Raw genomic sequence first — 113,884 nt, forward strand, 5'->3', positions numbered from 1 at the left:
GGTGAGCATGGGCGGGATGCGCAGACGACGAGGACCGGATGAGGTGCGGGCATTGCTCCACCGCCGACGCGACCTGCTCGAAGCCGGTGAGAGCGAACGCTCGATCGACCGTTCTGTGCGCGACGGCGTCCGGGTGCACGTGCGACGCGGCTGGTACGTCGACCGCGCCGCGTTCGATGAGCTCTACGCCGAAGACGCGCACCTGCTCCATGTCATGACGGTCGCGCACGAGGTCCGAGGCCACGCGGTCGTCTCACACGAGTCCGCCGCGGTCCTGCACGGCCTCGACCTCTATCGCGTCCGGCCGACCCGCGTCCACCTCACGACAGCCCCGGGCGCCCGGGTCTCCAGCAGTCCCGATGCATTCCGCCACTGCACGCCTCTCGATGCGCATGACGTCGTCGAGGTCAACGGCATCCGCTGCACCTCCCTCGCGCGGACGGTCTTCGACGTCGCGCGCACCATGACTCCCGAGGCGGCACTCGTCATGGCCGACCGAGCCGAACGGATCTGGTGCGACCACACGGGCTGCTCTCCCGACGGCTGGCGGATGGCCATGGCCGCTCGGATCGCCGAGGCGGGGGCGGCGCGAGGGATCAGGCGGGCTCGATGGGTGGCGGGCTTCGCCGACGGCCGGGCCGAGTCGACCCTGGAGAGCGTGAGCCGGTTCCGGCTGCACCAGCTCGGCTTCCGGTCGGTCCGGCTGCAAGTGCCGATCGCCGGCCCGCGCGGTGCGGGCTGGTACCGCGTCGACTTCGGCCTCGACGACGCCGATGCCTGGGGCGAATGCGACGGCGTCGGCAAGTACCTCGACCCGGAGCTCCGGTCCGCGGGCTCGGCGGAGAGGACAGTCCTCGATGAGAAGCGCCGCGAAGACTGGATCCGGGGCACGACCGGACGCCGCCTCGTGCGCTGGGAGGCTCGACACGTCATCTCCCCGTCGGCCTTCGCCGCCCACCTCAGGGCATTCAACATCCACCCTTCCCACTGAGTGCACGGCTTGCCGCCGGGTGAACGAGACATCCTCGCGCGGATGCCGTGCAGTGGATGGGATGCCGTGCACTCGGCCCCTACGCCGAGGGGAGGGCACGCCGAGGGGCAAGGGCAGAGAGGTGGGGTGGGCGGGGTTAGGGTCTAAGGCGTGTCTCCCGAACTCGCTGCTCGCATCGTCGCGGATTCGCGCGACCGCGTGGCGTGGATCCGGGCGCGCTCGCGGGGCATCACGGCAACGGATGTCGCGACGCTGACGAGCCCCAAGGCGATCGCGCGCGCAGCCGACGCCAAGCTCATGGGCTCGGGATTCTCCGGCAACGCGTACACCGACCACGGCCGCCGCCGCGAGCCGGAGATCGCCGCGTGGGTCGCCGCGACGCACGGCATCCAGCCCTCCTCCGCGCTGTTCCACGCCGTGGTCGAGAAGCGTCACCTCGCCACTCCCGACGGGGTGATGGTGGATGCCGATGGCCGTGTCACCCTCGCTGAGATCAAGACCACGAACAAGAGCTGGCGGTCGATCCCTCGCACCTATCTGCGTCAGGTGTGGTGGCAGCAGCACGTCCTCGGCGCCGAGCGCACGCTCGTGGTGTGGGAGCAGCACGACGGTTTCGTCCCCATCGACGATGAGCCCCGCTGCGCGTGGGTCGACCGCGATGAGCGAGAGATCCGACTGCTCGTGAACCTCGCGACCGAGCTCATCGACGAGCTGTACCGCCGCACCATGCTGCGACGCGCGGCCGAGGCGCCCCGCGTCGCAGCGGCGCATCCGCGCGAGCCGTACCGCGCCCTCGCCCTGAGCGACTGACTCGACCCGCACGCCCGGCGCGCACAGCCTCGCGGTCACCGCCCCGCGGTCATCGCAGCGGCGTGACGACTTTCGCTTCGGCGTCCCACAGCCGCAGCCCCGTCAGCTCCCCCTCGATGGTCGACGCACCGACGATGCCGAGTGCGCGGCCGACCTGTTCGGCCGTCATCCGGCGAGCGAGCGTCATGTGCGGCGTCCACCGATCCTTCGCCGTGACGGCATACCGAGCCGGCGGGGGTCCGACGAGGTCGACGATGTCGGCGTGCAGCCGCAGCAATGCGGCGCTCATGACGACGGGCCGAGCCAGGACGAACCGCTCGCCCGCGGCGAAGACGACCGCTCCCCCGAGCCGGCACTCCACCGGCAGCGCGCCACCCGCTCGCGCGAGCTCGCGCACCGCATCCTCCGGGAGGTCGTCTCGAACGGCGAGCGTCACGTGCGGACGATTCGAGTCGGACGGATGCCGCCCGGCGCTGGGCAGATCGGCGTCGATGAGCCGCTGCCAGTCCGCCCGGACGGCGGCATCCACGACGTCGTCCGGAAGCGACTCGATACTGAACATCCCGCCATCCTTCCGTCTCACGCGTCGCACCGGGAATAGTTGACGTAGCTCAACGATTGAACATATAGTTGACCGATCTCAACGGTTGACTTTCGTCAACCAGTTACGCCGCTCCTGCGGCTATCGAAATACCGTCCACCGACGATCCGCGCCAGCGCAGCCGCGTCCGTCCGAATCCCAGGAGGACTCATGTCCGCTCCCGCATCCGCTCCGCCCGAGGGGAAGAACATGTCGCGCCGCGGCGTGCTCGAAGCCCTCTCGGGCCTCCTGCTCGGCATGTTCGTGTCGATGCTCGCCTCGACCGTCGTCTCGACGTCGCTCCCGGTCATCATCCACGACCTCGAGGGCACCCAGGCCGCCTTCACGTGGGTCGTCACGGCGACCCTGCTGACGACAGCCATCTCGACCCCGATCTGGGGCAAGCTCGCCGACCTCACCAACCGCAAGGTGCTCTACCAGCTCGCGATCGTCATCTTCGTGCTGGCCACCGCCGCTGCCGGCTTCTCGCAGTCCCCCGAGATGCTGATCGCCTTCCGCGCGGTGCAGGGCATCGGCGCCGGCGGCCTCGCCGCCCTCAGCCAGGTGCTGATGGCCGACATCATCAGCCCGCGCGAGCGCGGTCGCTACATGGGCCTCTTCGGCGCCGTCATGGCCGTCGCCACGATCGGCGGCCCGCTGCTCGGCGGCGTCATCACCGATGCCTGGGGCTGGCGCTGGAACTTCTTCGTCGCGCTTCCCGTCGCCGTGGCGGCTCTGCTGATCGTGCAGCGCACGCTCCACATCCCGGCCCACCCGCGCAAGGAGACGCGCATCGACTACCTCGGCATCGTGCTGCTGTCGGCGTCGGTGTCCCTCCTGCTCATCTGGGTGACCCTTGCGGGCGACTCGTTCGAGTGGATGAGCGTCGAGACGCTGCTGATGGTCGGCGGCGCCGTGATCGGCGCGGTGCTCTTCGTCATCACCGAGCTCAAGGTGCGCGAGCCGCTCGTGCCCCTCACGCTCTTCCGCAACCTGACCTTCACCCTCTCGGTGATCGCGTCGATCGCGACGGGCATCGCCATGTTCGGCGCCTCGGTGTTCCTCAGCCAGTACATGCAGCTCGCCCGTGGAGCCACCCCCACCGAGGCCGGCCTCATGACCATCCCGATGATCGGCGGACTTCTCGTCGCCTCGATCGGCGTGGGCGCGCTCATCACGCGGACCGGACGCTGGAAGCCGTTCCTCATCGTCGGCGCGCTGCTGCTGATCGGCGGGGCGAGCCTGCTGTCCACGATCCACTACGACACCGACTTCACCCTCGTCTCGATCTACATGGCGATGCTCGGTGCGGGCATCGGCATGACGATGCAGAACCTCGTGCTCGTCGTGCAGAACACCTCTCGCCCCACCGAGATCGGTGTCGCGAGCTCGGGTGTGACGTTCTTCCGGAGCCTCGGCGGCACGATCGGCGTCTCGGTCATGGGAGCCGCGCTCGCCTCGCAGGTCACGACGCTCGTCAGCGATCGGAAGGACGACATCCAGGCCGCGCTGGTGTCGCTCGGCGATCAGGCCCCGACCTGGGCCGCGCAGCTGCAGTCGGGGACGCTCCCCCAGGTCTCGGCGATGCCCGAGGCGCTGCGGATCGTCCTCGAGGACATCTACGCCACCGGCATCTCGCACTCGTTCCTCATCGCCGTGCCGTTCGCGGTCCTGAGCCTCATCGCGATCGTGTTCCTGCCGAACAAGCCGCTGACCACGATGACCACGACCGAGCGCCTGCAGGCGGGCGAGGCGGACTTCGCCACGGTGTCGGTACCGGAGGGCATGAGCGCACTCACGGCGACCGGAGCCGTCCGTACGGATGCCGCCGACGGCGATGCGCCGATCGACGCCGAGACCCGCCGCTCGGCTCGCTAAGGTGATCGGGATGCCCGAGCAAGAGTCCGCCGAGTCCCGGGGGTGCACCGCCCCCGGGGCTCCCGGCCCCTGGGCCGCGGTCTTCGACGACGAGCGCACCGCGGCCGTCCGAGCCCTCGAGCTCGAGTTCGGCGAGCTTTTCACGCACGTCCGGCGCCTCTTCGCCGAGAACGCCGATCGGCTCAGCCCGGGGATGCTTCCCGGCGCATACAAGGTCTTCACGACGATCGCACGCCGCGGCGAGATCACCCTCTCCGCTCTCGCCGAGACCCTGCATTCCGACAAGGGTCAGATCAGCCGAACGGTGCGCGAGCTCGAAGAGCTGCAGCTCGTGCAGCGCACGCCCGACCCCGCCGACGGCCGGTCCAGCCTGCTGTCGGCCACCCCCGACGGCATCCGACGGCTCGACGCCGTCCGCGCCCCGCGCGAGAACTCGCTTCTGAACGCGCTGGAGTCGTGGCACGTCGACGACATCCGGGAGCTCACCCGCCTCCTCCACGCCCTCTCGGCATCCGAGGCGCCCGACTGACCCGCCTCGACTCCGCGCGCCGGCGTTGCACGCGCGCGAGCTTCTCCCCTCGGTGACCGCTCCGTAACACGGTCGAGACAATGTCACGATTGACTGAGGTCGACCGAGCATCATCGCCGCCGACGCCGGCGGCGTGAGGAAGGAGCGACGGATGAGATTCCGGCCGCTGCGCACAGCAACCGCCTCCCAGCCGACGACGCCGGCCGAGACGCCGCCCGAGACCATGCGAGCGGTCGTGTTCGACGAACCCGGTGCACCCGAGGTTCTCCGTGTGACCGATGTTCCCGTGCCCTCGCCCGCCCTGAGCGAGGTGCTCGTGCGAGTGGTGGCCGCCGGTGTGAACCCCATCGACGCCAAGACGCGGCTGGGACGCGGGGTCGCCGGGCTCATCGATCGCTGGCCGAGCACGCTCGGCTTCGACTTCAGCGGCGTCGTGGTCGCGAGCCCGTTCGAGACCCACGACCTGCAGCCGGGCACCGAGGTCTTCGGCATGGTGCCGTTCCCGCGGTCGGGCGGCAGCTACGCCGAGTACGTCGTCGTGCCGTCGCTGTCCGTCGCCCGGAAGCCCGCGAGCCTGTCGCACGTCGAAGCTGCGGGGGTTCCCCTCGCCGCGCTCACCGCGTGGGGGCTGGTCGTCGAGACCGCTCACGCGCACGAGGGGCAGCGGATGCTGATCCACGCCGGGTCGGGAGGCGTCGGCCACTTCGCCGTGCAGCTGGCCGCCTACTTCGGTGCGCAGGTGACCGCCACCGGCTCGGAGCGGAACCTCCCCTGGCTGCGCGAGCTCGGCGCCTCGGTCGCGATCGACTACGCCACGACGCGCTTCGAAGACGTCGTCGGCGAGATGGACGTCGTCATCGACCTCGTGGGCAACGTGCACGACGACACCGGCTCCCGCTCGCTCGGGGTCCTGCGTCCGGGCGGTCTGTATGTGATGGTTCCGACCGGCGGGTGGCCGGGGTACGGCGAAGCCGCCGCTGCCGCGGGCGTTCGGGCGACCGGATACAAGGTCATCCCCGACGGCAGCGTGCTGGCGACCCTCGGGCGGCTGCTCGACTCCGGCGCCATCCAGGTCTTCGTCGACAGCGTGCACGACCTCTCCGATGTCGCAGCCGCCCACGTCGAGGTCGAGCGGGGTCACTCCCGCGGCAAGGTCGTCCTCACGGTCGCCGAGACCTGAGCCCCGCCCTGCCGGGCCGGGCCCGGTGAGATTTCACCGACCACGCACCCGCGCACCCACCACGTACCGTCATAGCGACACTCTCGCGACGAGCGTGCACTCTCGGCGAACCGAGCTCGAGTCAGACGACGGGTTCGAGCACGCGCCGGGCCTCCGCGACGAGCTCGTCGGCGACGGCGTCGAGGAGCGGGGAGGCGAGGTTCCACTGCTGCCAGTACAGCGGCACGACGATGTCCTCTCCCCCGAGCCGGACCAGCTCGCCCCGTGCCACGTGGGCGCGCGACTGCAGCGTCGGCAGGAGCGCCCACCCGAGGCCGAGCAGCACGGCGGTCGCGAAGTCCTGCGAGGCCGGCACGCGGTGCCGCGGCGGCGCGGCGGAGTCCGCACCCGCACTGCGCAGCCACCGGGTCTGCAGCTCGTCGCGGCGGTCGAAGTCCACGACGGGCGCTGCCGCGAGGCCAGCGCGATCGGGTCCTGCACCTGCACCCTCGGCGAACCATCGACCCGCGAAGGCGGGCGTCGCGACCGCCTCGTACCGCAGCGCGCCGAGCGCCGACACCCGGCATCCCGCCACCGGTGCCCGACGCGAGGTGACGGCGCCCATGACCGTTCCACTCTCGAGGAGACCCGCGGTGAAGTCCTGGTCGTCGCGATGCAGGTCGAACACGACATCCCGAGCGGACGCGACCCGGGCCAGCGGCGGCAGGAACCACGTCGCGAGCGAGTCGGCGTTGACCGCGAGCGGAACGCTCGTCACCTCGTCGTCGATCCCATCGAAGGCATCGCGCTCGAGGAGGGCGAGCTGGCGGGCGTAGCGCACGAAGCGGTGCGCCGCCTCGGTCGCGCGCGCCGGTTTCGACCTCACGAGCAGCACCTGTCCGGCGATGCGCTCGAGCGCGCGGATCCGCTGGCTCACCGCGGACGGCGTGATGTGCAGCCGGCGCGCGGCGGCGTCCAGGCTCCCCTCGTCGAGGATCACCGCGAGCGTCTCGACCAGATCGACGGGCACACGCATCTTCAGCTGCGCTTCACCAAGTGAAGTTCCATGAACTGGACTGTAGCGTCCGCCGACCCTAGCGTCGACTCGTGCTCTCCGCTTCCTTCTCGGGCCTCGGCCTCGGCCTGTCGCTCATCGTCGCCATCGGCGCGCAGAACCTGTTCGTGCTGCGGCAAGGCATCCGGCGGGAACACGTCCTGCTCGTCGCAACCATCTGCGCCGTATCCGACGCCGTGCTGATCGTCGCGGGGGTGACCGGCCTCGGCCTGCTGGTGGAAGGCATGCCGTGGCTCGTACCCGTCGTCCGGTGGGCCGGTGCGGCGTTCCTTCTCGCCTACGGCCTCCTGGCTGCCCGCCGCGCCTGGCGTCCGAGCGGACAAGCCCTCGACGCGCACGCGGCGACCGAACGGCCGGCGCCGGCACGCCGCACCACCGTCGTGCTCACGTGCCTCGCGCTGACCTGGCTGAACCCGCACGTCTACCTCGACACCGTCTTCCTGCTCGGGAGCATCGCCGCCACCCACGGCGACGACCGGGTCTGGTTCGCCGTCGGGGCGGTGGCGGCGAGCGTGCTCTGGTTCTTCGCGCTCGCCTTCGGCGCGCGGCTTCTCGGCCGGGTGCTCGCGACCCCGCGGGCGTGGCGGGTGCTCGACGGTTTCGTCGCCGTCGTCATGATCCTCCTCGCCGTGAGCCTCGTCTGGCCGTGAGGCAGGATGAGGGGATGCGAAGCGTTCACGTGATCGTCGAAGGCCGCGTTCAGGGCGTCGGGTACCGCTACAGCCTGCTGCTGGAAGCCGACCGGCGCGCAGTGGCGGGCTGGGTGCGCAACCGGACCGACGGTTCGGTCGAGGCCGTCCTGGAGGGCACGGATGATGCTGTCGACGCGGTCCTCGCCTGGATGGCGGAGGGACCTCCCGGAGCGCGGGTCGACGCGGCCCGTGTGACCGACGCGCAGCGCGTCGGCTCGACGGGCTTCGAGGTGCGCGACACCCACTGACCGCAGCCGCGCCGCCGCGTTGCCGCGGTGCCGGCCGTACGTCAGCAGTCCGGCAGCCCGGCCGCGAGCTCGCGCAGCACCTCCGCCGCGTCATCCCGGCGGGCGAGACCCGCCGCCTGCCCCGCCCACAGCGATGACAGCTCAGGATCTCCGCCGGCTGCTGCACGGAAGACTCCCGTCAGCCAGTTCTGCGCAGGGAAGGGAGCGATCACCCCGCTCGCCTCGATGTGGCGCAGGGCGCGATTCGGGATGCCTCGCGCGAGGCGCCCGCTCATCGCACGCGTGAGCACCGTCGAGGTGTCGTCGGCACCGGCGATCGCGGCGCGATGGCCGTCGGATGCGGCCGACTGCCGCGTCCGCAGGAACGCGGTCCCCACCTGCACCCCCGCGGCCCCGAGGGCGAGCGCTGCAGCGACGCCCCGCCGATCGGCGACGCCGCCCGCGGCGACCACCGGCACGGAGACGGCATCCGCGACCTGGGGCGTGAGAGCGAAGGTCCCCACGAGGGAATCCTCCGGGGCCGCGAGGAACGACACGCGGTGGCCCGCGGCCTCGGCGCCGCTCGCGACGATGACGTCGACACCGCCGGCCTCGAGCGCACGCGCCTCGGCGACGGTCGTGGCGGTGCCCATCACGCGGATGCCGAGCCGATGCGCATCGGCGACGACGCTCGGTGCCGGCACCCCGAAGACCACGCTGAGCACCGCCGGTCGCGCCTCCCAGACGGCTGCGAGTTGTTCCTCGAGCGGCGGCAGGAAGCGTTCTGGCAGCTCGGGGACGGCCGCGCCCGCGGCGGTGTAGAGCGGTCGCAGCGCGTCGCGCGAGGGCGCGGCGTCCACGCGGTCCGGGGTGACCTCGTCGCCGAGCGGCAGCCAGAGGTTGAGTGCGAAGGGGCGAGCCGTGCGCTCTCGTATCGACGCGACGGTCTCGCGGATCCGCGTGCCGTCGTAACCGTAGAGGCCGAACGATCCGAGCCCGCCGCCCTCGCTCACCGTGGCGGTCAGCTCCGCCGACGACAGGCCCCCGAAGGGGCCGAGCACGATGGGCAGGTCGATTCCGAGCAGATCGGTGAGGGAACGCCGCATGAGCCGACGCTAGCGCGTTGCGCGCGAGGCCGGAACGACGAACGGGGCCTCACCTGAAGGCGAGACCCCGTTCGTGCGAAGCGCGATCAGACGAGCGCGTTGACGTCCAGCGGGATGCCGGGGCCGAACGTGGTCGACACGGCGCCCTTCTGGATGTAGCGGCCCTTGGCGCTCGAGGGCTTCAGGCGGACGATCTCCTCGACCGCCGCGTTGAAGTTCTCTTCGAGCTGCTCGGCCGAGAACGACGCCTTGCCGACGACGAAGTGCACGTTGGCGTGCTTGTCGACACGGAACTCGATCTTTCCGCCCTTGATCTCCTCGACGGCCTTGGCCGGGTTGGGGGTCACGGTGCCGGTCTTGGGGTTGGGCATGAGGCCACGGGGACCGAGGACCTTACCCAGACGTCCGACCTGACCCATGAGCTCGGGCGTCGAGACGGCCGAGTCGAAAGCGGTCCAGCCGCCCGCGACCTTCTCGATGAGCTCGGCGCCGCCGACCTCGTCGGCACCCGCGGCGATGGCGGCCTCGGCGGCCGGGCCCGTCGCGAACACGATGACGCGAGCGGTCTTACCCGTGCCGTGGGGCAGGATGACCGTGCCGCGGACCATCTGGTCCGCCTTGCGCGGGTCGACAGCGAGCTTCAGCGCGACCTCGACGGTCGAGTCGAACTTCTTCGAACCGGTGTCCTTCGCGAGAGCGACGGCCTCGGAGGAGCTGTAGAACTTGTCGCGATCGATCTTCGCCGCGGCTGCTTCGTAAACCTTGGACTTAGCCATTGTGTTCTCCCCCTCAGCTCTCGACCGTGATGCCCATGGAACGGGCGGTGCCGGCGATGATCAGCGAGGCGGCCTCGATGTCGTTGGCGTTCAGGTCGGGCATCTTGGCCTCAGCGATCTCACGGACCTGGTCCTTCGTGAGCTTCGCGACCTTGGTCGTGTGAGGCGTGGCCGAGCCCTTGGCGACTCCGGCGGCCTTCTTGATGAGCTCCGCGGCGGGCGGGGTCTTCAGGATGAAGGTGAAGCTGCGGTCCTCGTAGACGGTGATCTCCACGGGGATGACGTTGCCGCGCTGCGACTCGGTCGCGGCGTTGTACGCCTTGCAGAACTCCATGATGTTGACGCCATGCTGACCGAGCGCGGGGCCGATCGGCGGCGCCGGGTTGGCTGCTCCGGCGTTGATCTGGAGCTTGATCAGGCCGGTCACCTTCTTCTTCGGTGCCATTCGTTTTCCTTTCGTCGAGCGGATGCCGGCGGCATCCCTCTCCCGCACGCCCGGCATCTCCGAGCGGCGGTTGTGTCGCGCGGGCGCGCAGGCGCCCGCAAACTCCCCAAGCTTACCGCATCCTCAGCAGGGCGGACGTCGGCGATCCTGGCCACGAGACGACGAAGCGCCCCGGCCACCGTGCGGCGGAGGGGCGCTCGTCGACGCGGGGTTGCGCTACTGCTTGGTGACCTGGTCGAACGAGAGCTCGACGGGCGTCTCGCGCTCGAAGAGCGACACGAGTACCGTGAGCTTGCCGCTCTCGGGCTTGATCTCGCTGATCGAGCCGGGAAGGCCGGCGAACGAGCCCTCCTTGATCGTGATGGTCTCGCCGATCTCGAAGTCGACCTCGGTGACGACGCTGCGCGTGGGGGCGGCGACGCCCTTCGCGGCGCCGGCCTTGGCGGGGGCCGCCTCCTTGACCTCGACGAGCGACTTCAGCATGTTGAACGCCTCGTCGAAGCGCAGCGGCGTGGGGTTGTGGGCATTGCCCACGAAGCCCGTGACACCGGGGGTGTGGCGGACGACCGACCAGGTGTCTTCGGTGAGCTCCATGCGGACGAGCACGTAGCCGGGGATCCGGACGCGCGTGACCATCTTGCGCTGACCGTTCTTGATCTCGACGACGTCCTCCATCGGGACCTCGACCTGGTAGATGTCCTCTTCGACCTCGAGCGTCGACTTGCGCTGCTCGATGTTGGCCTTCACCTTGCGCTCGAAGCCGGCGTAGGAGTGGATGACGTACCACTTGCCCGGCAGCATGCGCAGCTCGGTGCGGAACGCCTCGTACGGGTCTTCGTCGTCGCCGACGGAGATCTCGATGCCGGCGGCGGCCTCGAACTCCGAGAGGTAGTCGACGGCTTCCTCGGAGACCTCGACGTCGGGCTCGGGACCGTCGTAGGGCTCGACCTCGTCGGCGGCCTCAGCGGCCTGCTCGGCGATCTCCTCCTCGAGGGAGTCGGTCAGCACCTCCGCAGCAGCCTCGGCCTCGGCGGTCTCGTCGATTTCGAGCGCGTCGTTGACGACAGCGTCGGCCTCGGGGTCGTCGATCTCCACACCGTCGAGGTCGGTGTCGTCCTGCTCGGCCTCATCGTCCACGACGTGGACGGCGGTGTGCTCGGCTGCGTCGGAGGCACGCTCCTGACCGGCCAGCACGTTGCCCTCCTGGGCTTCGTCGTCCTCGCTGGACTGCTCGGCGGCCGTAGCCCAATCGACGTCGTCGGGGATGCGTTCTGACACTGCGTTCTCTTCCATCGGTTGTCGGGATGCCTGCGCGGCAGGCATTCGCGGGTCGTGCGGGCTGGGCCCGTCGATCAGCCCGGGACGCCGAAGACGACGGTGGTGATCCAGACGAACAGGACGTCGAGGCCGTAGACGAGCGCCATCATGACGACGACGAATCCGAGGACCACTGCCGTGAACTTCACGAGCTCCTGGCGGGTCGGGGTGACGACCTTGCGGAGTTCGGCGAACACCTGGCGGATGAAGATGATGATCCGCGCGAAGATGTTCGGCCTCTTCTCGCGGGGCGCGCCACCTGCGGCGACGACTTCGCCACCCTCTTGGACCATCGAACCCACCTGATACCTTCCGTGTGCCGGCTGACGCCGACGCGCAGGGCGGACAGGAATCGAACCTGCAACCTGCGGTTTTGGAGACCGCTGCTCTGCCAATTGAGCTACCGCCCTAGAGATCCTTCGGACCCCGGGGTCTACGCCCGCATTCCTCCACGGCCGTCGAGTCTTCGACGCTTGGGCATGGCGAAAGAATGCAGATTTCGACTGCTCCTCTCAGTGTACGTCATGACTGCCGGGGTCGCGAACGTCGGCGCGGATTCGGCACGGACTCCTCCCCTGGAGAGATACGGAGCCCGTTGCGCTCAGGCGAAACTGCATTCGACGTGAATGTCGTAACCCGCTGCCATCATGGGAACATGAAATCGAACGGCGACCATGGGCTCGGAGGCGAGGGCGCCTCGGGTGGGTCGCCGCACGCCGACGCGTTCTCGGTGTTCGCGGAGGCGCTCGATCTGGCTCATGCGTCTGATGTGGCGCGGGTTCGGGCGTTGGCGGAGCTGGGGTGGTCGGCGTTGCGTGAGGCGCGTCGTGACGGCGTGCGAGGCATGGCGTCGGACATGGAGCTGCGGTCGGTCGCGGCCGAAGCCGCCGGGATGGCGCGACTGACGGACCGGCGGTTGCAGGGTGAGATCGACCACGCGATGACGGTCATCGACGACTATCCCGGGGTGTTCGACGCATGGGTCCAGCGGCGGATTGAACGCGGACACGTGGATGTGGTCGTGCGGGTCGGTGCGGGGGTGCCGGACGAGGTGCGCGACTTGTTCGCGGAAGCGGCGATCGCGGTGTGCGAGCGGGATGTGCCGTCCCGGGTGCGGGCTGCGCTGGACGCGTTGGCGGCCCAGCTTCACCCGCAGACGTTCACGGAGCGGCACAAGACGGCGGCGGCGGAACGATGCGTGCGCGTGTTCCACGGGTCCGATGGGATGTCGAACCTCGTCGCCAACATCCCGACGGTCATCGCCGCAGGGATGCTCGACCGGCTCAGGCAGATGGGACAGTCCGTCAAGGACGCCCGGGTTGAGGGCGCTGACGGTGCGGATGCCGCCGGGGCTGTCGGAGTGCACGCTGACGCGGTTGCCAGCCCGGCGGGAACGGATGCCGCACCGGACGTCCGGACGATGGACCAGCTGCGGGCCGACATCCTCGGCGACCTCGTCCTCGGAGGAGCACCCGTGGTCGACCCGACCTACGGCACCGACCGCGCCGGTGCGCTCGGCGCGATCCGAGCCCGGGTGCAGGTCGCCGTCGCGGCGGAGACGCTGATGGGCAAGGACGAGAACCCCGCCGAGGCGGTGGGCGCCGGGCTGATCGACGCCGCCACGGTCCGGCAGCTCGCCGGGCAGGTCAGCGAATGGGACCGGCTCTTCATCGACCCCGTCACCCGCACCCCGGTCGAGATCGACACGTACCGGCCCACCGCATCGATGAAGAAACTCCTCATGGCGCGGGATCAGCACTGCCGGTTCCCGGGATGCCGACGAGCCGCCATCCGATGCGAGATCGACCACACGGTTGACCATGCCCTCGGCGGGCACACGCACATCTTCAACCTCGCCCACCTCTACCAAAGACACCACTCGATGAAGCAATTCACGAAATGGGAAGTCCGGCAGCTCGGAGGCGGGGTTCTCGAATGGACCTCACCCCTCGGCAGGACCTACCGCGAAGACGTACCCATACCCTCTGTCTGCTTCACTATCGACACAGCCGACCCGCCGCGCTCCCGCGCCGGAGCAGGCAAGCCACCCGGCGGGCCACCGCCGTTCTGAACCCCGGGGGTCGCGACTCCGCGCCCGTACCCCTCCTCCCGTCGGGGTGGCCCGTCAGCCGACGCCGGATATGACGCGCGATTCTGGACGCGAGTCAGAAATGGCCCCTTACCGGGAACTGTTACGCTCGGCTGTCGCGCCGAGGACGCCATCGGTGACGCTCACCCGAAACGAAATCAGGCGGATGAATACCGGACGATCACAGCAGTTCCAGGTCGACCTTCGCGGCATCGTCGACCTCCTGAGTCGACACATCTATTCGGGTCCTCGCGTGTTCCTTCGAGAGCTGATGCAGAATGCCTGCGACGCGATCACCGCTCGCGCCGAGTTCGACGCGAGCACATCCCCGGCAGGGATGCCGCGCGAGTCGAGCGGCATCCGCATCACTCCCCTCAGCGACCGAAGCGACGAGTTCATCGTCCGCGACGACGGCATCGGACTCACCGCCTCAGAGGTGACCGACCTGCTCGCGACCGTCGGGCGCAGCTCGAAGCGCGACATCTTCGACCTCCCCAGGAGCGACTTCCTGGGGCAGTTCGGCATCGGGCTGCTGTCGTGCTTCATGGTGGCCGAGACGATCGTCATCCGATCGCGGAGCGCGCGCGGCGGTGCCGCCGTCGAATGGCAGGGCAACGCCGACGGCACATTCACGGTGCGGACGATTCCCGATGATCTCCCGGTCGGCACGAGCGTGCACCTGCGGCCGCGCCCAGGACAGCGCGATCTCCTCAGCACCCCCGCGACGGTCGAGCTGGCCGAGACTTTCGGGGAGTTCCTCCCCATCCCGGTGCGCGTCGACCTTCCCGGCGGCGGCGAGCAACTGACCACCCGCACGCCTCCCTTCCGTGCCGCCACGACCGGCATCGACGAGGCGGCCCGCTGGGCCTACGGGCGCGACCTGCTCGGCCAGGACCCGTTCGACGCGATCCCGTTGCACGTCCCGGGAACCGACACCGTCGGAACCGCATACGTCCTCCCCTACGCTCCCCCGCCCGGCGCCCGACAGGCCACCCGCGTCTACCTCGGACGGATGTTGCTGAGCGAGAACGCCGACGACATCCTGCCCGACTGGGCCTTCTTCGTCCGGGCCGTGATCGATTCCACGGCGCTCAGCCCGACCGCGAGCCGCGAGGCGCTGGTCGAGGACGATGCCCTCGAGCACACACGTCAGGAACTCGGAGCCGCGATCCGGCGCTGGGTGCTCGACCTCGGGCTGACCGAACCGCAGCGTCTCGCGCAGTTCGTCGCGGTTCACGAAGTCGCGCTCAAGTCGCTCGTGCGTCATGACGACGAGCTCGCCGCCTTCATCGTGCGTTGGCTGAGCGTCGAGACCACGCACGGGCGAATGCGGGTCGGCGACCTGATCGGCCGCTTCCCGCACCTTCGATACGTCGAGACGGTCGACGAGTACCGCCAGATCGCCGGCATCGCCGACCCCCGGCAGCCGCTCGTCAACGGCGGATATCTGTTCGACGCCGAACTGGTGCGCCTGCTCCCGCTCGTCTTCGACGGCGTCACCGTCGAGCACGTCGACCTCGCCGACGAGCTCGACCGGCTCGATCCGCCTCCACTCGACGACCGCGCCCGCGTCCTCGCACTCGAGGAGCGCGCGACCTCCGCCCTCTCGGCTGTCGGATGCAGGGTCGCGGTGCGCTCGCTCGACGCCGCCGAGATCCCCGCGGTCTACCTCGCGGGCGCCGAAGCGCTGCGGGCGATCGACCGCGGCCGAGCCCGATCGGTCGGCAGCCCGCTGTGGGGAAGCGTCATGGACCGCATCGACGCGACAGCCGAGAGGCTGCGCCCGGCCTCCTCCGAGGTGCCGTCCGGGAGTGTCCGTCTCTGCCTGAACTGGCAGAACTCGGTCGTGCGTTCGCTCCTGGACATCCCCGACGACCTCGCCTTCGCGCGCACGGTCCACCTCCTCTACGTTCAGGCGCTCCTCGCCGCCCAGCGCCCCCTCAGCGGCGACGACCGCGCGCTCATGATGGGCGCGCTCCATGCGCTCGTCGAACTCTCCGCGCGCCCGGCGTCCTGACCGCATCCCGCGCCTCGGCCCCACGAAAGGACAGAATGAGCAGCGACCGTATCCTCGAACTGTTCGAGCAGATCGACCGCACCCCGGTCGGCGTCGAAGAACGAGCCCTCATCAACGAGGCCATCGCCCTCGCCGTCGATGCAGGCGACGAGCCCCTGGAGTACCGGGCGCGGATGCGACTGACCTCGTCCGCCTGCATGAGCGGCGACACCGAGGCGATGCTGACCTCCTTCGCATGGTGCCTCGGAAAGCACGACGATGACCCCGAACGCTTCCCCGCCGACCTCGGCGACGAGACCGCCGACCTCATGTGGCAGTTCAAGTGGATGGCCGACAGCCTGGCCGCGTCCCCGGCGTTCGACCGGGAACAGATCGCCGCCGTGCTCGACGACATGGAGAACCACTACCGCGCTGCCGGGCTCGGTCAGAGCGGCGTCCTCATGGCGCGCTTCGAGAACGCGTGGATGGCCGGCCGCCTCGAGGAGGCCGAGCAGCTGCGCACCAAGCTCGAGACGACACCCCGCGACAGCCACAGCCACTGCGAGGCATGCGTCCGCAGCGTCGTCGCCGGCTACCTCATCGACACCGACCGCGAAGACGAGGCGATCCGCCTCGTCGAAGAGCTCGTCGAGGGCGACTTCTCATGCGGCGAAGAGCCGGAGCACGCGCTCGCCCGGTCGCTCGTTCCGTACCTGCACGCGGGCGAGTACGACAAGGCCCGCCTCGCTCACCTGCGCAGCTATCGCCTCGCGAAGGACAACGCCGACAACCTCGCCATCGTGGCCGACAACATCGTCTTCTGCGCCATCACCGGCAACGAAGCACGGGCACTCTCGCTCGTCGAACGCCACCTCGACTGGCTCGCGCACGACGCGCTCGGCGTCGACGGCCACCTCTCCGCCCTCACCGCCTTCGCGATCGCTCTCGAAGCCGTCAGCGCCGCGGGACACGCCGACACCATCGTTCGCGGCGCCGACTCCGAGCGGCTCCGCGCCTTCTTCGGCGAGAACGACGGCCCGTGGCGCGCCGCCGAGCTCGCGGCGGTGATGCGTTCGGAGGCCGAGCGGATCGCCGGCGAGTTCGATCGCCGCGACGGCACCGACGGTCACCGCCGCCGTCTCGACCGGGCCTGGGCCGTCGGGCAGGAGCGCTACTCGCTCCCCCTCAGCGCCGAGCCCCTGCTCCCCCGCGTCGCCCCCGTGGCCGCGCGCTCGGCCGAAGAGCTCGTTCAGCGAGCCATCGACCTCGGCGATTACGGCGCCTCGGAAGCACTGGCTGCGGCGGATGCGGCGCTCCCCGGCGCGACCCTCGACCAGCGCGCCAAGCTCCACTCGGCGCGCATCGCCGCCCTTGTCGCGCGCGACGACCTCGAAGGCGCCCAGGCCGCTCTGCACGACCGTCTCGACGCCCTCCGCGCCGTCGGTCGCGACGCGGAGGCCCAGGTCGAAGAGCGCGCCGGCCTCGCCCTGTTCGGACGCGGCGCCCCCGGCGACCTCGAGACGCTTCGCGAGGTCCTCGCCGACGGCGAGAGCCTGCCGCCCCGTCTGCACGCGATCGTCGAGGTCGTGGTGGGCATGGCCGTCGCCGAGACCGACCCCGAGACAGCCCGCGGCCTCTTCGACGACGCCCGCGACCGCGAGGCCGCGCTGGGCGACGACGACCTGCGTCGCATCGTCGCGCTCGCACGTGCATCGTTCCAGGGCGCCATCGGTGCATTCGACGAGTGCGACGCGACGATCACCGCCGCGCTCGAGGACCCCGCGCTCGGCGCCGGCGCCCGGGCCCGGCTGCTCGGCCTGCGGGCTCGCATGCGCGGCGGCCAGGAGAGGTTCCTCGACGGTGTGGCCGACGCCGACGAGCTCTGCCGCATCCTCGTCGAGCTCGACGCGCGCAGCGTCCTCGCCGGAGCGTACGTGCTCGCGGCCGCGCTCAACGAGGACGCCGGTGCGCCCGGCGAGGCGGTCGCCCGTTACCGGTTCGCCGAGCGCGCCGCGACCGAGAACGGCGACTCCGTGACCGCGGTGCAGTACCGCCTCGCACGGGCGCTGCTCGCATCCGGCTCCGCCGACGAGGCCGCCGAGCTGCTCGTGAACGTCTACTCCGACGAGACCGACCGCGAGGAGCCCGCGGCGTCGCGCGCCCAGACGCTCATGCTGCTGGCCCGCGCCTTCGAAGACGCCGGCGAACCCGGCCGTGCGGTCGGCGCATGGGAGTTCGCCGCCGAACTGTTCGACGAAGGAGAGGCGCCGGTGGGTCGCGCCAACGCTCTCCTGTCGCACGGGCGTCTGCTGCACCGGTTCGGAGAGTTCGACGACGCCCTCGCCTCGCTCGAGACGGCGGTCGAGATCGCACGCACCGAGCCCGAACAGGCCGGGCTGCTCGCCGAAGCGCGGCACTCGGAGGGTCAGGTCCGCGCCGCGCGAGGCGAGCAGGAGGCGCTGACGGCCCTCGACGAGGCCCGCGAGATCGCGTCCGGTCTCGGCGCCCCGTGGCTCGTCGCCGACATCACCGACTCGCGAGCCCGAGCGCTGGCCATGCTCGGGCAGGCGGACGAGGCGGTTGCCACGGCGCTCCAGGCTGCCGACGCGTTCGCGGAGGTCGGCGACACCGGTTCTGCCGGCGCGTCCGAGCTCTTCGCCGCGCGCGTCCTCGCCCAGAACGAGCGCGGCGCCGATGCGGTCCCGCTCTACCGGTCGGTCATGGAGCGTGCCGCCGAGATCCCGCCGCTGCTCCAGGTGGCCGCCGGTGAGCTCGGCGACGTCTACGAAGCGCTCGGCCGCCCCGCCGAAGCTGCCGAGGTGCGCGCGCTCCTCGACGCCTGAGCCCGATCGACACGAAGGGCGCGCCGATCCACTCGGCGCGCCCTTCGTGGTTATCGCGGGCTCCGCGACGGGTCAGGCGCCCGTGCGGATCAGCTTCTTGTTCACGAACTCGTCGGCGGCGAGGAGCCCGAGCTCGCGAGACGTGCCGCTGCGCTTGACCCCGCCGAACGGCAGCCCGGCCTCGTCCGCGAGCACGAGGTTGATGTAGACCATGCCCGCGTCGATCGCATCGGCCACACGCTCAGCCTGCTCGGCATCCGTCGTGAACACGTAGGAACCGAGCCCGAACGGGGTGTCGTTGGCGAGCTCGATCGCCTCGGCCTCATTCGCCACCCGGTAGACGACGCCGACGGGACCGAAGAACTCCTCGCGGTAGGCATCCATCTCCGGCGTCACGCCGGTGAGCACCGTGCCCGGGTAGAAGGCGCCGTCGCGGCGTCCCCCGGTCACGAGGGTCGCCCCCTGCGCCACGGCTCGGTCTACCTGCTCCGCCAGCCGCTCCGCCGCCGTGAGCGACGACAGCGGCCCGAGCACCGTGTCGTCGGCGAACGGGTCGCCGACCTTCGCGTCGGCCAGCGCCGCCGCGAACCTCTCGACGAAGGCGTCGTAGAGCCCGTCGACCACGATGAACCGCTTCGCACCGTTGCACGACTGTCCCACGTTGTCCAGACGCGCCTCGACGGCCGCCGACACCGCCGCATCCAGATCGTCAGTCGAGAGCAGGATGAAGGGGTCTGACCCACCGAGCTCGAGCGCGACCTTCTTCAGGTTGCGACCGGCGATCTCGGCGACCGCCGATCCCGCGCGCTCCGACCCGGTCACCGAGACGCCCTGCACGCGGCGGTCGGCGATCACATCGGCGGCCTGCTCGTTGCTCAGGTACAGGTTCGTGTAGACCCCCGCCGGGAACCCCGCGTCGCGATAGATCGCGTCGATCGCGGCGGCGGACTCGGGGCACTGGGGCGCGTGCTTGAGCAGGATGGTGTTCCCGACCGCGATGTTCGGCGCCGCGAAGCGGGCCACCTGATAGTACGGGAAGTTCCACGGCATGATCCCGAGCAGCACGCCGAGCGGGCTACGACGGATGACCGCGGCACCCTCCCCCTCGATCGGGATCGGGGTGTCGCCGGTGATCTCGTCGATGTGGTCGGCGTAGTACGCGGTGATGTCGGCGGCGAAATCGACCTCGCCCTCCGCCGCGGCGAGCGGCTTGCCCATCTCGCGCACGATGATCGCGGCCAGCTCGTCTCGGCGCTCACGGTGCAGCTCGGCCACGCGGCGAAGCCGGTCGGCCCGCTCGGCCGGCGCGACGACGCGCGACCAGGTGCGGTACGCCTCGTCCGCGGCGGCCAGGGCCCGCTCGACGTCCTCGTCGGTCGCGGGGTCGTACGTCGCCAGCGTCTCGCCGGTGGCGGGGTTGGTCACGGCATACGTGCTCATCGGTTCTCCTTCGTCTCGTCAGTCGGCGGGGATCAGGGTGTACTTCGTCGAGAGGTACTCGTGGATGCCCTCGAGTCCGCCCTCGCGCCCGATTCCCGACTGCTTCACACCGCCGAACGGGGCCGCCGCGTTCGAGACGACCCCGACGTTCAGGCCCATCATGCCGGTCTCGAGGCGATCGATCATCCGGTGGCCGCGCGCGAGATCCTGCGTGAACACGTACGAGACCAGTCCGTACTCGGTGTCGTTGGCCAGGCGCACGGCCTCGTCCTCATCCGCGAAGGTCGCGATCGCCAGGACAGGTCCGAAGATCTCCTCGCGCAGGATGTCGCTGCCCGCGGCGACCTCGGTCACGACCGTGGGCTCGAAGAACGTCCCCTCCCCGTCGATCGCGGAACCGCCGGTGCGCACCGTGGCACCCCGTGCGACGGCGTCCTCGACGAGCGCGCCGGTCTTCGCGACCGCCTTCTCGTCGATGAGCGGCCCGATCTGCACACCGTCCTCGGTTCCGCGACCGATCTTCATCGCCGAGACGCGCTCGGTGAGCCGGTCGGCGAACTCGTCGGCGATCGACTCGTGCACGATGAAGCGGTTGGCCGCGGTGCAGGCCTGCCCGATGTTTCGGAACTTCGCGAGCATCGCGCCCTCCACCGCCTTGTCGAGGTCGGCGTCGTCGAACACGACGAACGGCGCGTTGCCGCCGAGCTCCATCGAGACCCGCAGCACGCCCTCCGCCGCCTGCTCGATGAGCTTGCGGCCGACCGGGGTCGAGCCGGTGAACGAGAGCTTCCGCAGCCGGGGGTCGGCGATGATGGGCGCGGCGACCTCGCTCGAGCGCGTCGCGTTGACGACGTTCACGACGCCCGCCGGGAGGCCCGCCTCCTGCAGGATCTGGACGAACAGCGTCGTGGTGAGTGGCGTGAGCGCCGCGGGCTTGACCACGACGGTGCACCCGGCCGCCAGCGCCGGGGCGATCTTGCGCGTCGCCATCGCGAGCGGGAAGTTCCACGGCGTGATGAAGAACGAGGGGCCGACGGGACGCTGCGAGACGACCATGCGGCCGGTGCCCTCGGGGTTGAGGCCGTATCGGCCCGAGATGCGCACGGCCTCTTCGCTGAACCACCGCAGGAACTCACCGCCGTAGACGACCTCGCCGCGCGCCTCGGCGAGCGGCTTGCCCATCTCGAGCGTCATCAGCAGCGCCAGGTCCTCCTTGCGCTCCTGCACGAGGTCGAACGCGCGGCGCAGGATGTCGCTGCGCACTCGGGGCGCGGTGGCGGCCCACTCCTCCTGCGCGGCGACAGCGGCGTCGAGGGCGCGGATGCCGTCTGCCGGCGAGGCGTCGGCGATCTCGATGAGCGTGCGACCGGTCGAGGGGTCGGTGACCGGGAAGGTCGCGCCGCCCTCGGCATCCACCCACTCGCCACCGATGAAGAGGCCGCGTTCGATTCCCGCCAGCAGTCGTGTCTCGTTCTCGTGCGTCATCGCGCCACTCCTCTCGCGCGCCGGCTCGCCGGCGCATCCTTGGTCAAAGTCTCGCCCCGGAAGAACGCGGGGCGCTTCACGGCCTGCCACACCATCACGACGACGCCGACGAGGATGACTCCCACGCCGAGGATGAACACCAGGCCGATGCCGCCGATCTGCGACCCGCTGCCGTACGCGGGATCCATCGTGTCGATGAGCGTCGTCACGAACAGCACCGCCAGGATGACGCCGCCCACGAGCGGGAAGAGGAACGTGAAGAAGACGTTCCGCACCGAGTCGAACCACTGGCGCCGGAAGTACCAGACGCAGGCGAACGCCGTCAGGCCGTAGTAGAAGCAGATCATCATGCCGAGCGCGAGGATGGTGTCCCACAGCACGTTCTCGCTGACGATGCGCATGACGACGTAGAAGCCCGACGCGACGATCGCCGAGACGATCGTGGCGTAGCCGGGCGTGAAGAACCGCGGGCTCACCTTCGCGAAACTCTCGGGGAGGGCACCGTAGTGGCCCATCGCGAGCAGTGTGCGCGCCGGCCCGACGAAGGTCGACTGCAGTGACGACGCCGAGCTGGTGAGCACGGCGAGCGAGACGAGGAACGCGAGCGGGCCGAGGATCGGTCCCGAGAGATGGAAGAAGACGTTCTCCTGGATGTCTTCGTTGCCGAGTCCGAGCTCGCCCGTGCCGACGCCGGCGAACATGATCATCGCGATCGCGAGCAGCAGGTAGAGCGCGACGATCATGACGACCGTGATGGTCGCGGCGCGGCCCGGTGTGCGCTCGGGGTCCTTGGTCTCCTCGTTCATCGTCAGGGTGACGTCCCAGCCCCAGAAGATGAAGATCGACAGCGACAGCCCGGCGGCGAAGGCGCTGAACGTCGGCACGGCGAACGGGTTGAACCACGACCAGTCGAACGCCGTGGCGTCGAAGGCGTTGCCCGAGACCGCCTCGACGATCGCCGCGATGGCGAACAGTACGAGGACGACCACTTGGAAGGCGACGAGCCCGTACTGCAGCTTCTGAGTCGTCTGCATGTCGCGGTAAGAGATGAAGGTCGCCGCGGCGACGAACAGGACGCAGACGAGGACGTTGATCCAGACCACCGAGGCGAGGCCGGCGATCGACTCCTGCCCGGTGAGCTGGGCGATCAACAGGAAGAGGAAGTCGACGGCGACACCCGCGAGGTTCGAGAGCACGAGGATGGTCGCAGCGACCAGCCCCCAACCGGCCATCCACCCGATCCACGGGCCGAAGGCGCGCGTCGCCCACGTGAAGCTGGTGCCGGAGTCGGGCATGCGGTTGTTGAGCTCGCGATACCCGAACGCGACGAGCAGCATCGGGATGAAGCCGACGAGCACGATCGCCGGCACCTGGGTGCCCACGACGGATGCCGTCGGCCCGACCGCCGCGGTGAAGGTGTAGGCCGGGGCGATGCAGGAGATGCCGATGACGACCGCTCCGATGAGGCCGACGGTCCCGGCGCTCAGCCCCTTCCGGGAGATGCCGCCGGTGACGGGGTCGCCCGCGGGCACCCCCGCCTGTTCTGCTCGGGTCATGCGCTCGCTCCTTCGCGGTCGCTGCGGGTGCGGGGCACCACGATCATGGGGGCGGTCACGACGCGCAGCATCCGCGCCGCCGTGGAGCCGAGGAAGAGCCGTCGCGGCTGGGCGAGACGGCTGGAGCCGACGATGACGACCTCACCGGCTTCCCACTCGAGGTGCGACACGGCGTCCTCGATGCCGTCGCCGGCCGCGACCACGGCGGTCACCTCGGCGTCGGACGGAAGCGCCGAACGGACCTCGTCGAGCACCTCCTGCGCGTGGTTCTGACCGACCGTGCGGATGGCGCCGGTGTCGAGGCCCGCGGGCAGGTCGAGGGCGACGAGCGAGAGCAGCCGCACCGGCGCCGCGGTCGCCGCGGCGAGCCGGATGGTCGCCTCGACGAGGAGTTCCGTGCCCTCGCGCTCGCCCACGGCGGCGGTCAGCCGCGTGATGCCGGTCTCGACCGGAACCCGCCGCGCGCCGCGCGGAACCAGGGCGACCGGCACGTCGGACGAGTGCACGAGCTCGGTCGTCGTCGTGCCGAGCCGGTGCCGGCCCCGGTTGCCGCCGTCGGCCGCCCCGACGACGATGAGCGAGGCCCCCAGCTCGTCGGCGGTGTCGATGAGCCCCGCCGCGACCGACTCGCCGTAGCGGACGTGGGCGCGGTGCGACACACCCTCGGGAACCTCCGCGGCGCCCTCCCGCAGCCAGCCGGCGGCCTGCTCGCGCAGCAGCCGCTCATAGCCGGCATCGGGCGGCACGATGCCCGGCTTCTGGGCGGGGAGCACGAGCACGAGGTGGAGCGCGGCCCCGGATGCCGCCCCGAGGCGACTCGCGAAGGCCACGGCATCCCGCCCCGCCTTGGTCGCGGTGTATCCGACGACGATGCGGCCGGCGGACGCCGACCGACTCATGCGCGGTCCGCTTCGAGGATCTCGTCGGCGACGCGGTGGCCCATGCGGATCGCGCCGTCGACGTGCTGGTAGCCGAGTCCGGCGAGGTCGCTGCACGCGACGTGCAGGGGCGCGACGAGCTCGAGCTGCTCAGCGCCGTAACGGGTCAGGCCGCCCAGGTCGAAGCTCGCGGCGTACGCGCCTCGCGTCCACTCCTCGCTGCCCCAGTCGCTCTCGTAGTAGACGATCGGGTTCTTCGCCTCGGGTCCGTAGTAGTGCGACAGCGACTCGAGGATGCGCTCGCGCCGCTCATCCGCCGACAGGCGGAAGAGGTCGTCGGCGTTCTGGTCGGAGACGAACCCGACGAGCGTGCCCCGCTCGTCGCCGTGGTTGGTGTTGTCGTACGCCTCGTGCGACAGCTCGTACGGGCTGAAAGCGGTGCCCGACAGCCCCTGCTCGCGCCAGAACGGCCGGTCGTAGACGGCGTGCACCTTGATGACGAAGCCCATCGAGAAGTGCTGGTGCATCTGGTGCTTCAGACGCGGCAGCGGCGGCGAGAACGAGATGCGGTTGTAGAGCACCGGTGCCAGGGCGAGCACGACGTGACGCGCCCGCACCGTGATGTCGTCGGTGCGGACGACCGCGCCCGCGTCGGAGTACTCGATCGAGCGCACCGGCTGAGCGAGCAGGACGTCCTCGCCCAGTCGCTCCGCGAGGCGCAGCGGCACCTGCTGCAGACCTCCGACGACGCGCTTGTCGAGGATGAAGTCCGCGTCGACCAGATGCGAGTACGACCCCGCCGACGCCGCCATGAGCAGCGACTGCAGCAGCGAGAAGGTGTGCGTCGGCTTGGTGAGCATCGCCGATCCCGTGGCGAACGCGAGGTTGCGCACCGCCTCGTCGTCGTCGGTCTGCTGTCGCAGCCAGGCGTCCCACGAGATGCGGTCCCACTCGGCCGCCTTCTCGTGCGCCCACGGCCGGTCGGGGTCGATCTCGGCGACCATCGCGTCCAGCCGCGCGGTGATCTCGTCGATGACCCGTTCGGTCTCCGGCGCCACCGGGAACATCTCGCCGCGGAAGCGTCGCGCCTGCCCGTCCGGACCGACGTACACGCTGTCGCCGTCGCGGTACCGCGTGTACGTCTCGAGTCCGAGGTCGGCGAGCGTGTCGATCAGCGCGTGCTGGTCGGGCGAGACCCACTGGCCGCCGAGCTCGAGCATGGCGCCGTCGATCTCATCGGTCCACAGACGTCCGCCGACGCGGTCGCGCGCCTCGAGCACGACGACCGACAGCCCGGCCTTCCTCAGGTCGTTCGCGGCGGTCAGTCCGGCCGCGCCGGCTCCGACGATCGCGACGTCGCGGGTGATCTCAGTCATTTCCGACTCCTTCGTTGGCAGAACCCGTGACCGGGGCGACACTCTCCCGGTCGAGCCGACGGGCGCGCAGGTTGCGGCGCACGAGCGGCCAGAACACCAGTAGTACACCGGTGGCGATGAGACTCGTCCACACCTGCGAACGCCCCGACTCGGTCGTGAGCATGACCACCACGACGGCGGCGATCGCGACGATGAGGAAGATGTTGAGCCACGGGTGCAGCCACATCTTCAGCTTGAGCGCGGCCACCTCCTCGGGCGTCATCCGCTGACGCAGACGCAGCTGGGTGAGGGCGATGAAGACGTACACGAAGAGCGCGACGAGGCCGGCCGAGTTCATGATGAAGTCGAAGATGCCCGACCCCGGCGTGAGGAAGTTCACGAGCGTCGCGATGAGCCCGCCGATCGTCGAGGCCAGCAGCGCCATCACCGGAACACCGTTGCGCGAGCGCTGCGCGACGATCTTCGGGGCGAAGCCCTTGTCGGCGAGCGCCGAGAACATCCGCGAGGCCGAGTACAGCCCCGAGTTGAGCACCGAGATGACCGCCGTGAAGATCACGAGCTGCATGATGACGTCGGCGCCAGGGATGCCGAAGCGCGACAGCGCGACGGTGAACGGCGCGTTCGCGACATCCGTCGGTGCCGGCAGCTCGTCCCAGGGCACGACGGTGACGATCACGAGCACCGAACCGACGAAAAACAGCAGGATGCGCCAGATGATGGTGCTCGTCGCCTGTCGGATGCCCTTGGCGGGATCGACGGATTCGGCCGACGCCATGACGGCGATCTCGGTGCCGAAGTAGGAGAAGATCACGAGGGCCACCCCGGTGAAGGCGACGCCGATGCCGTTGGGGGCGAACCCGCCGTGCTCCCACAGGTTGGGGACGGCGAAGGTCGCCTGCGGCCACAGCCCGAGGGCGAAGAGGATGCCGGCGCCCAGGAACACCACGATCGCGAGCACCTTGATGCTGGCGAGCCAGAACTCCACCTCGCCGAACGTGCGGACCGAGATGACGTTCGTCCCGACGAAGACCGCCAGGAGGATCAGCGACCAGCCCCACGAGGGGACGCCGGGGAACCAGGTGTGCATCGTCTCGCCGCCGAGCACCGCCTCGTAGGCGAGCACGCCGACCCAGAAGTACCAGTAGAGCCAGCCGACGAGATAGGCCGCCCAGTCGCCGAGTCCGACGCGGGCGTACTCCATGAACGAGCCGATCGCCGGACGCGACGCCGCCATCTCGCCGAGCATGCGCATCGCGAGGAAGACCAGCAGACCGCCCAGCAGGTAGGACAGGACCGCGGCCGGCCCGACCGTGCGGATGACGTTGCCCGACCCCACGAACAGGCTCGCGCCGATGATGCCGCCGAGCGTGATCATCGTGACGTGGCGCGACCGCAGCTTGTTCGAGCGCGCTTTCGTCACCGCCCCGAGCCCCGCGGACGTCTCGGGCGAGACCGGGTTCTTCCAGCCGCTGGAGCTCGGGGCCGCCACGCTCAGACCCGCCCGAGCGCCGCAGCGATGACGTCGAGGCCGTCGTCGAGCAGCTCGTCGCCGATCGACAGCGGCGGAAGGAACCGGATGACGTTGCCGTAGGTGCCGCACGTGAGGACGATGACGCCCTCCGCGATGCACGCCTTCGCGATCGCCGACGTCAGCGCGGCGTCGGGGGCGCCGGTGGCGGGGTCGACGAACTCCGCGGCGATCATCGCGCCGAGCCCGCGCACATCCCCGATGCGGGGGTCGCTCTCGCGCATCGCGTTCAGCCGGGCCGTCAGGCGCGCCCCGATCTGCTGAGCTCGCTCGATCAGGCCGTCGTTCTCGAAGGCGTCGATCGCGGCGAGCGCCGCCGCGCACGCGACCGGGTTGCCACCATACGTGCCGCCGAGGCCACCGGGGTGCGAGGCGTCCATGAGGTCGGCGCGCCCGGTGACCGCGGCGAGCGGCAGGCCCGCCGCGATGCCCTTCGCGGTCGTGATCAGGTCGGGGACGATGCCGAAGTGCTCGCTGGCGAACATGGCACCGGTGCGAGCGAAGCCGGTCTGGACTTCGTCGGCGATGAACACGACGCCGTTCTCGCGGCACCAGTCGGCGACCGCCGGCAGGAACCCGTCGGCGGGGACGATGAACCCGCCCTCGCCCTGGATGGGCTCGATGATGACGGCGGCGAGGTTGTCGGCTCCGATCTGCTTCTCGATCTGCGAGATCGCGCGGGCTGCGGCATCCGGGCCCGACAGCCCGTCGCGGAACGGGTACGACAGCGGCGCACGGTAGACCTCGGGGGCGAACGGCCCGAATCCGCTCTTGTAGGGCATCGACTTCGCGGTGAGCGCCATCGTGAGGTTCGTCCGGCCGTGGTAGCCGTGGTCGAAGGCGACGACCGCCTGGCGGCCGGTCGCCTTGCGAGCGATCTTCACGGCGTTCTCGACCGCTTCGGCGCCCGAGTTGAACAGCGCGGTCTTCTTCTCGTGGTCGCCCGGGGTGAGCCGGTTGAGGGCTTCGGCGACGGCGACGTACGACTCGTACGGCGAGATCATGAAGCAGGTGTGGGTGAACTGCGCGACCTGCGCCTGCACAGCGGCGACGACGGCGGGATGCGCGTTGCCCACCGAGGTCACGGCGATGCCCGAGCCGAGGTCGATGAGCGAGTTCCCGTCGGCGTCGACGACGACTCCGCCGCCCGCGGCGACGGCATGGATCGGCGCGGTGTGGCCGACACCGGCCGGGACGGCGGCTGCCTTGCGGGCCAGCAGTTCCTCGGAGCGAGGTCCGGGGATCGCGGTGACGACGCGGCGCTCCTGCGGGAGGGTCGGGCCGCCGAGGGGGATGGTCGGCGTCGAGGTCGTGGTGCTCATTCCGCGACAGTAGGACGCGCGTCGCGCAACCCGCATTCACCGGGTTGTACAGTGATGCCACCTCTTATCGCCAGCATGTACAGGATGCCGATGCCCGCCGCCGCTCCCCCGTCGCCGACGATCCGCGCTCTGCTGGCCCGGCGCGAGCTCGATCTGCGCCTCGCGACGCCGGCCGACGACGCCAACCTCGACGCGCCCGTGCGCTGGGTGCACAGCTCGGATCTCGCCGACCCGACGCCCTTCCTCTCGGAAGACGTGATCCTGCTCACGACGGGCACCCAGTTCGCCGGAGACGACGACGCGGACGCAGAGGCGGAGGCCTATGTCGGCCGCCTGCGGGCGCGCGGTGTCCGGGGGCTCGGCTTCGGCACGGAGGTGGTCCGCGACGGCATCCCCGATGCGCTCCGGACCGCGTGCACGACGGCGGGAATGCCGCTGTTCGAGGTGCCGTACCGCACGCCGTTCATCGCCGTCGCCCGAGCGGCGGCCGAGGCCATCGCGGCACAGGCGTACGCCCGGCGCAGCTGGGCGCTCGACGCGCAGCGCGCCCTCGCGATCGCCGCTCTGCGCCCCGACGGCTTCGACGCGACGCTCGCCGAGCTCGCGCGCCAGCTCGGGGCGTGGGTCGGCCTCTACGACGCCTCGGGCGCGCTGACGCACGAGCACTCGACCGCCGGGTCGTCGGTCGACGACGACCTGCGCCGGGCCGTCGACGCCGAGGCGGCGGCCCTCCTGCGCAGGGGCGGCGGGACAGGTGCGGCGATGCGGCTGGCGGGGCACACCGTGACGCTGCAGACCCTCGGCTCGGCGGGTCAGCGGGGCGTCCTCGTCACCGTCGGCATCGAGCTCGACCAGGATGCCCGGGCTGTCGTCACCGCCGTCGTCGCGATGACGGGCCTCGCTCTCGAGCAGCGCCGGATGACCGCGGGAGCGTGGAGCGGACTGCGGGCGGCGCTCGTCGACCTGCTCGTCGACGGGCATCTCACCCTCGCGCGGAAGGTGGCGACCGATGCCTGGGGCGGCTTCCCCGCCGCGCCATACGTCGTCGCCGTGGCCGATGCTCACGCCCCGACCGGCGCCCGCGAGGTGCTCGACAATCACGCCGCGGGGGGACGGCTGTTCTACGGTCGCGACGAGGACGGAGTGCTCCTGATCGTCGGGGCGGGCGAACGGCAGGTGCTCGACGACATCGCCGCGCGGCTGTCGTGGCGGCTCGGAACCGCCGCCGCCGCGACCGACGACGACGTGACGGCGGCCCGCGACCGTGCCCGGCTCGCGCGCGACCGCGGGCGTCCGGGTGCCGTCACCGATGTCGTCGATGCCCCGGGCGATCTGCTCGACGATCTCGCGACGGCGCCCTCTCGCGCCCGGGCCGGAGCCGAGCTCGCACCCCTGCGCACCCATGACGCCCGTCACGGCACGGCGCTCGAGGCGACGCTCGTCGCCTGGCTCGATCACGACGGCGCGCATGAGGCGACTGCTCGGGCCCTCGGGGTGCACCGGCACACCGTCCGTACGCGCATCGCTCTGGCCCAGCGCCTGCTCGGCCGCGACCTGTCGACCTTCGCCGATCGTGCCGCCGTCTGGACGGCCCTCCGCCTCTCCCCCTGACCCCCCGCCTCTTCCCGCCTCTTCCCGTCGACTCGCCACGAAATGCGGATCCGGGCCCCGCCGCATCCGCCGTTTCTGGCGAGTCGACGGGGAGAAGGGGGCGAGGGGGTCAGGCGCCGAGGTTGTCGGAGAGGACCTCGAGCACCTGCGCGCGCACGGCGCTCGCCCCGCCGGGCAGGCGCGCGGCCACCTCGTCGGCGAGCGCCTCGACGAACAGCGCGTGCGCCGCGCGCGACGTGTGCTCGAGCTCGTCGCGGAAGCTCGTCCCGGCAGGCGCGATGACGAGGGCGTGCGTGGCGCGCTCGACGAGCGGGGATGCCGCGAACGAGGTAATCGCGATCACAACGGCTCCCCCGCTGGCGGCCGCCGCCGCGGCCCGCAGACTCGCCTCGTTCGCGCCCGAGCCGCTCACGACGATGCAGACGTCACGACTGCCGAGCTGCCGAGCGGAGATCTGCTGCGCGATGACGTCGGCGATCACCTCGGCGGGCCGCCCCACGGCGGTCAGGCGCATCGCGAGATCGCTCGCGACCGGCGACGAGAGTCCGTTGGCGACGACCAGCAGCCTCCCGGCGCCGACGACAGCCGTCACCGCTCGCTCGACCTCGTCGGCGTCGAGCAGACTCGTCGACGCCGGCAGCGCCGCCGCGGCTCGATCGATCGACCTGCGCACGCGCCCGAGCGCCCCGTCACCGTGGTCGGATGCCGCCGGCGCGACGGCTCCGAGCTCGGCGGCGAGCGCGACCCGCAGCTGCGGATAGCCGCGGAACCCGAACGTCTGACAGGCGCGGACGACCGACGAACGGGCGACCCCCGCTCGATCGGCCAGCTGCTGCGCGGTGAGTTCGACGACGACCTCGGGCGCGTCGAGGATCACGTCCGCGACGCGGCGCTCGGTCGGCTGCAGCCCGTTGCGGAGCGCCTGGATGCGCACGGTCGGCGGAGCGTTACCGGACACGTGCGCCCTCCATGATCCGTCGGCGGATGCGGCCCGAGATGCCGTCGATCGCCATCGTGACGACGATCACGACGATCAGCAGCATCCCCACCGTCGACCACTCACGGTACTGGGTGTAGGTCGTCAGCATGTCGCCGATGCCGCCGACGCCGATGAGTCCGAGGACGGCCGACGAGCGGACGTTGATCTCGAAGCGGTAGAGCCAGAACGACAGGAACACCGGGGTCGCCTGCGGCCACACGCCCCATCGCAGCACCTGCGCCGGGCTGCCGCCGGCCGCGCGCGCCGCTTCGATGGGTCCGGCGGGGACGGCTTCGACGGCTTCGTACCCCCACTTGCCGAGGGTGCCGATGCCGTTCACGGCGAGGGCGAGCGCCCCCGTGAGCGGCGTGAGGCCGGTCATGGAGAGGATGATGATCGCGAAGATGATCTCGGGAACGGCGCGGATCGTCGAGAACACGAACCGCAGGATCGAGCGCAGCCACGCCGGACCGAAACCCCGGGCCGCCACCAGACTGAGCGGTGTGGCCACGATGACGCCGAGCACGGTCCCGACCCACGCCATCTGGACGCTCTGCCACGTCTGCCACAGGGCGTCGGGCAGCTTCTCCCACGTCGGCGACGAGAACATGAGCCAGCCGTAGCGCACGAGCTCGGCGGGCAGGTCGGTCAGCCGCGACCAGGTGATGTCGACCGACCAGAACGCCAGGATGACGACGACGGCCACGGCTGCGGCGATGAGGTCGCGCACGAGCCGACGCGGGCGTCCCGGCACGGCGCCTTCCGATGCCCGGGGCGGCCCGGTGAGGACGGGAGCGGTCATGCGAGCCTCCGGCGAAGAGCGGAGCTGGCGGCGTCGATGACGAGCACGACGACGAGGATCTCCAGGATGATGAGCGACAGCTGGTCGTATCGGTAGTAGGTGCGCACGGCGTCGATGATGAGGCCCATGCCGCCGGCGCCGACGAGCCCCAGGACGGTTGAGGCGCGGACGTTGAGCTCGAGGACGTACAGCGTCTGCGCCGCGAACGCGGGCCAGGTGTCGGGCAGGGCGAGGGTGCGGTTGATCTGGAGCTGCGTCCCGCCCGCGGCGCGGCCCGCTTCGAGCGGCCCCGTGTCCATCGCGTCGATCTGCTCGGAGACGAGCTTCACGATGATGCCGACGTTGAAGAGCACGAGGGCGAGGATGCCGGGCAGCGCGCCCACCCCCACCATCGCCACCAGGATCGCCGCCGAAAGCAGGTCGGGAACGCTCCGGACGACGTTGAGCAGCGCCCGGACGGCAGTGCGCAGCACCGGATGCGGGTTGGTCGGCCGAGCCGCCCACAGACTCAGCGGCAGCGACAGCGCGGCCCCCACCGCGGTGCCGATCACCGCCATCTGGAGCGTCTCCAGCAACGGACCGATGGTGCGCGGGAAGAACGACCAGTCCGGCTGCAGCAACCCGAGCACCTTGTCGGCTCCGTGCTGCCAGTTGCGCGCGATGCCCGACAGGTCGAGGCCGACGCCGATTCCCGGGAGGCAGGTGACCACGGTGATCGCGGCGACGATCCCCGCGATCAGCCAGGGCACCGCGCGTCCGCGGGGGCGCGGCGGGACGACGAGTGCGGGCGCACTCATGCGTCGAGCCGGTCTTCGGCCGTCAGCGATCGCCCGTAGATGCCGGCGAAGTCCGCGTCGGATGCCTCCGCTGCCGAGCCGTCGTAGACGACCTCGCCCGCCCGCATCCCGATCAGCCGCACGCCGTAGGTGCGCGCCAGGTCGAGCAGGTGCAGGTTCACCAGCACCGTGATGCCGAGCTCGGTGTTGATGCGCTGGAGGTCTTTCATCACTCCGTGCGCGGTGGGCGGGTCGAGGCTCGCGACCGGCTCATCGGCCAGGACGATGCGCGGCTGCTGGGCGAGGGCGCGGGCGATCGCGACGCGCTGCTGCTGACCGCCCGAGAGAGCGGCGGCGCGATCCCAGACCCGCGGCAGCATCCCGACGCGATCGAGCGCCTCGAACGCGAGGCGACGGTCTTCCGACCGGTAGGCGCCCAGCAGGGTGCGCCACACCGGGGTATGGGCGAGGCGGCCGACGAGGACGTTGTTGAGGACGCTCGTGCGACCGGCGAGGTTGAAGCCCTGGAACACCATCCCGATGTCGCCCCGCAGCCGGCGCAGCTCGCGCCCGCGGGCCGTGTCGACGCGCACACCGCCGACCTCCAGCACGCCCGAGGTCACGGGGACGAGGCCGTTGATCGTGCGGATGAGCGTCGACTTCCCCGACCCCGAGAGGCCGACGACGGCGACCATCTCGCCCGCACCGATCTCGAGGGAGACCCCGCGCAGGCCGAGGGTGCCGTTCGGGTAGCGAACCGTGACGTCGTGCAGCCGGATGCCGGACGGCGATGCCGGGACCGAGGCCCCGGCATCGCGTGCAGTGGTGTCGGTCACTGCAGGCCGAGCGCCTGCGCGGCGCGAGCGACGACGTCGAGCGACGACGCGTCGGCGGGCGCGAGCTTGGTGATCGAGTAGATGCTCTGGAGCACCTCCGAGCCCTCCGGGGTGTTCGAGAAGTCCTCGAGCGCGGTGGCGATGCGCTCGCGCAGCTCGGGCGAGAGGTCCGCGCTCAGCGCGACACCATCGTTGGGGATCTCCTCGGTCATGGCGAACACGACGACCTTCTGCCCGACATCCGGGGTGTCCTTCTTCACGATCGTGCGCGCGTCCCAGAAGCTGAACCCGACTTCGGCGTCGCCGTTGTAGACGGCGAGCACGGACGCGTCGTTCGCGGTCACGGGCAGCTGATCGATGTCGCTGTCGGTGTCGAGCCCGGCCTCCTGCAGAGCGAGGATCGGGTAGATGTAGCCGGCGGGCGACCCGGGCCCGAGCACGGCGACCTTCGCACCCTTCACCTTGGTGATCGAGTCCAGGCCCGCGGGGCCCGTCATCGCGTCGGCACCGTTGCAGAAGAGCATCCCGTCGCGCTCGACGGGAGCGTCGTCGCAGTACTTGTCGGGGTTGTTCGTCATGAACTGCGCGGGGTAGCTGATGTTGCCGTTGCGCTCGGTCTGCAGCACGACGTCGGCGCCGTACATGTCGTTGGCCTGCCACAGCTGCAGCGACGGGAGGAACCCGATCTGCGCCTGACCGGCGCCCATCGCCTCGACCGCGGCCTGGTAGTCCTTCGAGACCACACCGGTGACCTCGATGCCGAGCTCGTCGCTCAAGTAGTCGGTGAGCGGAGCCGCGGTCTCGACGAGCCCGTTCTGGTCCTGAGAGGGGACGAGCGCGAGCACGAGCGACGTCGGGTCGGCGGCGGCCTCGGGTGAGTCGCCGGCGGCGGGCGAGCCCGCGCAGCCGGCAAGGGCGATCGCGGCGACCGCGCTGACGGCCGCGGCGGCGAGGAGACGGGTGGTGCGCATGAGTGGTGTCCTTCGGGTGAGGGGTGGATGTTCGGGGTCAGGGGGCGGATGCCGCGGCCCACGCTTCGATGCGCGGCAGCAGTTCGGTGAGCGTGTCGGCGTAGAAGGTCGGGGATGCCGCGGCATCCGTCCACGGGCCGACGAGCGCGGTGTCGTGTCCGCGCCGGTGCGCGGGCTCGAGGTCGTTCCGCCAGATGTCGCCGACCGCGAGCACCCGGCGGTCGCGGACCTCGGGCGCGTCGAGCAGCCGTTCGAGCCCGGCGGGCTTGCCCGCGTCGGTGACGATGCGCGCGAAGGCGTCGCCGAGCCCCAGCGCGTCGAGCGTCTCGGTGACGCGGATCGCCGGGGCGTTGGTGACGAGTACGCACTCGGCCGGCAGCCGCGTGGCCGCCGCTGCGAGCCCGACCGGCGCCTCGACGGGGGCGAGATCGGTCCCCAGCAGCGCCCGACTGTCGAGGTAGGCACGCGACAGCGCCTCGGCACCGACCCCCGCGTCCTCGGCCACGAGGCGGATGACGTCGTACGCGTCGAGCGGCGCTCCGCGTCCGGTGGGTCGGCCGCGCAGCCCATCGTCGACCCGGGCGAGGAACCGATCCGGCGCGGCGGAGGCAGTGGCGGCGGCACGCGCGTATGCGAGCACCGGCCCGTCGCCGAGGGCGACGGTTCCGTCGAAATCGAAGATGATGAGAGCAGGGTTCGGCACGGATCGGACTTTCTGAGTGGACGCTTCGTCCATCGTTAGGTGCACACGTGGACATAACTCCCACAGTCGATGAACTGCGGATGAACGAGATCCGACGACTCGATGCGGCGGCCGCGACCTCTGCGTCCGGCGATGCGAGGCATGCGTTCGACGCGATCCCGTGGCTCTCGCGATCGATCGCCGAGGATGCGGCATCCGGTCGCTTCGCGCGCTGGTCGCGGTCGACCATCATCGACGAGAACGTCGGCGCTCCCGTGCTCGACCGCGCGGTCTTCGACCGGCTGCACGATCTCGCGGGCGAGCCGAGCGCCTGGCCGGTCGGGAACGCCGGCGTGCTCCACGTGTACGGGTACCTGCTGTCGCTCACTCCGACCCCGTACGGCCTGAAGCGCGAGCGCTGGCTCGGCCCCGAGCTCGCCCGCGCCTTCGGGCTCGCCGACGACGCCTTCGCGCCCTGGAGCGACGGGCCGACGTTGCTCGAACGGGTCACGGGTGCGGCGACCGGCCTGCTCCGCTCCCCCGCAGCGTCGCGTACCGAGGCCGGCGGCGAATACGTCACCGCCCTATCGGCATCGGCGGGTCCCGCCGCGCTCGTGTACGCGCGCGTCACCGACGCCGGCATCCGCCTGGTGACGACCTTTCCCGTCGGCGACGCCGCCGCCGTCCTGACCGCGATCGACGCGGCCGCGCCCACCCCCGGCGCCCCCTCCCGCCCCCGCTGGAACGCCGCCCCCTGACTCCCGCCGGTCAGGACGGGGCGTGCGCCTCCAGGAACGCGTAGAGATCGGTCGTGTCGACGCCCGGGAAGGCGCCCGTCGGCAGCGTCGCCAGCAGGGTGCGCGGCGTCTTCACGTTCGGCCAGGCGGCGGCGCGCCACCGCTCCTCGAGGCCCGCCGGCGCACGTCGGCAGCACACGTCGACCGAGTGCCGCGACACCCCGCGGTGAGGTGTGTCGCGGCCGAGGAACCACTTCGTGTCGTCGAAACGCACGCCGACGCTGACCGAGTGCGCCCCCTCGCTCGAATGCTCGACGCGAGCCGTGCACCAGTAGGTCCCGTTGCCGGTATCGGTGTACTGATAGTACGGGTTGAAGCGGTCGTCGACGTCGAAGACCGCCCGGCTCGTCCACTCCCGGCAGCACAGCTGCCCCTCGATGGCGCCGAGGCGGTCGGTCGGGAAGTCGACGTCGTCGTTCTCGTACGCCTTCGTGATCGTCCCCGACTCGTGAACCTTGAGGAAGTGCACCGCGATGCCGAGGTGCTCGGTCGCGAGGTTCGTGAAGCGGCGCGCGGCGGTCTCGTACGACACCGAGTACGCGTCGCGCAGGTCTTCGATCGAGATCGCCCGCCGCTCCTTCGCCTCGCGCAGGGCGGGCACAGCATCCGCCTCGGGGATCAGCAGTGCGCCGGTGAGGTAGTTGGTCTCCACCCGTTGCCGGAGGAACTCGTCGTAGCTGGCCGGCTCGGTGTGCCCGAGGATGCGGCTCGACAGCGCCTGCAGCACGGCGGTCCGCGGATCGGCGGGGGTCGCGGCAGCGAGGCGGCTCGACAGATAGAGCCTCCCGTGGGCGAGGTCGGCGACGCTGCGGGTCGTCTGCGGCAGATCCGCGACGTAGTGGATACTGAACCCGAGGTGGCCCGCGATGTCGCTCGCGGTGCGCTGCGTCAGCGGCCCGCCCGGGTGCCCGACCGCCGCCAGCAGCTCCCGCGCCTGCTGCTCCAGCTCGGGGAAGTAGTTGTTCTGCGTGCGCATGAGGCGCCGCAGGGCGACGTTCGCGCGCCGCGCCTCCTCGGGGGTCGCGGCGCGTTCGTCGTGCAACCGCTCGATCTCACCCTGCAGTGCGAGAAGGGCGCGCAGCACCTCGTCGGGCACGGCGCGCGGGATGCGGAACGGCGTGACCCCGGCACTCCGGAACGTCGGCCCGGTCATCGCCCGGGCGACCTCGATCTCGAGGGCCGCACGGGGATCGAGCTCCTCGGACTCGAGAAGCGCGTCGAGCGAGGTGCCGACGGCGCGGGCGATCGTGCGGAGCAGCGAGAGCTTCGGCTCGCGGCGACCGTTCTCGATCATCGAGAGCTGGCTCGGCGCGCGCCCGACGGCCGCGGCGAGGTCGTCGAGGGTCATCCCTCGCCCGGTGCGGATCTGCCGGATGCGCCGGCCGATCGTGAAGGCGTCCATGTCCTCATCGTCGAGCGCCACCCCTGCGGCGGCGACGGCATCCTTGCGCGTCATGGCGGGATTCTGTCACGAAAGCAGAAGATCGGCCGATCTTCTCCTCGAATCCGACCGTACCGCGCGGGTTAGTTCGCCCACAGTGGTCTCCACGACGGGCAGAGCCGCCCGTTCCGACGAAGGAGACCGAGATGACCACGATTCCCGCTCCGGGTCCGCTGCGGCCCGGCGACCAGGTTCAGACCGCTGCCGAGCTCGAGGAGCTGTGGCAGACCGACCCCCGCTGGGACGGCATCGAGCGCACGTACCGCGCCGCCGACGTCATCCGGCTGCGAGGTTCCGTGCGCGAGGACGCCACGCTCGCCCGCCGCGGTGCCGAGTCGCTGTGGAACCTCCTCCACACCGAGGAGTACGTCCGTGCCCTCGGCGCCTACACGGGCGGCCAGGCCGTCCAGCAGGTGCGCGCCGGCCTGAAGGCGATCTATCTGTCCGGCTGGCAGGTCGCCGCCGACGCGAACCTCGCCGGGCAGACCTACCCCGACCAGAGCCTCTACCCCGCCAACTCCGTGCCGGCCGTCGTGCGGCGCATCACCAACGCGCTGTTGCGGCAGGACCAGATCGAGCACGCCGAGGGCGGCCGCACCCGCGACTGGCTCGCCCCGATCGTCGCCGACGGCGAGGCCGGGTTCGGCGGTCCGCTGAACGCCTACGAGCTCGCGGCATCCCTGATCGCCGCCGGTGCCGCCGGGACTCACTGGGAAGACCAGCTCGCGAGCGAGAAGAAGTGCGGCCACCTCGGCGGCAAGGTGCTGGTGCCGACGGCCCAGCACATCCGCACGCTCAACGCCGCGCGGCTGGCCGGAGATGTCGCGGGCGTGCCCGCGATCGTCATCGCGCGGACCGACGCGCTGGGCGCCGACCTCATCACGAGCGACGTCGACGAGCGCGATCGCCCCTTCCTCACCGGCGAGCGCACGAGCGAGGGCTTCTACCGCACCCGTGCCGGGATCGACCCGGTCATCGCTCGCGGCCTCGCTTTCGCGCCCTTCGCCGACCTGCTGTGGGTCGAGACCGGCGAGCCCGACATCGAGCTGGCGCGCGAGTTCGCCGCGGCCGTTCACGCCGAGCATCCCGGCAAGCTGCTCGCGTACAACTGCTCGCCGAGCTTCAACTGGAAGCGGCACCTCAGCGACGCGCAGATCGCGACGTTCCAGGCGGAGCTGGCCGAACTGGGCTACCGGTTCCAGTTCATCACCCTGGCCGGATTCCACGCCCTCAACCACTCGATGTTCGATCTCGCCCGTGGCTACGCCGACCGCGCGATGAGCGCGTACGTCGAGCTGCAGCAGGCGGAGTTCGACGCCGAGACGCACGGCTACACCGCCACCCGCCACCAGCGTGAAGCAGGCACCGGCTACTTCGACGCCCTCTCGACGGCGCTCAACCCCGACAGCGCCACCCTCGCCTTGGCCGGATCGACCGAGGCATCCCAGTTCTGACCCCCTTCACCCGTCGAGTCGCCAAGACGTGCCGGTCCGGCACCCCCGGCATCCGCGTTCTCTGGCGACTCGACGCCCTCAAGACCGGAGACGAGAACATGACCATGACACAGACAGCCACCCAGACCCGGCGACGCACCTGGACGGGCCCCGTCGCGGTGCAGACCCACGAACCCGCGATCGCGGTGCGCGGCGAGATGCACCCGCGCTTCGACGAGATCCTCACGCCCGATGCCCTCGACTTCGTCACGGCACTGCACGACCGGTTCGCGGGGCGACGGCACGACCGCCTCGCCGACCGGATGCGGCGCCGCTTCGAGATCGGCAACGGCGCCGACCCCGCCTTCCGCAGCGACACCGCGCACATCCGCGAGGACGACACGTGGCGCGTCGCGGGCGCGGGGCCGGGCCTCGAGGACCGCCGCGTGGAGATCACGGGACCCACCGACCCCAAGATGACGATCAATGCCCTGAACTCGGGCGCTCGGGTGTGGCTCGCCGATCAGGAGGACGCCACCTCGCCGACCTGGCGCAACGTCATCGGCGGGCAGCTGTCGCTGCGCGACGCGATCCGCGGCGAGCTGGAGCACACCGGCCCCGACGGGCGGCGGTACACCGTCACCGCCGAGCGCACCCCGACGATCGTCATGCGCCCGCGCGGCTGGCATCTCACCGAGAAGCACCTCGCCTACACCGACCGCACGGGGCGCACCCTCGACGCATCCGGCTCGCTCGTCGACTTCGGCCTGTACGCGTTCCACAACGCCGTCCGACTCGTCGAGAGCGGCCGTGGGCCGTACTTCTACCTCGCCAAGCTCGAGTCGAGCGAAGAGGCGCAGCTGTGGGACGACGTCTTCTCGTTCACCGAGCGCCGGCTCGGACTGCCTCACGGCACCATCCGCGCGACCGTGCTGATCGAGACGCTGCCTGCGGCCTTCGAGATGGACGAGATCCTCTTCGCCCTCCGCGACCACTGCGCGGGCCTGAACGCCGGACGGTGGGACTACATCTTCTCGATGATCAAGAACTACCGCGGACGCGGCGCCCGGTTCGTCTTGCCCGACCGCAGCGCGGTCACGATGACGGTGCCGTTCATGCGCGCGTACACCGAGCTGCTCGTGAAGACCTGCCACCGCAGGGGCGCGCACGCGATCGGCGGGATGAGCGCCTTCATCCCGAACCGGCGGAACCCCGAGGTCACGCGCGCCGCCTTCGAGAAGGTCGCCGCCGACAAGCGTCGCGAGGCCGGCGACGGTTTCGACGGCACGTGGGTCGCGCACCCCGACCTCATCCCGATCGCGCGCGCCGAGTTCGACGCCGTGCTCGGCGACCGTCCGAATCAGCTCGAACGCCAGCGCGACGACGTCGCGGTCGCGGCGTCCGAACTCATCGACTGCCACATCGGCCTGCCGATCACGACCGCCGGGGTGCGCGCGAACGTGTCCGTCGCCGTGCGCTACCTCGAGGCCTGGCTGCGCGGGATCGGCGCGGTCGCGATCGACGACCTGATGGAGGATGCCGCCACAGCCGAGATCAGCCGCTCGCAGATCTGGCAGTGGATCCACCAGGACCTCACGACGGATGACGGCACGCCGATCACCCGCGCCTGGGTCGATGCACTGGTCGACGAGGTCCTCGTCGAGGTCGACCGCCGCGACGGCGACCGCTTCGACGACGCCGCGGCCCTGTTCCGCGAGGTCGCGCTCGGCTCGGACTTCCCCGCGTTTTTGACCCTCCCCGCCTACGCGAAGTACCTCTGAGGTCCCTCACCCCCGTCGACTCGCCACGAACTGCGGGTCCTGGCCCCGCCGGACCCACGTTTTCTGGCGAGTCGACGGGGTCCGGGCGGGGTCAGGGGGACAGGAGGGGGATCACAGCCGGAGGGGCGGAGCGAGTCTGCAAGTCGGTGCCGACGATGCGCTGACAACCGTCGAGCTCGACGGTCACAGTGCGAGGCGCGCTGACCGCGGCGGCCGTGACGTCCGGGTGGACGACGACGAAACGGGATGCCGTCTCGGCGCACTCCACGCCTGCAGGCGGAGCAGCCGCGGCTTCGAGAACCGCCGCGGCGTCGTCGGCGTCGAGCGAGAAGGCCGCCGCGAACAGGCCCCCATCGCCGACGACGGTCGGCGTGCTGGCCGGGGCTTCGGCCTGATAGACGCACACCAGGGCGCCTGCGACGTCGGCCGGCGGTTGCGTCTCCGTCGGAGCCCACCCGAGGACGTCGAGCGGCGCCACGCCCGCGCGCGTCGCGCAGCCTGCCGCCGTCGCGTCGTGCAGTTCGACGCGCCCCGCTGCTGAGAAGGCTCGGTCGACGATCTCGAGCCGAGCCAGGGCGGCGAATGTTTCGTCCTCCTTGGGTCCGCCGCACGCCGTCAGGGGGAACGACATCGGCACGAAGCGGCCCGCCGCGTCCGTCGCCCAGAGCGCGCGGAAGCCGTACCCGATAGCGGGACAGACCGCTGCCGGCCCCGGATCGCTCGGTGCCGCCATCGCGGCGAGGAATTCCGTGAGGTCGCCCTCGTAGCGCCGCACCTCGTTGCCGGCGAGAACGCCGTCGGCATCCTCACGCGTCACGCCGTCGGCGCACTCCAGCACCGCGACGACCTCGAAGTCCTCAGGGACGAGACCGGCGCCGGGAAGCGGGTTGAGCATGGGGTCCGGGCACGACACAGTGTCGGACACGGTCGCCACCTCGCGGACAGGCGGCGGTCCGAGCGGGATCGACGCGCACCCCGCGAGAAGCAATAGCGTGCCCGAGCCCGTGGCCAGAGCCACCCCTATCCGCATCCCCGCAGCCCTCCCCTGCCCCGTTCTCTCCGTTCCCTCCCACGCTACGACCGCGCCCGCTCCCGCACGTGACGACCCCATAACGATCGTCGACTCGCCACGAACTGCGGGTCCTGGCCTCGCCGGACCCACGTTTCCTGGCGAGTCGACCGGGCTAGGGGCGGGGGGTCAGGGAAGGAGGCCGCGCTCGAGGGCCAGGGTCACGGCGCGGGTTCGGCTGTCGACGCCGAGCTTGTCGTAAACCCGCAACAGGTGCGTCTTGACGGTCGACTCGCCGATCCCGAGCTGCACCGCGATCTGCCTGTTGCCGTGACCGGCAGCGACGAGGCGCAGCACGTCGGTCTCGCGCGGAGTGAGAGCGGATGCCGCCGGCTCGGGCTGCCGCATCCGTTCCACCAGACGCACCGCGACGGCCGGCGAGAGAGCCGACTGGCCGGCGGCGACCGACCGGATCCCCGCCACGATCTCCTCGCGCGGAGCCGCCTTGAGCAGATATCCGCTGGCTCCGGCTTCGATGGCGGCGAGGATCTGGTCGTCGCTCTCGTAGGTCGTGAGGATGAGCACCCGCGGCCCCGCGGCCGCATCGCGCGCTGCCACGATACGAGCGGTGGCTGCGACACCGTCGAGCACCGGCATCCGGAGGTCCATGAGGATGACGTCGGGTCGCGCCTCGGCGGCGAGCCGGACGGCCTCGTCGCCGTCGGCCGCCTCCGCGATCACCTCGAAGCCGGGCTCGTCCGCGAGCAGGCCGGCCAGCCCCGCCCGGACGATCGGGTGATCGTCCGCGATGAGCAGACGGATCATGCGCGCACCGCCGCGCCAGCACTCGGCACCGCCGCGGCGGGCGCGGGGAGGCGGACGGAGAGCGTCGTTCCCGCCCCGGGGACGGCCGTGACCTCGACGGTCCCCCCGGCGAGCGCGACCCGATCGCTCATGCCGTCGAGACCGTAGCCGGTGCGCGGGGAGGAGACGTCGAACCCGCGTCCGTCGTCCTCGACGACGAGTCTCAGAGTGCCGTCGTCCTCGCCCGCGAGCGTCACCGTGACCCGCGCGGCTGCTGCGTGCTTGCGCACGTTCGAAAGCGCCTCCTGCAGGCAGCGCAGGACGACCACCTGCGTCTCGCGATCGACCCCCGATGCCGTGTCGACGACGGAGATCTCGAGTCCGGTGTCGGCGCGGAAGCGTTCCGCGAGCCGCTCCACCGCGGCGCCGAGCACGGGGTCGCCCGGCACGGCCGCGGTCCGGGCGACGATCGCACGGGCCTCGCCGAGCGCGTCGCGAGCGGCCACCTCGAGGCGCTCGACAGCCGCAGCGGCACCGTCGACGTCGCCCGCACGCGAGCGCCGCCCGGCCTGTTCGGCGAGCATGACGATTCCCGCGAGAGTCTGCGCGAGGGTGTCGTGGATCTCGCGGGCCAGATGCTCCCGCTCGTCGGCCGCGCCCTTGTCGCGGCTGAGCGCCTCGACCTGCTGCTGCGCCCGGGAGAGCTCGTCGAGCAGACGCGCGCGCTCCGTGCCGTAGGCGGCGATCGCCGAGATCCACCACCCCATCGCGATCGAGAACGCGACCGAGAGCACCGCGACGGCAGCGGCCTCCAGCAGCGCGTCGGGCGCGAAACCGAAGCCGCCGGCGTACCCGACGAGCATCCCGGCGCCGACCGAAAGCGACCCCACCACCCCATCACGGCGCAACGGAGCGAAGATCCACACCAGCGGATACACGATGACCTGCATCGTCGCGAGCGAGACCTCACCGAACGTCATCGCCGCGATCGAGACCGTCACGATGGCCAGGAACACCGCGAAGCGGCGGGGATCCTCCGCGCCGGCGGAGGGCCGCGCGATCAGATACGCCGCGAGCAGCAGCACCAGCCCCGCGACCGCCCACGGCAGCCGTTCCGCCTCCCCCGCGGCCGCCAGGATGCCGACGCCGAGGGCGAGCACGACACCGACGGCGACATCCACCCAATTGCGACTGATCACGAGACCATCCTGCCGCTCAGCGGATCCGCGAGCGGATGCGGGCCGCCGCGAGCACCGTGAACGCCACGGCCACGACGGCCAGCACGACGGCCGCGACCCAGACCGGCACCGTCGCCGTGCCCACCTGCAGATCGAGGCCGTAGATGCGGCTGAGCTCCCCGACCGCGCCCGGCGCCCCGCTCGCGAGGCGATCGAGCGGATCGGCGGCGAACTCGCGCCGCACGAGCATCGCCGACTGCGCGAACGGGAGCACGCCGACGGAATCCCGAACGGCGTCGGGGAACGAGCCGACGGGGATGTACGCACCCGCGACGAAGCCGGTCAGGGTTCCCACGAGGGTCGACAGTCCCGAGTACGACCCGCTCGTGCGAAGAAACGACACCACGAACGCCCAGAGCGCCGTGTAGGCGGCCACCGAGAGGACGGTCCACAGGACGATGCGGATGATCTGCCCGGCGTCGGGGAGCGTCCGCCCGGTGAGCCCGAGGTACGCCAGCGCGACGGCGAGCACGATCAGCGTGGTGATCAATCCGATGATGAACGCCGACCCGAGATAGCCGAGCACGAGCTGCGAGCGGCGCACCGGCGAGACGAGAAAATCGCGGAACCGTCCGGACGCGGCATCCTCGACGAACGTCGAGAGCGCGCCGAGCGGGGTCGTGACGGCGGCGACGGCGACGACCCCGGCGAACATCCACGAGTCGACGAAGTCGCGGGCGGCGTCGGCGTCGAACCCCGGCGTCGCGGCGAGCGAGTCCACCTGCATCTGGCCGAGGAAGAGGGCGTAGAGGAGGAACACCACCAGGGCGCCCGTGAGCGAGAAGAACACCCCGAGCGGGTCTCGGTAGAACAGCCGGAGATTGCGCCCGACGTACGCCTGCACGGTCTTCATCGCGTCGCCTCCCCCGTCGCCGCCTGCCCCGTCAGCGCCAGGAAGACGTCGTCCATGCGTCCATGGCGGAACTCGAAGTCGAGCACCGCGTCGCCCCGTTCGGCGAGGATGCGGCGGGCCTCGGCGGCATCCGCCACCGCGATGCGCTCGTCTCCGTCAGCCGTGACGAGCGACAGGATGCTGGAGCTGTGTCGCGCGCGCAGCTGCGCCGGAGTGCCGTCGGCGACGATGCGCCCGCGGTCGATGATGCAGACCTGGTCGGCCTCTTCGGTCTCCTCGAGGTAGTGGGTCGTGAGGAACACGGTGAGGCCGGCGCGCTCGCGCAGCTCGTGGATTGTCCGCCACACCATCTGCCGGCTCGCAGGGTCGAGTCCCGTCGTCGGCTCGTCGAGGAAGACGATCTCCGGGTCATGGAGCAGCGCGCGGGCGATGTCGGCGCGGCGACGCTGCCCACCCGAGAGCCGCCCGTAGCGCCGGTCGATGAACTCGCCCAGGTCGATGATGTCGGCGAGGCGCTCGATGCGCTCGCGGATCGCCGCCGTCGAACCGAGGTAGGGGCGCGCCCGCACCGTCAGGTTCTCACGGACGGTGAGCGCGGAATCCAGGAGCGAGTCCTGGAAGACGACGCCGATCGCGCGGCGGACCGCATCACCGTCGGAGCGCACGTCGTGACCGGCGACTTCGAGCTGCCCGGCATCCGGTTCGATCACGGTCGTGAGAGCGCTGATCGTCGTGGACTTGCCGGCCCCGTTCGTCCCGAGGAACGCGAACACGCCGCCGGCGGGTACGTCGAAGCTCACGTCGTCGACGGCCGTCACGTCGCCGTATCTCTTGGTCAGGCCGCGCACGACGGTCGGTGCGCTCGCTCTCGTGGTCATGCCTCCAGCGTGCCGGTTCCGCTGTCCGTGCGGCAGGGGTCATCCGGTCGACCCCCGTCCACCATTCGGTGGACCGCGCCGCTACTCTCGAAGGGTGACCGAACGCGCACCGCTGTCCCGCAAGCTCTCCGCCATCGCCGAGTCGGCGACCCTCAAGGTCGACGCGAAGGCCAAGGCCCTGCAGGCCGCCGGCCGGCCGGTCATTTCGTACGCGGCGGGTGAGCCCGATTTCTCGACGCCGCAGTTCATCGTCGAGGCCGCTCAGCATGCTCTTGCCGACCCCGCCAACTACCGGTACACCCCGGCCGCGGGCCTCCCCGTGCTGCGCGAGGCCATCGCCGCCAAGACGCTGCGCGACTCGGGCCTCGAGGTGCAGCCCTCGCAGGTCATCGTCACCAACGGCGGCAAGCAGTCGGTGTATCAGGCCTTCCAGACCGTCGTGAACCCCGGCGACGAGGTGCTGCTGCCCGCCCCCTACTGGACGACGTACCCCGAAGCAATCGCCCTCGCCGACGGCATCCCGGTCGAGGTCTTCGCCGGCGCGGACCAGGAGTACAAGGTCACCGTCGAGCAGCTCGAGGCCGCGCGCACCGAGCGCACCACCGTGCTCGTCTTCGTCTCGCCCTCGAACCCCACCGGCTCGGTGTACACGCCCGAGGAGACCGCCGCGATCGGCCAGTGGGCGCTCGAGCACGGGATCTGGGTCATCAGCGACGAGATCTACCAGAACCTCGTCTACGAGGGCGCCCGCGCCGTCTCGATCGTCGAGGCCGTCCCCGAGCTCGCGGGTCAGACGATCCTGGTCAACGGTGTCGCCAAGACCTACGCCATGACCGGATGGCGCGTGGGCTGGATGGTCGGTCCCGCCGACGCCATGAAGCTCGCCGGCAACCTGCAGTCGCACCTCAGCTCGAACGTCAACAACGTCGCGCAGCGCGCGGCCCTCGCCGCACTCACCGGGCCGCAGACCGAGGCCGAGGAAATGCGCCTGGCCTTCGACCGTCGGCGCCGCCTGATCGTCGAGGAGCTCGCGAAGATCCCCGGCGTCGAGGTTCCCAACCCCCTCGGGGCGTTCTACGTCTACCCCGACGTCACCGGTCTGCTCGGACGCTCGTGGGGCGGGGTGGAGGCGAACACGAGCCTCGAGCTCGCCGACCTGATCCTCGAGCAGGCCGAGGTCGCCGTCGTACCCGGCGAGGCGTTCGGTCCGTCGGGCTACCTGCGCCTGTCGTACGCGCTCGGCGACGAGCAGCTGCTCGAAGGCATCCAGCGCCTCCAGCGCCTCTTCTCCTGACCCCCTCTCGTTCCCCCGTCGACTCGCCAAGAAACGCGGATCAGGGCACGCCCGCATCCGCCGTTTGTGGCGACTCGACGGGGAGGGGGGGCGGAGCCAGGGGTCCTGCACAGGGGGGTGAGGGGGCGAGATATCCCCGGGACCGGCAGCGGAACGTCGGCGCGAGCCCTCGGAGAAGGATGCTGGTGCGATGCGACGCGCTCCGCTTCCCGCCGCGCTTCCCGTGGGATTCCTCACCGAGACGGCCCGCGAGCTCGGCGTCACGGCCGGCCGCCTGCGGGCTCGTGATCTCGCCCGGCCCCTTCACGGTGCGCGGGCGCGCGAGCCGCTGAACCATCTCGACCTGCTCAGGCTGATCCGCGAGCGGGTTCCGCCGCATGCATTCTTCTGCGGACCCACCGCCGCCGCGGCGCACCGGATGCCGCTGCCCGGCCCCCTCCGAGACGCCGCGGCGGCGCGACCGCACGTCGCCGTCGCGCTTCCGGCCAACCGGGTCAGACGCCCCGAGGTGGTCGGTCGTGCATTGGCCGTGGAGCCGGACGACATCGTCGAGGTCGACGGCATCCGGCTCACGACGGTCGAACGCACGTGGGTCGACCTCGGCGCCTCCCTCTCGCTCGGCGCTCTCGTGGCCGCGGGCGACGCGCTCATCGCTCGCGGCGGGCCGCGCACGACGGTCGACGCGCTCGAACTCGCTCACGAGAGGGCGGGCCGCAGCCGCGGCGCGGTCCGCCGGGCCGCGGCCTTGCCCCTGCTCGACGACGGCGCGGAATCGCCGCGTGAGTCGGAACTGCGGGTGCTCCTCATACGGGCCGGGCTCCCCCGGCCCGAGACGAATGTCGTCATCCGCGACGGCTGGCGCTTCGTCGCGCGGGTCGATCTGCTGTACCGCGATGCCCGGCTCGTCCTCGAGTACGACGGCGATTATCACCGCGACCTCTCGCAGTGGAGCCGCGACCAGTCACGACGTGCCGAGCTCGAGTCGCTGGGCTACCGCGTCACCGTCGTGACTGCGCGCGACTTCGACGATCCCGGCGCGCTCGTGCGCCGCATCCGCCGTCTCCTGTCCGGGCCGTGACGCGCCTCACTCCGTCGACTCGCCACGAACTGCGGATGCCGGCACCCGATGATCCGCATTCTCTGGCGACTCGACGGGTGGGGCGGGAGCGGGGGGCTTACAGCTCGACGCCGACGAGGACGGGCTCGGGTTGCAGGATGAGGCCGAACTCGGCCTGCACACGCTGCTGGACGAACCGCGCGAGCGCGGCGAGCTCCTCGGCCGTCGCACCCCCGCGATTGGTCAGCGCGAGGGCGTGCTTGGTCGACAGACCGGCACGCGAACCGGGCAGCGAGAAGCCCTTGCCGATGCCCGCGTGCTCGATGAGCCAGGCCGCGCTGACCTTCACATCCGGCTCCGCCACCTCGCCCACAGGCGAGACGCCGTAGTACTCGTTCAGCGGGATCACGCGGTCGGACACGGGATCGGGCGCCACCGGCCAGCGCGGACAGGCGTCGGGCAGGGTCCGGGCGAACGCAGCGGTGACCACGGCGTTCTGGAAGAACGACCCGGCGCTCCACGTGTCGGGGTCGCCGTCGTCGAGCACCATCCCCTTGCTGGCCCGCACCGACAACACCGTCTCGCGCACCCACCGCAGCGACACCGTCGCCTCGGGATCGAGCCCGAGCGCGCCGCGCAGCTGCGGCCCGCGGATCGCGAACTCGCCGTTCCCGACACGCTCGAGCTCGAGCGTGATGGAGAGGATGACGGCCGAACGCGCAGCGACCGATCCGTGGTGGTGCTTGAGCACCGAGGTGCGGAAGCCGAGTCCCAATTCGGGTGCCGGGACGACACTGACCTCGCCGGTCGACTCGTCGAGCAGCTCGACCTCGACGAGGGTCTGCACGACCTCCTGACCATAGGCGCCGATGTTCTGCACCGGTGCCGCCCCCGCAGTGCCCGGGATGCCCGACATCGCGGCGATCCCGCCGAGGCCGGCCGCGACGGCGTACTCGACGAGGTCGTCCCACGAGTGTCCGGCCTGAACCTTCAGACGCGCGTGGCCCGGATGCGGCGAGGGAAGCTCCTCGATACCCGTCGTGCGGACCGCGACGACGGTGCCGTCGAACGGCTCATCACCCACCAGCAGGTTCGACCCACCACCGACGACGAGCCAGGGTTCACCGGCCGCCCACAGCTCACGCATCGTGGCGACGAGCTCGTCGGCCGTGTGCGCCTCGACCATGCGGTCGGGCACGGCGCCCGCGCGCAGCGTGGTCAGCTCCGCGAGGGGCCGCGGTTCTATCTCGGCCACGGTCACTCGGCGGTGCGCACGCGCACCTGCGCCTTGCCGAGCACGACGGTGCCGTCGTGGCTGACGGTCAGGTCGATGCGCGCGACGCCGTCCTCGACCGCGCCGACCTTCGCGACGACGGTGAGGGTCGCACCGATCTCGGCGTCGACGACGACGGGACGCGTGAAGCGCACACCGTACTCGATGATGCGGCCGCTGTCGCCGAGCCAGTCGACGATCGTCTCGACGGCCAGCCCCATCGTCAGCATGCCGTGGGCGAGCACCCCGGGCAGGCCGACGCGGGCGGCGACGTCGTCACGATAGTGGATCGGGTTGAAGTCGCCCGAAGCGCCGGCGTAGCGCACGAGCGACTCACGGGTCAGCTCGACGGAGCGCTCGGCGACGATGGTTCCGACAGTGAGATCGCTCATGCGTCCTCACCCCCGACCAGCAGCACGGACACGGCCGTCACGACATGGTCGCCGGAGACGTCACGGATGTCCGCCTCGCTCGTGACCATCGCCCCCTTGCCGAACGCACGGATGCCGGTGACGGTGAGCTGCGCGGTGAGTTCATCGCCCGCCACGATCGGTCGCGTGTAACGGAAGCGCTGCTCGGCGTGCACCGTCCGCTCGAGGGCGATGCCCGAGTCGGGCTCACCCAGGAGCTGCTGCAGGGTGAGGTCCTGGATCACCATTGCGAAGGTCGGGGGTGCGACCACATCGGCGTAACCGAGCGCGCGCGCCGCGTCGGGGTCGGTGTGCTGCGGATCGGTCGCGAAGACGGCGCGGGCGAACTCGCGCACCTTCTCGCGACCCACGAGGTACGGGGCGGTCGGCGCGAAGGCGCGGTCGACCAGATCGGGGTTCACGGACACCGTCCGATTCTACCGTTGGCCCTCCGCGGGCTGCGCAGCACGCTTCGCCGCACGCGCCGCACGGTGCGTTTTGACGGCGCGCACCGCCATCTGCGACGCGATGAAGGTGAGGAAGGCGGCGAACAGGACGTTGGCGGTCAGCGGGTTGAGCAGGGTCGCGATCCAGGCGCCCACCGCGGTGGTCATGCAGGCGGCGAGTCCGACGACGAGGGCCGCCAAGAGGTCGACGTTGCGTCGGCGGGCGTTGCCCACCGTGCCCGAGATCGCCGTCGGGATCATCATCAGGAGCGAAGTGCCCTTCGCGATGAGATCGCTCGTGCCGAAGAGGAACATCAGCGCGGGCACGACGATCACGCCGCCGCCGACACCGAGCAGCCCCGCCATGATGCCGGTGAACAGACCCAGCCCGGCGAGCCCGATGCCGACGCCCCAGCTCAGTTCCAGTACCGCGTCGCGGGAGGGCACGACGATGAAGAGCATCACGATGACCGCGACGAGGAACGCCACGAAGCCCCAGCGCAGCGCGTTCTGCGGAATCTTCGCCAGCAGCCAGCTTCCGATCTGCGCTCCGATCACGGCACCCGCGGCGAGGATGATGGCCGGGATCCAGGCGACCGACCCGGTCAGGGCGTAGGAGATGACGCCGACCGAGGCGGTCGGGACGATCGCGGCGAGAGACGTTCCGGCAGCCAGCCGCTGATCGAACCCGAGCAGCAGCACCAGGAGCGGGACGATGACCGTTCCGCCGCCGACGCCGAACAGCCCCGACAGGAGGCCGGCCGCGAGCCCGACCCCGGCGCAGGCCAGGTAGAACCGCGCACTGCGGCGCGCACCCCGCTCCCCCATCACTGCTCGACGTAATCGTCGATGAGCCAACCGGAACCGCCCGGGACGAGCGTGTAGAGCGCCGAGAAGCTCGCCGGCACGGGATTGTCGAGAGGGGCGCCGGCGGCATCCGCCGTCTGCGTGAAGGTCTCGACCGTCTGGACGTAGATCGTGTCTCCCTCTCGGGTCGTGGAGATGAAGCTCACCTCGTAGTCCTCGACCGAGTTGTTGAACTCGCGTGCCGCCTGGGCGAAGTCCGCGCAGTCGGACAGGCCGCCGCTCGCGAGGAACTCGGGCGTGAGGATCGCCTGGTACGCGGCGCAGTCCATGTCGTCCCAGGCGTCGTCGTACGCGTCGACGATGTCTTCGGCCGCCCGCAGATCGGCCCCCTGGACGGACGTCGCACCGGGGCGGTCGCTGCTCGGATCCAGGATCCCCACGATGAAGCGCGGAATGAAAACGGCGGCGAGGATGACGAGCCCGATGAGCACGACGCCGAGCGCGACGAAGACGATCCAGAGCTTCGATCGGCGCGCGGGCGCTGGGTCGGTCTCACCGACGGCGCCGGTCACTGCCGCCGTCGCCGTCGTCGGGTGGGCGCCGGGGTAGACCGGAGCGAACCCTCCCGGCGACGGCGGGATCGGCGGCAGCGCGTCGGTCGGCGACGCCGTGTCGGATGCCGCGAGCCCGTGCTGGCTCTCGGCGAGGGAGGCCGCCGTCACGACCGGCGGTTCTTCGAGCTGGGGCTCGGGCTCCGGCTGGGGCTCGGGCTCCGGTTCGACGGGGGCGTGCGTGTGCTCGGTCCATTGCGAGCCGTCCCACCATCGCAGTGAGCCGTGCCCGTCGTCGTACCAGCCCGGAGGCGTCGAACCGCTCAACTCTGCCTTCTCTCGCGTCGGGCGCAGATCCGCCTCGTTCAGACTACCGATCGGCCGCGACCCGGCTGCCCGTCTCACCGTCGACCGCGGCGATCTCGGCGACCGCCTCCGCCTGCTCGGTCGCGGCCTGCTCGAACTGCGATCGGTAGAGGCGCCAGTAGGCGCCCTGCGCGGCGATCAGCTCGTCGTGCGAGCCCTTCTCGACGATGTCGCCGTGCTCCATCACGAGGATGAGGTCTGCGTCGCGGATGGTTGAGAGCCGGTGTGCGATGACGAACGAGGTGCGGCCCTCGCGCAGTGCCGACATGGCCTGCTGCAGCAGCAGCTCGGTGCGGGTGTCGACCGAGCTGGTCGCCTCGTCGAGAATCAGCACAGCGGGCTGCGCCACGAAGGCCCGTGCGATCGTGATGAGCTGCTTCTCCCCGGCCGAGACGTTCGCGGCATCCTCGTCGAGGACCGTGTCGTAACCGTCGGGCAGCGAATGCACGAAGCGGTCGACGCGCGTCGCGGTTGCTGCCTCGACGATCTCGTCGTCGGTCGCGCTCTCGCGGCCGTAGCGGATGTTGTCGCGGATCGTGCCGGCGAAGAGCCACGGGTCCTGCAGCACCATGCCCGTGCGCGAGCGCACATCGTCGCGCGAAAGCTCGGAGATGTCCTGACCGTCGAGCAGGATGCGGCCGCCGTCGAGCTCGTAGAAGCGCATGAGGAGGTTCACGAGCGTGGTCTTGCCCGCCCCGGTCGGACCGACGATCGCGACCGTCTGCCCCGGCTCGACCCGGAACGTCAGGTCGGTGATGAGGGGCTTGTCGGGTGAGTAGGCGAAGCGGACATGCTCGAACTCGATGACGCCGCGACCGCCGCGCGCCGGCTCGGCGTCGGGCGCGTCGGGCTCCTGCTCGTCCTCGTCGAGCAGCTCGAACACGCGCTCGGCCGACGCGGTGCCGGACTGCACGACCGCGGCCATGCCGCCGAGCTCGGACAGCGGCTGGGTGAACTGCTGCGAGTACTGGATGAACGCCTGCACGTCGCCGAGTCGCAGCTGCCCCGACGCGACCATGAGGCCGCCCAGCACCGCGATGCCCACGTACGTGAGGTTTCCGATGAAGGTCATGCCCGGCATGATGAGGCCCGACAGGAACTGCGCCTTGAACGCAGCTTCGAACAGCTCGTCGTTCTCGGCCGCGAACTTCTCGCGCGCATCGCGCTCGCGGCCGTACACCCGGACGAGCGCGTGACCGGAGAACGACTCCTCGACGCGGGCGTTGAGGCGTCCGACCTTGCGCCATTGCACCGCGAACGCCTTCTGCGACCGCGGCCCGATGACGCCGAAGATCACGGCCATGAGCGGCAGCGACACGAGCGCCACGAGCGCCAGCTGCCACGAGATGGAGAACATCATGAAGAGCACGCCGACGACCGTCAGCACGCTCGTGAGGGCGGTCGACAGCGACTGCTGCATCGTCTGGGTGATGTTGTCGATGTCGTTCGTGACCCGCGAGATCAGCTCACCGCGCTGGACCCGGTCGAAGTACGACAGCGGCAGCCGGTTGATCTTCGCCTCGACCGACTCGCGCAGACGCCACATCGTGCGGACCATGATGATGTTGATCACGAAGCCCTGCAGCCAGGTGAGCACGGCCGAGCCGACGTAGATCGCGAGCACGGTGACGACGACCCACTTCAGCCGATCGAAGTCGACGCCCGCGCCCACCTGGAAGTTCTGCATCGCTCCGACGATGTTGGCGACATCCGTCTGCCCCGCGGCGTTGAGCGCCGCGACGACATCCTCCTGGCTCGTGCCTGCGGGGAACTGCGAGCCGAGGTTCGCCGAGACGACGCCCTCGAAGATGAGGTTCGTGGCATCGCCGAGGACGCGCGGAGCGAGGACGGCGAGAACGACGCCGACCGCGCCGAGAACCGTCATGAGCGCGAACACGACCGCGTACGGCCGCAGCAGTCCGATCATCCGCAGGAAGCTCGGCCCGAACTTCGCCGCCTTGCCGGGTGCCACGCTGTCCCAGCTGCCCGAGTTCTGGCGGGCCTGCTCGGCCAACTCGAGCTCGGTGCGCTCGTCGTCGGTGAGGTTGTCGGCGCTCATGCGTCCACTCCCAGCTGCGATTCGACGATCTCTCGATACGTCTCATTGGACTCGAGCAGTTCGTCGTGCGTGCCGAGACCCGCCATCCGGCCGTCGTCGAGCACGAGGATGCGGTCGGCACCGGTCACGGTGGAGATGCGCTGTGCGACGACGATCTTCGTGACCTCCGGCAGTTCGCGCCACAGCGCTTCGCGCAGTCGGGCATCCGTGGTGAGGTCGAGCGCGGAGAACGAGTCGTCGAAGACCAGGACGTCGGGGCGCCGCACGATCGCGCGTGCGATGGCGAGCCGCTGTCGCTGCCCGCCCGAGACGTTCGTGCCGCCCTGGGCGATGCGGGCGTCGAGCCCGCCCTCCATCTCCGCGACGAAGTCGCGCCCCTGCGCGATCTCGAGCGCCCTCCACAGCTCGTCGTCGGTCGCGTCCTCCCGACCGAACCGGAGGTTCGACGCGACCGTGCCGGTGAACAGGAAAGCGCGCTGCGGCACGTAGCCGATGCCGCTCCACAGCAGATCGAGGTCGGCTTTCCGGACATCGACGCCGGCCACGGCGACCGCCCCTCCCGTGACGTCGAACAGACGGGGGATGAGCGACACGAGGGTCGTCTTGCCCGAGCCGGTCGAACCGACCACCGCGACCGTCTCGCCCGGAGCCGCGCGGAACGAGATGCCCTCGAGCACCGGCGCATCGGCGCCCGGGTAGGTGAACGAGACGTCGTCGAATGCAACGGCGCCGGGCTCGGGGAACTCGCGTACCGGCGCCGTGGGCCGCTCGAGGGCATCGTGAGAGGAGAGCACCTCGCCGATGCGGTCGGCCGAGACCGCGGCGCGCGGGATCATGATCGTCATGAACGTCGCCATCAGCACGCCCATGAGGATCTGACCGACGTACTGCATGAATGCGAAGAGCGTGCCGATCTGCACGTTGCCCTGGTCGACCTGGATGCCGCCGAACCAGATGACCCCGACGACCGTGACGTTGAGCACCAGCATGGCGAGCGGGAACATCAGGACGAACAGGGATCCGACCTTGCGGCCGACGATCATGATGTCGGTGTTCGCACCGCGGAAGCGCTGCTCTTCGATGCGCTCGCGGACGAACGCCCGCACGACCCGGACGCCGGTGAGCTGCTCACGCATGATGCGGTTGACGTTGTCGAGCCGCGTCTGGAACTGCCGGAACAGCGGCACCATGCGCCCGATGATGAGCCCCGCGACGACGAGCAGCAGCGGCACCGCGACGCCGATGAGCCAGCTGAGCCCGACATCCTGCTGCAGCGCCATGATGACGCCGCCGATCGCCAGCATCGGAGCTGTGACGAGCATCGTGGCGCCCGTCATCGCGAGCATCTGCACCTGCTGCACGTCGTTCGTGTTGCGGGTGATGAGCGTGCCCGGGCCGAAGCGCGACACCTCGCGCTCGGAGAAGCCGCTGACCTTCTCGAAGACGTCGCGTCGGATGTCGCGCCCCGCGGCCATCGCGGCGCGGGCGGCGCACAGCGTCGCGATGACCGACGCGACGATCTGCCCGAGCGCGATGACGAGCATGATCGCGCCGCGCGACCAGATGTAGGCGGTGTCGCCGCGGGCGACGCCGTTGTCGATGATGTCCGCGTTCAGACGAGGCAGATAGAGCGAGGCCATCGCCGAGCCGAACTGGAACACCAGCACGCCCAGGAGCAGCCACCGATAGGTGCGCAGATAGCGGAACAGGAGCTTGCCGAGCATGGGTCTCCTTGAGCGAGTCGACCGGACGGTTCATGGTAGCGCCGCGCTCCGACACGCGACCGACCGACGATCCTCACAGCCGCCGCCGATGCCGGATCGGTACCGTCGGTGCCATGACGACCGGCAGCTCCGTGCCCCCGCTATCGATCACCGACGGTCTGCAGAACTTCTCACCCCAGGAGCTGCGGAGCCTTCGCGACGAGTTCCAGCAGTTCCTCCTGGAGTACCGGTTCGGGATGCAGGAGATCGAGACCAAGCTGCAGATCCTGCGCGACGAGTTCCAGCAGCTGCACGACTACAACCCGATCGAGCATCTCTCCAGCCGGCTGAAATCGCCCGACGGCATCGTCGAGAAGGTCGTGCGCAAGGGCGTCGAGCCCGAGTTCGCGTCGATCCGCGAGCACATCACCGACATCGCGGGCGTGCGCGTCACGTGCAGCTTCACGCAGGACGCCTACCGCCTGTTCGACCTGCTCACGGCCCAGGACGACATCGAGGTGCGGACTGTCAAGGACTACATCGCCGAGCCCAAGCCCAACGGCTACAAGAGCCTGCACGCGATCGTGGAGGTGCCCGTCTTCCTGTCCACGGGCCGCATCACCGTCCCCGTCGAGGTGCAGTTCCGCACGATCGCGATGGACTTCTGGGCGAGCCTCGAGCACAAGATCTATTACAAGTTCGCGGCGAACGTGCCGGCGGAGCTGATCGCGGAGCTGAAGGATGCCGCGGAGACGGCGGCCGAGCTCGACGCGAAGATGGAGCGCCTGCACCGGGAGGTGCGGCACCGTCCCCGCGTCGTGCGCATCTGAGCGCGCGACGCGGGGACGCCGGGATCAGTCCTCCGAGACCGTGATCTCGACGGGGATGTTGCCGCGGGTCGCGTTCGAGTACGGGCACACCTGGTGCGCAGCATCGGCGAGCTCCTGAGCGACCTCGCGCTCGACACCGGGCAGCACGACCTCGAGGACGACCGAGAGCGAGAACCCGCCGGCATCCGTCGGGTGGATCTGCACCTGACCGCCGACGGCGGAGTCGGTCACGTCGATCTTCTTGGACCGCGCCACCATCTGGAGGGCGGAGTGGAAGCAGGCGGCGTAACCGGCGGCGAACAGCTGCTCGGGGTTGGAGCCGTTGCCCGAGCCGCCCATCTCCTTCGGGATGGCCATCTCGAGGTCGACGCGGCCGTCCGTGGTGCGGACGTGCCCGTTTCGGCCGGCGCCCGTCGAGAGTGCTTCGGCGGTGTAGAGAGCGCTCATGCGTGCTCCTCCTTCATTTCCTTTTCGGGGGTGGTCTTCGTCGCGCGAGGAGCCGCGCGCAGATCGGTGGCGGTATCGCGCATCCCGTCCGCCAGCTCGGTGAGGGCGGCGATCAGCTGACGGGCTCCGTCGACGGTGACGCCCATCCCCTGCGCGATGCAGGCGGGGACGTGAGCGAGCTCCGTGCGCAGCTCGCGCCCGCGGTCGGTGAGCGACACGGTCACGACGCGCTCGTCGGCACTGTCGCGGCCGCGCTCGACCAGACCGTCGCGCGTCATCCGGCGCAGCAGCGGCGAGAGGGTGCCCGAGTCGAGGTCGAGCGCCTCGCCCAGGTCGCTCACGCTGCGCCCGTCGCGGTTCCACAGCAGCACGAGCACGAGGTACTGCGGATAGGTCAACCCGTGCGGCTCGAGCAGGGCGGCATACGCCTTCGTGGTCGCGCGCGACGCGGCATAGAGCGAGAAGCAGACCATGTGCTGCGTCGGTTCCATGTGACGCATCGTACACAACTCAGTTGTGCACAATCAATATGGTCGGGAAGAGCGCCGGCAGCCGGGGCCGCCGGCGCCCTCCGAGCGCGGACGTCAGGGCGTGGGCATGCCGCCGTTGACGTTCAGGGTCTCCCCCGCGACGTAGCTCGATTCCGCGGAAGCGAGAAACACGTAGGCGGGCGCGAGCTCCGCCGGCTGGCCCATGCGTCCCAGCGGCGTCTCCTCGCCGAAGCTGTCGATCTTCTCCTGCGGCTGCCCGTCGCTCGGCTGCAGCGGCGTCCAGATCGGCCCGGGCGCCACGGCGTTCACGCGGATGCCCTTCGGTGCGAGCTGCTGCGCCAGGGCCTTGGTGAAGGTGTTGATCGTCGCCTTCGTCGAGGCGTAGTCCACGAGCGTCTCCGACGGCGAGTAGGCCTGGATCGACGTGGTGTTGATGATCGAAGCGCCCGCCGGCAGGTGCGGGAGCGCGGCCTTGGTGATCCAGAACATCGCGTAGACGTTGGTCTTGAAGGTGTCGTCGAACTGCTCGTCGGTCAGATCGGCCAGCTCGTACTGGAAGATCTGCTTGCCGCCGTTGTTGACGAGGATGTCGATGCCGCCCAGCGCCGAGACGGTGTCGGCGACGAGCGAGCGGCAGTACTCCGGGTCGCGCAGGTCGCCCGGGAGCTGCGCCACCGTCACGCCCGCATCCTTCAGAATGCCGGCGATGCGCTTCGCGTCCTCTTCCTCCTCGGGGAGGTAGGAGATGGCCACGTCGGCCCCCTCTCGAGCGAAGGCGATCGCGGTCGCGGCGCCGATGCCCGAGTCGCCGCCCGTGACGAGCGCCTTGCGCCCGGTGAGGCGGCCGCTGCCGCGGTAGCTCTCCTCGCCGAGGTCGGCCTTCGGCGTGAGGTCGGCGTCGAGGCCCGGCTCGTCCATGTGCTGCTTCTCGGGCTCGATGTCCGCGTACAGCTCGGCGGGGTTGGCGAAGGTGTACTGGTCACGGGACATGGTGTCTCCTTCCATCGGTCTTCCTGGGGGTGGTCGTCACTCGGGTCCGTCGATCAGGTGATCGGCGCGGATCCGAACGTGTGGATGGGGCGGCCGGTCGCGCCCGGTTCGAGGCGGAGGATGCCGCCCGAGAGGGGATGCCGCTGCAGTTGCTCCTCGGAGAGGTTCTCGCGCGCCGATCCGACGAGGAGGACGTCGAGGTCGGGCCCGGCGAACGCGACGGAGGTGATGTTGGGCGCGGGCATCGCGATCTCGTCGACGAGTTCGCCGTTCGCACTCCAGCGCGCCACGATGCCCTCGCCGTACAGGCCGTTGAAGAACGAGCCGTCGGTCGCGAGGACCAGCCCGTCGCTCGATCGGCCCACGAGGTACGGCTCGAGCTCGCCGAGGTCGCCGGCGGGGCCGTATGGCGCCCGGTAGACCGTCGAGGTCGCGGTGTCGGTGATGTACATCGTGCGCCCGTCGTCCGACCACTCCATGCCATTGGCGACGCCGTAGCCGCCGCCGAGCACGCGCAGACCGCCGTCGGGGTCGACCGACCAGACGGTCGCGTCGGGGGCGTCGCGCGTGAGCTCCATGGCACCGACGACGAACCGGCCGAACGGATCGACCTTGCCCTCGTTCAGCCGCATCCCGTCGTGGCGGTGACGCAGCGTCGCGAGGTCGCGCTCGATGCGCCCGTCCGGGTCGAGCAGGACGACCCGGTCCTTCAGCGCCGCGATGTAGCCGCCGCCCGCGGCCGGCTGCACCGCCGACAGCGGCGGGGGCAGCTCCACGACGCGGTCGTCACTGCCGTCGACCGCTCCGTCGAGCGGGCCGCGATGCAGCAGTCCCGCGGTGATGTCGACCCACACGACCTCGTCGGCGCGGTGATCCCACCAGATGCTCTCGACGAGCACGGCACGGGTGTCGCGGAACACTCCGATCTCATCTGTCACGGAGTGCCTCCCCGGGGACGACGTCGCGGATGGTGAGCACGGTCGCGATGAACGCGAGGTGGCTGAGGGCCTGCGGGGTGTTGCCCCACGCGGTGCCGTCGGCGGCGTCGATCATCTCGGCGTAGATGCCGACGTCGTTCGCGAGGGCGACGAGCTGGTCGACGAGGTCGAGCGCCTCGTCATGCCTGCCGACGCACGCGAGCGCCTCAGCGCGCCAGAACGCACAGGCGACGAACGTCTTCTCCTCGGCCGATACCCCGCTGTAGCGGTACAGCAGCGGCCCGGCGCCCAGTTCCGCGGTGAGGGCGTCGATCGTCGTCGACATGCGCTCGCCGCGGTCGAAGCCGGTTGGCGCGTGCAGCAGCACGGAGGCGTCGAGCTCCTCGGACCCGGCGTAGAACACGTACGCAGACTTCACCTCCGACCAGCAGTTCTCTTCGATCCAGAGCCGGATGCGTTCGCGCTCGGCCTTCCACCGCTCCGCGCTTCCGGGGATCGCACCGCTCTCGGCGAGCGCGACCGCGTCGTCGAGAGCTTTCCAGCAGCCCATCTTCGACGAGGTGTAGTGCCGCTCCTCCGGCAGCTCCCACATGCCCGAGTCGGGGTTGCGCCACAGGTCGCACGTGCGGTCGGCGACACCCGCCAGCATCCGTGCCGTTCCGATGTCGAGCACGTTGCCCGCATCGACGTACGTTCGGCAGATGGCCATGAGGTCGCCGTAGACGCCGAGCTGGAGCTGCTCGCGGGCGGGGTTGCCCGTCACGACGGGCTGATTGCCGCGCCATCCGGGCACGGGATAGTCCTGGGCGTCGGGCACGAGGTCGCCGTTCAGCGTGTACATGACGTGCAGCTCGGGCCCGTGCTCGCGGATGGTGCGCAGCATCCACGACAGCGCCGCATGCGTCTCCTCGCGGAGCCCGAAGCGCACGAGGGCGTGAGCGGTGTAGGCGAGGTCGCGAACCCAGGCGTAGCGGTAGTCCCAGTTCTTGCCGCCCTCGGGATTCTCGGGCAGCGAGGTGGTGGCGGCCGCGGCGATCGCGCCGGTGGGGCTGAAGATGAGCAGCTTGAGGGCGAGCGCGCTGCGCTGGATGCGTTCCTGCCAGGGCCCTTCGTACGAGAAGACCTCGGACCAGTGCCGCCAGTTGTCGATCGTCCGGTCGATGCCGATGTCGACGTTGCGCGGGTCGGGAAGATGCAGGGGCTCGTCGTGCGTCGCGGCGAGCGCGATCAGGTGGCGCGAACCGGCCGAGGTGGTGAACGACCCGGTCAGGCGCGGGCCGCTCGTGCCGTCGGGGTCGGGCGCGTCGGGGCCGTGCTCGAAACCCACGACGACGAGGGCGGTCTTGCCGCTGCGGATGACATCGCCGTGCTGGGTGCGCTCGATCCAGGGCGATGCCGTCCGCAGCGAGGTGCCGGGATGGATACGCCAGGCCATCGGCACGGTGCCATCGATTCCGTCGATGCGCCTCGCCAGCTCCGCCCACGGCATCCGCCCGGCGACTCCCGAGACCATCGCGTCGGTGACCTTCACGGTTCCGCGGGCGGTGGTGAACGTCGTCTCCAGGACGTTGGTGTCGGGGATGTACCGCCGGGTGGTCTCGAACTCCTCGGTGGGCGCGAGCTCGAGGCACCCGCCCGTCTCACTGTCGAGCAGGCGGGCGAAGACCGGGGTGGAGGTGAGTTCGGGAAGCGGCAGCCAGTCGACGCTGCCGTCGAGTCCGATCAGCGCGACGGTGCGACCGTCGCCGATCGGCGCGTACGACTCGATCCCCGCGGTCACATGCCCTCGTCGTTGATGTCGCCCTCGCCGTCCTCACCGAGCTCGGCGATGACCGGGTCGTCTCCCTGGGTCTCGGGCTGGGCGTATCCCGTGGGCAGGTCCTCCGCGGGGATCTCGTCTTCGTCCGAGGGAATGTGCGCCGGGTCGTCGCTCGTGGCGGTGGCGGTGTCGAGTTCGGCGGGGTCGACGCCGGCGTCGAGCGCCTCGTCGATCGCGTCGGTGCGGTCCCACTCTCGCTGCGCGGGGTCGAGGTCGGGATCGGCCACGCTGGTCGCATCGCCGTCGCGCAGCGGCTGGATGCCGGCGTCCTCGGCTGCGGTGGGGCGGGCGAGGTCGTCGTTGAATGCGTTGGACATGACTCCACGATGCGCGGGAGCGATGAATTCGTCGAGCCACTTGCACCGGGCCCGAGGGCGCGGTAACGGCGACCACCACGGGTCGCTCAGGTGGTCACCGGTAGCGTGGAACGCTCCGTCGTCGTCATCCCGGAGGTCACCCATGCCCGTCGCCCGAATGCTGTTGGATGCCGGTCGCGGCGCTCTCATCGGGACCGTCGAGATCATCCCCGGGGTCAGCGGTGGCACCGTCGCGCTGATCGTCGGGGTGTACGAGACGCTCATCGACTCGGCCGGCCACCTCGCCCGCGGTGTCGCCCGCGCCGCCTCCGACGGCGTCCGGGGCCGCGGCCTCACTCGTGCGCGCGAGGAGTTCGCCGCCGTGCGCTGGTCGGTGGTCCTGCCCGTCGGCTTCGGCATGATCGCCGCGGTCCTCGCGGCATCCGCGATCCTCGCACCGATCATCGAGGCCGAGCCCGTCGCCTCGCGCGCCCTCTTCGCGGGACTCATCCTGGCCTCGCTCGTCGTCCCGATCCGGATGGTCGGCGGTCGCTGGCGGATGCGCGAGTACGCCATCGCGGCCGTCGGCGCCGTCGCCGGTTTCCTCCTCACGAGCCTCCCCCAGGTCGATCCTCTCGAACCGCCCCTTCCGGTGGTCGCGCTCGCGGCGGCGTTCGCCGTGTGCGCACTGGTCGTCCCGGGCGTCTCGGGCTCGTTCATCCTGCTGGCCGTCGGTATGTACGCCCCGACGCTGGCCGCCGTGAACGAGCGCGACCTGGTCTATCTGGGCGTGTTCATCCTCGGCGCGATGATCGGTCTCGGGCTGTTCGTGTCGGTGCTGCAGTGGCTGCTGGTCCACCGGCGGCGCGTCATGCTGGCGATGATGACGGGCCTGATGCTCGGTTCGCTCCGCGCCCTGTGGCCATGGCAGGAGGGCGGCACTGTGCAGCCCCCCGGGCCCGATGCCCTGCCGGTGCTGCTCCTCGTCCTCATCGGCGCGGCGGCGGTGGGCGGCGTGCTCCTCATCGAATCCGCTGTTCTGCGCAGGGCTGCTCGTCGCCTCGAATCGGGCGCCGCGGGCTAGCACACGTCAGCTGGATCCGCCTCCCCCTCGGCTCAGCCGGGCCGGCGTGTGAGCGTGGACTCATGATGTCTTCGATCACCGCCGCTGCACGCACGCTGACCGACGACTCCCCCCAGCTTCTGCTGCGCGGTTACGGGTTCGGCGATCGGATCTGGAGGCGAGTGCGAGCCGGCGCTCGCTCGGCGCCGATGGGCCTTCTCGGCGATCCGACGATCTTCGTCCGGGGCGCCGAGGGCGTCGAGGTGTTCTACGACGAGGATCGGGTGCGGCGTCACGGGGCGATGCCGGGGATCGTGCAGGAGACCCTCTTCGGCCACGGTTCGGTTCACAGCCTCGACGGTCAGGACCACAGGCACCGCAAAGCGACGTTCCTCGACGTCGCCTACGAGGACGAGCAGGTCGAGCGCCTGCGCCCCTTCCTCGCCGCCGAGTGGCAGCGCGAGCTCGACGACTGGTTCGCCGGCGGTGAGCGCTCCGCCTACGACGCGGCTGTGGGCGCGTTCGGGCGTGCCGTCATGCGGTGGGCGGGACTTCCGGGCACTCCCGCCGCGAAGACGCGGTGGGCGGCACGCCTGGCGCAGATTGTGGACGGCTTCGGCGTCCCCTACTCGCCCGAGTGCATCCTCGCGTGGATCAATCGCCGCTGGTCCGACCGCCACGCTCAGCACCTCATCGAGGCGGTGCGCGACGGCGACCTCCAGCCGAAGCCCGGAACGGCCCTCCACGCGTGGGCCTGGCACCGCGATCGCGCCGGCGTGCTGCTGTCTGCGCGACTCGCCGGGATCGAGCTGCAGAACAGCATGCGACCCATGATCGCCGTCGCGCGGTTCGTGGCCTTCGCGGCGAAGGAGCTGCGTGACCGTCCGGAGTGGCGCGAGCGCATCGCCGCGGAGGCGGCCGATCGCAAGACCCTCGACGGCGGACCGCTCGCCATCGCGTTCGCCCAGGAGGTCCGCCGCACGGCCCCGTTCGTCCCGATGCTCCCCGCGCGTGCGGTCGCCGACATCGAGCTCGACGGCCAGCGCGTCGCGGCGGGTGGCCGCGTCGTCCTCGACATCCTCGGCACCAACGTCGATGAGAGGTCGTGGGAGCGCGCCGACTCGTTCGCGCCCGAGCGCTTCATCGGCGTCGACGACTACGAGGCTCTTCCCGCGTTCGTCCCGCACGGCGGCGCGGATGTCGCCACCGGCCACCGGTGCCCGGGAGAGAAGCTCGCGATCGCCGGGCTCGCGACCGCGATCACGGCGCTGAGCCACCCGGATGTCACGATCCTCGGCTCCGGTCTCGACGTCGACATGCGCCGGCTGCCGACGAAGCCCGCGTCGGGCGGTCGTGTCCGTGCGGCCGGCACCGGCAGTGGTTGCCCGTTCCACCGGCGCTGACGCGACACGACCCGTCCTCGGGCATCGTGTCCCCCGAAAGGCCGACTCGACGGACCGCCCGGGAGGCCCTAGCGTCGATGACGTCGACGATCTTCCCCCCGGATCGTGGAGCGCCCCGCATCCTCGGATGACGGGGCGTTCTGGTTTCCGGTCCGCGTGGGAGTGCCCGGCATCATCCGATCGGATGAAATCCTGCGCGGAACATCAGCGGATACAGAGCCCTTCAAGAGCCCAGTCGCGGGACTTTTAAGTCGTTTGACCGGCTTTTTTGAGCCCGGCCAGGGGCGCAGCCGGTGAGCACGGGCCATCTGCCACCCGAGGCATGATCATCACGTCGGGTGCGATCCAGCGCTGATGGGGAGCAGGGCGGGCCTGCTCGATCCCTCGGCCGCGAGTTAGGTCCTCGTCTCGCGTCCGACCTGCGCCCGGGACTCTGGAGGGGTCCCGGGCGCCTCCTCTTTCCCTGATGCGTTCGTGTTCGGCGCGACGGCCGCCGCGTCGACCTCATCCCGGATACGACAAAACCCCCGGACGCACCGGGGGTTTTCATCTGTAGCAGGAGCGGGGCTTGAACCCGCGACCTCACGATTATGAGTCGTGCGCTCTCACCAACTGAGCTACCCTGCCGCAACGCATCCGAGGATGCTGCGAGCCCCGAGTCAGGATTGAACTGACGACCCCTTCCTTACCATGGAAGTGCTCTGCCACTGAGCTATCGGGGCGTGCCACCCGCAAGCGGGCAACTAGAAGAGGATACCATCTCGGCGGCCTCACTTCGAATCAGGTCAGCGCTTCGTGTGCTCCTCGAGCCAGGCAATGGGATCGGTCTGCGTGGTGCCGCCGAGGAGGACCTCGAGGTGCAGGTGAGCCCCCGTCGACTTGCCGGTGCTGCCGACCTTGCCGATGATCTGGCCGGGCTCGACCGTGTCGCCGACCTTGACCTTGAGCGAGCCGTACTGCATGTGCCCGTACCGGGTCGAGACGAGCTCGCCGTCGATGTTGTGGTCGATGACGACCGTCACTCCGTAGTCGCCGCCCGCCTCGGTCGCGATGCGGACGGTTCCGCCCGCAACGGCGTGGATGTCCGCGCCTGCGCCCGGAGTGAGGTCGACCCCGCGGTGCGGACGCGAGAACTCGGAGAGGTATGAGACGGAGCCGAACTGCGCCGAGATCGGTACACCGACCGGGAACGGCCACTGGATCGCGGCGTTCGGGTCGTTGACCCACGTGCCGGCGAAGTTGGTCACACCCGAGTCTGCGGCGATCTTCGAGACCGAAGTGACGTCGAAGGTGTCGCTGCGGTCGAACGTCACACCCGTGCTGGACGAGGACACGTACGCCTGGATCTCCTCGGGCTCGATCGAGGCCGACGTCCGCGGCACCTCCGCCGTGATGTCACGGCCGGTGTCACCGGACGCGAAGACCGCAGCGGCAGGGCTCGTCAGGCCGACCGCGAGGAGACCGACGGCCGCGACGGCGCTGATCGAGACGGATGCCGCGGCGACGCGCTTGCCGACACGACGCAGGCGCCCCGGGCGGGCGACCGCGACCTCGCGCGTGCGCTGCTGGTGCTCGGCGATCGATTCCTCGGCAACCTGCACCGGCGTCTGAGCAGTGAAGGAGAACAGGCGCGCGGCGAACTCGAACTCGTCGACGTCATGCGCGTCCGAAGGCTTGCGGGTCTCGTCACCGGCGCCCGAGTCGCCGGCCGAGCTCGTCTCGGCGGCATCCGCCGTCTCGGTCTTCGCGGAATCGACTGCGGCAGGACCGAACGACTCCCCCTGGGGGGCAGCGTGCTCGGCCGGACGCGAGCGACGACGACGGGAGGGCGTGACGAGATCCGGGCCGGCGTAGGCGTCGCCGTCGAGGACCGTGAGGACCATCTCGTCGGTCTCGTCGTCGATCTGGGCCTCGGGCTTCGCAACGGGGGCGGTGCTCGCGTCGTCGCTCGAAGCCGCGCGGGGCTCGTCGGGCGTCGACGGCGCCTCGTCGATCGTCGCGACGTCGTCGGTCGGAACCGCGGCGACCTTCGCGGCGAGCTCGGCTTCAGCCGCCAGACGCCGCCACTGCGCTCGCGTCAGTCCCGTAGCCCGCGTGAGACCCGTCGCCGCACCGGACGAGGATTCCCCTGCCGAGGGTCGCGAGGACGCGGCCTCGGTGGGGGTGGTCTCAGAAGTCAAATCGCAGGCTCTCGAAAACAGCGCGCGCTGGCGCGGCACAATCTCTCCGGGTGGTGTCCGCCCTCCGGATCGGGTTCCGAAGATAACGAACGGGTAAACACTAACGACTTGCGGCTGGGAATGCGATCCACGCGTCAGCTTTCGTGGAAAACCCGTTCTGCCAGACGACTGTGGAGCGACGGGGACGCGGCGATCGTCATGGTCCGCCCCGGACGCTCTCCGGGCATCCCGGTCACCACTCCCCCGGCCTCGGCGACCAGCAGCGCGCCGGCGGCGTGGTCCCAGGGCTGAAGTCCGCGCTCGACGTAGCCGTCGAGCCGGCCGGCGGCGACGTACGCCAGATCGAGGGATGCCGCCCCGGCGCGGCGGATGTCGCGCGCGACGGGCATGATGCGGCCCAGCCGCGCGAGATCGCCCGCGTGCGTCGCCGGGTCGTAGCCGAAGCCGGTCGCCAGGAGCGCGCCCGCGTCGGTCGGCTCGGACACCGCGAGGCGGGCGTCGCCGAGCCAGGCGCCCTCGCCCGCGGTCGCGCGGAACATCTCGTCGACGGCCGGCGAGAAGACCGCCGCGGCCACCGCCTCCCACTGCTGCGGATCGGGCTCGCCGTCGACGACGGCGATGCTCACCGCGTAGTGCGGGATGCCGTAGGCGTAGTTGACGGTTCCGTCGATGGGGTCGACGACCCAGGTCAAGCCGCTCGCGCCGTGCTCGGCTCCGGACTCCTCGCCGAGGAACCCGTCGTCTGGCCGCGCCTGAGCGATGCGATCGCGAATGAGGAGCTCGACCTCACGATCGGCCTCGGTGACGATGTCGGCGAGCGCGGACTTGGTCGCGGCGATCGCGACGCCCTCGCTGCGGCGTCGACGCGCGAGCGCACCCGCCTCGCGCGCGATCTCGACGGCCAGATCTGTGAGCTCTCGGGCATCCACCATGCGACCCACGCTACGGGGTTCGCGGCCTCCGCAAGGCCGGGAACGTCAGCGCGGGGCGATCGGCTGGTCGGGCAGCGGCGGGGGCGGCGGGTAGTCCTGGTATCCCGGCTGCGCGGGCGCCTGCGTCGGCGGGGTCGTCTGAGCCGCCGTCGGATGTGCCGGAGCCTGCTGCGCGGGGGCGTAGCCCTGCGGGTAGGTGGGGCGACCGGTGTAGTAGGCCTGCCAGTCGGGCGATCCATCGCCGAGCACGGGCAGGGGCGTGCGACCGTCGGCGTAGGTCGGCCACGGCGCAGCTGCCGGTGGATGCGGCGGGCGAGGCATCAGCAGTGCGTTCACGAGCGGGACCAGCGCGGTGCCGACCGCCGCGAGGATGGTGAGCGCGACCACGACGCGCCAGTAGATCGGCAGGAAGTCGAACCACTCGCCGCCGACGAGCGGCACGATCAGCATGACGGCGACGATGCCGACGAAGGCGATGGTGACGTAGGTCACGATCGAGAGGAACGTCGTGGGGTTGCGCAGGTAGGCCTTCGTGAACAGGCGCAGGTGCAGCAGCGCGAGCTGGAGAATCAGCACGACCAGGAGGAAGCGCATGAAGCGCTCGTATCCCCACCCGAAGCTCTCGGTCGGGGACGGCAGCCAGATCATGACGGCGCCGACCAGCAGCGCGACGACCCAGCTGCCCATGCTCGTGAGCGCGAACCAGGCGGGCCGACGACCCGCCAGGTGCGACTCGAGGATCGCGATGCCCGCAAAACCCGCGAGCAGCAGCACCGTCATGAAGGCGCGCGCGACGATGCCGGTGCCCGAGCCGATCAGAACCCAGACGACGCACACGATCGCCGCGGCGATGAGTGCGCCGATGGCGACCCAGATCGCGGCGCGCAGCAGCTTGCTCGATTCCGGAGATGTGATGGGCTTGCTCATCGACAGGTTTCCTTCCGCGCTGACTCCTCACATCCTGGCATGCACGGGGCTTCTGCGCGGGGCTGAGAGGATTCTGTGGTGAAGCCACCCCGAGAGCCCGGCGTCGACTTCGGCGCACCCGCGACGCAGACCTTCTTCCGCACGCGTCGCGCGTCGGCGATCCTGGTCGCGATCGTCTCGGTGAGCACGACCGTCCAGGTGCTGGCGACGCCGATCACCGCGATGATCGCTGGTCCCGTCGACTGGCCCTTCGACGTATCCATATCGGTCCTGTGCGTCATCCTCGCCCTGGCGTGCGTGGCCCAAGCCTCGGCTGTTCTCCTGAGCGAGCGGTGGCCCCGCACGGCGGTCTTCGCGACGGTCGCCGTCTACCTCGTCCTCCTCGGCGCCTTCGACATACCGAACTGGCTCATCGGCATGTACCTCGTCGTGGCACTCGCGCAGTTCCTTCTGGCCCGCCGGGTCTCGGCCGGTTCGGCCGTCGTGTGCTTGCTCGGCGTCGTGGTCGCCGGCATGGGCGGGCTCTTCACCTGGGCCGTCTTCTACTCGGGCGACGTCAGTACCGCCCTGAGCTTCATGGCGAACGAGTTCTTCCGCTTCTCCGCTCCGGCCCTCGGGGCGACCGCTCTCGGGATCTGGTGGGGCGCCCAGGTGCGTCAGGTGACACTGGCCCGTGAGCAGGCCGAGCTCGCCCGCCAGGAGCACGACGCACGGGTCAACGACGCGCGCGAACGCGAGCGCGCCCGCATCGCGCAAGAGCTGCACGATGTCGCGGGCCAGCACCTCGCCGGGCTCGTGACACTCGCCGATGCCGCCATCTCTCTCGCCCCGGCCCGCCCCGACGAGGCGATCCGCCTGGTCGGTGAGGTGAGGAACGAGGGGCGGTTCGCCGCTGCGAGCCTCGCGGGCGCACTGAGCGACCTGCACACGGAGGCAGCGACCCCGACTGAGACGACGCGTGACCTGCGCCGGGCGGGCGAACTCGTGCAGTTCTGGTCGCGGCGCGGCATGCCGGTGTCGTTCGAGCTGTCGGGCGGGGTGTCGGATCTGCCCGCCGTCGTCTCGACCACGGCGTACCGCGCCCTGCAGGAGGCGCTGACCAATGCGGCCAAGCACGCTCCCGGGGCACCCGTGAGCGTCTCGGTGACCGCCGCCGAGGACGAGCTCATCGTCCGGATCGTCAACCGGGCCCCGAACAGTGACTCGACGCCTGTTCCGGGCCTCGATCTCGGCTGGGGCCTGCGCGGGATGCGCGAGCGCGTCGAGCTGTTGCGGGGCACACTGTTCGCAGGGCCGACGCCGACCGGCGGATGGGAAGTGCGGATCACGATCCCGATCGACCCGGTCGCCTGACAAGGAGAACGGTATGACTCGTGGGGCCGAGCGCATCCGCGTTCTGATCGCCGACGACAATCGTGCTGTGCGTCGCGGGCTGCGACTGCAGCTCGAAGGCGCTCCCGGCATCCAGGTCGTCGGCGAGGTCTCGAACGGCGTCGACGCCGTCCACGTCGCGCGCGCCGAACGCGCCGACGTCGTGCTCATGGACATCCAGATGCCCCAGATGTCGGGGCTGTCCGCGACCCGCCTTCTCGCCCGTCCCGACGACGGGAGCGCGCCCATCGCCGTCATCGTCATGACGAGCTTCGCCGTCGACGGATACGTCAGCGAGGCCCTGGATTCCGGCGCCGTCGGATACCTGCTGAAGAGCCACGACTCGGACCAGCTCGTCGGCGCGATCTACGCCGCGGCTCGGGGCGAGGCTCTCGTGTCATCGCGAGTGACGGCGCCGCTGATCCGCGAGTTCGTCCGCCGCGGCGGGGCCCCCGAAGACCCCGAGGCCGGCGCGCAGCTGACCTCCGCCGAGCGTCGCGTGATCTCCGTTCTCGCCGGCGGCGTCACGAGCAACGAGGGCATCGCCGAGACGCTGCAGGTCTCGGTCCACACCGTGCGATCGCAGCTGCACTCCGCGCTCAAGAAGCTCGATCTCGCGGATCGCACCCAGCTCGCGCTGTGGGGAGCGCGCAACCGGGTCTAGGTTTCGTCATCCATCCGGGTGAAACTTCGGCACCGGTTTCTGCCACGCACGAGCAGACCCACCATCATGCTGCCCAGGCCGAGCATGAGGCCGAGGTACGGCTCTCCGCCGCCTGTCGCGGGAAGGATCTCGACGGTGACCGGGTCGGCGGTCGCCACCTGCACGAGCGCGGTCGTGCCGCATTGGGTCTCCGTCACGACGCACTCCGACCCGGCAGGCAGGTCGCTGTACACCTGCTCGTCATCGCCTGCGCCGCTCCCCGCGGCAATGGCAAAGGGGCTTTTGTCCGGTCTTCGCCCGCCGAGCCCGCGGTCCGGCCCGACCGATGATGACCCTGGGCCCGCCGTACCGGTCCGTGGGGGAAGCAGATGGATCCGATCTTCGGGCGTTTCGCGATACGGGATCGGGTGTTCTACGACTCACCCGACACGGATGCCGCGCGTGCCGGCGCGCCGGAAGGCGCGGACGTCTACGCGCCGTCGACGGTGGTCCCGTGGGACGGCTGGCGGCGGGGCCGGCGGCATCCGTGGTCCATCTGGCTGCCGCCCGGGATGCGCCTCGCCGCTCAGGGGTGGAAGGTGCATGTCACGGCGCTGCCCGACGGGGCCGGTGATGTGCTCGACATCGTGTCGGCGTACTGTCACCGGCACGGCATCCCGTTCAAGCACCTGATCGACGAGCGGGCGCTCGACGCCGTGCTGGCGAAGGATGCCGAGCGGTCGGGTGCCGGGAAGTTCATCACGCTCTATCCCCCCTCGGAGGAGAGCCTGGAGCACTGCCTCGCCACCCTCGACGAGGCAGTCGGCTCCCGGCCCGGCCCGTACATCCTGTCGGACCTGCGCTGGAACGCGGGGCCGCTCTTCGTCCGGTACGGCGCTTTCACCGACCATGAAGTGCTCGTCGACGGCGAGTCCCTGCCGGCGGTGCGCGACCTGCGGAGCGGGCAGTGGGTTCCCGATCGCCGCGAAGCCGGGTTCCACGTTCCGCCCTGGGTCGAGCTGCCGACCTTCCTCCGGCGTCAGCTCGACGCCCTCGGCGACCAGCCGCCGGCGGGATTCCCGGAGATCACCGGGGCGCTGCACTACTCCAACGCCGGCGGCGTCTACCGCGGCTTTCTCGACGGCTCCCCCGTCATCGTGAAGGAGGCCCGGCCGTTCGCCGGCTGGACCCCGGACGGCCGCGATGCCGTCGCGCGGCTCCAGGACGAGGAACGGACCCTGCGAGCCGTCGCCGGCAGAGTGCGCGTGCCGGAGGTGCGGGCATCCCTCGACGCGCACGGTCATCGCTTCCTCGTCCTGGAACAGCTGCCGGGCCAGCCGCTCGATCGGGTGGTGTCGACCGGCAGCCCGCTGACCGCCGCGGTCTCCACCGCCGCGGAGCGCCACGCGTATCGCGACCGGATGCTGCGCGTCGTCGATGCCCTGCGGCGGGAGATCTCCCGTCTCCACGCCGCTGGCCTCACCCACGGGGATCTGCACCCCGCGAACGTCGTGGTCGACGCGGACGGGTCGGTGGGCCTCATCGACTTCGAGATGTCGATGCCGGTCGGCTCCCGTTCCGCCGCCGTACTCGGTGCGGCCGGGTTCACGCTGCCCGATGAGCCCGACCCCGTGCGGCGCGACGCTCACGCACTGGCGTGCATCGAGCTGTACGTCTTCCTGCCGCTCACGAGCGTGCTCGCTCTTCAGCCGGCGAAGGCCGGCGCTCTCGCCGCTGAGGCCGCGGCCGCCTTCGACCTGCCTCGCGCATGGTCCGAGCGCATGGCCGCCGCGCTGCGGCTCGGGTCTCGCGGCGATGGCACCCCCGGCCAGGCGGGCCGGCATCCCCAGCCCGGTCCGACGATCGAGCGGATCGCCGCGCAGCTGATCGCCGATGCGACGCCGCACCGCCGCGACCGGCTGTGGCCGGGCGATCCCCGTCAGTTCGCGGAGCCCGCGTTCTCGCTCGCCCACGGCGCACTGGGGGTCGCCCTCGCGCTCGACGCCGCCGGTGTCGCTCTGCCGTCCGAGATGCGCGCGTGGGTGTCGCATTCGATCTCCGCAGTGCGGGACGACCGCCCTCGCGTCGGCCTGATGGACGGCCTCGCGGGCGCGGTGTGGGCGTGCCGCCGCCTGGGGCTCACCGACGAGGCCACGACGCTCAGCGAGCGCCTGCAGAGCGTCGAGCTCGACGTCGGAGCATGGGGCTCCGACCTCGCCTCGGGCCTCGCCGGTATCGGCATCGCCCTCCTCGACGCATCCGGCTCGCCCGACGACCTCGCTCGAGCGATCGACATCGTCGACCGCCTCAGCGAGAGGTGGGGGCTCGACGAGCGGAGCGCGCCGATGACGACGCCACCCGCATCACGACGGCGCGGCGGCCTCATGGGCGGCGCGAGCGGAACCGCGCTCCTGGCCGTGCGGCTGTTCGAGCACACCCGAGACCGGCGCTTTCTCGAGATCGCCCGCCACGCTCTCGCCATCGACCTCGGCGCGCTGCGGCGCGACGGGGACGGCTCGCTGCAGGTGGACCAGGGCTGGCGGCTGCTTCCCTATCTCGCCCACGGGTCGGCTGGCATCGGACTCGTCCTCGCGCAGTACCTGGCGCATGAGCCGGACGACGAGCTGGATGATGCACTGCGCGGCATCATCCGAGCAGCGTCGGCCCCCTTCGTCGTGCAGTCGGGAATCTTCGCCGGCCGAGCGGGGCTGGCGCTCTTCCTCCACTCGCTGCACGCGACCGGGCATGCGACGCCGGAGACGATCCGCGCCCGCGACCACCACCTGTCGCGGATGACCCTGCACGCGCTCGATGCCCCGGCCGGCGTCCGCATCGTCGGCGACGGGATGCTGCGAGCCTCGTGCGACCTCGCCACCGGAGCCGCGGGCGTGCTGCTCACCCTCGTCGCGGCATCCGGTCGCGGTCCGATGACCGACCGGCCACTCCTCCCCATACTCCCCCCGGTGCTCGCACCCGTCGGTTCTCCGGCGGCGATCGAACGAAGGAGGTGAGGAAATGGGCTTCATCCTGTCGCTGCAGACGCTCGAGAAGAGCGAGGACGAGCACCGCACGGTCCTGGCCAGCACACTGAGCATCGGCCTGTGCCGGAGCACCGTGTCGACCGCCTGCTGACCGGGCGCGAACCACGCGAATCGCCAAGCAGAAGGGCCCCCGCTCAGCGGGGGCCCTTCTCGATGTGGCGAGTGAGGGATTCGAACCCCCGAATGCAATGCAGTCTGATTTACAGTCAGATCCCTTTGGCCGCTTGGGTAACTCGCCAGTGCGCACCCGCCCGGCTTGTGCAGTCGACCGGAGGCGCGAGAACCCATATTACCCCCTGTGACCGCGTGCTCCGAACCACGGCGAGAGCCGTCAGTCGTCGCCTCCGATGACCCGTTCGACGAAGGCCTCGGTGCGGTGGCGCGTGCCGTCGATCCGGCGATCGACGCTCGCGCGGATCTCGCTGGGCGCGAGCGGTCCGGCGATCCGCACGTTGTCGTGACATCCGAGGTCGGCGCAGATGTACGTGCCGATCGTGTCACCGGCATCGCCGGCGGGCCCGGCCTTGCGCGCACTGAAGAGGGTGACCTGGTCGCCGGGCTGCATGGTGTGGCAGAGGTTGCAGAGCGCGGAGCGCGCACGCGAGCTTCCGGATGCCGCGCGCATGACGACTCCGGCCGGCGCACCCTCGCGCTGCGTGATGACGTATCCCCGCTCGCGCGAGTTCGGATCCCGCCACGCGAGGAAGTCGAGGTGGTCCCAGTCGAGCAGCATGAAGTCGATCGGCATCGCCATGATCCGGCGGTCGTCGACCGTCGCGTTGACGAACGAAGCGCGGACTTGGTCTTCGGTCAGAGCTTGCACGCGTTCCAGCCTACGAAGCGCACGGCATTAGCGGGCCGCGTGCGCGGACGCCCTCCCGCGGTCACTGCGATGCCACCCATGCCTGCCAGTCGGCCTCGGTGAAGTCGGTGCTGTCGACGAAGAATCCGCCGCCGAGGACTGAATCCACCGCCATCGTCCAGGCCGACCCGTCATAGGCATCGGCGTAGGCGTAGAACGACCCCGCGGCGTCGTACGCGAGGTTCGCGTCCTTGCTGCGCAGCGCCTCGTCGGTGAAGGCCCCCATTCCCTGCGCGGCGATGGCGGCCTTCACCTCGGGCCGGAGGTACCCGGGATCGGCGAGACCCGATTTCCATTCGACGAAGCGGGCGAAACCCTCGTGGACCGCCACGGGCGGTGCGATGAACGACCCGGGCGCCGCTGTGTAGTGAAGGCCGTGTGCGAACTCGTGGACGAACACTTGCTCGCGACCCGTCGCGCTGCCCGGGCCCATCACGATGAGCGTTCCGGAGGTGTCGGATCCCGTCGCGATCACGGGGTCGAGGAAGCGCTGCGCGATCTGCGGTCGGAGAGTCGGACGGGCGTAACCGGCGACATCCATGTCCCACGGCGTGCCCTTGCCGTACTGCCAGCGCTGGAAGCGTTCATCGTCGTCGGTGATCGCCGATACGAAGCCGTCCTGCGTCGGCTCGCCGCCGAGGGCGCGGATCGTGTCGAGCGCGATGACGGCCGATCGCTCGGCCGCATCCGCGTTCTGATCGACCAGCTCGGCCTCGTCGCTCATCCCGAAAAGGACGACGTGGTCGCGCTTGGCCACGTGGATCTCACCCTCGTCCCACGGGTTCGGCTCGCGCGCGGGGACGATGGATGTGATCGTGGCGGGCTCGGGCGGTTCCGTCTCTTCGTACCGATCGAACGACCGACTGGGGACGGTACCGGGCTCGAAGGTGACGGTGTAGGCGAAGCCCTGAATGAGGTCGAGACCGGCGTCACGGTCACCGTCGCCTCGCTGCGGCTGCGCCGCGAATGCATACTGAGCGCCGAGGATGACCTCGATGGTTCCGGTCTCGTCGACGTCGAAGTCCGACGGCGCGATCGCCGCGACATCCCACCCGATCTTGGTGGAGTTGTCCCACCACAGCGCGAGCTGCGTCGCCGCGTCACCCGTGGCGTGAGCGAGGAACCGCTCGCGATCCTTATCGCGCATCGCGGCGTTCATCTCGGCGAACGTGGCGCTGGTGGGAGTCGCCAGGTCGTTGTCAGCCCACGGAGCCCACGCGACCGGAACATCGGCCGTCGGCCCCGCCTCGGGCGTCCGCGGCCACAGCACGACACCTGCGGCGGCGGTCATCAGCAGCGCGCCGACGCCGAGGGAGGCGATGACGATCTGCATCGTGCGCGCCGCACGGTTGCGCGGCTTCCGCTCCGGCGCCTCGGTGGCCGGCGCGGGGGTGGTGTCGGTCATCGGGTCTCCGCCTTCGAGATGAGGATGATGCGGCGTTCGGAGTCGGTCGTCAGTTCGCCGCCGACGCCCGTCGAGGCGAGGACGAAGACGTAGTCGGTCCCGCCCGAAGAGATCAGGTACTGCTCGAGGGGTGCCGGAGTGTTGGGATCGTTGTGCCACCCCATCAGATCGGTCAGCGGCGCAGCCTGGCCGACGACGGGGAACCCGGCGGCGAGGGCGTCGATGTCGATGCCGTCGTCGAAGGAGGTCGAGGTGCCGCCGCTCAGGCAGACCGCGGCCAGCACACCCTCGGTGCGCGCGATCTCGGACATCTGCGACAGCACGACGTCGGAGGTGTAGCACGCCTGATCGAGTCGGGCGGGCTCGAAGCTCGTCGTCGCGACGACCTCTCCCTCGTACGCCGCCGCCGATGCCGCGCCGGTCACCCGCCAAGGCCCGATCGCGGTCGGCGTCTCTCCCGGTTTGAACGCCGACGGAACGTCGTCACCGTAGTAGTAGGGCCGGGTCAGCCAGATCTCGCGGGTCGAGGTCGCCGTCTGCGACGTGCCGTCGACGGTGAAGGTGTAGGTCATGTCGACCACTGCTTTGGCAGTGTCCGCGCCGCTGGGCGACTCGTAGCCGGCGGTGCCGTTGGTTCCATAGAGGATGCCGCGCCGGTCGTACTCGATGGAGAGGTCGAGCACCTCCGCGGCGCGCGCGTCGCCGAACAGGGGCGTCGCCGACCCCGAGATCGCGATGTAGCCGGGCGAGGCGTACTGCGTCCAGCCGGGCTCGTCGGCTGTGGCGGCGGCGAGGAAGCCGTCGACGACATCCGGCGCCTCCGAGGTCGCGGCCGCGTTGGCCGAGACGACGGTCCAGCCGACGAACCCGGCTGCGCCGCCGACGATGAGAAGAGTGGCCGCCAGCAGGATCCACGTCGCGCGCGTCATCACCTTCTGCCCGGGGTTCTTGGGCGCGGGCGCGGCAGCGGGGGCCGCCGGTGCGGCATCCGGCGCCGTCTGCTCCGCCACGGGGTAGGGCGAGACGTGATCGGTCCATCGCTGGCCGTCCCAATACCTCAGCTGCTGCTGTCCCGATGGGTCGGGATGCCAGCCGGCCGGCGCGGTCGGAACAGAGTCCGGCACGTTTTTCACACGTCCCCCTTGCCCCGGCCGCGAGCACCGCCGGTTCGAGACGATGCTATTGGCATGCGCGAAGTGGCTCGTACACCTGCTTTTCCGCGCCGGATCTGCTAGTCGTGACAGACACCCTCGGCGTCAGATGAACCAGCCGTTCAGGAATCCGGTCCCCAGCAGCACCTGCCCCCAGCCGAGGACCAGCGCGACCACGGGCCACCCGTATCCCCCGCCGTCACCGCGCGCCGCGATCAGCCCGATGATGCCGAGCACGCCGCCGAGGGCGCCTGCCGCGATCGAGATCGGCAGGGCGATGAACAGCATCCATCCCCAGAGCGGATCCACGGTGTACCCGAGGATGAACACGACACCGACCGGAAGGATGCCGATGCCCGCGAGGATCGTCGCGGCGATTCCCCACCCGCGGCCGCGGCGCCGGGGCCGGTCGGCGGGCTCACTCGTCATGGCGCGAGCCTAGCGTCCCCCGGCGCGAGGCTACGGGCGCGGCTAGAGTAGCGGCATGGCAGATTCCTCGTTCGATATCGGGCTCTCTTACCCGAGACCGACCGCCGAAGCCACCAGACGTCCGTAGCCGCGTCGAGTATGCACTGGCTATGCGGACCAGCCTGAGACGGTGGTCGTTCGCCGGCAACGTCGCCGCGGAGCGCTGCGCGCCGCTCAACGACCCGGGACAGGGAGCCGGCACCGCGATGTTGCAGCGCTCGCCGTCCCGCCCGGCCGCAGCGCGGTGCCATAGCTAGCCGCCACGAGCGCGAAGCTCGCATTCGGCATCTAATCGGCGACGAGCGCACGGACCGTACCAGCCTCCGCCCGGATCGCCTCCGATGCGAGACGATGGCCGTGACCATGCCATCGCGGCTTCCCTCATCATGGTTTCAAGGCGCGCGTCCGCCTACTCAACAATCGCCCGCGCGCGCCGCCGACATCAGAAGCGACTTACAGCGTGCGCTCCTGGACAGCGTCCTCGACACGATGGAGAGCTATCGATTTCATTCGAATCGCGGCCGTAGACGGGACGGCGGCTGCGAACGTGAAGCCTCTACTTCTGACGGGAGGCGCCCCTGTCCTTGAGCTCGTTCCCGGCTCGCACCACTCTGTCTAAAGCAGGCGGTCGAAACCCTCTGCCACGGATGTCACCCTCTCGATACAGTCCTCAAGGTGGGAGGAGTGCACCCGGCGGAACTGCAGCTGGACCGGATCCCAGTCTCCCTCGTGGGCGATCTGGTTCCTGCGGTCGTACAGCAACTCCAGCTGACGGCGCTCGCGGTCTGGGCGCGAACCCACCGCGAAGCAAAAATCCCTCCAAACATCGCCGGGATCGTCACCCCAGGCCAGGACGGCTTCATCGATACGTCTGGGGGCAACGAGAGTCTTGAATGTGAGCCTCATCCGGATGAAACTCTCGCCCACGGGTCCCCCCACCTCAGCGGCTGTGACTGACCCCAAATAGGAGGCGACCCGAGCATCGTCTGGAGATCCTCGAAGCGCGGCGGCCCGAAGCTTCTCCGCACTTCGCTCGTGGAAGTATGTGTCCAGCGCGGCAACGGCGAGCACGTACGCGCTGCGCCGCAGAATCGGGGCGACGTCAGGCTTAGACGAGCCCACTTCCTCGGCGACCCCCTCGATCTCGGCCACTTGGCTTAGCAGGCGACGGAACGTGAGCAGCGCTTGTGAGCTCACGATGCACTAGCAGCGGAGGCAGACAAGGCGATTACGCGATCCGCCATCGCCTCGAAGATGCGGGTGAGGCTCCGGATTTGGCTCCGCGACCCATCCAGGACCACCCCGACTTGGCCGAGCTGCTCGTCTGTCAGTGCAAAAACGGGCACGTGATGCTCCTGCGACTTTGGTAGCAAGCTGTTGAACTCCTGAACCTGACCCAGCACACCGGACGGGGGGATGCCCGCGGCCTCATAGTCGTCGGGCGGGAACGTTAAGCCCGCCGCGTGAAGCGCAGGCACAAACTGCTCCTGCGAGGCGCTCGCGACCTTATCAATCCACGCCCTGAACGGACCGGTGGGGGTGCCGTACGGTTCGTCTTCCGTAGGTGACCTGTAGAGCCGGTACCTCTGAATCACCAGACCGGCGAATTTGAGTCGAGGGTCCGGGAAGGGGTAAGAGGCGTCTCGAAGCACCTCGTTCGCTGAGGCTTGCTCCGCCCAGCGAGCCCACCTCGGTAGCACGCGCTGGAGCGACTGAAGCGCCATGATCGAGAAGAAGTCGGGAGAGGTGGGCACAAGAAGCAGGTCACTTACGGTGACGAGATTCTGATTCAGGGCGCCAAGGCTGGGACTCATGTCCACGATCACATAGTCAGCGTTCAACGCTTCCGCGGTCTCTCGCAGCAAGAAGTACATGGCTCCGGGAAGGTTGCGGAGCGCGGGCATCGACCCCGCTAGCTCCTGCGCGATGCCCAGCGAGACCTCGTACTCGCCGAGCCGGAGGTGTCCTGGCAACAAGAAAAGGCCCTCTCGGCCCTCGACGGGCAAGCAGTCGACAGCTTCAAGCACGCGGGGCTCCGAGTCGAAGGCTGGCTTCAGGGCGCCGAACAGCGTGCGGTTGAAATTTTCCTCCCAGAAATCTTCGGCGTTTTCCTGCGTGACCCCGAACTGACGACTCTCCTCATCATCGAAGTCGAGAGTCGGGGTGTCGTCCTCCGGCCATTCTGGGTTCAGGCCCAACACAAAGCCCGTGAGGTTGCACTGCGGGTCCGCATCGACCATGATCACGCGCTTGCCCTTCTGCGCGAGCATCCAAGCGAGATTGAATGTGGTAGTGGTCTTCGACACGCCACCCTTGTGGTTGAAGACGGAAATGATTTCAAAGGTCACAGTCAGAACCTAGGACCGTACTTGCAGCCGGTCAATAGGCCTGACTCAAATACGCCCGGTGCTGCTTGGCCGCAGACGTCAGGCGACGCTCCGACCCACACGCTACGGGCTCGTCTTTCGAGAGGACTTCACTCGTCCACTGATCATCAGTCCTCAGACCTCGGTCGATGGAACGCGATTAGAGACTCCGCAGGGACGACGAGGCATTCGGCTCGTCGCTCACTACTCGCGCCTTTAGCCAAGCTGGAGAGTTCGACGCCGACCTGGGATGCCTATCGCCCTGTCGGACGGCGGTCTCTTCTGGGCAAGGCACACCGACACCGCCGAGAGGCTACGACGCCGAAGCGAACCAGCAGAATCGGTTTCGAAAGGGCACGCCCGCAGATTGAGTAGCTCAGCGATGATGTTGCGCGGTTCGCTGATCTCCGCGCCGGGTTCGGGCGATAGCCGCGGGCACGGCGCGACGATCGAGAAGGGATGTCTTCGCGTGGGCGCCATGTCGATGTTGCGCACCTACGTCAGCTCGCGCCCGTCAGATCCCCGGAATTCCGCGGATGTAGACTCACCTTCATGGCCGCAGACTCTTCATTCGACATAGAGCCCAACTAACTGTCATTCGAAAAGGCGCGGACCCGAGGGGTGCCGCGCCTTCGTCGTTTCGTCGGCGTCCGCCTCCCACGCGGGCACGAGACGCCAGCGCTGCGCGCGCTCGCCGTGGTGCTTCGCGGGGCGTACCTCGATACGGGCCACCAGCCGCCGCAGAACTGCGTTCCGGGTCTGAGAGGTCATCCCCGGCCAGAGCCGGGCGAGGTCCTCCGCATCATCCGCACGATCCACGGCCGCCCCGAGGGCCTGACCGCCGCCTGGGACGCCACGAAGGACCGCGTCCGCGTCGAGCGGTCCGACTTCCTCTTCTCCCCCGCGACGGGCATACTCCGGGCCTCGACGGCCTCGGACGACGACGTCGACGCCGCGCTGCGCCGCTTCGTCGCCGCCTGAAAGCCGAGGTAGGGCGGCGACGCTTCAACCCCGGGCGGCGTCAGCCAAGAACCGGCGCACGAGCTTGGCGCGCGCTTGCTTGTCTTCTTCCGTGCGTTCGGGAGATAGAGCCCGATCGATAATCACTGACCGGATTCGTTCCCCCTCTTGCGCCAACGCTTCGACCTCCCCGATGATCGCCTCCTTGGCTGCGAGTTCGTCAGCCTCACGTACTTGCTCACGAATCTTCCGGCGCAGGGCCTGGTACTCCGCACGCGTCTCCCAGCTGAGGTCTCGGCGCTCTAAAATCGTGCTCACCTGAGCGACCTGCCGGTCAAACTGTGAGGCGAGGATGGCCGAGCGCAGCCGGTTTGTCGCCGCGACGAGCGTCTGAGCGCGGAGCCTTCTGAGGACGTCATCTATCGCATCCACCTCGCGGCGCGCCCGCCTCTGGTCAGCGTACGCCCTCGACCACGGCCGTACCCTCGGCCCTCTGCCCCACAAGATCAGGAACGAAGCAATCGGTCCGACCGGCGTAAAGACCACCAGCAGGAGCCCATTGACCAGGGCCGCGAAAGCGATCCATGCGTCTGTCTCGCCGGACAGCCCTATCTCGCTCGAGGGTTCCTTCATGAGGGAGCGCAGCGCCAAGAGGACGGCAGTCGCTAGTAGTACCCAGGTCAGCCCCAGCCACCATCCCATCAATGTGCGGACCCACGGCTTCGCCTTGTTGCGCTTCCTACTGAATCGTCGGGCAAATGATCGCGCTTCGATCACGAGGGCGAGGGCAAGCACGGGAACGATCTGGGCGATCGCTCCCCAATACCCGCTCATGTCCTGATATGTCATGCTCGGCCCCATGACGCCCAATTCTGCCGTAGCGCCGCCGTCTGGGGCCGACGCAGGCGGTTCGGATCGCGAACCGGCGGCAGATGCGTGAATATGGGTTACATGGACAGCTTCGACATCGTCAGCAAGATCGATCGCCAGGAGGCCGACAACGCGCTGAACCAGGCCCGCAAGGAGGTCGAGCAGCGCTACGACTTCAAGGGCACCGACGCCTCCATCGAGTGGTCGGGCGAGTCGATCCTCATCAAGGCGAACTCCGAAGAGCGCGCCAAGGCCGTGCTCGACGTCTTCCAGACGAAGCTCATCAAGCGGGGCATCTCGCTCAAGAGCCTCGACTCGGGCGAGCCCACCGCTTCCGGCCGCGAGTACCGCATCGTCTCGACGCTGAAGGAGGGCATCTCGTCGGAGGATGCCAAGAAGATCAGCAAGATGATCCGCGACGAGGGCCCGAAGTCGATCAAGTCGCAGATCCAGGGCGATGAGCTGCGCGTGCAGTCGAAGTCGCGCGACGACCTGCAGGAAGTGCAGCGGATGCTGAAGGCCGCCGACCTCGACGTCGACCTCCAGTTCGTCAACTACCGCTGAGACTCGGCGCCGACAGACCCCACCAGCACCGCAGCTCAGCGGCGCGGGGCCGTCGACGCGCGCGGGATGAGGGTCGGTAGCGCGCGCACGATCTGCGGCGTCGCGGGATCGGTCGCTAGCAGGATGTCGAGAGCCGACGAGGCGATCTGGTCGAATGGCGTCCGCACCGACGTCAGCGGCACGGGCAGGCGTGACACGAGCGGGATGTCGTTGTACCCGACGATCGAGAGGTCCTTCCCCGTCTCGAGCCCCAGGGATCGCGCGACGCTGAGCACTCCGATCGCGAGATTGTCGTTGGCCGCGAAGATCGCCGTGGGACGAGAGGTACCGCCCAGGAGCGTCTCGGCGGCCTCCATCCCGTGGTCGAGGCCGTAGCCGACCGCCATCACCCGCTCCTCGGGCAGGTCGACGCCGGCTTCAGCGAGAGCGCGGTTCGCGCCGCTGCGCCGGTCGCGTCCGCTCGAGGTGAACCAGGGGCCCGTGACGACAGCGATGTCGCGATGTCCGAGGTCGAGCAGGTGCCGCATCGCGAGATAGCCGCCGGTCTCGTCGTCGCCGAGCGAGGCGGGGCTGACCCCGTCGGTCCGCAGCGCGAGCACGTGGGGGATGCCGCGCTCGCGCAGCGACGCCGGAAGCGAGTCGTCGATGCGCGCGGTCGCGAGGACGAGCCCGTCGACGTTCCGGTCGAGCAGGGTCTCGGTCGCGCGGCGCTCCTCGTCACCGTCGTCGCCGCACGTCGCGACGACGGCGAAGTAGCCCCGCTGCCGCGCGGCCCGCTCGACCGCCTCGAACATGAGCGCCATGACCGCGTCGGTGAGTCTGGGCACGAGCACGCCGATGGTGCCTGTGGCGCCACGTCGGAGCCCCGAGGCGAACACGTTGCGGCGATAGCCGAGCTCTTCGGCGATTGCGCGAACGCGTTCGGCCGTCGCCGACCGGGAGGGCGGAGTGCGATCGTCCAGGATGCGGCTCACGGTCGAGATGCTGACACCCGAGGCCGTCGCCACGTCTTTGAGCGTCACGACGTGTCTGATGTTCCGGTCGCCCTCGGCCATGTCCTGCCTCCCTCGCCGAGCCTACCCGTGACACGCACGGCGGCGAGAACCTTCCCGAGAACGTTCCCGAACCGCTTGACATCGATGGCGAGCAGGGCCAAACTGCAAACGTTCCCGCAAACGTTATTGGTTTCGGGATCAGCCAACCGGCACCTCCCGATCTCGACGACGAGACCTCACCCAAGGAGACGACATGGTCCTCGACCTCCGCGGACTCAACCCCGCCCCCGTCACCCCGTTCACCGTCGACGGCGACGTCGACTACGCAGCCATCTCGCGGCTCGGCTCGTGGCTCGGATCGATCGAGGGGGTGAAGAGCCTGGTCGTGCTCGGCCACGCCGGCGAGGGAACATTCCTCACCGAGAAGGAGCAGCTCGACGTCATCCGCGCCTTCCGCGACTCCGTCGAAGACCGGCTGCCGATCATCGCCGGCATCACGAAGGAGGGCAACGCCACCGCCGCGCTCGAGGCGAAGGATGCCGCGGCCGCCGGAGCGCGCGGCGCTCTGGTCTACCCCTCGCACGGCTGGCTGCGCTTCGGATTCCAGCCCGGCGCGCCGCAGACGCGTTACCGCGCGATCTGGGAGGAGTCGGGGCTCGAGGAGATCCTCTTCCAGTACCCCGACAACACCAAGGCTTCGTACGACCTCGACACCCAGCTCGAGATCGCAGGCCAGGAGGGCGTGAACCACACCAAGAACGGCGTCCGGAACATGCGTCGGTGGTACACCGAGATCCCGGCACTGCGCGCGGCGTACCCTGACCTGCAGATCCTGTCGTGCCACGACGAGTACCTCCTGCCGACGATGTTCGACGTCGACGGCCTGCTCGTCGGCTACGGGAACATCGCGCCCGAGCTGCTGGTCGACCTGATCGCCGCGGGCAAGGCACGCGACTACGCCGCTGCCCACGCCATTCACGAGCGCCTGCTCCCGGTGACGAAGGCCGTCTACCACCGCGGCTCGCACATGGAGGGCACCGTCGCCCTGAAGTGGGGCCTGGTCAACCGTGGCATCCTGGACCACGCGACGGTCCGGGAGCCGCTGCTGCCCCTCCCCGCCGGCGCAGACGCCGAGATCGCCGCGGCCTTCGCCTCGGCCGAGCTCGGCAGCGTCACCGTTCCCGCGTAAACCACCACGGGCGGCCGGACCCCGCATCCGGCCGCCCTCCCTCCACCCCGTTCCGCTCCCCGACGCGTCGCAGCGCCGGCTCGAAGTCAATGACGACTGCGCGGCATCCCGCCGCCCTCCGAAGGAGTCTCCATGAGCGACCGCATCACCTCACGTCCCCCCGCCACTCCCGCGACCGGCCACGGCCGGATCTCGACCGAGACGGTGCGGAGCATCGTCGGCAAGAACCCCGTGCGACGAACGTTCTGGCGTCGCCTCGCCCTGATCGGCCCCGCATTCGTGGCGGGAGCCTGGCAGTTCGGTCCGGGAAACCTCACCACCGCGATGAACGCGGGAGCAGGATACGGCTACGCCCTGATCTGGGTGATCATCGTGTCGACGCTGCTGATGGTCTTCTTGACCGACATGAGCGTGCGGCTCGGCATCCGAACGCCCGTCTCGCTCATCTCCTCCATCAAGGACAGCCTCGGCCGGTGGACCGGCGTCGCAGCCGGCATCGGCGTCTTCCTCATCGCCCTCTGCTTCTCGGTGGGAAACGCCGTCGGATCGGGAGTGGGGCTCGCGATGCTGATCCCGGGCAGCTCGCCCGTCATGTGGACGGTGATCTGCACGGTCGCCGTCGCGACCATCCTGCTCATGAAGGGCATCTACGGCATCGTCGAAAAGGCCTTGATCGTCATCGTCGCGATCATGGCGTTCTGCTTCATCGTGTCGGCGTTCGTGTCGAACCCCGACTGGGCCGCTGCCGGCCTCGGGCTGATTCCCGTCGTCCCCGACGGAGCCTGGTTGCTCATCATCGGGCTCGTGGGGACCAACTTCTCCATCAACGCCGCCTTCTTCGCGTCGTACGGGACCAAGGCCCGGGCAAGGTCCGAATCGGAGTACCGCGACATCACGATCGTCGACACGATTCCCGGCATCGTCGCCCCGGGCATCATGACCGCCCTCGTCATCGTCGTGTCCGCGTCCGTGCTGTTCGACACGGGCACCCCGGCTCCGGGAGCCTTCGTCGGTCTCGCGCGCATCTTCGAGCCGGTTGCAGGACCGGTAGGCACCTGGATCTTCGCGCTCGGCTTCTTCGGTTCGGCGTTCTCGTCGATGATCCCCAACTGCATCGCCGGCGGCACCCTGCTCTCCGACGCCCTCGGACGCGGGGCATCGGCTGAAACCATCACCGCTCGGCTGGGCAGCGCGTTCATCCTCGCCTTCGGCATCGCGATCACCGTCGCGTTCGCCGGGTCGTCGCCGATCGAGCTGATCGTGCTCGCTCAGGCCCTCACGGTGCTGTTTGCTCCCTTGCTGGCCGCCCTGATCATCATCATGGCGAACAACCGGGCGCTCATGGGCCCGCTTCGAAACCGCTGGTGGCAGAACGTACTGGGTGTCATCGGCTTCGTCTCGGTGCTCGCCCTCTCGATCCGATTGCTCATCAGCATCGTCGCGGGCTGAGCACTCACCGGTCGAGGCCGCTGACGAACGACACCAGTCGGTCAGCGGCCTCGGCGCGTGCGGGCGCAGCCGAGAGGAAGACATCGTGCAGGGCGCCGTCGATGCGGGCGATCGTGACGGTGGCGGCGATGCGGGTGGCCGCGCGCGCGATGTCGTCGACGACGAGCACGGAGTCGGTCGAGGTCATCGTGTCGTTCCACCGCAGCGGCGAGGTCGACCGCGCCGAGAGCAGCACGAGAGCCGGGGCGCCGACGTCGACCCCGGCCGCGACACGCGCGTGCCCCGCGATGACGGCGGCGAGCCATGCCGGATGCGTCGGGAAACCCTGCTCGGGTCGCCAGCCGTCGGGAGCGTCGGGAAGGCTGCCGACCTCGCGCTGAGCCCGCGTGTAGAACCCGAGATCGACCACGGGATGGGCGCCACGCGGGTCGAAACGGGCCCGGACCTCGACGAGCGGCGCGACCGCCTGCCGCCCGAGGGGGCCGAGCTGCAGCTCGAGCCAGGGGCTGTTCAGCACCACGGCCGCGGCGCGTCCCGGGTGACGCGCTGCCCACAGGGTGAGCGTCAGTCCGCCGGTGCTGTGCCCGAGGAGCACGAGCCGCCGGCCCTGACGCGCGGTGTCCATCACAGTGAGCGCGGCCTCGATATCGTCGTCGTACACGTCGAGCGAGGTGACGTAGCCGCGCGCCTGACCGGGACGGATGCTGCGCCCGTACTTCCGCAGGTCGAGCGCGTGGAACCGCGCGCCGCGGTCGGTGAACAAGCGGGCAAGATCGGTCTGGAAGAAGTAGTCCGACCAGCCGTGGACGTACAGCACGTCGATGTCACGCCACGCGCCGAAGAGGCGGAGGCCCGGATGCGGCATCGCCCGCACGAGCGTCGCGACGACCTCACCCTCGTCATCGGAGCCGAGCGGAAGCGTCGTCTGCTCGAAGCCGGGGCCCAGCAGGTCGGGGCCCCACGTCACGTCGTCCGCCCGCATGTCCCCACCCTAGGTCGTGGACATCGACGGATGCCGAGCGTCAGGCGGCGGAACTCTGCTGCGCACCTGAGCCCGAGCCTGCACCGGAGCCGGTGCGACGGGCCTCGCGCTCCTGGGCGCGCTGGAGCGCGCGCTTGCGCTGCTCGCGGGCGTCGTCCTCGAGCTTCGCCGCACGCTGCTCGTCGCGCGTGAGGTTCTCGCCCGTCTCGGGGTCGAACACGTGCAGCGAGTCGGGTGAAAACCACAGCGTCGCCGGATCGCCCGCGCGGATGTTGCTGAGCGAGTCGAGCGCCACGACGAGCTCGGTGCGCAGCCCCTCCCCGTCGAGATCGCGGTCGAGCTCGGCGAGCTTCTCGCGGACCGATTCCTCGACGTCGAACGGGATGTAGGCGTACAGCACCTCGCCGAGCCACTCGGTCATCTCGACGTCGACCTCGGCGCGCACACCGCCGTCGAGCGGACGGTCGGACGTCTCGGCATCCTCGAACGCATCGGGACGCACTCCCACGATGACGAGCTCGCGCTCTCCGATCGCGCGGCGCAGCCGGTCATCGAGCGGAACGTCGAACATCGGCAGCTTGAGAGTGTCACCCTCGACCGTGCCGTGCAGGAAGTTCATCGGCGGCGACCCGATGAAGCCGGCGACGAAGAGGTTGACCGGCTGCTCGTACAGGCCGCGCGGGCTGGCCACCTGCTGCAGCTCCCCGCGGCGCAGAACCGCCACCCGGTCGCCGAGCGTCATGGCCTCCGTCTGATCGTGGGTGACGTAGACCGTCGTCGTGCCGAGCGAGCGCTGCAGGCGCGCGATCTCGGTGCGCATCTGCCCGCGCAGCTTGGCGTCGAGGTTCGACAGCGGCTCGTCGAAGAGGAACGCCCGGGCGTTGCGGACGATCGCGCGCCCCATCGCCACCCGCTGACGCTGACCGCCGGAGAGGTTGGCGGGCTTGCGGTCGAGGTGCTCGTCGAGCTCGAGCAGGCTCGACGCGCGCCGGACCCGCTCGTCGATCTCGTCGTCGGGCACGTTGCTCGACTTCAACCGCATCGGAAAGGCGATGTTCTCGTAGACCGTGAGGTGCGGGTACAGCGCGTAGTTCTGGAACACCATCGCAAGATCGCGGTCCTTGGGCGCCTTGTCGTTCACGACGTCGCCGTCGATGAGCATCTCGCCGCTGGTGATGTCCTCGAGCCCCACGATCATCCGCAGGAGCGTCGACTTGCCGCATCCGGAGGGCCCGACGAGGATGACGAACTCGCCGTCGGCGATGTCGAGGTCGACACCCTTGACCGCCGTGAAGCCGTCGTCGTACGTCTTCACGATGTTCTTCAGCGTGATGGAGGCCATGACGTTCCCTTCGAGGTCGACGCGGCGGCGGAGATGCTGGAGGTCATCCCTTGACCGCGCCCTGCGTGAGGCCGGAGACGATCCGGCGCTGGAAGATGACGACGACCACCACGATCGGGATCGTCACGATGATGGCTGCTGCCGAGATCGCGCCGGTGGGCTGCTCGAACTGCGACGCTCCGGTGAAGAACGACAGGGCGGCGGGCACGGGACGCGCGGCGCTGGTCGAGGTGAGCGAGATGCCGTAGACGAAGTCGTTCCAGGCAATGAAGAACGCGATGATCGCGGTCGTGAAGACACCCGGTGCCGCGAGCGGCACGACGGTCTTGCGGAAGGCCTCGAACGGCGTGGCACCGTCGACCTGCGCCGCCTGCTCCAGCTCCCAGGGGATCTGACGGAAGAAGGCCGCGAGGGTCCAGATCGCGATCGGCAGCGTGAGCGAGAGGTAGGGGATGATGAGGCCGAGCCAGGTGTCGTAGAGGCCGATGACCCGCCACAGGTTGAACAGCGGCGTCACGATCGACACGATCGGGAACACCGAGACCGCGAGTGCCGTGACGAGGATGATGCGCTTGCCGCGGAACTCCAGTCGGGCGATCGCGTAGGCGCACAGCGTCGCGAGCACGACGGCGACGAAGGTCGCGATGAGCGAGATCCCCACGGAGTTGCGCAGCGCTGGCAGGAACAGGTCCTGCGCTCCCCCGCCGGGCGCGAGGATCTCGGTGTAGTTCTCGAGCGTCCACTCCTGCGGGAGCAGAGTGCCCGAGAACAGACCCGACGGCGTCTTGAACGACGTCATGAGGATCGAGAAGACGGGGAAGAGCGACCACACGAGCACCGCGATCATGATCGCGGCCCATCCGATCCGCTGCGGCCAGGTGAGCGTGCGCATCAGGAGTTCCGTCCCGTCGCCAGGTCGACTTTGAAGCCCTTGATGAAGATCGCGGCGATGATCAGGACGCTGAGGAACAGCAGCACCGAGATCGCCGAGCCGAGCCCGATCTCGAGGCGCCCGATCGAGGTGTTGTACGCGAGCAGCGACAGCGCCTCGGTGTCGTTGGCACCGCCGGTCATGATGTAGATGTTGTCGAAGATGCGGAACGCCTCGAGCGTGCGGAAGAGCACCGCGACCATGATCGCGGCCTTCATGTTCGGCAGGATGACGCGACGCATGACCTCCCATCCGGTGGCCCCGTCGACCTTCGCGGCCTCCTCCAGATCGCCCGGCACCTGGGCGAGGCCCGACAGCAGCAGCAGCGAGATGAACGGCGTCGTCTTCCACACCTCGGAGAAGATGATCACCACGAGGGAGGTGCCCTGCTCGGCGAACCAGTTGAGCTCGGGGTCGAACCCCGGAATCCAGCTCAGCCAGTTGTTGACGTACCCGCCCGAGTTGATGTCGAACGCGTAGAACCAGGCGAAGGCCGCCACGACCGTGATGATGCCGTAAGGCACGAGGATCGCGGTCCGCGCCAGACCGCGGAGCTTCTTGATCGCCCGATGCATCACGAGCGCGAGGAGGAAGCCGAGAATCAGCTCGAACAGCACGGTCACGACCGTGATGAAGAGGGTGACCCCCATCGACCGCCAGAACGCGGGGTCGCTGAGGACCACCCGGTAGTTCTCGAAGAGGACGAACGACCGCTCGTCGGGGGCGGTGAGCCGCAGGCTGAACAGCGAATCGAACAGCGCCTGCCCGATGGGATACATCGTGACCAGCAGCATGATGACGAACGCCGGGCCCGCCAGCATCCAGCCCAGTCGCCCCTCCGCACGCGCCCGAGCGGAGCGCCGGGGCCGCGCCGCCGCACTCTCCCGCGTGCTCACAGCAGACGCTCCCCGCGCAGGACGGCGAGGATGAACTCGCTCGACGTTCTCGGAGTGGTGTCGGGGTCCACCGCTGCCGGCGGGTGCCACGTGCGCTGCAGCCCGATGGAGATCTCGTTGTAGTACGGCGTCTGCGGACGCGGCACACCGAGGTCGAGCGACTCGCGGATGGTGTCGGCCATCGGGAACTCCTCCTGCACGCGAGGGTCGTCGTAGGCGGCGGCATTGGACGGCGGGTTGCCGTCGGTGACGAAGTACTCCGACTGGTTCTCAGGCTGGACGATGCACTCGACGGCCTGCCAGGCGAGGTCGGGGTTCTTGCTGAACGCACCGACGCCGAGGTTGATGCCGCCCACGGGAGGGGCGGCCGGCTCGTCGGCGTCGACGCGCGGGTAGACGGCCCAGCCCAGGTCATCGGCGATGGCGGGATCGGCACCGGTCATCGCCGGCCACACGAACGGCCAGTTGACCATGAACGAGCCCTGCTCGCCCTGGAACAGGTTCATGTTGGCGTTCTCGTCGGCGGTCGGCAGACCCGGCCCGCCGAGCCCGTCGGCACCGATGCGGTGGATGATCTCCGCCGCGGCCCGGCCCGCCTCGCTGTCGAGTCCGAGCTCGAGCTCGTCGGCAGGCGCCTCGGGGTTCTTCAGGATCTCGCCGCCGGCCGACGCGACGAGAGCGTTGATCCACACCGTCAGCGACTCGGCCAGCGCGCCCTGGACGCCCAGCCGAAGATCCTGCTCTTCGGCGACGCCGATGATGTCGTCCCAGGTGACCGGCTGCGACATGTCGAGACCGGCGGCGTCGACCACCGACTGCCGATACCAGAGCAGCTGCGTGTTGGCCCAGAACGGCACGGTCACCAGCTCGCCACCCCAGCTTGCCGAGTCGACCGCACCCTGGACGATGCCTTCGGTGTCCTGCAGGTCGCCCGGGACCTCGTCGAGGAAGCCGGGCTCGGCGAGCTCGGGGATGAACGGCGGGTCGAGGCTCATGATGTCGAGCGAGGTGTCGCCGGCCGCCAGACGCCGGGCGAGCTGTTCGCGCTGCGAGGCCGCGTCACGCGGTAGCAGCGATGTCTCGATGCGATAGGCGCCGTCCGCGGCATCCGTGCAGGCCGCGGCGATCCGCGCTTGCCCGCCGTCGTCGGGGTTGATGTACCAGGTGAGCGTGGGCACGCCGTCATCGGGGGCGCAGGCGCCGAGCGTCGCTGCGAGTGCGACCACCGATGCGGCTGCCAGGACCCGGGTCGTGCGCATCGGGCCTCCTCGTTCCGTATCGTCGCGCCCCGGCGCGCTCACGGCACCGGGCGTGCACCCATCATGGCGTCGGAGGAACGCCGCGACCACGGGTTGCCCAACCCGATGCGCTGTAGTACGCCGATCGGGCGAGGCGAACGGTCAGTCCGCGGCGACCGGGCTCTCGATCTCGGCGGGGTCGTCACCCGCGAACGCGTGCGACTTCGTCTCGAGGAACGCGCAGAGGGTCGACACCATCGCGAGCTCGGTCGACAGGGCGAGCGCCCCACCCGCGCCCAGACGCAGCTCGGTCTCGCGCGCCTCGAACGTGATGCGCCACGTGTTGCCGCCGGGAACGTCGGGCTCGATGTAGGTCACGGTCTGGGCGTTCATCATGGTGATCGCGACGAGCCCGGTGTCGCGGCCGAGGCTGCCGTCCTGCGGAATGACCTTCACCGCGAGCGGGTATCCGAACCGCTGGAACTCCTCGATCCACGCGTCGAGGGTCTGCTTGCTCCGGAAGGTCATCGCCCGGCCTCTTCGCCGCGCGAGATGCTGACCATCTCGTCGCGGTCGACGACCTTCACGCGCGCGCGTTCTGCCGGGGCGCCGAGCGCGATCTCGTGCTCGTCGAGGCGGTGCCAGCCGTCGAGGTCGGTCCAGGCGACGCCACGCTCGGTCAGCAGGTCGAGGACGCCCTGCTCGGACGGGTCGGCCGGCTGCCACCACGATCCCTGGTCGTTGATGACGTGGCGCACGGTCTCCATCGCGTCGGACTTGGTGTGACCGATGAGACCGACGGGTCCGCGCTTGATCCACCCCGTCGCGTACACGCCCGGCACCCGCTCGTTCGAGTCCTCGTGCAGCACCTGACCCTCGTGGTTCGGGATGACGCCGTGGGTCGCATCGAACGGCACGCCCGGCAGCGGCGACCCGAAGTAGCCGACCGCGCGGTAGAGCCCCTGGAGTGCGACCTCGCGCAGCTCGCCGGTGCCTTCGACGCCGCCCTGGCCGTCGGGACGCGTCCGCTCGTAGACGAGCGCGGCGACACGGCCGTCGGCGTCCTTCTTGACCTCGACGGGCTTGGCGTAGAAGTGCAGGTGCAGGCGGCGCGAGGCCTCTCCCCCGAGGCCGTTCGCACCCGGGCGCTGGCGCCAGGACTGCAGCACGCGGTCGATGACCATCACCTGCTTGTTCGACGCGATCGCCGCCTTCGAGGCCTCGTCGTAGTCGAAGTCCTCGTCGTAGACGACCAGGTCGACGTCGCGCAGGTCGCCGAGCTCGCGCAGCTCGAGCGGGGTGAACTTCACCTGCGCCGGTCCGCGACGCCCGAAGATGTGGACATCGGTCACCGCCGATGAGCGCAGCCCCTCGTAGACGTTGTCGGGGATCTCCGTCACGAGAAGGTCGTCGGCGTGCTTGGCGAGCAGGCGGGCCACGTCGAGCGCGACGTTGCCGTTGCCGATGACGCCGACGGATGCGGCATCCAGCGGCCATTCGCGCGGGAAGTCGGGGTGACCGTCGTACCAGCTGACGAAGTCGGCCGCGCCGTATGAGCCGTCGGCGTCGATGCCGGGGATGTCGAGTGCTGCGTCGCGCACCGCCCCCGTGGCGAAGATGACGGCGTTGTAGTGGTGCTTGAGGTCGTCGAGGGTGAGGTCCTCGCCGAAGCGCACGTTGCCGAACAGCCGGATGTCGCCGCTGTCGATGACATCACGGAGGGCGTTGATGATGCCCTTGATGCGGGGGTGATCAGGCGCGACGCCGTACCGGACGAGCCCATAGGGGGCGGGCAGGTGATCGAACAGGTCGATCGAGACGTCGAACTTGCGCTCGGCCTTCAGCAGCAGATCCGCGGCGTAGATGCCGGCGGGACCGGCTCCGACGATGGCCAGCCTCAGCTTGGTCATGGGTGTTCCTCGTTCCTGGTCGCACCCGAGCGCGGGCGCAGCGGGGTCTGTGTCAGCTGGCGCGGTCGACGACGACCTCGGCGAACCGGGTCAATGCGTCGCGCACGGCGCCGGAGGGAAGCGGCGCGAGGGCCGCGACGGCGTCATCGGCCCACTTCTCGGCGAGCCGGCGCGTCTCGGCCGTGACGGCGTGATCGCGCAGCCGGGCGAGCGGCTCGTCGAGGATCGCGGGGTCGGCGCCTTCGGCGATCTCGGCCACGCCGCGGTCGATCGTGGCGGCGAGCTCACGCGAGGCTTCGTCGTCGGCGCGGGTCAGCAGCAGGTACGGCATCGTCGGCACGCCGGCGCGCAGGTCGGTGCCCGGCACCTTGCCCGTCGCCTCGGGGTCGGCCGACAGGTCGATGACGTCGTCGAGCAGCTGGAAGGCCACGCCGGCCTTCTCGCCGAACGCGAGAAGCGGCTCGGCGAGCTCTTCCGGTCCGCCCGAGAAGAGCACGCCCACCTGAGCTGCGGCGGCGATGAGCGAACCGGTCTTGTCGGCCAGCACCTGGATGTAGAACTCGACCGGATCGTCGCCGGGCTGGGCGCCGATCGTCTCGTGCATCTGACCGAGCACGAGGCGCTCGAACGTGTCGGCCTGCACGCGGATCGCCCGCTCGCCGATGCGGGCCATGAGCTGGCTCGCGCGCGAGAAGAGCAGGTCACCGGTCAGGATCGCGACGTTGTTGCCCCACACCTCGTGCGCACTGGGGACGCCGCGTCGCTTGTCGGCGCCGTCCATGACATCGTCGTGATAGAGCGAACCGAGGTGGGTCAGCTCGAGCGCCGCAGCTCCGGCGATGACGTCCTCGGTCGCACCGTCGCCGAGCTGGGCGGTCAGCAGCGCCAGCATGGGCCGCAGCCGCTTGCCGCCGGCTTCGTAGAGGTAGCGCGTCTTGGCGTCGACGAGAGCGTCGCTGACGGTGAGCTCATCGCCGAGGCGCGTCTCTACGCGCTCGAGCCCGGCTTCGACGGTCGCGAGCAGCTTGCGGGTGCGGGGTCCGGCGAAGATCCGCTCGGTCATCCCGAGGTGCTTCGCCAGCCGCGGCGCGGATGGGCTCGATGTCACCTCTCCAGCCTACCGGCCGGGCGGCGGCGCCGATCCGCGCGAGCCGGTTCAGCCGGCGGGCTTGACAGCGCGATGCAGCGCGACGATGCCGAACGACAGATCGCGGTGGGCGACCTCGTCCCAGCCGGCTTCGCGGATCCACCCGGAAAGGGTGCGCTGGTCGGGCCAGTCGCGGATGGACTCGTTGAGGTAGTCGTAGGCCTCGGCGTTGGAGCTCACCACCCGCGCGACGAGCGGCAGCACCCGGTCGTTGTAGAAGCGGTAGAGCCCTGCGAACGCGCGGGACGGGGGCTGCGAGAACTCGCTGATGAGCAGACGTCCGCCGGGCTTGGCCACGCGCAGCATCTCGGCGAGCGCCTTCTTCGGCTCGTTGACGTTGCGGAGCCCGAACGAGATGGTGACGACGTCGAACTCGGCATCCCCGAACGGCAGGTTCGTGGCATCCGCTTCGACGAACGACAGATTCGGGATGCCGCCGCCCGGCGCCTGCGGTCCGTAGCGACGGACGCCCTCGGCGATCATGCCCGGCGAGAAGTCCGCGGCGACCACCTCGGCGCCGCTGCGCGCGAGCGAGACGGAGCTCGCACCCGTTCCGGCGGCGAGATCGAGGATGCGCTCCCCCGGCTTCGGGTCGATCGCGCGCGTGGCCGCGATCCGCCAGAGGCGGTCCTGGCCGAGGCTGAGGACGTCGTTGGTGCGGTCGTATGCGCCGGCCACCTGGTCGAACATGCCGCTGACGCGCGACGGGTCCTTGCCGAGGTCGGCGCGGTTGGGCTCGCTGGTCACGCCCTCGAGTCTAGGCGCGGCCGTGACCGCCCAGCCCCGCTCCGCGACGTCCCACTTCGGCCGGGTCTGGGCCGGGGTTTCCCGGCCGAATTGGGACCTCGGCGAGTGGGACGGGAGTCAGGGGGCCGAGGGGGCGGGGAGGGATGCCAGGATGCCGAGCCAGTGGTCGGCCGTGGGCGCGTCGAAGGGCGGGCGGTGCGCGGTGACCGCCGCCTCGAGGTCGACAGCGAGAGCCTCGAGCTCGGCGACGATCTCCCGCGGGTACCCGTAGGCCACGCGATGCTCCTCCCACTCGTCGCGGTCGTCGATCCAGATACCGCGGGTGGCGGAGTCGACGACATCCAGGTCCATGTCGATCGCGGTGGGCTCGCCGCCCTCGTCCCAGCGGGCGTCCCAGGCGATGTCGATGTAGACGCGGGTGGGATGAGGCGGCGCGTTCATCGTCAGCACCCACTCTCCGACAGGCGGAAGGAGCATGACGCAGGGGTGCGTCGCGACGAAGTCGCGTCCGGGCCGGTTGCTGCCGTCGCCCGGCCGCTGGCCGAACCAGTCGCCGTGCTCGTCGCTGCCGAGATAGATGCAGGCGTGCACCCAGTGGGTGCCGCCGTTCCACTTGCGCCAGCGGAAGATCACCGGGGTTCCCGGTACGGGGCGGAGCATCACGCGCCGAGTCTAGGCTGGTCGGGTGAACGATTCTGCGCCCGCCGCCCGGCTGCGCGTGGTCACTCGCGAGATCGAGGCACCCGACGAGCTGCTGGTGTTCGCCGACCCGCAGAACCCCACCGTGTGGTCGCGACGCGGCGACATCCTCGTGGCGCGCGGCACCGCCGCGGCCTTCGGTCCGGCCGACGCGAACCCCGGTCCGCGCGAAGCGGCCGACTGGTGGCGCAGAACGGTCGCCACCGCCGAGATCGACGACGCGGTCGGATTGCCCGGATCGGGCCTCGTCGCCTTCGGCGCCCTGCCGTTCGATCCCCGCCCCGACGACCGCGCCGACGCGACGACCCCGGCGCTGCACTTCGCGGTGCCTCGGGCCGTCGTGGGCCGCCGCGGATCGCGCGCGTGGGTGACCGCGATCACCGCCGACGGCTCGGATCCCGTCGCATCACTCCCCGCCGCGACCGGGTTCGGCCCGCACTGGTCGGCGACGACCGGCCCCGGAGCGCTGCCTCCCGACGGCTACCAGGAGATCGTGCGCGCGGGCGTCGACGCGATCCGCCAGGGCGACCTCCAGAAGGTCGTCCTCGCTCGCGATCTCGCCGGCACCGTTCCCGCGGACGCCGACCTGCGGCGGCTCGTCCGCGCGCTGTCGTCGGCGTACCCCGACACGTGGGCATTCGCCGTCGACGGCCTCATCGGAGCGAGTCCCGAGACCCTCGTGACGGTGTCGGGCGGAACCGTCACCGCGCGCGTCCTCGCCGGGACGATCGCGCGCGGAGCAGACGCCGACGCCGACACCGCGGCATCGCTGCACCTGGCCACCAGCACGAAGGATCTCGACGAGCACGGCTACGCGGTGCGCAGCGTCCTCGAGGCGCTTCGCCCGTCGACCTCGTCGCTCGTCGCCGGCGAACAGCCGTTCATGCTGAAGCTGCCCAACGTCTGGCACCTGGCGACCGACGTCGAGGGCGAGCTCGCCGGGGATGCCTCAGCCCTCGACCTCGTCGCGGTGCTGCACCCCACGGCGGCCGTCGCCGGCACACCGACCCCCAACGCGCTCGACGAGATCCGCCGCCTCGAACCCTTCAGCCGCGGACGCTACGCCGGTCCCGTCGGCTGGATCGACGCGAACGGCGACGGGGAATGGGCCATCGCGCTGCGATGCGCGCAGTTCCGTCCCGGAGAACGCACCGACGACGGCGCCTCGATGCCCTTCACCGCCTACGCCGGGGCGGGCATCGTGGGCGCGAGCGACCCGGAATCGGAAATGCTCGAGACGCGGGTGAAGTTCCGCCCGATCATCGACGCCCTCGCCTGAGCGGGCGATCGTGCGCCGCTCGCGGCTCAGCGATACTCAGCGCACCAGCGGGACTTCGATCAGCTGGCGCCCGCCGACGGGCGAGGTCAGCGCCTGATCGAGCGCCGAGCGCGTCGTGATGCGCCGGTACTCCCACCCGTAGGCGAGCGCGAGCTGCTCGAGGCGTGCCTCGTGGGGGGTGAACAGCACCCGGTCAGCAGCCTCCGGCGGCGCGGTTCCGGCGACCTCGAGCCCATCGAAGATCGTTCCGCCGCCGTCGTTGCCGACGATGACCTGGATCCGCGGTTCGTCCTCGGCGCCGGGGAGCAGCAGCGCGCCGACGTCGTGCAGCAGAGACAGGTCGCCGGTGAGCACCCGGGTCACGCCGGCCCGCGCGTCGTCCTGGCTCGCGACCGCGATGCCCACCCCGGTCGCGACGATGCCGTCGATGCCCGCGAGCCCGCGATTGGCGTGCACCGGCACTTTCTTGCCCCCGAGCACGGTGTCGGCCACCCGGACGAGCCTCGACGAGGCGAACAGGAGACGATCGTGCGGCCAGCTGGCCCGCCAGACCGCGTCGACGAGCGACTCGCGGTCGAGCGGCGCCTTGAGCACGGCCATCTCCGCCGAGATGGCGCCGAGGCGCTCCTGCGGCACCGCCGACGCGAGCCCGTCGACGTCGGGCGCCGCGGGGCTCAGGTCGACCGCCTCGTCACGCGATGCGCGCATCCAGGCGCCGAGCCAGGCGCGGTCGGCCGCCCCGGGGGTAACGGACACCGCGGACACCGCTGTCGTCGTGCCGTTGAGGTTGAGGTCTTCGCCCGGACCACGGACGGCCCACACCTCGACCTCCGGGCGCGACAGCAGCCCGGCCACCTCGCGGCTGAGCGTCGGATGCCCGAACACGACGACCCGCTCGACGGCGTCGGCCAGCTCGGGACGGGAGAGCACCGCTCGGTAGCCGTGGACGAGGTTGCGTCCGAAGCGCGCGCCGCTGACGATCTCCGCGACGAGCGGCCAGCCGCCCGCGTGGGCGAGTTCCTCCGCCGCCGGACCGGCATCCGCGCCTGCGACGACGAGCGTGTTCGGACCGCGGGTGAGCTCCACGGGTTCGAGGGGCGTGGGGGGTTCGGCTTGGCCGATCCCGCCGCCGCCCTGATAGTGCGCCCCCGAGACCGTCGACTCGGCGGCCGCGTCCGCGGCGGCGCGGCGGGTATCGGGGGCGAGGGCGGGCTCGCCATCCACGTCGATGAGCCACGGCGGGAGGGCGCCCGACAGGGGGCTCCGGTACGGCAGGTTGAGGTGCACGGGGCCCGCCGGGCGCGACCGGTCGCCGCGAGTCGCGGCGAGAGCCTCGACCGCGAGGGCGGCGACGTCGGCCGACTGCGCCGCGGTCGGGTCGGCGTCGACGTCCTCCGGGGTCGGGGCGTCGGCCTCGAGCCGGACGAAGCCCGAGAACAATCCGGGCTGGCGCGTGGCCTGGTTGGCGCCGATGCCGCGCAGCTCGGGCGGGCGGTCGGCGGTCAGCAGCAGCAGGGGCACCCCCGAGTGGTGCGCCTCGAGAACCGCGGGCATGAGGTTCGCGACCGCCGTTCCCGACGTGCAGACGACGGCTGCCGGCATCCGCGTCTCACGCCCGATGCCGAGCGCGGTGAATCCAGCGACGCGCTCGTCGACGCGGACGTGCAGGCGGATCAGGCCGCGCTGCTCCAGTTCGGCCGCCACGAGCGCGAGCGCCTGCGACCGTGACCCCGGGCTGAGGACGACGTGGCGCACTCCCCCGGCGACCAGGGCGCCGAGAAGCGCCGCCGCGGCGTCGGTCGCGGGAGCCCGATCCGCCGGCGTCGGAGCGTGTTCGGCCCCGCTCATCTCAGGCGCGCGGACCGCGTGAGCCGGCCGGTCCTTCGGCGTCGTCGTCGCTCTGCGACGAGCGCGTGGGCGGGATGTCGCGGGGGTCGTCGGCCTCGGCGTCGAGGGCGGCGAGCTCCTCCTCGAGACGGCGGATGCGCTCGTCCTGGTCGCGGACCGTTCCGAGACTGCCCAGGAACTCGGGATCGTCATCCGGCGCACGGCGCACCGGAGCACTGGCTCGGCGCGCACGTCCGACGACGAACCACAGGATGCCGCCCAGCACGGGCAGCAGGACGACGATGAGGATCCACACCGGCTTGCTGACGCCGCGGTGCCGCGTGGCGTCCTGGAGCGCGCAGTCGACGATGCTGTACACCCAGAAGGCGAGTGCCAGCAGCACACCGATGAGCAGGAGCCGCGCCATCCTCCCATCCTAGGCGTCCGGCGGGGTGCTCGGCCCGGACGTAGAATGGCCGGATGAACGCCCGCTCGGCCGTCGTCTACTCGGTGCTGCGGCTCCTCGCCTTCCTGATCCCCTTCGGCATCATGATGCTCTTCCCGATCATGCGCGAGTTCTACTGGCTCGCGGCGATCTTCGCCGCCCTCATCGGCTTGAGCCTGTCGATGATCTTCCTGCGCCGGCCGCTCGACGACGTCGCGACCGGCCTCGCCGAACGGCGCACGCGCCGCCGCTCGGGCGCTCAGGCCGACGCCGAGGCCGAAGACGCCGCATCCTGACGGCGGCTCGCTGCCATCTCAGCCGACGAAGGCCCAGAACAGGAACGCACCGTAAGCGACCGACGTCAACGACGTCAGCGCCAGCGCGACGACCAGCTCACGCGGCTGACGATACGTCCACACGATGAGGATCGCCGACAGAGCGGGCAGCAGCGCGAACAGGCTCAGCCATGCGATCGGGTAGACCAGCGCGAGCAGAACGGCGATCGCGAACGGCGCCAGAACGAACAGCGTGAAGACGATGCGGGTGGCCGTTCGGCCGATGAGCACCGTGAGCGTGCGCTTGCCCGCGATCCTGTCCTGGTCGATGTCGCGGAGGTTGTTCGCCAGGAGCACGGCGCAGGCGAGCAGCCCCGCACCCACCGCACCGAGCCAGCTCTCCTGGGGAACGAATCCGGCCTGGACGAAGGTCGTGCCGACGGTCGCGACGAGCCCGAAGAAGACGAAGACGAACAGCTCGCCGAGACCCGCATAGCCGTACGGGCGCTTGCCTCCCGTGTAGAACCAGGCGGCGACGACGCAGGCCGCTCCGATCAGCAGCATCCACCAGTGACCGGTGCGCACGACGATCGCGATACCGGCGACGGCCGCGAGCCCGAAGAACCCGAGGGCGACGGCGAGCACCGTGCGAGGCTTCGCGAGCTTGCCCCCGGTCAGCCGGGCGGGGCCGACGCGCACATCGTCGGTGCCGCGGATGCCGTCACTGTAGTCATTGGCGTAGTTGACGCCGATCTGCAGCGCGACGGCGACCACGAGGCAGCACAGCGCGATGACCCAGTGCAGCTGTCGATCGACGAGCATCGCTGCGCCCGTGCCGATGAGAACCGGCGTGATCGCCAGCGGCAGCGTGCGCAGACGCGCGGCGCCGATCCAGTCGCGCGCCGTGGCCGTCCGAGGCGGCGGTGCCGACACGAGGCCGCGCTTGGCGGGGTTGCCGCCGCGCGGTGCAGGACGGGACGACTTCGGGGAGCGAGACGAACGAGCCACGAGGGATCATCCTAGATCGCGAGCATGCGACGCACCGCCGCACGGTCGGGTTTGCCGCTCGCGAGCACCGGCATCCGATCGACCGTGACGACCCGTGCGGGGCGCGCCGGTTTGCCGAGCCGATCACCGACGGCATCCCGGAGCTCGCCGAGCAGCCCCGGCACGTCGGAACCGATGTCGGCGAGCGCCGCGCTCGGCACGACGACGGCCGAGGCCTGGCCCCATCGCTCATCGGGGATCGCGACGACGACGGCCGACGCGAGTCCGGCATGTTCCCGGACGACGGCCTCGACGCGGTCGAGCGAGACGTTGACTCCGCCGGAGATGATGACGTTGTCGATACGACCGGTCACCCGCAGCACGGCACCGTCGAACTCCCCCGCGTCGCCGGTGCGGTACCAGCGCACACCGTCGTCGACGAGGAAGGATGCCGCCGTGCGGTCCGGCTCGCCGAGGTACCCGTCGGCGAGCATCGGGCCAGACAGCTGCACCTCGCCCGCGACGATCCGCACCCCCACTCCATCGAGCGGGACGCCGTCGTAGACGCATCCGCCGCTCGTCTCCGTCGAGCCGTAGGTGCGCACGATGCGCGCGCCCCTCTCCAAGGCGCGCTGGTGCTGCGCCGCCGGAAGCGCCTGCCCGCCCACGAGGATCGCCTCGTACGCCCGCAGAGCATCGGCGACGGCGGCATCGGTCTCAGCCGCGTCGAGCAGGTCGGACAGCTGCGCCGGCACCAGCGAGGTGAACATGCCCGCACGCTCCCCGCCGATGCTCGAGTGCATCGACGCGGTGACCGCGGCGAACGCGGCGGGCGAGAACGACCCCGCGAGGACGGCCGGCTCATGACCCGAGAGCAGGCTGCGGACCATCACCTGCAGCCCCGCCACGTACCCGGGCGACAGGGCGAGGAGCCAGCGCCCCTCTCCGATCCGCGCCGCGGTCGACACGGCGCTGGCGATCAGCGCCGACCGACTCAGGACCACGCTCTTGGGCACGCCCGTCGATCCCGACGTCGTGACGACCGCGACGGTTCCGGGTGGGGCCTGCGCCGGCACGGTGTGGCCGGCGGGCGCGCCGAGGGCGAGCGCCGGCCCCGCACCGTCGAGGGTCTGCCGCAGGGCCCGGAGCACCGCGCGGGGCTCGGATGCGACCGGAACGAGGTCGACCGCCATGTCAGGGCGATCCATCTCAGAAGTGGTACGGGTAGGGCGACCAGTCGGGGTCGCGCTTCTGCAGGAAGGCATCGCGTCCCTCGACGGCCTCGTCGGTGCCGTAGGCGAGGCGCGTCGCCTCGCCCGCGAACACCTGCTGACCGACCATCCCGTCGTCGATCGCGTTGAACGCGAACTTCAGCATGCGGATCGCGGTGGGCGACTTGCCGAGGATCGTGCGGGCCATCGCGATCGCCTCGCGCTCGAGCTCGGCGTGCGGGACGACGCGGTTCACCGCGCCCATCTCGTACGCGCGCTGGGCGGAGTACTCCTCGGCGAGGAAGAAGACCTCGCGGGCGATCTTCTGACCGACCTGGCGCGCCATGTACGCCGAGCCGTAGCCGGCGTCGAACGACCCGACATCCGCGTCGGTCTGCTTGAACCGGCCGTGCTCGGCCGAGGCGATGGAGAGGTCGCACACGATGTGGAGCGAGTGCCCGCCGCCGGCGGCCCACCCCGGGATGACCGCGATGACGACCTTCGGCATGAACCGGATGAGGCGCTGCACCTCGAGGATGTGCAGCCGGCCCGCGCGGGCGGGGTCGGCCACGGCGCTCTCGTCGTCGCTGTACTTGTAGCCGTCGCGGCCACGGATGCGCTGGTCGCCTCCCGAGCAGAACGCCCAGCCGCCGTCTTTCGCGCTCGGACCGTTGCCCGTCAGCAGCACGACGCCGATGCGGGGGTCCTGACGGGCGATGTCGAGCGCGCGGTACAGCTCGTCGACCGTGTGCGGGCGGAAGGCGTTGCGCACCTCGGGGCGGTCGAAGGCGATGCGCGCGATGCGCCCGTCGTTCGAGACGTGAGCCGTGATGTCTGTGTACGCGTCGGCCCCGGGGGCGAGCGACCATTCCGCGGGATCGAACAGTTCCGAGACCATGCCGCCAGCCTATGCCGCGGTGGGAGGATGAACGCGTGGACCCCGACTTCCCCCTCCCCTCTTTGGCCGAGCTGCTCGACCGGTCGCACGTCGTGGCGCTGCCGCTGACGACGCGTTTCCGCGGGGTCGACGTGCGAGAGGCACTGCTGCTCGAGGGGCCCGAGGGCTGGACCGAGTTCTCTCCGTTCACCGAGTACGACGACGGCGAGGCCGCGACCTGGCTGGCCGCCGCGCTCGAGTTCGGCTGGACCGCGACGCCTGCGCCGGTCCGCGAGCGCGTCGCGGTCAACGCCACGGTTCCGGCCGTCGCGGCCGAGCGCGTCGCCGAGGTGCTCTCGCGGTACGACGGATGCCGCACCGTCAAGGTCAAGGTCGCGGAGCGCGGCCAGGTGCTCGCCGACGACGTGGCTCGCGTGCGGGCCGTCCGCGAGGCGCTCGGCCCCGAGGGGCGCGTGCGGATCGACGCGAACGGCGCGTGGAACCTCGACGAGGCCGAGCACGCGCTCCACGCCCTGGCGGAGTTCGATCTGGAGTACGTCGAGCAGCCGTGCGCGAGCGTGGCGGAACTCGCCGAGCTGCGCCGCCGCGTGCGCTACATGGGGATCCCGGTCGCCGCCGACGAGAGCGTCCGCAAGGCCGACGACCCGCTCGCCGTGGCACGGGCCGGCGCCGCCGATCTGCTCGTCATCAAGGCGCAGCCGCTCGGCGGCGTCCGGCGCGCGCTCGCCCTGGTGGCAGAGGCAGGTCTACCCGCGGTGGTCTCGAGCGCCCTCGACACGAGCGTCGGCCTGTCGATGGGCGTCGCCCTCGCGGCGGCCCTGCCCGATCTCGAATACGACTGCGGCCTGGGGACGGCCTCGCTGTTCGCCGCCGACGTCGCGACTCCCGCCCTCCGTCCCATCTCGGGCGAGCTCCCGACCGGACGGGTCTCGGTCGACCGGGATGCCGTCGCCGAGCTCGCCCCGTCCGCGGAGCGGCAGCGGTGGTGGCGTGAGCGTCTCGAGCGCTGCCACGCGGTGCTCGCGCGACAGCACTGACCGCAGATCGCGCAGACCTCAGGCGTCGAGGAGCGCGGTCGCGAGCTGCCCGATGCGTTCGTGCAGCAGCCGCGTCGTCTCCGCTTCGCCGAGCCCTTCGACCGCCGCCCGCTCGCACGTCGCATCGGAAAGATCGACCATGAGCTGCGCGACCTCCGTGATCGGCAGCCGGAAGCGCAGCTCGTAGACCTTCCGGATGTCGTCGACGATCACCCGCACCCGCTCGACGATGCCGTCCTGCAGGCGAAGGTAGGCCTCGGCCATCCGTTCGTCGCGCAACGCCTGCGTGCGCAGCTCCGACACCAGCCGGGGCTCCATGCCCCCGAGCGAGACGTCGACGATCTGCGGAACGAGCAAGGACGGATCGGGCGCCGCGGTGCGATCGAGGGTGCGGACGCGGTCGGCGACCAGGTCGAGCTTCTCGCTCGAGGACCGCTCGACCAGGGCGAGGAAGAGCTCTCCCTTGGAGTCGAAGTTCGAGTAGAAGGCGCCGCGGGAGAACCCGGCGCGGTCGCAGACGGCCTCGACGGATGCCGCGTCGAGACCGACCTCGGCGAAGACCTCGGCGGCGGCATCGAGCAGCCGGGCGCGCGTGTTCTCGCGACTGCGGGTGGCTGTGCGTGCCTCGGCGTCCATGGTGCTCCTCGTGTTCACACCGATCGTCCAGCCTGACCGATGCGTGATGAACCTAGGATACATTGGTGTATCGGATACAGCGCTGTATCGAACACCATGACGATCGATCAGACCTGGAGCGCCCGTGTCCACACTCCTGTTCACCCTCGGACGCTGGTCGTTCCGTCACCCCTGGCGCGTGCTCACCGCATGGCTGCTGATCCTCGTCATCGCCGGCGGCGGTGCGGCACTGCTGAACAAGGGCACCGACAACTCCTTCTCGATCCCCGGAACCGAAGCGCAGGAGGGGCTGGAGCTGCTGAACCGCACCTTCCCCCAGGCGAGCGGCACGAGCGCGCAGCTGGTCGTCGTCGCCCCCGACGGCGAGAGCGTGCGCGATGAGCCCTTCTCCGGAGAGATCGCCGACACCGTGACGGCGTTCGGAGACCTCGGCGACGACGTCCTGGCCGTGACCGATCCGTTCGACCAGACCGTTTCCGGCCTGGTCTCGGAGGACGATCGGGCCGCGATCGTCCGCGTGCAGTTCGACGGCGAGGCGACCTCGGTCAGCGCCGAGACGAAGGACGCGCTCACCTCGGTGGCCGACCGGATGCGATCGGACCTCCCCGACGGCACGCAGATCGCCCTCGGCGGTGACCTGTTCTCGACCTCGATCCCGGCGTTGTCGATCGTCGAGGTCATCGGCGTGCTCGTCGCACTGTTCGTTCTCATCGTCACGTTCCGCTCGTTCGCGGTGTCGTGGTTCCCCCTGATCAGCGCCCTGATCGGCGTGGCTCTGGCGACGTCGATGATCTTCGTCGCCACCCAGTTCGCGTCGGTGTCGTCGACGACCCCGCTGCTGTCGGTCATGCTCGGCCTCGCCGTCGGCATCGACTACTCGCTGTTCATCGCCGCCCGCCACCAGGACCAGGTGCGGGCAGGCATGGACCCCGAGGAATCCGCCGCCCGTTCGACCGGAACCGCGGGATCATCCGTCGCGTTCGCCGGCATCACGGTGCTCATCGCGCTGATCGGCCTGAGCTTCGCCGGCATCCCGTTCCTCACGACGATGGGCATCGCCGCTGCCGTCGCCGTCGCGATCGCGGTCGTCGTGGCCGTCACCCTCACCCCCGCCCTGCTCGGATTCGCCGGGGCGCGTGTCGCCGGCTGGCCCCGCCGGACGAAGCGATCGCGGAAGCGGCCGGCCGCACCTCGCCGGTCGTTCTCGGAGCGCTGGGTGCGCGGCGTCACGCGGCATCCCCTCGTCACGACGATCGCGGTCGTCGTGGGGCTCGGCGTCGTCGCGATCCCGTCGGCGAGCCTGACCCTCGCCCTCCCGAACGCGGGCGTGCAGCCGCCATCGAGCGAGGCCCGGCAGGCGTACGACCTCACCGCCGAGCACTTCGGCCCCGGCGCGAACGGCCCGCTCATCATGACGGGCACCATCGTGACCTCGAACGACCCGCTGACCCTGATGCAGGACATCGGCGACGACATCGCGACCATCCCGGGCGTGAAAGAGGTGGCCCTCGCGACCCCCAACGAGACCGCCGACACGGGGCTCGTGCAGATCGTGCCCGAGACCGCACCCGACTCCCCCGAGACCGCCGACCTCGTGCGCGAGCTGCGCGCACAGCACGACCGATTGCTCGACGAGTACGGCGTCGACCTCAAGGTCACCGGGTTCACCGCGGTCGGCATCGACATCTCCGACCGGCTCGGCGAGGCGCTCCTGCCCTTCGGCGTGTTCGTCGTCGGGCTCTCCCTCATCCTGCTGACGATCGTGTTCCGGTCGATCTGGGTGCCGATCAAGGCTGCGCTGGGCTACCTGCTCTCGGTGCTCGCCGCCTTCGGCGTCGTCGCCGCCGTCTTCGAGTGGGGCTGGTTCGCCGACCTGCTCCACGTCACCCGCGAGGGGCCCGTGATCAGCTTCATGCCGATCATCCTCATGGGCGTCCTGTTCGGCCTCGCCATGGACTACGAGGTCTTCCTCGTCTCGCGGATGCGCGAGGACTACGTCCATGCCCGCCGAGACCGGGGTGGCCGCGCGGATCGCCTCACCGCCGTCGGGGCCGTCCGCTCCGGTTTCACCTCATCGGCGCGCGTCGTCACGGCCGCGGCGGTCATCATGTTCGCCGTCTTCGCCGCGTTCGTCCCCGAGGGCGACTCGTCGATCAAGCCGATCGCACTGGGGCTCGCCGTCGGCATCGCCGTCGACGCGTTCCTCATCCGCATGACACTCGTACCGGCCGTCATGGCGCTGCTCGGCGAGAAGGCCTGGTGGATGCCGCGCTGGCTCGACCGCATCCTCCCCCACTTCGACATCGAGGGCGAGGCCGTCGAACGCGAGCTGTCGCTGCGCGACTGGCCGGAGCGCAACACCTCCGCCGCCCTGGTCGGCGAGGATGTCGCCGTCCACGCCGACGACGACGGCCGCGCAGCGGTCTTCTCCGACGCGACCTTCCGCGTCGAGCCGGGCGAGTCGCTCGTCGTCTCCCACCCCGATCCCCGTGTCGGCCGCGCCTTCGCCCTCGCCGTCTCCGGGCGTCTGCGCGTCGACGGCGGGCTGCTCCGCGTCGGCGGGCACCTGCTGCCCGAGCGGGCGCCGTGGGTCCGCTCGCACGTCGGCCTCGCGCTGCTCGACGACACGACCGACCCGGTGGCCGAGCTGCGTCGCGCTACCGCCGGCGGCACGGCGATCGTCGTCGTCGACGGACTCGACGCCCTGACCGGCGCCGACCGCGACCAGGCCGCGGCGGTACTCCGCGACGCGGCATCCGACCTCGACGACCGTCACGCAGGCGCCGGCGCCCTCACCGTCGTCGCCGTCGTGCGGCGCGAGCTCGGCGTGCTCGACATCCTCGCCGAAGCGCACCGCCCCGCTCCCCACACCCTCCCCCTGCACGACGGTGCACCCGCGGCATCCGCGTCCGAACCGTCGCACCCGAACACCGAGGTGATCTCGTCATGACTCTGCCCATCGAGCGCGCCCGCTCGCGCAAGCCCGTCACCTGGCTCACGATCGTGGGCGTCATCCTGCTGCCCGTCCTCATCGGCGGCGTGCTGGTGGCAGCGCTCTACAACCCCGTCGAACGGCTCGGCAACATGCGGGCGGCCATCGTCAACGACGATCAGGCCGTCGAGATCAACGGTCAGCTCGCACCCCTCGGCCGGCAGTTGACCGCGGGTCTCGTCGCCGGGTCGGATGAGGTCCCGAGCAACCTCGACTGGGTCATCTCGAACGACGAGGACGCCCGGGCCGGGCTCGCCGACGGCACCTACGACGCTGTCGTGACGATCCCGAGCGGCTTCTCGGCGGCGGCCACCTCGACCGCCCCGGGCGGCACGCCGGAGAAGGCGACCATCCGGGTCGACACCGCCCCCGACAGCCTCGTCGTCGACGACGCCATCACGGCCCAGATCACGCAGGCGGCGACGTCGCTGATGGGCTCGCAGCTCTCGACGGTCTACCTCGAGAACGTGTTCCTCGGCTTCACAACGCTGGGGGATCAGCTCGGCGACGCCGCCTCGGGCGCGCGTCAGCTCGCCGATGGCGGACGGCAGGCGGCCGACGGCGCGACGCAGCTCGCCGACGGCGCGGGCCAGTTGGCGAGCGGCGCGGGAACCCTCGCGGACGGGGTCGGCCAGCTCGCGACCGGTGCCTCGCAGCTCTCCGACGGCGCCGCGGCGACCCAGACGGGCCTGACCACCTGGGCGCAGGGGGCACGCACCCTTGCGGGCGGGACCAACGAGTTCGCGACCCAGCTGTCGCAGTCGCTGAACGGGCTGAGCGTTCCCCAGATCCCCGCCGAGGCGGTCGCCGGGGCGCAGTACCTCGCCGAGAACTCCGACCGCATCGCCGGCGGGGTCACGCAGGCGGCCGACGAGCTCGCCGCGGTCTCGGCCAGCTGCGAGGCGAACGGCGGATCCGCGCAGGTCTGCGATGCCCTGCGCGCCGTCTCCGAGCGGACGCAGAGCGCACTCCCCGAGGTCACCGGCGTGATCGGCCAGTCCGGCCAGATCGCCGGACAGGTCTCGGGACTCGCCGCCTCGGCGCCCGAGCTGATCGCCGGCCTGCAGCAGGCCGCGGGCGCGGCGACACAGCTCGCGAACGGCATGACCGAGCTCGCCGACGGCGCCGACGCTCTCGCGGCGGGAGGCGGCCAGCTGGCCTCCGGCGCCTCAGCGCTCGCGACGGGCGCCTCCTCCGCCGCCGATGGTGCCGCGCAGCTCTCGTCCGGCGCCGACGAGCTGGCCGGCGGTGCGACCGACCTCGCTACCGGTGTCGGCACGGTCGCCGACGGCACGGGCACCCTTGCCGACGGCCTCGACACCGCGACGGCTGCGCTGCCGTCGTACACCGACCAGCAGGCGACCGACCTCGCGAGCGTCGTCGCGGCGCCGGTCGAGGCCGAGGGCCTGGGTGCCGAGCTGTTCGGAGCCTCGGCCATTCCGCTCCTCACGGGCCTGGCGCTGTGGCTCGGCGCGATCGGATCGTTCGTCGCGCTGCAGGCCGTACCCCGCGGCGCGCTGACCTCGCGGCGCCCCTCGTTCATGTTGACGCTCCGCGCCTTCGCGCCCGCCGCCGTGGTGGGACTCGTGCAGGGCGTGCTGGTCGCCGTCGTCGTGCAGCTCGCCGCTTCGTACGATCCATGGACGTGGGCCGCGTTCGCTGGGCTCTCCGCCCTCGCTGGTGTCGCCTTCGCCGCGGTGAACCAGGCTCTCGTGGCGCTGCTCGGCGGCGCGGGCCGATGGGTCGCGGCCGGTGTCGCCGTACTCGCGGTTGCCACGGGAGTCGTCTCGACCGTGCCGGGCGTGCTCTCGCAGATCGCGGGGCTGCTGCCGACGGCATCCGCCTACCAGGGCCTCCTCGCGGTGCTCACCTCGGCCGGAGGCGCCGGCGCCGCGATCGCGGGACTGCTCGTGTGGACGGCGATCTCGCTCGTGGTCACGGTGATCGTCACCGCCCGCGCGCGCACGACGTCGGTGCGTGCCGTGCTCAGCCCCGCCACCGCCTGACACCGCGCCCCGCCCCGCCCCGCCCCGCGCGGGGCGGGCGGGGGGATTCAGTTGGCAGTCCACGCCCCTTCGCGCCACAGGAATGGGCGCGTGCTGCCAACCGAAGCGAGGCCGCGCACCACCAGCAAGCCACAGGTGGCAGTTCACGCCCCTTCGCGCCGCGGGAATGGGCGCGCGCCGCCAACCGAAGCGAGGCCACGGACCACAAAGCTTCAGTTGGCAGTCCACGCCCCTTCGCGCCAGAGGAATGGGCGCGTGCTGCCGGGCGAGGCCGGGCCCGCGGCCCGGTGAGCTTCGGGCGGCGGGCCACTCACCCCACAGGAATGGCCAATCCGCCAGTCGAGGGCGGCCACCACACCAGCGCAAGGTTCAGGCGGCACTTCGCGCCCCTTCAGGACGCACGAGTGGGCCGACCCTGCCAACCGAAGCGAGGTCCCGCACCACCGGCATGGCACAGGTGGCAGTTCACGCCCCGTCCCGCGACAGGTACGGGCAGAACCCGCCAACCGAAGGCGCAGGCCGGGCGGCGGCCCCGAGGCTCAGCTCAGGCCGCTGTAGGCGTGCAGCCCCTTGAAGAACTGGTTGACGATGATGAAGTTGAACAGCACCGCCGAGAAGCCGACAATCGACAGCCAGGCGCTGCGGTTGCCGCGCCAGCCGCGCGTTGCGCGCGCGTGGATGTAGCCCGCATAGAGCACCCAGATGACGAAGGTCCACACTTCCTTCGTGTCGAAGCCCCAGTACCGGCCCCACGCATCGTTGGCCCAGATCGAACCGGCGATGAGGGTGAAGGTCCAGAAGATGAAGCCGATGATCGCGAACCGGTAGGCGAGCGACTCGAGAGCGTCAGCGCTCGGCAGCGTACGCAGGAAGCGCGCGCCGTCGCGCCGAGGAGCGGATGCCGCATCCCCGGCGTCTGCGCCTGCGCGGGCCAGGGCGCGTGCCTCGCGTCGCGCCTGCATGAGCTGCACGATCGACAGGGCGAACGCCAGCGCGAAGAAGGCCGACGCGAGCGAGGCGACGAAGACATGGATGACGAGCCAGATCGACTTCAGCGGGTCCGCGAGCGGCACCACCGCGACGTAGAAGTTGAGGACCGATCCGCCCAGCAGCACGACCGCGAGACCGGTGATGAAGGTGCCGAGGAACCGGAGGTCGTACCGGAAGAGCACGACGAGGTAGACCATCACCACGAGGAGCAGCCCGGTGAGGGCGAACTCGTACATGTTGGACCACGGCACCCGCTCGGCCGCGATGCCGCGGAGCACGGTGGCGCCGAGGTGGAAGAGGAACGCGATCCACGTCAGGGTCGTGCCCATGCGCGCCCACAGCAGGCGCGGCCGGTCGGCGGGGCGGGCGTTGAGCGCGAGCTCGGCCTGTGCCTCCGCGGCGCGGATCTCGCCGATCGTCTGCGAGCCGCCGGCACCGACCAGGACTGGAGCGGCGGCGGCCGCCGGGACGGAGTCCTTGGTCTTCAGCGCGAGGTCGGAACGACGAGCCAGATCGACCGCGTAGGCGATGAAGGCCAGCGCGTAGACAGCCACGGCTGTCCAGACGAGCAGGACCGAGACGGCATCCAACGACAGGTCTTCGGGCATGATCCTCAGTTTACGTCGGGCGCTTGCGCGCGGGCGGGGCGGGGACGGCGGGGACGCTCCGCCTCGGGCGGGACCTCGACCTCGTCGCGCCCGAGGGCGGCGAGGTGGCCGCGGGAGACGTCGGCGACCGCCTGCGCGATCGCGGGGTCCTCGCCGCGGGCGAGACCGGCGTACTCGAGGCGGATCGCGCCGTCGACCGGGGTCGCTTTGACCCACAGGCGCCGGCGCGGCACGAAGAGACCCGCGAGCAGACCGAGGGTCGCAAGAATCGCGAAGACGAGCACGAACGGCGCCCCCACGTCGCGGTGGATCGACAGCGAGACGTAGCGCTTGACCGCTGCCTCGGCGCCCGACGCGCGCTGGTCCTCGAAGGTCACGGTGCCGCGACCGCCGGGAAGGTCGACGGTCTGACCGGGTTCGAGCTCGAGCGACGCGACACCCGAGTCGCCGCCGGCGATCTGCTCCATGCCGGTCGGGTCGAGCGTGTACACCGAGCGGGGCGTGCCGTCGTCGATGCCGAGGTCGCCCTCGTAGACGCGGAAGGTCACGAGCGGGTTGGTGAGGTCGCCGTAGGCGGAGGCGATGGCGCCCGTCTCGAGCGTCGCAGCGGTCGGGTAGAAGAAGCCGGCGAACCCCAGCTGCTTCGGCATCCCGTCGGCGATCTTGACGACCCCGATCGAGGTCATGTTGTTGTCCTGCGGCAGGAACGGCACGTCCTCGCTGAACACGACCTCGCCTGCGGCGTCGCGGACGGTGATCGTCGGGGCGTAGCCGTTGCCCATCAGGTATACGCGGTCACCCTCGATCCCGTAGGGGTGATTGACCCGCACGTCGCCGTCGCGCGGCTCCTGCCCGGGCTCGGTCACCGTGAGGTGGGCGAGGAAGTCACCGGCCATCCCGTGCCCCGGTCCCCCGGTGAACGGGCCGTACGTCACGTCGAACTTGTCGAGGGTCAGCGAGTACGGGGGCATCTGGTCGGTGTCGACGAAGCGGCCCGGGTTGAACGAGGTGTAGCCGAGGCCGAGCGAGTTGACGAACGTGTCGCCCTCGACGATGACGGTCTGGCCCGTGTACGTCAGCCCACCGCCGATGCCCACCGAGATCAGCACGCCCACGAGCGCCCCGTGGAAGACGAGGTTGCCCGTCTCGCGCAGGTAGCCGCGCTCGGCGGAGACGGATGCCACGGGGCCCGAGTCGTAGCGCTCGACGCGGTAGCCCGACTTGCGCAGCTGTCGCTCAGCCTCGTCGACGGCCGCCGACGCCGCGGCCGCGGCATCCTCGTCCTCTCGCAGAGCGGCGCCGACCGTGCGGTGATCGGCCAGCCGGGACAGGCGCACGGGGGTGCGGGGCGGGCGCGACTTCAGTGCCTGCCAGTGGTGCTTGGTGCGGGGGATGACGCATCCGACGAGCGAGACGAACAGCAGGATGTAGATCGCCGAGAACCACACCGAGGTGTAGACGTCGAACAGCTGCAGCGCATCGAGGATCGGATACAGGTCGGGGTTGTCGGTGCGCCACTGCGTCACGCCGTTGGGGTCGGCGCTGCGCTGGGGCACGATCGATCCCGGAATGGCGGCGATCGCGAGCAGGAGCAGCAGCACGAGCGCCGTGCGCATGCTCGTCAGCTGCCGCCAGCCCCACCGCAGCCACCCGACGATCCCGAGCTGGGGCTGCGTGATCGTGCGATCACCATCCACGCCGCTGTCTTGCGGGGCGTCGGAGTGGTCTCCCGGTCGCAGCGGCGCCGAGGGATCGGCCTGGTCAGAGGAAGGTCGGGACACCGGCCACCACTCCTTGGAAGACGGACATGATCGTGGTCCAGACGCCGGTGACCATCAGCAGGCCGAGGACGACCAGCAGCGCTCCCCCGGCGATGTTCACGACGCGGATGTGCCGGCGCACGAAGGCCACCGAGCGGGTGGCCCAGCTCGCGCCCAGCGCCAGCAGGACGAAGGGGATGCCGAGTCCGAGCGAGTACGCGACGGCGAGAACCCCCGCGCGGGTGGGGTCTGCCTGGCTGAGGGCGATCGAGAGGATCGCGGCGAGGGTCGGACCGATGCAGGGCGCCCAGCCGATGCCCATCGCGATACCGAGCAGGGGCGCCCCGGCGATGCCGAGGTTCTGCCGCAGCTGCGGCCGGTAGATGCGCTGCGCGAAGCCGAACATGCCGACGAACACGAGCCCCAGGACGATCACGACGGCGCCGAGGACGCGCGTGATGACCTCCTGGTACTCGAAGAAGACGCGGCCGACCGTGCCCGCGAAGACGCCCATGGCGAGGAAGACCACGGTGAATCCCGCGATGAACAGTCCGACGCCGAGCAGCAGGCGTCCGCGGCCCGGCGCGGACGTCGGAGAATCCGTCGAGACGCGGACCGATCCCTCGGCATCCTCCGAGCTTCGCGCGATTCTCCGAGTTTCGTCGCGGCCGGCGCCCCGCCCCGCGGGCTCGCGCGGGGTGACCGCGCTGCCGAGGAAGCCGAGGTAGCCGGGAACGAGGGGCAGCACGCACGGCGAGAGGAACGACACCAGGCCCGCGAGCACGGCGATCGGCACCGCGAGCCACAGGGCTCCGCCGAAGACGATCTCGCCCGGGTTCACGACGATCCCGCGCCGGCGCCCGCCTTCGCGGCGTCCTCGACGAGGGTGCGCAGGATGCCGGCATCCCGCAGCTGTCCGACGATACGGGCGGCGACCCGCCCCTCGGTGTCGAGCACGAGCGTCGTGGGCGCCGCCTGGACCGATGCGGATGCCGCGAGCGCGAGCTTCAGCTCACCGTCGCCCTGCATGAGGAGAGACGGGTAGCTGATGCCGTAGTTCTGCTCGAAGGCCGACGCCTGCTCGGGTCCGTCGTAGATGTTGACGCCGAGGAACTCCGCGCCGACCTCCTGCGTGTCGGTGTAGACCTCTTCCAGCAGCGGCGCCTCGGCTCGGCACGGCCCGCACTGGGCGTACCAGAAGTTGAGGACGAGCGGCTTGCCGGCGTAGTCGGCGCTCGAGATCGTCGAGCCGTCGACGGCCGTTCCGGTGAACTCGATCGGGGCGCCGCGCTCGGCCTCGGGGATCTCCGTGGTCGTGCCGTCGCCCGAGATGAACCCCTTGTTGTCGCCGTCGCGGTACTGCCCCGCGAGGTCGTCGTTGGGGCTCGAGCAGGCGGCGAGCCCTGCCGCGAGCCCGAGGGCGAGGACGGCGGCCACGAGGCGGCGCTTCATCAGACGGCTCCTACATCGACGGCACCCGCGGTGGAGGCGGGCTCGGCATACGCGACCTCGCGCCACGCGGCGCGCTCTCCCCCGTCGTCGAGCTCGAAGCTCGTGACGCTCGAGAGGGCGCACCGGCGCCGACGGGGGTCATGGCGCAGCGGCTCCCCCGCGATCGCGAGGTGGGTGATCCAGATCGGCAGCTGGTGCGAGACGATCACGACGTCGCCCGAATCCGTCGCGTCCCACAGATCGCGCATCGCGGCATCCATGCGCGCGACGATCTCGAGGTAGGGCTCTCCCCAGCTCGGCGTGGCGGGGGTGCGCAGGTGCCACCAGTTCCAGGGGTTGACGAGGGCGTTGCGCATGCGACGGCCCTCGAAGACGTTGTGCGGCTCGATGACCCGCTCGTCGATGACGGGGTCGAGACCGAAGAGCTCGGTGAACGGCTCCGACGACTCGCGTGTGCGCTGCAGTGGCGACGACATCAAGGCGGTGACGGGCCGGCCGAGCGACGACACGTACTCGGCAGCGGAGCGCGCCATGCGCCGGCCGTCCTCGCTCAGTCCGAAGTGCGGCAGCCGTCCGTAGAGCACGCGCCGGGGGTTGTGGACCTCACCGTGGCGCACGAGATGGAGACGGGCTGCGGGCACGGTCTCCAGTCTACGGCGGCGGCTCCTATGCGGACCCTGAGCGCTCGGGTGCCGTGCCCGGGCCCGAGGAGCGGCCTCGCCGCAGCTCGCGCACACGGGAGACGATGAACCAGACGACGAGCACCGCGACGACGATGATCACGATCGTCTGGAAGATCTCGGCGTACTGCTCGACGATGTGCCAGTTCTCGCCGAGGAGGAAGCCCGCCATCACGAAGATGGAGTTCCAGATGAGACTGCCCGCCGTCGTGAGCAGGCCGAACTTCCACCAGTGCATCCGCGCGACGCCGGCCGGAATCGAGATGAGGCTCCGGAACAGCGGCACCATCCGGCCGAAGAACAC

105 protein-coding genes and 4 tRNA genes (1 of these 109 running past the window's edge) are annotated in these 113,884 nt (G+C 70.4%); 32 read left to right on the forward strand and 77 right to left on the reverse strand.

Annotation, left to right across the window (positions count from 1 at the left end):
- The first annotated feature begins 16 nt into the window (after positions 1–16).
- On the forward strand, positions 17–991 hold the full coding sequence (locus tag MTS1_RS05100) for a hypothetical protein (protein ID WP_144083366.1): 975 nt from the start codon (positions 17–19) through the stop codon (positions 989–991).
- 150 nt (positions 992–1,141) lie between these two features.
- The gene (locus MTS1_RS05105; protein WP_023952034.1) at positions 1,142–1,801 is read left to right on the forward strand and encodes a YqaJ viral recombinase family protein; all 660 of its coding nucleotides are present in this window, start codon (positions 1,142–1,144) and stop codon (positions 1,799–1,801) included.
- A gap of 49 nt (positions 1,802–1,850) precedes the next feature.
- Here MTS1_RS05105 and MTS1_RS05110 read toward each other — a convergent pair whose 3' ends face one another.
- Positions 1,851–2,363: a 2'-5' RNA ligase family protein gene (locus MTS1_RS05110; protein ID WP_023952035.1), complete on the reverse strand. Its 513-nt coding sequence runs from the start codon at positions 2,361–2,363 to the stop codon at positions 1,851–1,853.
- A gap of 189 nt (positions 2,364–2,552) precedes the next feature.
- Here MTS1_RS05110 and MTS1_RS05115 point away from each other — a divergent pair, with 189 nt between their 5' ends.
- The 3 genes from MTS1_RS05115 to MTS1_RS05125 all read left to right on the forward strand — a co-directional run bounded on the left by MTS1_RS05115 (position 2,553) and on the right by MTS1_RS05125 (position 5,968).
- Positions 2,553–4,259, forward strand: coding sequence for an MDR family MFS transporter (locus tag MTS1_RS05115; RefSeq protein WP_023952036.1), 1,707 nt, complete (start codon positions 2,553–2,555; stop codon positions 4,257–4,259).
- 10 nt (positions 4,260–4,269) lie between these two features.
- On the forward strand, positions 4,270–4,788 hold the full coding sequence (locus tag MTS1_RS05120) for a MarR family winged helix-turn-helix transcriptional regulator (RefSeq protein WP_023952037.1): 519 nt from the start codon (positions 4,270–4,272) through the stop codon (positions 4,786–4,788).
- A 151-nt stretch (positions 4,789–4,939) separates the two neighbouring features.
- Positions 4,940–5,968: an NADP-dependent oxidoreductase gene (locus MTS1_RS05125; protein WP_023952038.1), complete on the forward strand. Its 1,029-nt coding sequence runs from the start codon at positions 4,940–4,942 to the stop codon at positions 5,966–5,968.
- A gap of 121 nt (positions 5,969–6,089) precedes the next feature.
- Here MTS1_RS05125 and MTS1_RS05130 read toward each other — a convergent pair whose 3' ends face one another.
- Entirely contained in the window at positions 6,090–6,983 is an 894-nt protein-coding gene (locus tag MTS1_RS05130; RefSeq protein ID WP_023952040.1) for a LysR family transcriptional regulator ArgP, read from the reverse strand.
- 71 nt (positions 6,984–7,054) lie between these two features.
- On the opposite strand from MTS1_RS05130, the gene MTS1_RS05135 reads away from it, so the two are divergent.
- Positions 7,055–7,672: a LysE/ArgO family amino acid transporter gene (locus MTS1_RS05135; RefSeq protein ID WP_023952042.1), complete on the forward strand. Its 618-nt coding sequence runs from the start codon at positions 7,055–7,057 to the stop codon at positions 7,670–7,672.
- 14 nt (positions 7,673–7,686) lie between these two features.
- On the forward strand, positions 7,687–7,962 hold the full coding sequence (locus MTS1_RS05140; RefSeq protein WP_023952044.1) for an acylphosphatase: 276 nt from the start codon (positions 7,687–7,689) through the stop codon (positions 7,960–7,962).
- A 41-nt stretch (positions 7,963–8,003) separates the two neighbouring features.
- Here the strand turns inward: MTS1_RS05140 and MTS1_RS05145 are convergent, their stop codons facing one another.
- The 6 genes from MTS1_RS05145 to MTS1_RS05170 form a co-directional block, all read right to left on the reverse strand.
- On the reverse strand, positions 8,004–9,047 hold the full coding sequence (locus MTS1_RS05145) for a nitronate monooxygenase family protein (RefSeq protein ID WP_023952046.1): 1,044 nt from the start codon (positions 9,045–9,047) through the stop codon (positions 8,004–8,006).
- Positions 9,048–9,133: 86 nt separating this feature from the next.
- Positions 9,134–9,823 (reverse strand): 50S ribosomal protein L1, encoded by a 690-nt coding sequence (rplA, locus tag MTS1_RS05150; protein ID WP_023952048.1) that lies wholly within the window; start codon positions 9,821–9,823, stop codon positions 9,134–9,136.
- Between the two features lie 13 nt (positions 9,824–9,836).
- Positions 9,837–10,268 carry a 50S ribosomal protein L11 gene (gene rplK / locus MTS1_RS05155; protein WP_023952050.1) on the reverse strand — a complete coding sequence of 144 codons (432 nt, stop codon included), beginning with the start codon at positions 10,266–10,268 and terminating at the stop codon, positions 9,837–9,839.
- A gap of 216 nt (positions 10,269–10,484) precedes the next feature.
- Positions 10,485–11,546, reverse strand: a complete 1,062-nt coding sequence (gene nusG / locus MTS1_RS05160) for a transcription termination/antitermination protein NusG (RefSeq protein ID WP_023952052.1) — start codon at positions 11,544–11,546, stop codon at positions 10,485–10,487.
- 74 nt (positions 11,547–11,620) lie between these two features.
- The gene (gene secE / locus MTS1_RS05165) at positions 11,621–11,878 is read right to left on the reverse strand and encodes a preprotein translocase subunit SecE (RefSeq protein WP_023952054.1); all 258 of its coding nucleotides are present in this window, start codon (positions 11,876–11,878) and stop codon (positions 11,621–11,623) included.
- 44 nt (positions 11,879–11,922) lie between these two features.
- Positions 11,923–11,995, reverse strand: a tRNA-Trp gene (locus MTS1_RS05170).
- Positions 11,996–12,240: 245 nt separating this feature from the next.
- Between MTS1_RS05170 and MTS1_RS16400 the strand changes: the two genes are divergently transcribed.
- The 3 genes from MTS1_RS16400 (at position 12,241) to MTS1_RS05185 (ending at position 18,513) form a co-directional block, all read left to right on the forward strand.
- On the forward strand, positions 12,241–13,656 hold the full coding sequence (locus MTS1_RS16400) for an HNH endonuclease signature motif containing protein (RefSeq protein WP_023952056.1): 1,416 nt from the start codon (positions 12,241–12,243) through the stop codon (positions 13,654–13,656).
- A 184-nt stretch (positions 13,657–13,840) separates the two neighbouring features.
- Positions 13,841–15,691: an HSP90 family protein gene (locus MTS1_RS05180; protein ID WP_023952058.1), complete on the forward strand. Its 1,851-nt coding sequence runs from the start codon at positions 13,841–13,843 to the stop codon at positions 15,689–15,691.
- 35 nt (positions 15,692–15,726) lie between these two features.
- Positions 15,727–18,513: a hypothetical protein gene (locus tag MTS1_RS05185; RefSeq protein ID WP_023952060.1), complete on the forward strand. Its 2,787-nt coding sequence runs from the start codon at positions 15,727–15,729 to the stop codon at positions 18,511–18,513.
- A gap of 72 nt (positions 18,514–18,585) precedes the next feature.
- Here the strand turns inward: MTS1_RS05185 and MTS1_RS05190 are convergent, their stop codons facing one another.
- From MTS1_RS05190 to gabT, 7 genes are read right to left on the reverse strand one after another with little or no spacing between them, the layout of a single operon-like run.
- Positions 18,586–19,953 (reverse strand): NAD-dependent succinate-semialdehyde dehydrogenase, encoded by a 1,368-nt coding sequence (locus MTS1_RS05190; protein WP_023952062.1) that lies wholly within the window; start codon positions 19,951–19,953, stop codon positions 18,586–18,588.
- 18 nt (positions 19,954–19,971) lie between these two features.
- A complete protein-coding gene (locus MTS1_RS05195) occupies positions 19,972–21,438 on the reverse strand; it encodes an NAD-dependent succinate-semialdehyde dehydrogenase (protein ID WP_023952064.1) in 1,467 nt (488 codons plus the stop codon).
- Positions 21,435–22,994, reverse strand: a complete 1,560-nt coding sequence (locus MTS1_RS05200) for an APC family permease (protein ID WP_023952066.1) — start codon at positions 22,992–22,994, stop codon at positions 21,435–21,437. Before MTS1_RS05200 ends, MTS1_RS05195 begins: the two co-directional genes overlap by 4 nt.
- The gene (locus tag MTS1_RS05205; RefSeq protein ID WP_023952067.1) at positions 22,991–23,893 is read right to left on the reverse strand and encodes a universal stress protein; all 903 of its coding nucleotides are present in this window, start codon (positions 23,891–23,893) and stop codon (positions 22,991–22,993) included. The genes MTS1_RS05200 and MTS1_RS05205 overlap by 4 nt, the downstream gene beginning before the upstream one ends.
- Entirely contained in the window at positions 23,890–25,248 is a 1,359-nt protein-coding gene (locus MTS1_RS05210; protein ID WP_023952068.1) for an NAD(P)/FAD-dependent oxidoreductase, read from the reverse strand. Before MTS1_RS05210 ends, MTS1_RS05205 begins: the two co-directional genes overlap by 4 nt.
- Positions 25,241–26,737, reverse strand: a complete 1,497-nt coding sequence (locus tag MTS1_RS05215; RefSeq protein ID WP_023952069.1) for an amino acid permease — start codon at positions 26,735–26,737, stop codon at positions 25,241–25,243. Before MTS1_RS05215 ends, MTS1_RS05210 begins: the two co-directional genes overlap by 8 nt.
- Before the next feature lie 2 nt (positions 26,738–26,739).
- On the reverse strand, positions 26,740–28,098 hold the full coding sequence (gabT, locus tag MTS1_RS05220) for a 4-aminobutyrate--2-oxoglutarate transaminase (protein ID WP_023952070.1): 1,359 nt from the start codon (positions 28,096–28,098) through the stop codon (positions 26,740–26,742).
- 84 nt (positions 28,099–28,182) lie between these two features.
- Here gabT and MTS1_RS05225 point away from each other — a divergent pair, with 84 nt between their 5' ends.
- Positions 28,183–29,709, forward strand: coding sequence for a PucR family transcriptional regulator (locus tag MTS1_RS05225; protein ID WP_081731737.1), 1,527 nt, complete (start codon positions 28,183–28,185; stop codon positions 29,707–29,709).
- Between the two features lie 109 nt (positions 29,710–29,818).
- Here the strand turns inward: MTS1_RS05225 and MTS1_RS05230 are convergent, their stop codons facing one another.
- The 6 genes from MTS1_RS05230 to MTS1_RS05255 are packed head-to-tail and all read right to left on the reverse strand — an operon-like array spanning position 29,819 to position 34,776.
- On the reverse strand, positions 29,819–30,667 hold the full coding sequence (locus MTS1_RS05230; RefSeq protein ID WP_023952072.1) for a MurR/RpiR family transcriptional regulator: 849 nt from the start codon (positions 30,665–30,667) through the stop codon (positions 29,819–29,821).
- Positions 30,657–31,490 (reverse strand): phosphonate ABC transporter, permease protein PhnE, encoded by an 834-nt coding sequence (gene phnE, locus MTS1_RS05235; RefSeq protein WP_023952073.1) that lies wholly within the window; start codon positions 31,488–31,490, stop codon positions 30,657–30,659. Before phnE (MTS1_RS05235) ends, MTS1_RS05230 begins: the two co-directional genes overlap by 11 nt.
- Positions 31,487–32,287: a phosphonate ABC transporter, permease protein PhnE gene (gene phnE / locus MTS1_RS05240; RefSeq protein ID WP_023952075.1), complete on the reverse strand. Its 801-nt coding sequence runs from the start codon at positions 32,285–32,287 to the stop codon at positions 31,487–31,489. Before phnE (MTS1_RS05240) ends, phnE (MTS1_RS05235) begins: the two co-directional genes overlap by 4 nt.
- A complete protein-coding gene (gene phnC / locus MTS1_RS05245; protein WP_023952078.1) occupies positions 32,284–33,102 on the reverse strand; it encodes a phosphonate ABC transporter ATP-binding protein in 819 nt (272 codons plus the stop codon). The genes phnE (MTS1_RS05240) and phnC overlap by 4 nt, the downstream gene beginning before the upstream one ends.
- Positions 33,099–34,073: a phosphate/phosphite/phosphonate ABC transporter substrate-binding protein gene (locus MTS1_RS05250; protein WP_023952079.1), complete on the reverse strand. Its 975-nt coding sequence runs from the start codon at positions 34,071–34,073 to the stop codon at positions 33,099–33,101. The genes phnC and MTS1_RS05250 overlap by 4 nt, the downstream gene beginning before the upstream one ends.
- A 37-nt stretch (positions 34,074–34,110) precedes the next feature.
- On the reverse strand, positions 34,111–34,776 hold the full coding sequence (locus tag MTS1_RS05255; protein ID WP_023952080.1) for an HAD family hydrolase: 666 nt from the start codon (positions 34,774–34,776) through the stop codon (positions 34,111–34,113).
- 80 nt (positions 34,777–34,856) lie between these two features.
- On the opposite strand from MTS1_RS05255, the gene MTS1_RS05260 reads away from it, so the two are divergent.
- Entirely contained in the window at positions 34,857–35,513 is a 657-nt protein-coding gene (locus tag MTS1_RS05260; protein WP_023952081.1) for a hypothetical protein, read from the forward strand.
- Between the two features lie 10 nt (positions 35,514–35,523).
- Here MTS1_RS05260 and MTS1_RS05265 read toward each other — a convergent pair whose 3' ends face one another.
- Positions 35,524–36,954, reverse strand: a complete 1,431-nt coding sequence (locus tag MTS1_RS05265; protein ID WP_144083405.1) for a helix-turn-helix transcriptional regulator — start codon at positions 36,952–36,954, stop codon at positions 35,524–35,526.
- 185 nt (positions 36,955–37,139) lie between these two features.
- Between MTS1_RS05265 and aceA the strand changes: the two genes are divergently transcribed.
- Complete coding sequence (gene aceA / locus MTS1_RS05270) at positions 37,140–38,447, forward strand: isocitrate lyase (RefSeq protein ID WP_023952085.1); 1,308 nt, start codon at positions 37,140–37,142, stop codon at positions 38,445–38,447.
- A gap of 197 nt (positions 38,448–38,644) precedes the next feature.
- Complete coding sequence (gene aceB / locus MTS1_RS05275) at positions 38,645–40,207, forward strand: malate synthase A (protein ID WP_052007774.1); 1,563 nt, start codon at positions 38,645–38,647, stop codon at positions 40,205–40,207.
- Between the two features lie 91 nt (positions 40,208–40,298).
- On the opposite strand, the gene MTS1_RS16585 is transcribed toward aceB, so the two are convergent.
- The 5 genes from MTS1_RS16585 to MTS1_RS05300 all read right to left on the reverse strand — a co-directional run bounded on the left by MTS1_RS16585 (position 40,299) and on the right by MTS1_RS05300 (position 44,989).
- Complete coding sequence (locus tag MTS1_RS16585) at positions 40,299–41,132, reverse strand: hypothetical protein (protein ID WP_158497458.1); 834 nt, start codon at positions 41,130–41,132, stop codon at positions 40,299–40,301.
- A gap of 273 nt (positions 41,133–41,405) precedes the next feature.
- Complete coding sequence (locus MTS1_RS05285) at positions 41,406–42,041, reverse strand: response regulator transcription factor (RefSeq protein ID WP_023952091.1); 636 nt, start codon at positions 42,039–42,041, stop codon at positions 41,406–41,408.
- Positions 42,038–43,219 (reverse strand): sensor histidine kinase, encoded by a 1,182-nt coding sequence (locus MTS1_RS05290; protein WP_023952093.1) that lies wholly within the window; start codon positions 43,217–43,219, stop codon positions 42,038–42,040. Before MTS1_RS05290 ends, MTS1_RS05285 begins: the two co-directional genes overlap by 4 nt.
- A 16-nt stretch (positions 43,220–43,235) precedes the next feature.
- Complete coding sequence (locus MTS1_RS05295) at positions 43,236–44,111, reverse strand: ABC transporter permease (protein WP_023952095.1); 876 nt, start codon at positions 44,109–44,111, stop codon at positions 43,236–43,238.
- Positions 44,108–44,989: an ABC transporter ATP-binding protein gene (locus MTS1_RS05300; RefSeq protein WP_036304649.1), complete on the reverse strand. Its 882-nt coding sequence runs from the start codon at positions 44,987–44,989 to the stop codon at positions 44,108–44,110. The genes MTS1_RS05295 and MTS1_RS05300 overlap by 4 nt, the downstream gene beginning before the upstream one ends.
- Before the next feature lie 94 nt (positions 44,990–45,083).
- Between MTS1_RS05300 and MTS1_RS05305 the strand changes: the two genes are divergently transcribed.
- Positions 45,084–46,283, forward strand: coding sequence for a pyridoxal phosphate-dependent aminotransferase (locus MTS1_RS05305; protein WP_023952099.1), 1,200 nt, complete (start codon positions 45,084–45,086; stop codon positions 46,281–46,283).
- Between the two features lie 190 nt (positions 46,284–46,473).
- On the forward strand, positions 46,474–47,361 hold the full coding sequence (locus MTS1_RS16000) for an endonuclease domain-containing protein (protein ID WP_023952101.1): 888 nt from the start codon (positions 46,474–46,476) through the stop codon (positions 47,359–47,361).
- A 97-nt stretch (positions 47,362–47,458) separates the two neighbouring features.
- Here MTS1_RS16000 and MTS1_RS05315 read toward each other — a convergent pair whose 3' ends face one another.
- The 7 genes from MTS1_RS05315 to MTS1_RS05345 are packed head-to-tail and all read right to left on the reverse strand — an operon-like array spanning position 47,459 to position 54,976.
- Complete coding sequence (locus MTS1_RS05315; RefSeq protein WP_036304650.1) at positions 47,459–48,595, reverse strand: UDP-N-acetylmuramate dehydrogenase; 1,137 nt, start codon at positions 48,593–48,595, stop codon at positions 47,459–47,461.
- Positions 48,596–48,597: 2 nt separating this feature from the next.
- A complete protein-coding gene (locus tag MTS1_RS05320; protein WP_023952105.1) occupies positions 48,598–49,005 on the reverse strand; it encodes a MaoC/PaaZ C-terminal domain-containing protein in 408 nt (135 codons plus the stop codon).
- Entirely contained in the window at positions 49,002–49,451 is a 450-nt protein-coding gene (locus tag MTS1_RS05325) for a MaoC family dehydratase N-terminal domain-containing protein (RefSeq protein ID WP_023952107.1), read from the reverse strand. Before MTS1_RS05325 ends, MTS1_RS05320 begins: the two co-directional genes overlap by 4 nt.
- Positions 49,452–49,460: 9 nt before the next feature.
- Complete coding sequence (locus tag MTS1_RS05330) at positions 49,461–50,297, reverse strand: sulfite exporter TauE/SafE family protein (protein ID WP_023952109.1); 837 nt, start codon at positions 50,295–50,297, stop codon at positions 49,461–49,463.
- The gene (locus MTS1_RS05335; RefSeq protein WP_023952111.1) at positions 50,297–51,154 is read right to left on the reverse strand and encodes a DUF2510 domain-containing protein; all 858 of its coding nucleotides are present in this window, start codon (positions 51,152–51,154) and stop codon (positions 50,297–50,299) included. Before MTS1_RS05335 ends, MTS1_RS05330 begins: the two co-directional genes overlap by 1 nt.
- Before the next feature lie 43 nt (positions 51,155–51,197).
- Positions 51,198–53,252, reverse strand: coding sequence for an ABC transporter ATP-binding protein (locus MTS1_RS05340; RefSeq protein ID WP_023952113.1), 2,055 nt, complete (start codon positions 53,250–53,252; stop codon positions 51,198–51,200).
- A complete protein-coding gene (locus MTS1_RS05345) occupies positions 53,249–54,976 on the reverse strand; it encodes an ABC transporter ATP-binding protein (RefSeq protein ID WP_023952115.1) in 1,728 nt (575 codons plus the stop codon). The genes MTS1_RS05340 and MTS1_RS05345 overlap by 4 nt, the downstream gene beginning before the upstream one ends.
- A gap of 113 nt (positions 54,977–55,089) precedes the next feature.
- Here MTS1_RS05345 and MTS1_RS05350 point away from each other — a divergent pair, with 113 nt between their 5' ends.
- Positions 55,090–55,785, forward strand: a complete 696-nt coding sequence (locus tag MTS1_RS05350) for a GTP pyrophosphokinase family protein (protein WP_023952117.1) — start codon at positions 55,090–55,092, stop codon at positions 55,783–55,785.
- 24 nt (positions 55,786–55,809) lie between these two features.
- Here MTS1_RS05350 and MTS1_RS05355 read toward each other — a convergent pair whose 3' ends face one another.
- The 6 genes from MTS1_RS05355 to MTS1_RS05380 all read right to left on the reverse strand — a co-directional run bounded on the left by MTS1_RS05355 (position 55,810) and on the right by MTS1_RS05380 (position 60,787).
- Positions 55,810–56,232 (reverse strand): organic hydroperoxide resistance protein, encoded by a 423-nt coding sequence (locus tag MTS1_RS05355; RefSeq protein ID WP_023952119.1) that lies wholly within the window; start codon positions 56,230–56,232, stop codon positions 55,810–55,812.
- Positions 56,229–56,723, reverse strand: coding sequence for a MarR family winged helix-turn-helix transcriptional regulator (locus MTS1_RS05360; protein ID WP_233494895.1), 495 nt, complete (start codon positions 56,721–56,723; stop codon positions 56,229–56,231). Before MTS1_RS05360 ends, MTS1_RS05355 begins: the two co-directional genes overlap by 4 nt.
- Before the next feature lie 93 nt (positions 56,724–56,816).
- Complete coding sequence (locus MTS1_RS05365) at positions 56,817–57,713, reverse strand: SDR family oxidoreductase (RefSeq protein ID WP_023952123.1); 897 nt, start codon at positions 57,711–57,713, stop codon at positions 56,817–56,819.
- A gap of 53 nt (positions 57,714–57,766) precedes the next feature.
- On the reverse strand, positions 57,767–58,651 hold the full coding sequence (locus tag MTS1_RS05370; RefSeq protein ID WP_036304652.1) for an SMP-30/gluconolactonase/LRE family protein: 885 nt from the start codon (positions 58,649–58,651) through the stop codon (positions 57,767–57,769).
- Positions 58,641–60,431, reverse strand: coding sequence for a glycoside hydrolase family 15 protein (locus tag MTS1_RS05375; protein WP_023952127.1), 1,791 nt, complete (start codon positions 60,429–60,431; stop codon positions 58,641–58,643). Before MTS1_RS05375 ends, MTS1_RS05370 begins: the two co-directional genes overlap by 11 nt.
- Entirely contained in the window at positions 60,428–60,787 is a 360-nt protein-coding gene (locus MTS1_RS05380) for a hypothetical protein (RefSeq protein ID WP_023952129.1), read from the reverse strand. The genes MTS1_RS05375 and MTS1_RS05380 overlap by 4 nt, the downstream gene beginning before the upstream one ends.
- Positions 60,788–60,929: 142 nt before the next feature.
- Here MTS1_RS05380 and MTS1_RS05385 point away from each other — a divergent pair, with 142 nt between their 5' ends.
- Together MTS1_RS05385 and MTS1_RS05390 are read left to right on the forward strand one after the other, a co-directional pair.
- Positions 60,930–61,850 carry a DUF368 domain-containing protein gene (locus MTS1_RS05385; protein WP_023952131.1) on the forward strand — a complete coding sequence of 307 codons (921 nt, stop codon included), beginning with the start codon at positions 60,930–60,932 and terminating at the stop codon, positions 61,848–61,850.
- A 62-nt stretch (positions 61,851–61,912) separates the two neighbouring features.
- Complete coding sequence (locus MTS1_RS05390) at positions 61,913–63,232, forward strand: cytochrome P450 (protein WP_023952133.1); 1,320 nt, start codon at positions 61,913–61,915, stop codon at positions 63,230–63,232.
- Between the two features lie 553 nt (positions 63,233–63,785).
- Here MTS1_RS05390 and MTS1_RS05395 read toward each other — a convergent pair.
- The 5 genes from MTS1_RS05395 to MTS1_RS05415 all read right to left on the reverse strand — a co-directional run bounded on the left by MTS1_RS05395 (position 63,786) and on the right by MTS1_RS05415 (position 67,271).
- Positions 63,786–63,859 (reverse strand) — tRNA-Met (locus MTS1_RS05395).
- 23 nt (positions 63,860–63,882) lie between these two features.
- Positions 63,883–63,954: transfer RNA gene (locus MTS1_RS05400), tRNA-Thr, on the reverse strand.
- Between the two features lie 63 nt (positions 63,955–64,017).
- On the reverse strand, positions 64,018–65,412 hold the full coding sequence (locus tag MTS1_RS05405) for a M23 family metallopeptidase (protein WP_081731739.1): 1,395 nt from the start codon (positions 65,410–65,412) through the stop codon (positions 64,018–64,020).
- Between the two features lie 134 nt (positions 65,413–65,546).
- The gene (locus tag MTS1_RS05410; RefSeq protein WP_023952137.1) at positions 65,547–66,344 is read right to left on the reverse strand and encodes an inositol monophosphatase family protein; all 798 of its coding nucleotides are present in this window, start codon (positions 66,342–66,344) and stop codon (positions 65,547–65,549) included.
- Between the two features lie 45 nt (positions 66,345–66,389).
- Positions 66,390–67,271 (reverse strand): hypothetical protein, encoded by an 882-nt coding sequence (locus MTS1_RS05415; protein ID WP_023952139.1) that lies wholly within the window; start codon positions 67,269–67,271, stop codon positions 66,390–66,392.
- A 78-nt stretch (positions 67,272–67,349) separates the two neighbouring features.
- Between MTS1_RS05415 and MTS1_RS05420 the strand changes: the two genes are divergently transcribed.
- A complete protein-coding gene (locus tag MTS1_RS05420; protein ID WP_023952141.1) occupies positions 67,350–68,624 on the forward strand; it encodes a sensor histidine kinase in 1,275 nt (424 codons plus the stop codon).
- A 13-nt stretch (positions 68,625–68,637) separates the two neighbouring features.
- Positions 68,638–69,306, forward strand: coding sequence for a response regulator transcription factor (locus tag MTS1_RS05425; protein ID WP_023952143.1), 669 nt, complete (start codon positions 68,638–68,640; stop codon positions 69,304–69,306).
- Here MTS1_RS05425 and MTS1_RS16905 read toward each other — a convergent pair.
- Positions 69,303–69,710 carry a DUF5979 domain-containing protein gene (locus tag MTS1_RS16905; protein WP_370576218.1) on the reverse strand — a complete coding sequence of 136 codons (408 nt, stop codon included), beginning with the start codon at positions 69,708–69,710 and terminating at the stop codon, positions 69,303–69,305. The two genes, MTS1_RS05425 and MTS1_RS16905, sit on opposite strands and share 4 nt — an antisense overlap.
- On the opposite strand from MTS1_RS16905, the gene lanKC reads away from it, so the two are divergent.
- Both lanKC and MTS1_RS16410 read left to right on the forward strand, forming a co-directional pair.
- On the forward strand, positions 69,675–72,296 hold the full coding sequence (gene lanKC, locus MTS1_RS05435; protein WP_023952146.1) for a class III lanthionine synthetase LanKC: 2,622 nt from the start codon (positions 69,675–69,677) through the stop codon (positions 72,294–72,296). The genes MTS1_RS16905 and lanKC overlap by 36 nt on opposite strands.
- Positions 72,297–72,300: 4 nt before the next feature.
- The gene (locus MTS1_RS16410) at positions 72,301–72,417 is read left to right on the forward strand and encodes a SapB/AmfS family lanthipeptide (protein ID WP_114597945.1); all 117 of its coding nucleotides are present in this window, start codon (positions 72,301–72,303) and stop codon (positions 72,415–72,417) included.
- Between the two features lie 65 nt (positions 72,418–72,482).
- Here MTS1_RS16410 and MTS1_RS05440 read toward each other — a convergent pair.
- From MTS1_RS05440 to MTS1_RS05470, 7 genes are all read right to left on the reverse strand, one after another.
- Positions 72,483–72,564, reverse strand: a tRNA-Tyr gene (locus tag MTS1_RS05440).
- 93 nt (positions 72,565–72,657) lie between these two features.
- Complete coding sequence (locus MTS1_RS05445; protein WP_023952148.1) at positions 72,658–73,149, reverse strand: FBP domain-containing protein; 492 nt, start codon at positions 73,147–73,149, stop codon at positions 72,658–72,660.
- Between the two features lie 61 nt (positions 73,150–73,210).
- Positions 73,211–74,593, reverse strand: coding sequence for a hypothetical protein (locus MTS1_RS05450; protein WP_023952150.1), 1,383 nt, complete (start codon positions 74,591–74,593; stop codon positions 73,211–73,213).
- Positions 74,590–75,726, reverse strand: a complete 1,137-nt coding sequence (locus tag MTS1_RS16680; RefSeq protein WP_023952152.1) for a DUF2510 domain-containing protein — start codon at positions 75,724–75,726, stop codon at positions 74,590–74,592. Before MTS1_RS16680 ends, MTS1_RS05450 begins: the two co-directional genes overlap by 4 nt.
- A 123-nt stretch (positions 75,727–75,849) precedes the next feature.
- Positions 75,850–76,173, reverse strand: a complete 324-nt coding sequence (locus tag MTS1_RS05460; RefSeq protein ID WP_023952154.1) for a hypothetical protein — start codon at positions 76,171–76,173, stop codon at positions 75,850–75,852.
- A gap of 654 nt (positions 76,174–76,827) precedes the next feature.
- Positions 76,828–77,364 carry a hypothetical protein gene (locus MTS1_RS05465; RefSeq protein ID WP_144083368.1) on the reverse strand — a complete coding sequence of 179 codons (537 nt, stop codon included), beginning with the start codon at positions 77,362–77,364 and terminating at the stop codon, positions 76,828–76,830.
- A 41-nt stretch (positions 77,365–77,405) separates the two neighbouring features.
- On the reverse strand, positions 77,406–78,560 hold the full coding sequence (locus MTS1_RS05470) for a ParA family protein (RefSeq protein WP_023952159.1): 1,155 nt from the start codon (positions 78,558–78,560) through the stop codon (positions 77,406–77,408).
- Between the two features lie 639 nt (positions 78,561–79,199).
- Between MTS1_RS05470 and MTS1_RS05475 the strand changes: the two genes are divergently transcribed.
- Entirely contained in the window at positions 79,200–79,559 is a 360-nt protein-coding gene (locus MTS1_RS05475) for a hypothetical protein (RefSeq protein WP_036304654.1), read from the forward strand.
- Positions 79,560–79,583: 24 nt separating this feature from the next.
- On the opposite strand, the gene MTS1_RS05480 is transcribed toward MTS1_RS05475, so the two are convergent.
- Positions 79,584–80,387 (reverse strand): hypothetical protein, encoded by an 804-nt coding sequence (locus tag MTS1_RS05480; RefSeq protein ID WP_144083369.1) that lies wholly within the window; start codon positions 80,385–80,387, stop codon positions 79,584–79,586.
- Positions 80,388–80,480: 93 nt separating this feature from the next.
- Between MTS1_RS05480 and MTS1_RS05485 the strand changes: the two genes are divergently transcribed.
- Positions 80,481–80,972 (forward strand): YajQ family cyclic di-GMP-binding protein, encoded by a 492-nt coding sequence (locus tag MTS1_RS05485; RefSeq protein ID WP_023952164.1) that lies wholly within the window; start codon positions 80,481–80,483, stop codon positions 80,970–80,972.
- Positions 80,973–81,007: 35 nt separating this feature from the next.
- On the opposite strand, the gene MTS1_RS05490 is transcribed toward MTS1_RS05485, so the two are convergent.
- Positions 81,008–82,027 carry a LacI family DNA-binding transcriptional regulator gene (locus MTS1_RS05490; RefSeq protein ID WP_023952165.1) on the reverse strand — a complete coding sequence of 340 codons (1,020 nt, stop codon included), beginning with the start codon at positions 82,025–82,027 and terminating at the stop codon, positions 81,008–81,010.
- Positions 82,028–82,220: 193 nt separating this feature from the next.
- Here MTS1_RS05490 and MTS1_RS05495 point away from each other — a divergent pair, with 193 nt between their 5' ends.
- Together MTS1_RS05495 and MTS1_RS05500 are read left to right on the forward strand one after the other, a co-directional pair.
- A complete protein-coding gene (locus MTS1_RS05495; protein WP_023952166.1) occupies positions 82,221–83,156 on the forward strand; it encodes a dihydrodipicolinate synthase family protein in 936 nt (311 codons plus the stop codon).
- Between the two features lie 132 nt (positions 83,157–83,288).
- Positions 83,289–84,605 (forward strand): Nramp family divalent metal transporter, encoded by a 1,317-nt coding sequence (locus MTS1_RS05500; RefSeq protein WP_023952167.1) that lies wholly within the window; start codon positions 83,289–83,291, stop codon positions 84,603–84,605.
- 4 nt (positions 84,606–84,609) lie between these two features.
- Here the strand turns inward: MTS1_RS05500 and MTS1_RS05505 are convergent, their stop codons facing one another.
- The 10 genes from MTS1_RS05505 to MTS1_RS05550 all read right to left on the reverse strand — a co-directional run bounded on the left by MTS1_RS05505 (position 84,610) and on the right by MTS1_RS05550 (position 94,458).
- The gene (locus MTS1_RS05505) at positions 84,610–85,587 is read right to left on the reverse strand and encodes an alpha/beta hydrolase (protein WP_023952168.1); all 978 of its coding nucleotides are present in this window, start codon (positions 85,585–85,587) and stop codon (positions 84,610–84,612) included.
- A gap of 40 nt (positions 85,588–85,627) precedes the next feature.
- Positions 85,628–86,929, reverse strand: a complete 1,302-nt coding sequence (locus MTS1_RS05510) for an ABC transporter ATP-binding protein (RefSeq protein WP_023952169.1) — start codon at positions 86,927–86,929, stop codon at positions 85,628–85,630.
- Between the two features lie 43 nt (positions 86,930–86,972).
- Positions 86,973–87,821 carry a carbohydrate ABC transporter permease gene (locus MTS1_RS05515; protein ID WP_023952170.1) on the reverse strand — a complete coding sequence of 283 codons (849 nt, stop codon included), beginning with the start codon at positions 87,819–87,821 and terminating at the stop codon, positions 86,973–86,975.
- On the reverse strand, positions 87,821–88,756 hold the full coding sequence (locus tag MTS1_RS05520) for a carbohydrate ABC transporter permease (RefSeq protein ID WP_036304657.1): 936 nt from the start codon (positions 88,754–88,756) through the stop codon (positions 87,821–87,823). The genes MTS1_RS05515 and MTS1_RS05520 overlap by 1 nt, the downstream gene beginning before the upstream one ends.
- Positions 88,753–90,015, reverse strand: a complete 1,263-nt coding sequence (locus MTS1_RS05525; RefSeq protein ID WP_023952173.1) for an extracellular solute-binding protein — start codon at positions 90,013–90,015, stop codon at positions 88,753–88,755. Before MTS1_RS05525 ends, MTS1_RS05520 begins: the two co-directional genes overlap by 4 nt.
- A gap of 141 nt (positions 90,016–90,156) precedes the next feature.
- Positions 90,157–90,522, reverse strand: a complete 366-nt coding sequence (locus MTS1_RS05530; RefSeq protein WP_023952175.1) for a hypothetical protein — start codon at positions 90,520–90,522, stop codon at positions 90,157–90,159.
- Entirely contained in the window at positions 90,519–91,904 is a 1,386-nt protein-coding gene (locus MTS1_RS05535; RefSeq protein ID WP_023952177.1) for an FAD-dependent oxidoreductase, read from the reverse strand. The genes MTS1_RS05530 and MTS1_RS05535 overlap by 4 nt, the downstream gene beginning before the upstream one ends.
- 52 nt (positions 91,905–91,956) lie before the next feature.
- Positions 91,957–93,012: a polyprenyl synthetase family protein gene (locus MTS1_RS05540; protein WP_036304658.1), complete on the reverse strand. Its 1,056-nt coding sequence runs from the start codon at positions 93,010–93,012 to the stop codon at positions 91,957–91,959.
- A gap of 48 nt (positions 93,013–93,060) precedes the next feature.
- Positions 93,061–93,798 (reverse strand): bifunctional demethylmenaquinone methyltransferase/2-methoxy-6-polyprenyl-1,4-benzoquinol methylase UbiE, encoded by a 738-nt coding sequence (ubiE, locus tag MTS1_RS05545; protein WP_023952181.1) that lies wholly within the window; start codon positions 93,796–93,798, stop codon positions 93,061–93,063.
- A gap of 117 nt (positions 93,799–93,915) precedes the next feature.
- Complete coding sequence (locus MTS1_RS05550) at positions 93,916–94,458, reverse strand: DUF402 domain-containing protein (RefSeq protein ID WP_023952183.1); 543 nt, start codon at positions 94,456–94,458, stop codon at positions 93,916–93,918.
- Positions 94,459–94,483: 25 nt separating this feature from the next.
- Here MTS1_RS05550 and MTS1_RS05555 point away from each other — a divergent pair, with 25 nt between their 5' ends.
- Positions 94,484–95,776, forward strand: coding sequence for an isochorismate synthase MenF (locus MTS1_RS05555; RefSeq protein ID WP_023952185.1), 1,293 nt, complete (start codon positions 94,484–94,486; stop codon positions 95,774–95,776).
- A gap of 36 nt (positions 95,777–95,812) precedes the next feature.
- On the opposite strand, the gene menD is transcribed toward MTS1_RS05555, so the two are convergent.
- Both menD and MTS1_RS05565 read right to left on the reverse strand, forming a co-directional pair.
- Positions 95,813–97,624 carry a 2-succinyl-5-enolpyruvyl-6-hydroxy-3-cyclohexene-1-carboxylic-acid synthase gene (gene menD / locus MTS1_RS05560; protein ID WP_023952187.1) on the reverse strand — a complete coding sequence of 604 codons (1,812 nt, stop codon included), beginning with the start codon at positions 97,622–97,624 and terminating at the stop codon, positions 95,813–95,815.
- A gap of 1 nt (position 97,625) precedes the next feature.
- Positions 97,626–98,030 (reverse strand): PLD nuclease N-terminal domain-containing protein, encoded by a 405-nt coding sequence (locus MTS1_RS05565; protein ID WP_023952189.1) that lies wholly within the window; start codon positions 98,028–98,030, stop codon positions 97,626–97,628.
- Positions 98,031–98,083: 53 nt separating this feature from the next.
- Here MTS1_RS05565 and MTS1_RS05570 point away from each other — a divergent pair, with 53 nt between their 5' ends.
- Positions 98,084–98,344: a DUF4229 domain-containing protein gene (locus MTS1_RS05570; RefSeq protein WP_023952191.1), complete on the forward strand. Its 261-nt coding sequence runs from the start codon at positions 98,084–98,086 to the stop codon at positions 98,342–98,344.
- An 18-nt stretch (positions 98,345–98,362) separates the two neighbouring features.
- On the opposite strand, the gene MTS1_RS05575 is transcribed toward MTS1_RS05570, so the two are convergent.
- From MTS1_RS05575 to MTS1_RS05585, 3 genes are read right to left on the reverse strand one after another with little or no spacing between them, the layout of a single operon-like run.
- Positions 98,363–99,331, reverse strand: coding sequence for a 1,4-dihydroxy-2-naphthoate polyprenyltransferase (locus MTS1_RS05575; protein WP_023952193.1), 969 nt, complete (start codon positions 99,329–99,331; stop codon positions 98,363–98,365).
- Positions 99,332–99,342: 11 nt separating this feature from the next.
- Positions 99,343–100,518 carry an AMP-binding protein gene (locus tag MTS1_RS05580; RefSeq protein WP_233494896.1) on the reverse strand — a complete coding sequence of 392 codons (1,176 nt, stop codon included), beginning with the start codon at positions 100,516–100,518 and terminating at the stop codon, positions 99,343–99,345.
- 1 nt (position 100,519) lies between these two features.
- Positions 100,520–101,419 (reverse strand): 1,4-dihydroxy-2-naphthoyl-CoA synthase, encoded by a 900-nt coding sequence (locus MTS1_RS05585; RefSeq protein WP_023952197.1) that lies wholly within the window; start codon positions 101,417–101,419, stop codon positions 100,520–100,522.
- Positions 101,420–101,454: 35 nt separating this feature from the next.
- Between MTS1_RS05585 and MTS1_RS05590 the strand changes: the two genes are divergently transcribed.
- Positions 101,455–102,456 (forward strand): o-succinylbenzoate synthase, encoded by a 1,002-nt coding sequence (locus tag MTS1_RS05590; RefSeq protein WP_023952199.1) that lies wholly within the window; start codon positions 101,455–101,457, stop codon positions 102,454–102,456.
- A gap of 18 nt (positions 102,457–102,474) precedes the next feature.
- Here the strand turns inward: MTS1_RS05590 and MTS1_RS05595 are convergent, their stop codons facing one another.
- Positions 102,475–103,092 carry a TetR/AcrR family transcriptional regulator gene (locus MTS1_RS05595; RefSeq protein ID WP_023952201.1) on the reverse strand — a complete coding sequence of 206 codons (618 nt, stop codon included), beginning with the start codon at positions 103,090–103,092 and terminating at the stop codon, positions 102,475–102,477.
- A gap of 124 nt (positions 103,093–103,216) precedes the next feature.
- Here MTS1_RS05595 and MTS1_RS05600 point away from each other — a divergent pair, with 124 nt between their 5' ends.
- Both MTS1_RS05600 and MTS1_RS05605 read left to right on the forward strand, forming a co-directional pair.
- Positions 103,217–106,042, forward strand: coding sequence for an MMPL family transporter (locus MTS1_RS05600; RefSeq protein ID WP_023952203.1), 2,826 nt, complete (start codon positions 103,217–103,219; stop codon positions 106,040–106,042).
- On the forward strand, positions 106,039–108,090 hold the full coding sequence (locus MTS1_RS05605; RefSeq protein ID WP_023952204.1) for a YhgE/Pip family protein: 2,052 nt from the start codon (positions 106,039–106,041) through the stop codon (positions 108,088–108,090). The genes MTS1_RS05600 and MTS1_RS05605 overlap by 4 nt, the downstream gene beginning before the upstream one ends.
- A 539-nt stretch (positions 108,091–108,629) precedes the next feature.
- On the opposite strand, the gene ccsB is transcribed toward MTS1_RS05605, so the two are convergent.
- The 6 genes in view from ccsB to MTS1_RS05635 are tightly spaced (at most 25 nt apart) and all read right to left on the reverse strand, a layout consistent with a single transcriptional unit that may run on beyond the window.
- Positions 108,630–109,688, reverse strand: a complete 1,059-nt coding sequence (gene ccsB, locus MTS1_RS05610) for a c-type cytochrome biogenesis protein CcsB (RefSeq protein WP_023952205.1) — start codon at positions 109,686–109,688, stop codon at positions 108,630–108,632.
- Between the two features lie 5 nt (positions 109,689–109,693).
- Complete coding sequence (locus MTS1_RS05615) at positions 109,694–111,469, reverse strand: cytochrome c biogenesis protein ResB (RefSeq protein WP_023952206.1); 1,776 nt, start codon at positions 111,467–111,469, stop codon at positions 109,694–109,696.
- Positions 111,450–112,289 carry a cytochrome c biogenesis CcdA family protein gene (locus MTS1_RS05620; RefSeq protein WP_023952208.1) on the reverse strand — a complete coding sequence of 280 codons (840 nt, stop codon included), beginning with the start codon at positions 112,287–112,289 and terminating at the stop codon, positions 111,450–111,452. Before MTS1_RS05620 ends, MTS1_RS05615 begins: the two co-directional genes overlap by 20 nt.
- The gene (locus MTS1_RS05625) at positions 112,286–112,900 is read right to left on the reverse strand and encodes a TlpA disulfide reductase family protein (protein WP_023952210.1); all 615 of its coding nucleotides are present in this window, start codon (positions 112,898–112,900) and stop codon (positions 112,286–112,288) included. Before MTS1_RS05625 ends, MTS1_RS05620 begins: the two co-directional genes overlap by 4 nt.
- On the reverse strand, positions 112,900–113,541 hold the full coding sequence (locus tag MTS1_RS05630; protein ID WP_023952212.1) for a histidine phosphatase family protein: 642 nt from the start codon (positions 113,539–113,541) through the stop codon (positions 112,900–112,902). Before MTS1_RS05630 ends, MTS1_RS05625 begins: the two co-directional genes overlap by 1 nt.
- 25 nt (positions 113,542–113,566) lie before the next feature.
- On the reverse strand, positions 113,567–113,884 hold the 3' end of the coding sequence (locus MTS1_RS05635; protein ID WP_023952214.1) for a DedA family protein. The gene runs 405 nt beyond the window's last position; 318 of the gene's 723 nt are visible here — the last part of the coding sequence; the start codon falls outside the window, past its right edge — the gene reads right to left on this strand; it ends in the stop codon at positions 113,567–113,569.

This window comes from Microbacterium sp. TS-1 (genome assembly GCF_000509385.1).
In the GTDB taxonomy this organism is placed as follows: Bacteria; Actinomycetota; Actinomycetes; order Actinomycetales; family Microbacteriaceae; genus Microbacterium; species Microbacterium arborescens.

Excerpts from the sequence above, each read along its gene's own strand:
- MTS1_RS05100 (WP_144083366.1), top strand. The coding sequence starts at position 17 with ATGCGCAGACGACGAGGACCGGATGAGGTGCGGGCATTGCTCCACCGC.
- MTS1_RS05110 (WP_023952035.1), bottom strand. The coding sequence starts at position 2,363 with ATGTTCAGTATCGAGTCGCTTCCGGACGACGTCGTGGATGCCGCCGTC.
- MTS1_RS05115 (WP_023952036.1), top strand. The coding sequence starts at position 2,553 with ATGTCCGCTCCCGCATCCGCTCCGCCCGAGGGGAAGAACATGTCGCGC.
- MTS1_RS05120 (WP_023952037.1), top strand. The coding sequence starts at position 4,270 with ATGCCCGAGCAAGAGTCCGCCGAGTCCCGGGGGTGCACCGCCCCCGGG.
- MTS1_RS05125 (WP_023952038.1), top strand. The coding sequence starts at position 4,940 with ATGAGATTCCGGCCGCTGCGCACAGCAACCGCCTCCCAGCCGACGACG.
- MTS1_RS05130 (WP_023952040.1), bottom strand. The coding sequence starts at position 6,983 with ATGCGTGTGCCCGTCGATCTGGTCGAGACGCTCGCGGTGATCCTCGAC.
- MTS1_RS05140 (WP_023952044.1), top strand. The coding sequence starts at position 7,687 with ATGCGAAGCGTTCACGTGATCGTCGAAGGCCGCGTTCAGGGCGTCGGG.
- MTS1_RS05145 (WP_023952046.1), bottom strand. The coding sequence starts at position 9,047 with ATGCGGCGTTCCCTCACCGATCTGCTCGGAATCGACCTGCCCATCGTG.
- rplA (WP_023952048.1), bottom strand. The coding sequence starts at position 9,823 with ATGGCTAAGTCCAAGGTTTACGAAGCAGCCGCGGCGAAGATCGATCGC.
- rplK (WP_023952050.1), bottom strand. The coding sequence starts at position 10,268 with ATGGCACCGAAGAAGAAGGTGACCGGCCTGATCAAGCTCCAGATCAAC.
- secE (WP_023952054.1), bottom strand. The coding sequence starts at position 11,878 with ATGGTCCAAGAGGGTGGCGAAGTCGTCGCCGCAGGTGGCGCGCCCCGC.
- MTS1_RS16400 (WP_023952056.1), top strand. The coding sequence starts at position 12,241 with ATGAAATCGAACGGCGACCATGGGCTCGGAGGCGAGGGCGCCTCGGGT.
- MTS1_RS05180 (WP_023952058.1), top strand. The coding sequence starts at position 13,841 with ATGAATACCGGACGATCACAGCAGTTCCAGGTCGACCTTCGCGGCATC.
- MTS1_RS05185 (WP_023952060.1), top strand. The coding sequence starts at position 15,727 with ATGAGCAGCGACCGTATCCTCGAACTGTTCGAGCAGATCGACCGCACC.
- MTS1_RS05190 (WP_023952062.1), bottom strand. The coding sequence starts at position 19,953 with ATGAGCACGTATGCCGTGACCAACCCCGCCACCGGCGAGACGCTGGCG.
- MTS1_RS05195 (WP_023952064.1), bottom strand. The coding sequence starts at position 21,438 with ATGACGCACGAGAACGAGACACGACTGCTGGCGGGAATCGAACGCGGC.
- MTS1_RS05200 (WP_023952066.1), bottom strand. The coding sequence starts at position 22,994 with ATGACCCGAGCAGAACAGGCGGGGGTGCCCGCGGGCGACCCCGTCACC.
- MTS1_RS05205 (WP_023952067.1), bottom strand. The coding sequence starts at position 23,893 with ATGAGTCGGTCGGCGTCCGCCGGCCGCATCGTCGTCGGATACACCGCG.
- MTS1_RS05210 (WP_023952068.1), bottom strand. The coding sequence starts at position 25,248 with ATGACTGAGATCACCCGCGACGTCGCGATCGTCGGAGCCGGCGCGGCC.
- gabT (WP_023952070.1), bottom strand. The coding sequence starts at position 28,098 with ATGAGCACCACGACCTCGACGCCGACCATCCCCCTCGGCGGCCCGACC.
- MTS1_RS05225 (WP_081731737.1), top strand. The coding sequence starts at position 28,183 with ATGCCGATGCCCGCCGCCGCTCCCCCGTCGCCGACGATCCGCGCTCTG.
- phnE (WP_023952073.1), bottom strand. The coding sequence starts at position 31,490 with ATGACCGCTCCCGTCCTCACCGGGCCGCCCCGGGCATCGGAAGGCGCC.
- phnE (WP_023952075.1), bottom strand. The coding sequence starts at position 32,287 with ATGAGTGCGCCCGCACTCGTCGTCCCGCCGCGCCCCCGCGGACGCGCG.
- MTS1_RS05250 (WP_023952079.1), bottom strand. The coding sequence starts at position 34,073 with ATGCGCACCACCCGTCTCCTCGCCGCCGCGGCCGTCAGCGCGGTCGCC.
- MTS1_RS05260 (WP_023952081.1), top strand. The coding sequence starts at position 34,857 with ATGAACGAGATCCGACGACTCGATGCGGCGGCCGCGACCTCTGCGTCC.
- MTS1_RS05265 (WP_144083405.1), bottom strand. The coding sequence starts at position 36,954 with ATGGACGCCTTCACGATCGGCCGGCGCATCCGGCAGATCCGCACCGGG.
- aceA (WP_023952085.1), top strand. The coding sequence starts at position 37,140 with ATGACCACGATTCCCGCTCCGGGTCCGCTGCGGCCCGGCGACCAGGTT.
- aceB (WP_052007774.1), top strand. The coding sequence starts at position 38,645 with ATGCACCCGCGCTTCGACGAGATCCTCACGCCCGATGCCCTCGACTTC.
- MTS1_RS05285 (WP_023952091.1), bottom strand. The coding sequence starts at position 42,041 with ATGATCCGTCTGCTCATCGCGGACGATCACCCGATCGTCCGGGCGGGG.
- MTS1_RS05295 (WP_023952095.1), bottom strand. The coding sequence starts at position 44,111 with ATGAAGACCGTGCAGGCGTACGTCGGGCGCAATCTCCGGCTGTTCTAC.
- MTS1_RS05300 (WP_036304649.1), bottom strand. The coding sequence starts at position 44,989 with ATGACCACGAGAGCGAGCGCACCGACCGTCGTGCGCGGCCTGACCAAG.
- MTS1_RS16000 (WP_023952101.1), top strand. The coding sequence starts at position 46,474 with ATGCGACGCGCTCCGCTTCCCGCCGCGCTTCCCGTGGGATTCCTCACC.
- MTS1_RS05320 (WP_023952105.1), bottom strand. The coding sequence starts at position 49,005 with ATGAGCGATCTCACTGTCGGAACCATCGTCGCCGAGCGCTCCGTCGAG.
- MTS1_RS05330 (WP_023952109.1), bottom strand. The coding sequence starts at position 50,297 with ATGGGGGAGCGGGGTGCGCGCCGCAGTGCGCGGTTCTACCTGGCCTGC.
- MTS1_RS05340 (WP_023952113.1), bottom strand. The coding sequence starts at position 53,252 with ATGAGCGCCGACAACCTCACCGACGACGAGCGCACCGAGCTCGAGTTG.
- MTS1_RS05345 (WP_023952115.1), bottom strand. The coding sequence starts at position 54,976 with ATGCTCGGCAAGCTCCTGTTCCGCTATCTGCGCACCTATCGGTGGCTG.
- MTS1_RS05350 (WP_023952117.1), top strand. The coding sequence starts at position 55,090 with ATGACGACCGGCAGCTCCGTGCCCCCGCTATCGATCACCGACGGTCTG.
- MTS1_RS05355 (WP_023952119.1), bottom strand. The coding sequence starts at position 56,232 with ATGAGCGCTCTCTACACCGCCGAAGCACTCTCGACGGGCGCCGGCCGA.
- MTS1_RS05360 (WP_233494895.1), bottom strand. The coding sequence starts at position 56,723 with ATGGAACCGACGCAGCACATGGTCTGCTTCTCGCTCTATGCCGCGTCG.
- MTS1_RS05365 (WP_023952123.1), bottom strand. The coding sequence starts at position 57,713 with ATGTCCCGTGACCAGTACACCTTCGCCAACCCCGCCGAGCTGTACGCG.
- MTS1_RS05380 (WP_023952129.1), bottom strand. The coding sequence starts at position 60,787 with ATGTCCAACGCATTCAACGACGACCTCGCCCGCCCCACCGCAGCCGAG.
- MTS1_RS05385 (WP_023952131.1), top strand. The coding sequence starts at position 60,930 with ATGCCCGTCGCCCGAATGCTGTTGGATGCCGGTCGCGGCGCTCTCATC.
- MTS1_RS05390 (WP_023952133.1), top strand. The coding sequence starts at position 61,913 with ATGATGTCTTCGATCACCGCCGCTGCACGCACGCTGACCGACGACTCC.
- MTS1_RS05410 (WP_023952137.1), bottom strand. The coding sequence starts at position 66,344 with ATGGTGGATGCCCGAGAGCTCACAGATCTGGCCGTCGAGATCGCGCGC.
- MTS1_RS05415 (WP_023952139.1), bottom strand. The coding sequence starts at position 67,271 with ATGAGCAAGCCCATCACATCTCCGGAATCGAGCAAGCTGCTGCGCGCC.
- MTS1_RS05425 (WP_023952143.1), top strand. The coding sequence starts at position 68,638 with ATGACTCGTGGGGCCGAGCGCATCCGCGTTCTGATCGCCGACGACAAT.
- lanKC (WP_023952146.1), top strand. The coding sequence starts at position 69,675 with ATGGATCCGATCTTCGGGCGTTTCGCGATACGGGATCGGGTGTTCTAC.
- MTS1_RS16410 (WP_114597945.1), top strand. The coding sequence starts at position 72,301 with ATGGGCTTCATCCTGTCGCTGCAGACGCTCGAGAAGAGCGAGGACGAG.
- MTS1_RS05450 (WP_023952150.1), bottom strand. The coding sequence starts at position 74,593 with ATGACCGACACCACCCCCGCGCCGGCCACCGAGGCGCCGGAGCGGAAG.
- MTS1_RS05460 (WP_023952154.1), bottom strand. The coding sequence starts at position 76,173 with ATGACGAGTGAGCCCGCCGACCGGCCCCGGCGCCGCGGCCGCGGGTGG.
- MTS1_RS05480 (WP_144083369.1), bottom strand. The coding sequence starts at position 80,387 with ATGACATATCAGGACATGAGCGGGTATTGGGGAGCGATCGCCCAGATC.
- MTS1_RS05485 (WP_023952164.1), top strand. The coding sequence starts at position 80,481 with ATGGGTTACATGGACAGCTTCGACATCGTCAGCAAGATCGATCGCCAG.
- MTS1_RS05490 (WP_023952165.1), bottom strand. The coding sequence starts at position 82,027 with ATGGCCGAGGGCGACCGGAACATCAGACACGTCGTGACGCTCAAAGAC.
- MTS1_RS05495 (WP_023952166.1), top strand. The coding sequence starts at position 82,221 with ATGGTCCTCGACCTCCGCGGACTCAACCCCGCCCCCGTCACCCCGTTC.
- MTS1_RS05500 (WP_023952167.1), top strand. The coding sequence starts at position 83,289 with ATGAGCGACCGCATCACCTCACGTCCCCCCGCCACTCCCGCGACCGGC.
- MTS1_RS05505 (WP_023952168.1), bottom strand. The coding sequence starts at position 85,587 with ATGCGGGCGGACGACGTGACGTGGGGCCCCGACCTGCTGGGCCCCGGC.
- MTS1_RS05510 (WP_023952169.1), bottom strand. The coding sequence starts at position 86,929 with ATGGCCTCCATCACGCTGAAGAACATCGTGAAGACGTACGACGACGGC.
- MTS1_RS05515 (WP_023952170.1), bottom strand. The coding sequence starts at position 87,821 with ATGCGCACGCTCACCTGGCCGCAGCGGATCGGATGGGCCGCGATCATG.
- MTS1_RS05525 (WP_023952173.1), bottom strand. The coding sequence starts at position 90,015 with ATGCGCACGACCCGGGTCCTGGCAGCCGCATCGGTGGTCGCACTCGCA.
- MTS1_RS05530 (WP_023952175.1), bottom strand. The coding sequence starts at position 90,522 with ATGACCTTCCGGAGCAAGCAGACCCTCGACGCGTGGATCGAGGAGTTC.
- MTS1_RS05535 (WP_023952177.1), bottom strand. The coding sequence starts at position 91,904 with ATGACCAAGCTGAGGCTGGCCATCGTCGGAGCCGGTCCCGCCGGCATC.
- MTS1_RS05550 (WP_023952183.1), bottom strand. The coding sequence starts at position 94,458 with ATGCTCCGCCCCGTACCGGGAACCCCGGTGATCTTCCGCTGGCGCAAG.
- menD (WP_023952187.1), bottom strand. The coding sequence starts at position 97,624 with ATGAGCGGGGCCGAACACGCTCCGACGCCGGCGGATCGGGCTCCCGCG.
- MTS1_RS05565 (WP_023952189.1), bottom strand. The coding sequence starts at position 98,030 with ATGGCGCGGCTCCTGCTCATCGGTGTGCTGCTGGCACTCGCCTTCTGG.
- MTS1_RS05570 (WP_023952191.1), top strand. The coding sequence starts at position 98,084 with ATGAACGCCCGCTCGGCCGTCGTCTACTCGGTGCTGCGGCTCCTCGCC.
- MTS1_RS05580 (WP_233494896.1), bottom strand. The coding sequence starts at position 100,518 with ATGGATCGCCCTGACATGGCGGTCGACCTCGTTCCGGTCGCATCCGAG.
- MTS1_RS05585 (WP_023952197.1), bottom strand. The coding sequence starts at position 101,419 with ATGGTCTCGGAACTGTTCGATCCCGCGGAATGGTCGCTCGCCCCCGGG.
- MTS1_RS05595 (WP_023952201.1), bottom strand. The coding sequence starts at position 103,092 with ATGGACGCCGAGGCACGCACAGCCACCCGCAGTCGCGAGAACACGCGC.
- MTS1_RS05605 (WP_023952204.1), top strand. The coding sequence starts at position 106,039 with ATGACTCTGCCCATCGAGCGCGCCCGCTCGCGCAAGCCCGTCACCTGG.
- ccsB (WP_023952205.1), bottom strand. The coding sequence starts at position 109,688 with ATGCCCGAAGACCTGTCGTTGGATGCCGTCTCGGTCCTGCTCGTCTGG.
- MTS1_RS05625 (WP_023952210.1), bottom strand. The coding sequence starts at position 112,900 with ATGAAGCGCCGCCTCGTGGCCGCCGTCCTCGCCCTCGGGCTCGCGGCA.